129 protein-coding genes, 3 tRNA genes and 1 pseudogene (2 of these 133 running past the window's edge) are annotated in these 106,209 nt (G+C 68.5%); 74 read left to right on the forward strand and 59 right to left on the reverse strand.

Features of this window, described 5'->3' with window-relative positions; all coding sequences use genetic code 11:
* On the forward strand, positions 1–1,376 hold the 3' portion of the coding sequence (gene pgi / locus J3S20_RS23295; RefSeq protein WP_246603200.1) for a glucose-6-phosphate isomerase. Its footprint begins 253 nt before the window's first position; only the last 1,376 of its 1,629 coding nucleotides appear in the window; the start codon falls outside the window, past its left edge; it ends in the stop codon at positions 1,374–1,376.
* 12 nt (positions 1,377–1,388) lie between these two features.
* Here pgi and J3S20_RS23300 read toward each other — a convergent pair whose 3' ends face one another.
* Positions 1,389–2,054 (reverse strand): flagellar hook assembly protein FlgD, encoded by a 666-nt coding sequence (locus J3S20_RS23300; protein ID WP_216839072.1) that lies wholly within the window; start codon positions 2,052–2,054, stop codon positions 1,389–1,391.
* 12 nt (positions 2,055–2,066) lie between these two features.
* Positions 2,067–4,001, reverse strand: coding sequence for a flagellar hook-length control protein FliK (locus J3S20_RS23305; RefSeq protein WP_216839074.1), 1,935 nt, complete (start codon positions 3,999–4,001; stop codon positions 2,067–2,069).
* Between the two features lie 243 nt (positions 4,002–4,244).
* Between J3S20_RS23305 and J3S20_RS23310 the strand changes: the two genes are divergently transcribed.
* The 7 genes from J3S20_RS23310 to J3S20_RS23340 all read left to right on the forward strand — a co-directional run bounded on the left by J3S20_RS23310 (position 4,245) and on the right by J3S20_RS23340 (position 12,080).
* Positions 4,245–5,612: a flagellar hook protein FlgE gene (locus J3S20_RS23310; RefSeq protein WP_216839076.1), complete on the forward strand. Its 1,368-nt coding sequence runs from the start codon at positions 4,245–4,247 to the stop codon at positions 5,610–5,612.
* 23 nt (positions 5,613–5,635) lie between these two features.
* A complete protein-coding gene (locus tag J3S20_RS23315; protein ID WP_216839078.1) occupies positions 5,636–7,165 on the forward strand; it encodes a flagellar hook-associated protein FlgK in 1,530 nt (509 codons plus the stop codon).
* 16 nt (positions 7,166–7,181) lie between these two features.
* A complete protein-coding gene (locus J3S20_RS23320) occupies positions 7,182–8,222 on the forward strand; it encodes a flagellin (RefSeq protein ID WP_216839080.1) in 1,041 nt (346 codons plus the stop codon).
* Positions 8,223–8,463: 241 nt separating this feature from the next.
* On the forward strand, positions 8,464–8,937 hold the full coding sequence (locus tag J3S20_RS23325) for a flagellar biosynthesis repressor FlbT (RefSeq protein ID WP_216839081.1): 474 nt from the start codon (positions 8,464–8,466) through the stop codon (positions 8,935–8,937).
* Between the two features lie 194 nt (positions 8,938–9,131).
* Positions 9,132–10,322, forward strand: coding sequence for a flagellin (locus J3S20_RS23330; RefSeq protein ID WP_216839083.1), 1,191 nt, complete (start codon positions 9,132–9,134; stop codon positions 10,320–10,322).
* Positions 10,323–10,390: 68 nt separating this feature from the next.
* Entirely contained in the window at positions 10,391–10,789 is a 399-nt protein-coding gene (locus tag J3S20_RS23335; RefSeq protein ID WP_216839085.1) for a flagellar biosynthesis regulator FlaF, read from the forward strand.
* A gap of 1 nt (position 10,790) precedes the next feature.
* A complete protein-coding gene (locus J3S20_RS23340) occupies positions 10,791–12,080 on the forward strand; it encodes a DUF1217 domain-containing protein (protein ID WP_216839087.1) in 1,290 nt (429 codons plus the stop codon).
* 106 nt (positions 12,081–12,186) lie between these two features.
* On the opposite strand, the gene J3S20_RS23345 is transcribed toward J3S20_RS23340, so the two are convergent.
* Entirely contained in the window at positions 12,187–12,447 is a 261-nt protein-coding gene (locus J3S20_RS23345) for a hypothetical protein (RefSeq protein WP_216839089.1), read from the reverse strand.
* A gap of 153 nt (positions 12,448–12,600) precedes the next feature.
* Between J3S20_RS23345 and J3S20_RS23350 the strand changes: the two genes are divergently transcribed.
* A complete protein-coding gene (locus J3S20_RS23350; protein ID WP_216839091.1) occupies positions 12,601–13,683 on the forward strand; it encodes an AbrB family transcriptional regulator in 1,083 nt (360 codons plus the stop codon).
* A gap of 10 nt (positions 13,684–13,693) precedes the next feature.
* Here J3S20_RS23350 and J3S20_RS23355 read toward each other — a convergent pair whose 3' ends face one another.
* Together J3S20_RS23355 and J3S20_RS23360 are read right to left on the reverse strand one after the other, a co-directional pair.
* Positions 13,694–14,632: a hypothetical protein gene (locus tag J3S20_RS23355; RefSeq protein WP_216839093.1), complete on the reverse strand. Its 939-nt coding sequence runs from the start codon at positions 14,630–14,632 to the stop codon at positions 13,694–13,696.
* Between the two features lie 182 nt (positions 14,633–14,814).
* Positions 14,815–15,349 (reverse strand): annotated as a pseudogene (locus tag J3S20_RS23360) (adenine phosphoribosyltransferase).
* Positions 15,350–15,570: 221 nt separating this feature from the next.
* Between J3S20_RS23360 and J3S20_RS23365 the strand changes: the two are divergent.
* Positions 15,571–15,765, forward strand: coding sequence for a DUF2842 domain-containing protein (locus J3S20_RS23365; RefSeq protein ID WP_216839094.1), 195 nt, complete (start codon positions 15,571–15,573; stop codon positions 15,763–15,765).
* Positions 15,766–15,994: 229 nt separating this feature from the next.
* On the opposite strand, the gene J3S20_RS23370 is transcribed toward J3S20_RS23365, so the two are convergent.
* Entirely contained in the window at positions 15,995–16,825 is an 831-nt protein-coding gene (locus tag J3S20_RS23370) for a TorF family putative porin (RefSeq protein WP_343215283.1), read from the reverse strand.
* Positions 16,826–17,375: 550 nt separating this feature from the next.
* Here J3S20_RS23370 and J3S20_RS23375 point away from each other — a divergent pair.
* From J3S20_RS23375 to J3S20_RS23395, 5 genes are read left to right on the forward strand one after another with little or no spacing between them, the layout of a single operon-like run.
* Positions 17,376–17,588 (forward strand): hypothetical protein, encoded by a 213-nt coding sequence (locus J3S20_RS23375; protein WP_216839098.1) that lies wholly within the window; start codon positions 17,376–17,378, stop codon positions 17,586–17,588.
* A complete protein-coding gene (locus tag J3S20_RS23380; protein ID WP_216839100.1) occupies positions 17,585–17,779 on the forward strand; it encodes a hypothetical protein in 195 nt (64 codons plus the stop codon). The genes J3S20_RS23375 and J3S20_RS23380 overlap by 4 nt, the downstream gene beginning before the upstream one ends.
* Entirely contained in the window at positions 17,776–18,144 is a 369-nt protein-coding gene (locus J3S20_RS23385) for a hypothetical protein (RefSeq protein WP_216839102.1), read from the forward strand. Before J3S20_RS23380 ends, J3S20_RS23385 begins: the two co-directional genes overlap by 4 nt.
* Positions 18,141–18,362: a hypothetical protein gene (locus J3S20_RS23390; protein ID WP_216839103.1), complete on the forward strand. Its 222-nt coding sequence runs from the start codon at positions 18,141–18,143 to the stop codon at positions 18,360–18,362. The genes J3S20_RS23385 and J3S20_RS23390 overlap by 4 nt, the downstream gene beginning before the upstream one ends.
* The gene (locus J3S20_RS23395) at positions 18,352–18,585 is read left to right on the forward strand and encodes a hypothetical protein (protein WP_216839105.1); all 234 of its coding nucleotides are present in this window, start codon (positions 18,352–18,354) and stop codon (positions 18,583–18,585) included. The genes J3S20_RS23390 and J3S20_RS23395 overlap by 11 nt, the downstream gene beginning before the upstream one ends.
* On the opposite strand, the gene J3S20_RS23400 is transcribed toward J3S20_RS23395, so the two are convergent.
* On the reverse strand, positions 18,582–19,202 hold the full coding sequence (locus J3S20_RS23400; RefSeq protein WP_246603203.1) for a lysozyme: 621 nt from the start codon (positions 19,200–19,202) through the stop codon (positions 18,582–18,584). The two genes, J3S20_RS23395 and J3S20_RS23400, sit on opposite strands and share 4 nt — an antisense overlap.
* On the reverse strand, positions 19,199–19,390 hold the full coding sequence (locus J3S20_RS23405; protein WP_216839107.1) for a Pam3-gp28 family putative phage holin: 192 nt from the start codon (positions 19,388–19,390) through the stop codon (positions 19,199–19,201). The genes J3S20_RS23400 and J3S20_RS23405 overlap by 4 nt, the downstream gene beginning before the upstream one ends.
* Positions 19,391–19,529: 139 nt before the next feature.
* Between J3S20_RS23405 and J3S20_RS23410 the strand changes: the two genes are divergently transcribed.
* Both J3S20_RS23410 and J3S20_RS23415 read left to right on the forward strand, forming a co-directional pair.
* Positions 19,530–19,748 carry a hypothetical protein gene (locus tag J3S20_RS23410; RefSeq protein WP_216839109.1) on the forward strand — a complete coding sequence of 73 codons (219 nt, stop codon included), beginning with the start codon at positions 19,530–19,532 and terminating at the stop codon, positions 19,746–19,748.
* 430 nt (positions 19,749–20,178) lie between these two features.
* A tRNA-Arg gene (locus J3S20_RS23415) sits at positions 20,179–20,254 on the forward strand.
* A gap of 198 nt (positions 20,255–20,452) precedes the next feature.
* On the opposite strand, the gene J3S20_RS23420 is transcribed toward J3S20_RS23415, so the two are convergent.
* The 13 genes from J3S20_RS23420 to J3S20_RS23475 form a co-directional block, all read right to left on the reverse strand.
* Positions 20,453–20,662: a hypothetical protein gene (locus tag J3S20_RS23420; protein WP_216839111.1), complete on the reverse strand. Its 210-nt coding sequence runs from the start codon at positions 20,660–20,662 to the stop codon at positions 20,453–20,455.
* Positions 20,659–21,783: a metallophosphoesterase gene (locus tag J3S20_RS23425; protein ID WP_216839113.1), complete on the reverse strand. Its 1,125-nt coding sequence runs from the start codon at positions 21,781–21,783 to the stop codon at positions 20,659–20,661. The genes J3S20_RS23420 and J3S20_RS23425 overlap by 4 nt, the downstream gene beginning before the upstream one ends.
* Positions 21,783–22,028, reverse strand: a complete 246-nt coding sequence (locus J3S20_RS23430; protein ID WP_216839114.1) for a hypothetical protein — start codon at positions 22,026–22,028, stop codon at positions 21,783–21,785. Before J3S20_RS23430 ends, J3S20_RS23425 begins: the two co-directional genes overlap by 1 nt.
* Positions 22,029–22,185: 157 nt before the next feature.
* Entirely contained in the window at positions 22,186–24,633 is a 2,448-nt protein-coding gene (locus J3S20_RS23435) for a hypothetical protein (protein ID WP_216839116.1), read from the reverse strand.
* A 1-nt stretch (position 24,634) separates the two neighbouring features.
* A complete protein-coding gene (locus tag J3S20_RS23440; protein WP_216839118.1) occupies positions 24,635–25,066 on the reverse strand; it encodes a hypothetical protein in 432 nt (143 codons plus the stop codon).
* A gap of 16 nt (positions 25,067–25,082) precedes the next feature.
* On the reverse strand, positions 25,083–26,465 hold the full coding sequence (locus tag J3S20_RS23445) for a hypothetical protein (RefSeq protein WP_216839121.1): 1,383 nt from the start codon (positions 26,463–26,465) through the stop codon (positions 25,083–25,085).
* Entirely contained in the window at positions 26,465–27,262 is a 798-nt protein-coding gene (locus J3S20_RS23450) for a hypothetical protein (RefSeq protein WP_216839124.1), read from the reverse strand. Before J3S20_RS23450 ends, J3S20_RS23445 begins: the two co-directional genes overlap by 1 nt.
* 2 nt (positions 27,263–27,264) lie before the next feature.
* Positions 27,265–28,836, reverse strand: coding sequence for a hypothetical protein (locus J3S20_RS23455; protein WP_216839126.1), 1,572 nt, complete (start codon positions 28,834–28,836; stop codon positions 27,265–27,267).
* The gene (locus J3S20_RS23460; protein ID WP_216839127.1) at positions 28,836–29,951 is read right to left on the reverse strand and encodes a hypothetical protein; all 1,116 of its coding nucleotides are present in this window, start codon (positions 29,949–29,951) and stop codon (positions 28,836–28,838) included. Before J3S20_RS23460 ends, J3S20_RS23455 begins: the two co-directional genes overlap by 1 nt.
* Before the next feature lie 10 nt (positions 29,952–29,961).
* The gene (locus tag J3S20_RS23465) at positions 29,962–33,090 is read right to left on the reverse strand and encodes a hypothetical protein (RefSeq protein WP_216839129.1); all 3,129 of its coding nucleotides are present in this window, start codon (positions 33,088–33,090) and stop codon (positions 29,962–29,964) included.
* A 3-nt stretch (positions 33,091–33,093) separates the two neighbouring features.
* Positions 33,094–33,819 carry a DUF6441 family protein gene (locus tag J3S20_RS23470; RefSeq protein ID WP_216839131.1) on the reverse strand — a complete coding sequence of 242 codons (726 nt, stop codon included), beginning with the start codon at positions 33,817–33,819 and terminating at the stop codon, positions 33,094–33,096.
* Positions 33,819–33,941: a hypothetical protein gene (locus tag J3S20_RS30960; protein WP_281419602.1), complete on the reverse strand. Its 123-nt coding sequence runs from the start codon at positions 33,939–33,941 to the stop codon at positions 33,819–33,821. Before J3S20_RS30960 ends, J3S20_RS23470 begins: the two co-directional genes overlap by 1 nt.
* 119 nt (positions 33,942–34,060) lie before the next feature.
* Positions 34,061–34,672: a hypothetical protein gene (locus J3S20_RS23475; protein WP_216839133.1), complete on the reverse strand. Its 612-nt coding sequence runs from the start codon at positions 34,670–34,672 to the stop codon at positions 34,061–34,063.
* 168 nt (positions 34,673–34,840) lie between these two features.
* Between J3S20_RS23475 and J3S20_RS23480 the strand changes: the two genes are divergently transcribed.
* Together J3S20_RS23480 and J3S20_RS23485 are read left to right on the forward strand one after the other, a co-directional pair.
* The gene (locus tag J3S20_RS23480) at positions 34,841–35,137 is read left to right on the forward strand and encodes a type II toxin-antitoxin system RelE/ParE family toxin (RefSeq protein WP_216839135.1); all 297 of its coding nucleotides are present in this window, start codon (positions 34,841–34,843) and stop codon (positions 35,135–35,137) included.
* Complete coding sequence (locus tag J3S20_RS23485) at positions 35,134–35,508, forward strand: addiction module antidote protein (protein ID WP_216839137.1); 375 nt, start codon at positions 35,134–35,136, stop codon at positions 35,506–35,508. The genes J3S20_RS23480 and J3S20_RS23485 overlap by 4 nt, the downstream gene beginning before the upstream one ends.
* A 21-nt stretch (positions 35,509–35,529) precedes the next feature.
* Here the strand turns inward: J3S20_RS23485 and J3S20_RS23490 are convergent, their stop codons facing one another.
* From J3S20_RS23490 to J3S20_RS23500, 3 genes are all read right to left on the reverse strand, one after another.
* Positions 35,530–35,967 carry a hypothetical protein gene (locus J3S20_RS23490; RefSeq protein WP_216839139.1) on the reverse strand — a complete coding sequence of 146 codons (438 nt, stop codon included), beginning with the start codon at positions 35,965–35,967 and terminating at the stop codon, positions 35,530–35,532.
* Positions 35,967–36,563, reverse strand: a complete 597-nt coding sequence (locus J3S20_RS23495) for a BRO-N domain-containing protein (protein WP_216839141.1) — start codon at positions 36,561–36,563, stop codon at positions 35,967–35,969. Before J3S20_RS23495 ends, J3S20_RS23490 begins: the two co-directional genes overlap by 1 nt.
* Before the next feature lie 87 nt (positions 36,564–36,650).
* On the reverse strand, positions 36,651–36,872 hold the full coding sequence (locus J3S20_RS23500) for a hypothetical protein (protein WP_216839143.1): 222 nt from the start codon (positions 36,870–36,872) through the stop codon (positions 36,651–36,653).
* 402 nt (positions 36,873–37,274) lie between these two features.
* Between J3S20_RS23500 and J3S20_RS23505 the strand changes: the two genes are divergently transcribed.
* Entirely contained in the window at positions 37,275–37,418 is a 144-nt protein-coding gene (locus tag J3S20_RS23505) for a hypothetical protein (protein WP_216839145.1), read from the forward strand.
* 674 nt (positions 37,419–38,092) lie between these two features.
* A complete protein-coding gene (locus J3S20_RS31290) occupies positions 38,093–38,656 on the forward strand; it encodes a type VI secretion system-associated protein TagO (protein ID WP_379793777.1) in 564 nt (187 codons plus the stop codon).
* Here the strand turns inward: J3S20_RS31290 and J3S20_RS23515 are convergent.
* The 24 genes from J3S20_RS23515 to J3S20_RS23630 form a co-directional block, all read right to left on the reverse strand.
* Positions 38,653–38,925, reverse strand: a complete 273-nt coding sequence (locus tag J3S20_RS23515; RefSeq protein ID WP_216839148.1) for a hypothetical protein — start codon at positions 38,923–38,925, stop codon at positions 38,653–38,655. The genes J3S20_RS31290 and J3S20_RS23515 overlap by 4 nt on opposite strands.
* An 11-nt stretch (positions 38,926–38,936) precedes the next feature.
* Entirely contained in the window at positions 38,937–40,103 is a 1,167-nt protein-coding gene (locus J3S20_RS23520) for a hypothetical protein (RefSeq protein ID WP_216839150.1), read from the reverse strand.
* A gap of 48 nt (positions 40,104–40,151) precedes the next feature.
* The gene (locus tag J3S20_RS23525; protein WP_216839152.1) at positions 40,152–40,616 is read right to left on the reverse strand and encodes a hypothetical protein; all 465 of its coding nucleotides are present in this window, start codon (positions 40,614–40,616) and stop codon (positions 40,152–40,154) included.
* Between the two features lie 3 nt (positions 40,617–40,619).
* Entirely contained in the window at positions 40,620–40,955 is a 336-nt protein-coding gene (locus J3S20_RS23530; protein ID WP_216839153.1) for a head-tail joining protein, read from the reverse strand.
* Between the two features lie 32 nt (positions 40,956–40,987).
* Complete coding sequence (locus J3S20_RS23535) at positions 40,988–42,049, reverse strand: major capsid protein (protein WP_216839156.1); 1,062 nt, start codon at positions 42,047–42,049, stop codon at positions 40,988–40,990.
* A gap of 39 nt (positions 42,050–42,088) precedes the next feature.
* Positions 42,089–42,745: a head decoration protein gene (locus J3S20_RS23540; RefSeq protein WP_216839158.1), complete on the reverse strand. Its 657-nt coding sequence runs from the start codon at positions 42,743–42,745 to the stop codon at positions 42,089–42,091.
* Positions 42,746–42,747: 2 nt separating this feature from the next.
* Entirely contained in the window at positions 42,748–44,109 is a 1,362-nt protein-coding gene (locus tag J3S20_RS23545) for a S49 family peptidase (RefSeq protein ID WP_216839159.1), read from the reverse strand.
* Between the two features lie 11 nt (positions 44,110–44,120).
* Positions 44,121–45,626 carry a phage portal protein gene (locus J3S20_RS23550; protein WP_216839161.1) on the reverse strand — a complete coding sequence of 502 codons (1,506 nt, stop codon included), beginning with the start codon at positions 45,624–45,626 and terminating at the stop codon, positions 44,121–44,123.
* A gap of 2 nt (positions 45,627–45,628) precedes the next feature.
* Positions 45,629–45,898 carry a hypothetical protein gene (locus tag J3S20_RS23555; RefSeq protein ID WP_216839163.1) on the reverse strand — a complete coding sequence of 90 codons (270 nt, stop codon included), beginning with the start codon at positions 45,896–45,898 and terminating at the stop codon, positions 45,629–45,631.
* Complete coding sequence (locus J3S20_RS23560; RefSeq protein ID WP_216839165.1) at positions 45,898–47,967, reverse strand: phage terminase large subunit family protein; 2,070 nt, start codon at positions 47,965–47,967, stop codon at positions 45,898–45,900. Before J3S20_RS23560 ends, J3S20_RS23555 begins: the two co-directional genes overlap by 1 nt.
* Positions 47,897–48,529, reverse strand: coding sequence for a hypothetical protein (locus J3S20_RS23565; protein ID WP_216839167.1), 633 nt, complete (start codon positions 48,527–48,529; stop codon positions 47,897–47,899). Before J3S20_RS23565 ends, J3S20_RS23560 begins: the two co-directional genes overlap by 71 nt.
* A 108-nt stretch (positions 48,530–48,637) precedes the next feature.
* On the reverse strand, positions 48,638–49,342 hold the full coding sequence (gene nusG / locus J3S20_RS23570; RefSeq protein ID WP_216839170.1) for a transcription termination/antitermination protein NusG: 705 nt from the start codon (positions 49,340–49,342) through the stop codon (positions 48,638–48,640).
* Entirely contained in the window at positions 49,342–49,542 is a 201-nt protein-coding gene (locus tag J3S20_RS23575; protein WP_216839171.1) for a hypothetical protein, read from the reverse strand. The genes nusG and J3S20_RS23575 overlap by 1 nt, the downstream gene beginning before the upstream one ends.
* A gap of 138 nt (positions 49,543–49,680) precedes the next feature.
* The gene (locus J3S20_RS23580) at positions 49,681–49,944 is read right to left on the reverse strand and encodes a hypothetical protein (RefSeq protein ID WP_216839173.1); all 264 of its coding nucleotides are present in this window, start codon (positions 49,942–49,944) and stop codon (positions 49,681–49,683) included.
* Between the two features lie 298 nt (positions 49,945–50,242).
* Positions 50,243–51,949 (reverse strand): hypothetical protein, encoded by a 1,707-nt coding sequence (locus J3S20_RS23585; RefSeq protein WP_216839175.1) that lies wholly within the window; start codon positions 51,947–51,949, stop codon positions 50,243–50,245.
* Positions 51,939–52,529 (reverse strand): hypothetical protein, encoded by a 591-nt coding sequence (locus J3S20_RS23590; RefSeq protein ID WP_216839177.1) that lies wholly within the window; start codon positions 52,527–52,529, stop codon positions 51,939–51,941. Before J3S20_RS23590 ends, J3S20_RS23585 begins: the two co-directional genes overlap by 11 nt.
* Entirely contained in the window at positions 52,526–52,933 is a 408-nt protein-coding gene (locus J3S20_RS23595; protein ID WP_216839179.1) for a VRR-NUC domain-containing protein, read from the reverse strand. Before J3S20_RS23595 ends, J3S20_RS23590 begins: the two co-directional genes overlap by 4 nt.
* The gene (locus J3S20_RS23600; protein WP_216839181.1) at positions 52,930–53,250 is read right to left on the reverse strand and encodes a DUF4031 domain-containing protein; all 321 of its coding nucleotides are present in this window, start codon (positions 53,248–53,250) and stop codon (positions 52,930–52,932) included. Before J3S20_RS23600 ends, J3S20_RS23595 begins: the two co-directional genes overlap by 4 nt.
* Complete coding sequence (locus tag J3S20_RS23605) at positions 53,247–54,137, reverse strand: NUMOD3 domain-containing DNA-binding protein (protein WP_216839183.1); 891 nt, start codon at positions 54,135–54,137, stop codon at positions 53,247–53,249. Before J3S20_RS23605 ends, J3S20_RS23600 begins: the two co-directional genes overlap by 4 nt.
* Positions 54,134–55,549 carry a DEAD/DEAH box helicase gene (locus tag J3S20_RS23610; protein ID WP_216839185.1) on the reverse strand — a complete coding sequence of 472 codons (1,416 nt, stop codon included), beginning with the start codon at positions 55,547–55,549 and terminating at the stop codon, positions 54,134–54,136. Before J3S20_RS23610 ends, J3S20_RS23605 begins: the two co-directional genes overlap by 4 nt.
* Complete coding sequence (locus tag J3S20_RS23615; protein WP_216839187.1) at positions 55,546–56,139, reverse strand: DUF1194 domain-containing protein; 594 nt, start codon at positions 56,137–56,139, stop codon at positions 55,546–55,548. Before J3S20_RS23615 ends, J3S20_RS23610 begins: the two co-directional genes overlap by 4 nt.
* Positions 56,140–56,281: 142 nt before the next feature.
* Positions 56,282–56,473, reverse strand: coding sequence for a hypothetical protein (locus J3S20_RS23620; protein ID WP_216839189.1), 192 nt, complete (start codon positions 56,471–56,473; stop codon positions 56,282–56,284).
* Positions 56,470–56,787: a hypothetical protein gene (locus J3S20_RS23625; protein ID WP_216839192.1), complete on the reverse strand. Its 318-nt coding sequence runs from the start codon at positions 56,785–56,787 to the stop codon at positions 56,470–56,472. The genes J3S20_RS23620 and J3S20_RS23625 overlap by 4 nt, the downstream gene beginning before the upstream one ends.
* Positions 56,788–57,007: 220 nt before the next feature.
* A complete protein-coding gene (locus tag J3S20_RS23630; RefSeq protein WP_216839194.1) occupies positions 57,008–57,286 on the reverse strand; it encodes a hypothetical protein in 279 nt (92 codons plus the stop codon).
* Between the two features lie 87 nt (positions 57,287–57,373).
* On the opposite strand from J3S20_RS23630, the gene J3S20_RS23635 reads away from it, so the two are divergent.
* The 24 genes from J3S20_RS23635 to J3S20_RS30475 all read left to right on the forward strand — a co-directional run bounded on the left by J3S20_RS23635 (position 57,374) and on the right by J3S20_RS30475 (position 71,052).
* Positions 57,374–58,093 carry a LexA family transcriptional regulator gene (locus J3S20_RS23635; protein ID WP_216839197.1) on the forward strand — a complete coding sequence of 240 codons (720 nt, stop codon included), beginning with the start codon at positions 57,374–57,376 and terminating at the stop codon, positions 58,091–58,093.
* Complete coding sequence (locus tag J3S20_RS23640) at positions 58,084–58,275, forward strand: hypothetical protein (RefSeq protein ID WP_216839199.1); 192 nt, start codon at positions 58,084–58,086, stop codon at positions 58,273–58,275. Before J3S20_RS23635 ends, J3S20_RS23640 begins: the two co-directional genes overlap by 10 nt.
* Before the next feature lie 203 nt (positions 58,276–58,478).
* Entirely contained in the window at positions 58,479–58,787 is a 309-nt protein-coding gene (locus J3S20_RS23645; RefSeq protein ID WP_216839201.1) for a hypothetical protein, read from the forward strand.
* On the forward strand, positions 58,784–59,065 hold the full coding sequence (locus J3S20_RS23650) for a hypothetical protein (RefSeq protein WP_216839203.1): 282 nt from the start codon (positions 58,784–58,786) through the stop codon (positions 59,063–59,065). The genes J3S20_RS23645 and J3S20_RS23650 overlap by 4 nt, the downstream gene beginning before the upstream one ends.
* 125 nt (positions 59,066–59,190) lie before the next feature.
* A complete protein-coding gene (locus J3S20_RS23655) occupies positions 59,191–59,478 on the forward strand; it encodes a MarR family transcriptional regulator (protein WP_246603218.1) in 288 nt (95 codons plus the stop codon).
* On the forward strand, positions 59,475–59,672 hold the full coding sequence (locus tag J3S20_RS23660; protein WP_216839207.1) for a hypothetical protein: 198 nt from the start codon (positions 59,475–59,477) through the stop codon (positions 59,670–59,672). The genes J3S20_RS23655 and J3S20_RS23660 overlap by 4 nt, the downstream gene beginning before the upstream one ends.
* Positions 59,669–59,890 (forward strand): hypothetical protein, encoded by a 222-nt coding sequence (locus tag J3S20_RS23665; RefSeq protein WP_216839209.1) that lies wholly within the window; start codon positions 59,669–59,671, stop codon positions 59,888–59,890. The genes J3S20_RS23660 and J3S20_RS23665 overlap by 4 nt, the downstream gene beginning before the upstream one ends.
* On the forward strand, positions 59,887–60,069 hold the full coding sequence (locus J3S20_RS23670; protein WP_216839211.1) for a hypothetical protein: 183 nt from the start codon (positions 59,887–59,889) through the stop codon (positions 60,067–60,069). Before J3S20_RS23665 ends, J3S20_RS23670 begins: the two co-directional genes overlap by 4 nt.
* Positions 60,066–60,389, forward strand: coding sequence for a hypothetical protein (locus J3S20_RS23675; protein ID WP_216839213.1), 324 nt, complete (start codon positions 60,066–60,068; stop codon positions 60,387–60,389). The genes J3S20_RS23670 and J3S20_RS23675 overlap by 4 nt, the downstream gene beginning before the upstream one ends.
* Before the next feature lie 20 nt (positions 60,390–60,409).
* Complete coding sequence (locus J3S20_RS23680) at positions 60,410–61,510, forward strand: coiled-coil domain-containing protein (protein WP_216839215.1); 1,101 nt, start codon at positions 60,410–60,412, stop codon at positions 61,508–61,510.
* Between the two features lie 3 nt (positions 61,511–61,513).
* Positions 61,514–62,446, forward strand: coding sequence for a YqaJ viral recombinase family protein (locus J3S20_RS23685; RefSeq protein WP_216839217.1), 933 nt, complete (start codon positions 61,514–61,516; stop codon positions 62,444–62,446).
* Positions 62,446–63,282, forward strand: a complete 837-nt coding sequence (locus J3S20_RS23690) for a recombinase RecT (RefSeq protein WP_216839219.1) — start codon at positions 62,446–62,448, stop codon at positions 63,280–63,282. Before J3S20_RS23685 ends, J3S20_RS23690 begins: the two co-directional genes overlap by 1 nt.
* A gap of 3 nt (positions 63,283–63,285) precedes the next feature.
* The gene (locus J3S20_RS23695) at positions 63,286–63,942 is read left to right on the forward strand and encodes a hypothetical protein (protein ID WP_216839221.1); all 657 of its coding nucleotides are present in this window, start codon (positions 63,286–63,288) and stop codon (positions 63,940–63,942) included.
* On the forward strand, positions 63,939–65,612 hold the full coding sequence (locus J3S20_RS23700) for a DNA cytosine methyltransferase (RefSeq protein ID WP_216839224.1): 1,674 nt from the start codon (positions 63,939–63,941) through the stop codon (positions 65,610–65,612). The genes J3S20_RS23695 and J3S20_RS23700 overlap by 4 nt, the downstream gene beginning before the upstream one ends.
* The gene (locus J3S20_RS23705; protein ID WP_216839226.1) at positions 65,609–66,106 is read left to right on the forward strand and encodes an ead/Ea22-like family protein; all 498 of its coding nucleotides are present in this window, start codon (positions 65,609–65,611) and stop codon (positions 66,104–66,106) included. Before J3S20_RS23700 ends, J3S20_RS23705 begins: the two co-directional genes overlap by 4 nt.
* A complete protein-coding gene (locus tag J3S20_RS23710; protein WP_216839228.1) occupies positions 66,103–66,405 on the forward strand; it encodes a hypothetical protein in 303 nt (100 codons plus the stop codon). The genes J3S20_RS23705 and J3S20_RS23710 overlap by 4 nt, the downstream gene beginning before the upstream one ends.
* Positions 66,405–66,641, forward strand: coding sequence for a hypothetical protein (locus J3S20_RS23715; protein ID WP_216839230.1), 237 nt, complete (start codon positions 66,405–66,407; stop codon positions 66,639–66,641). The genes J3S20_RS23710 and J3S20_RS23715 overlap by 1 nt, the downstream gene beginning before the upstream one ends.
* Positions 66,638–67,216, forward strand: coding sequence for a DUF1643 domain-containing protein (locus tag J3S20_RS23720; protein ID WP_216839232.1), 579 nt, complete (start codon positions 66,638–66,640; stop codon positions 67,214–67,216). The genes J3S20_RS23715 and J3S20_RS23720 overlap by 4 nt, the downstream gene beginning before the upstream one ends.
* Positions 67,213–67,863, forward strand: a complete 651-nt coding sequence (locus J3S20_RS23725; protein WP_216839234.1) for a hypothetical protein — start codon at positions 67,213–67,215, stop codon at positions 67,861–67,863. The genes J3S20_RS23720 and J3S20_RS23725 overlap by 4 nt, the downstream gene beginning before the upstream one ends.
* The gene (locus tag J3S20_RS23730) at positions 67,860–68,087 is read left to right on the forward strand and encodes a hypothetical protein (RefSeq protein WP_216839236.1); all 228 of its coding nucleotides are present in this window, start codon (positions 67,860–67,862) and stop codon (positions 68,085–68,087) included. Before J3S20_RS23725 ends, J3S20_RS23730 begins: the two co-directional genes overlap by 4 nt.
* Before the next feature lie 177 nt (positions 68,088–68,264).
* Positions 68,265–68,972: a hypothetical protein gene (locus J3S20_RS23735; RefSeq protein WP_216839238.1), complete on the forward strand. Its 708-nt coding sequence runs from the start codon at positions 68,265–68,267 to the stop codon at positions 68,970–68,972.
* Between the two features lie 295 nt (positions 68,973–69,267).
* Positions 69,268–69,945 carry a hypothetical protein gene (locus J3S20_RS23740; protein ID WP_216839240.1) on the forward strand — a complete coding sequence of 226 codons (678 nt, stop codon included), beginning with the start codon at positions 69,268–69,270 and terminating at the stop codon, positions 69,943–69,945.
* A complete protein-coding gene (locus J3S20_RS31295; RefSeq protein WP_379793765.1) occupies positions 69,938–70,228 on the forward strand; it encodes a helix-turn-helix domain-containing protein in 291 nt (96 codons plus the stop codon). Before J3S20_RS23740 ends, J3S20_RS31295 begins: the two co-directional genes overlap by 8 nt.
* Positions 70,117–71,052 (forward strand): tyrosine-type recombinase/integrase, encoded by a 936-nt coding sequence (locus tag J3S20_RS30475; protein WP_246603204.1) that lies wholly within the window; start codon positions 70,117–70,119, stop codon positions 71,050–71,052. The genes J3S20_RS31295 and J3S20_RS30475 overlap by 112 nt, the downstream gene beginning before the upstream one ends.
* A gap of 86 nt (positions 71,053–71,138) precedes the next feature.
* Here J3S20_RS30475 and J3S20_RS23755 read toward each other — a convergent pair.
* Positions 71,139–71,215 (reverse strand) — tRNA-Pro (locus J3S20_RS23755).
* A gap of 412 nt (positions 71,216–71,627) precedes the next feature.
* On the opposite strand from J3S20_RS23755, the gene J3S20_RS23760 reads away from it, so the two are divergent.
* From J3S20_RS23760 to J3S20_RS23770, 3 genes are read left to right on the forward strand one after another with little or no spacing between them, the layout of a single operon-like run.
* Positions 71,628–72,611, forward strand: coding sequence for an alpha/beta fold hydrolase (locus J3S20_RS23760; protein ID WP_216839245.1), 984 nt, complete (start codon positions 71,628–71,630; stop codon positions 72,609–72,611).
* 48 nt (positions 72,612–72,659) lie between these two features.
* Entirely contained in the window at positions 72,660–74,741 is a 2,082-nt protein-coding gene (locus J3S20_RS23765; protein ID WP_216839247.1) for a protein-disulfide reductase DsbD family protein, read from the forward strand.
* Between the two features lie 50 nt (positions 74,742–74,791).
* Positions 74,792–75,133: a hypothetical protein gene (locus tag J3S20_RS23770; protein WP_216839249.1), complete on the forward strand. Its 342-nt coding sequence runs from the start codon at positions 74,792–74,794 to the stop codon at positions 75,131–75,133.
* A gap of 19 nt (positions 75,134–75,152) precedes the next feature.
* Here the strand turns inward: J3S20_RS23770 and J3S20_RS23775 are convergent, their stop codons facing one another.
* Positions 75,153–75,401, reverse strand: coding sequence for a DUF3126 family protein (locus tag J3S20_RS23775; RefSeq protein ID WP_216839250.1), 249 nt, complete (start codon positions 75,399–75,401; stop codon positions 75,153–75,155).
* 69 nt (positions 75,402–75,470) lie between these two features.
* The gene (locus J3S20_RS23780; RefSeq protein WP_216839252.1) at positions 75,471–75,800 is read right to left on the reverse strand and encodes a hypothetical protein; all 330 of its coding nucleotides are present in this window, start codon (positions 75,798–75,800) and stop codon (positions 75,471–75,473) included.
* A gap of 155 nt (positions 75,801–75,955) precedes the next feature.
* Between J3S20_RS23780 and J3S20_RS23785 the strand changes: the two genes are divergently transcribed.
* Positions 75,956–76,045, forward strand: a tRNA-Ser gene (locus J3S20_RS23785).
* A gap of 340 nt (positions 76,046–76,385) precedes the next feature.
* Here the strand turns inward: J3S20_RS23785 and J3S20_RS23790 are convergent.
* The 3 genes from J3S20_RS23790 to J3S20_RS23800 form a co-directional block, all read right to left on the reverse strand.
* On the reverse strand, positions 76,386–76,688 hold the full coding sequence (locus J3S20_RS23790; protein ID WP_216839254.1) for a hypothetical protein: 303 nt from the start codon (positions 76,686–76,688) through the stop codon (positions 76,386–76,388).
* A gap of 65 nt (positions 76,689–76,753) precedes the next feature.
* On the reverse strand, positions 76,754–77,815 hold the full coding sequence (locus tag J3S20_RS23795) for a DNA cytosine methyltransferase (protein WP_216839256.1): 1,062 nt from the start codon (positions 77,813–77,815) through the stop codon (positions 76,754–76,756).
* Between the two features lie 69 nt (positions 77,816–77,884).
* Positions 77,885–78,283, reverse strand: a complete 399-nt coding sequence (locus tag J3S20_RS23800; RefSeq protein WP_246603205.1) for a very short patch repair endonuclease — start codon at positions 78,281–78,283, stop codon at positions 77,885–77,887.
* Positions 78,284–78,417: 134 nt separating this feature from the next.
* Between J3S20_RS23800 and J3S20_RS23805 the strand changes: the two genes are divergently transcribed.
* The 4 genes from J3S20_RS23805 to J3S20_RS23820 are packed head-to-tail and all read left to right on the forward strand — an operon-like array spanning position 78,418 to position 85,842.
* Complete coding sequence (locus tag J3S20_RS23805) at positions 78,418–79,941, forward strand: ATP-binding protein (RefSeq protein ID WP_246603206.1); 1,524 nt, start codon at positions 78,418–78,420, stop codon at positions 79,939–79,941.
* Entirely contained in the window at positions 79,938–82,763 is a 2,826-nt protein-coding gene (locus J3S20_RS23810; protein WP_216839260.1) for a Z1 domain-containing protein, read from the forward strand. The genes J3S20_RS23805 and J3S20_RS23810 overlap by 4 nt, the downstream gene beginning before the upstream one ends.
* Entirely contained in the window at positions 82,760–83,773 is a 1,014-nt protein-coding gene (locus tag J3S20_RS23815) for a PD-(D/E)XK motif protein (RefSeq protein WP_216839262.1), read from the forward strand. Before J3S20_RS23810 ends, J3S20_RS23815 begins: the two co-directional genes overlap by 4 nt.
* Positions 83,770–85,842, forward strand: a complete 2,073-nt coding sequence (locus J3S20_RS23820) for an AIPR family protein (RefSeq protein ID WP_216839264.1) — start codon at positions 83,770–83,772, stop codon at positions 85,840–85,842. Before J3S20_RS23815 ends, J3S20_RS23820 begins: the two co-directional genes overlap by 4 nt.
* 16 nt (positions 85,843–85,858) lie before the next feature.
* On the opposite strand, the gene J3S20_RS23825 is transcribed toward J3S20_RS23820, so the two are convergent.
* The 3 genes from J3S20_RS23825 to J3S20_RS23835 are packed head-to-tail and all read right to left on the reverse strand — an operon-like array spanning position 85,859 to position 88,106.
* Positions 85,859–86,257: a hypothetical protein gene (locus tag J3S20_RS23825; protein ID WP_343215284.1), complete on the reverse strand. Its 399-nt coding sequence runs from the start codon at positions 86,255–86,257 to the stop codon at positions 85,859–85,861.
* Complete coding sequence (locus tag J3S20_RS23830; RefSeq protein ID WP_216839266.1) at positions 86,254–87,603, reverse strand: recombinase family protein; 1,350 nt, start codon at positions 87,601–87,603, stop codon at positions 86,254–86,256. Before J3S20_RS23830 ends, J3S20_RS23825 begins: the two co-directional genes overlap by 4 nt.
* Positions 87,600–88,106: a DUF2924 domain-containing protein gene (locus J3S20_RS23835; protein WP_216839268.1), complete on the reverse strand. Its 507-nt coding sequence runs from the start codon at positions 88,104–88,106 to the stop codon at positions 87,600–87,602. The genes J3S20_RS23830 and J3S20_RS23835 overlap by 4 nt, the downstream gene beginning before the upstream one ends.
* 363 nt (positions 88,107–88,469) lie before the next feature.
* Here J3S20_RS23835 and J3S20_RS23840 point away from each other — a divergent pair, with 363 nt between their 5' ends.
* From J3S20_RS23840 to J3S20_RS23925, 19 genes are all read left to right on the forward strand, one after another.
* Positions 88,470–89,669 (forward strand): hypothetical protein, encoded by a 1,200-nt coding sequence (locus tag J3S20_RS23840; RefSeq protein ID WP_216839270.1) that lies wholly within the window; start codon positions 88,470–88,472, stop codon positions 89,667–89,669.
* Positions 89,626–90,723: a hypothetical protein gene (locus J3S20_RS23845; RefSeq protein WP_216839272.1), complete on the forward strand. Its 1,098-nt coding sequence runs from the start codon at positions 89,626–89,628 to the stop codon at positions 90,721–90,723. The genes J3S20_RS23840 and J3S20_RS23845 overlap by 44 nt, the downstream gene beginning before the upstream one ends.
* Before the next feature lie 180 nt (positions 90,724–90,903).
* Complete coding sequence (locus J3S20_RS23850; protein WP_216839274.1) at positions 90,904–91,497, forward strand: sigma factor; 594 nt, start codon at positions 90,904–90,906, stop codon at positions 91,495–91,497.
* Positions 91,494–91,721 (forward strand): helix-turn-helix transcriptional regulator, encoded by a 228-nt coding sequence (locus tag J3S20_RS23855; RefSeq protein WP_216839276.1) that lies wholly within the window; start codon positions 91,494–91,496, stop codon positions 91,719–91,721. Before J3S20_RS23850 ends, J3S20_RS23855 begins: the two co-directional genes overlap by 4 nt.
* Positions 91,722–91,867: 146 nt before the next feature.
* Positions 91,868–92,167, forward strand: coding sequence for a hypothetical protein (locus J3S20_RS23860; protein ID WP_216839278.1), 300 nt, complete (start codon positions 91,868–91,870; stop codon positions 92,165–92,167).
* An 82-nt stretch (positions 92,168–92,249) separates the two neighbouring features.
* Positions 92,250–92,675: a hypothetical protein gene (locus J3S20_RS23865; protein ID WP_216839280.1), complete on the forward strand. Its 426-nt coding sequence runs from the start codon at positions 92,250–92,252 to the stop codon at positions 92,673–92,675.
* Positions 92,672–92,800: a hypothetical protein gene (locus J3S20_RS30965; RefSeq protein WP_281419604.1), complete on the forward strand. Its 129-nt coding sequence runs from the start codon at positions 92,672–92,674 to the stop codon at positions 92,798–92,800. The genes J3S20_RS23865 and J3S20_RS30965 overlap by 4 nt, the downstream gene beginning before the upstream one ends.
* Positions 92,797–93,363: a hypothetical protein gene (locus J3S20_RS23870; RefSeq protein WP_246603207.1), complete on the forward strand. Its 567-nt coding sequence runs from the start codon at positions 92,797–92,799 to the stop codon at positions 93,361–93,363. The genes J3S20_RS30965 and J3S20_RS23870 overlap by 4 nt, the downstream gene beginning before the upstream one ends.
* A complete protein-coding gene (locus J3S20_RS23875; RefSeq protein WP_137126656.1) occupies positions 93,363–93,551 on the forward strand; it encodes a hypothetical protein in 189 nt (62 codons plus the stop codon). The genes J3S20_RS23870 and J3S20_RS23875 overlap by 1 nt, the downstream gene beginning before the upstream one ends.
* Complete coding sequence (locus tag J3S20_RS23880; RefSeq protein WP_216839283.1) at positions 93,551–94,342, forward strand: ATP-binding protein; 792 nt, start codon at positions 93,551–93,553, stop codon at positions 94,340–94,342. The genes J3S20_RS23875 and J3S20_RS23880 overlap by 1 nt, the downstream gene beginning before the upstream one ends.
* Before the next feature lie 3 nt (positions 94,343–94,345).
* Positions 94,346–94,885 (forward strand): DUF669 domain-containing protein, encoded by a 540-nt coding sequence (locus tag J3S20_RS23885; protein WP_216839285.1) that lies wholly within the window; start codon positions 94,346–94,348, stop codon positions 94,883–94,885.
* A gap of 58 nt (positions 94,886–94,943) precedes the next feature.
* Entirely contained in the window at positions 94,944–96,044 is a 1,101-nt protein-coding gene (locus J3S20_RS23890) for a PD-(D/E)XK nuclease family protein (protein ID WP_216839287.1), read from the forward strand.
* Entirely contained in the window at positions 96,041–96,337 is a 297-nt protein-coding gene (locus tag J3S20_RS23895; RefSeq protein ID WP_216839289.1) for a hypothetical protein, read from the forward strand. Before J3S20_RS23890 ends, J3S20_RS23895 begins: the two co-directional genes overlap by 4 nt.
* Positions 96,334–97,917, forward strand: coding sequence for a DEAD/DEAH box helicase (locus tag J3S20_RS23900; protein ID WP_216839290.1), 1,584 nt, complete (start codon positions 96,334–96,336; stop codon positions 97,915–97,917). Before J3S20_RS23895 ends, J3S20_RS23900 begins: the two co-directional genes overlap by 4 nt.
* A 125-nt stretch (positions 97,918–98,042) precedes the next feature.
* On the forward strand, positions 98,043–98,267 hold the full coding sequence (locus tag J3S20_RS23905; RefSeq protein WP_216839292.1) for a DUF6511 domain-containing protein: 225 nt from the start codon (positions 98,043–98,045) through the stop codon (positions 98,265–98,267).
* A complete protein-coding gene (locus J3S20_RS23910; RefSeq protein ID WP_216839294.1) occupies positions 98,264–98,887 on the forward strand; it encodes a hypothetical protein in 624 nt (207 codons plus the stop codon). Before J3S20_RS23905 ends, J3S20_RS23910 begins: the two co-directional genes overlap by 4 nt.
* A complete protein-coding gene (locus tag J3S20_RS23915; RefSeq protein ID WP_216839295.1) occupies positions 98,884–101,292 on the forward strand; it encodes a DUF3987 domain-containing protein in 2,409 nt (802 codons plus the stop codon). Before J3S20_RS23910 ends, J3S20_RS23915 begins: the two co-directional genes overlap by 4 nt.
* 205 nt (positions 101,293–101,497) lie before the next feature.
* Entirely contained in the window at positions 101,498–101,728 is a 231-nt protein-coding gene (locus J3S20_RS23920; protein ID WP_216839297.1) for a hypothetical protein, read from the forward strand.
* Entirely contained in the window at positions 101,718–102,266 is a 549-nt protein-coding gene (locus tag J3S20_RS23925) for a DUF6456 domain-containing protein (RefSeq protein ID WP_216839299.1), read from the forward strand. Before J3S20_RS23920 ends, J3S20_RS23925 begins: the two co-directional genes overlap by 11 nt.
* Before the next feature lie 15 nt (positions 102,267–102,281).
* On the opposite strand, the gene J3S20_RS23930 is transcribed toward J3S20_RS23925, so the two are convergent.
* A complete protein-coding gene (locus J3S20_RS23930; protein WP_216839301.1) occupies positions 102,282–102,773 on the reverse strand; it encodes a hypothetical protein in 492 nt (163 codons plus the stop codon).
* A 15-nt stretch (positions 102,774–102,788) separates the two neighbouring features.
* Complete coding sequence (locus tag J3S20_RS23935) at positions 102,789–103,664, reverse strand: hypothetical protein (protein ID WP_216839303.1); 876 nt, start codon at positions 103,662–103,664, stop codon at positions 102,789–102,791.
* Between the two features lie 360 nt (positions 103,665–104,024).
* Here J3S20_RS23935 and J3S20_RS23940 point away from each other — a divergent pair, with 360 nt between their 5' ends.
* A complete protein-coding gene (locus J3S20_RS23940) occupies positions 104,025–105,491 on the forward strand; it encodes a site-specific DNA-methyltransferase (protein WP_216839305.1) in 1,467 nt (488 codons plus the stop codon).
* A protein-coding gene (locus J3S20_RS23945; protein WP_216839307.1) for a site-specific DNA-methyltransferase crosses the window boundary here: on the forward strand, positions 105,481–106,209 show its 5' portion. Its footprint extends 540 nt past the window's final position; only the first 729 of its 1,269 coding nucleotides appear in the window; its start codon is at positions 105,481–105,483; its stop codon lies beyond the right edge, outside the window. The genes J3S20_RS23940 and J3S20_RS23945 overlap by 11 nt, the downstream gene beginning before the upstream one ends.

A 106,209-nucleotide genomic window follows, 5' to 3' on the forward strand; every position in this document is an offset into this window, starting at 1 on the left:
ATGGCACGGAAGGCCGCGCCGCGCTGCACATGGCGCTGCGCGCCCCGGCGGGCGGCTTCCGCACCGGCGGGGAGGATGCCTCGGCCAGCGTGCAGGCGACCCTGAACGCCATGGCCGGCTTCGTGCGCGGGGTGCATGGCGGGCAGATTCGGGGCGCCGGCGGGGATCGCTTCACCGATGTGGTGAATATCGGCATCGGCGGCTCCGACCTCGGCCCGGCCATGGTGGCACAGGCGCTGTGGCGGCCCGGCCAGCCGATTCGGGCGCATTACCTGGCCAATGTCGATGCCCATGCCTGGGAGGCGCTGCGCCTGCAGCTGGATCCGCGGCGCACCCTGGTGCTGGTCGCCTCCAAGACCTTCACCACGCAGGAAACCATGGCGAACGCCCAGCTGGTGCGTGGCTGGCTCGCGCAGGCGCTGGGGCCGGCGGCGGTGCCGCAGCACCTGGCGGCGCTGTCCACCAACCTGGCCGCGACGGCCGCCTTCGGCATCGCGCCGGAGCGCGTCTTCGGGTTTTCCGAATGGGTCGGCGGGCGGTTCAGCCTGTGGTCGGCGGTGGGGCTCTCCGTGGCGCTGGCCTGCGGGCTGGAGGCCTTTGCCGGCCTGCTGGCGGGGGCGCGGGAGATGGACGACCATTTCCTGGCCGCCCCGCCCGGCGAGAACCTGCCGATGCTGCTGGCGGCGACCGAGGTCTGGCATGTGAACGGCCTGGGCTACCCGAGCCGCGCCGTGCTGCCCTATGACCAGCGCCTGGCCCGCTTCGCCGCGCATCTGCAGCAGCTGGAGATGGAAAGCCTGGGCAAGCGCGTCACCAATGCCGGCCTGCCGGTGGCCCATGCGACAGGGCCGGTGGTCTTCGGCGAGCCCGGCACCAATGCCCAGCATTCCTTCCTGCAGCTGATCCACCAGGGCACCACCCCGGTGCCGGTGGATTTCGTGCTGGTGGCCCGGCCGGACCACGGCCATGCCGCAAGCCACCGCATCCTGCTGGCCAATGCCCTGGCCCAGGCCGAGGCGCTGGCCCGCGGCCGGACCGAAGCGGAGGCGCGGGCTGAGATGGCGAAGGCCGGGCTGGATGCGGCGGAGATCGACCGCCTCGCCCCGCACCGCACCTTCCCGGGCGACCGGCCGAGCACCACCATCCTGCTGCCGGCGCTGACGCCGGCCAGCCTCGGCGCCCTGATCGCGCTGTATGAGCACAAGGTCGCCTGCCTCGGCGCCTTCTGGGACATCAACCCCTTCGACCAATGGGGGGTGGAGCTGGGCAAGCAGCTGGCTGGCGGCATCCTGCCGGCGCTGGAGCACGGCAGCCCGGCGAAGGATGCCGCGACGGCGGCGATGATCGGCGAGATCCGGCGGCTGCAGGAGGGGTAGCCGGGCCACTTTTCAGCCGGCGCCGCCCAGGTCGCGCAGCCTGTCGTAGCCCACATTCAGCCCGCCCATGCGCAGCGTCACCACCCCCGCATCGCGCACCGCGCCGGTGACCTGGCCAGTGACGCTGAAGGTCAGCGGCACGGCGGCGCCATTGCTGTCCCGCCCGCTGACCGTGACGCGATAGGTGCCATCCGGCTTCTGCGTGCCATTGGCGGTCTTGCCGTCCCAGTTCCACCGGCTGGCATTGGCGCCCAGCGTCACGTCGCTGGCCCGCACCAGGATGTTGTTTGCGTCGCGCACCTCGATCCGCGCGGTGCGGGCGGCGCCGGCGGCGGGCAGGTTCACCTGCGCCTGGCCGGATTGCAGGGGCAGCCGGTCCGATTCCACCGCCACCCGCCGGCCGACCAGCGCCGCGGCCTCGCCCAGCTGGCTCGATTGCTGCAGCGCCAGAAGCTGCTGCAGCGTGTTGTTGGTGTTGATCTGCTGCTCGACGGTCGAGAACTGCACCAGCTGCTGGGTCAGCTGGTTGGCATCCATGGGCGAGGTCGGGTCCTGGTTGCGCAGCTGCGTGGTCAGCAGCTTCAGGAAGGTGTCGAGGTCGCCCGATAGCCGGGTGCCGCTGCCATTGCTGGCGGTCCGGCCGCTGGCGGCGAGCGCATTGGTGACGGAACCGCTCATGCGGATGCTCCTTCAGACGGCAAGGTCGATGAGGCCGGGATGCGCCGGGCCGCGGCGGGTGGGAGGCAGGCGGGCGGCGGAGTCGGGGCCGGCCTGGCGCGCGGCCTCAGCGCGCGGATGGCCGCGGCCACCTTCCTGGCCTTGCTGCGCGGACTGACCCTGGCCCGGCTGGCCCTGGCCGAGCTGGCCCTGGCCCGAACTGCCCTGGCTGAGGCTGAAGCTGAGGCTGGGCGCGCGATCGCCGAAGCCGGCCTCCGACAGGGCGCGCTCCAGCTCCCGCGCATCGCGCTGCAGCAGGGCCAGGGTCTCGGGCCGCTCGGCGGAGACGCGGATGGCGGCCTCGCCCCGGCTGCGGTCGATCGCGACCTCGACCCGGCCGAGCTCCACCGGATCCAGCGTCAGGGTCAGGCTGGCATCCGGCCCCAGCGCCAGCGCCACGGCGAAGGGCGCGACCTGGCGCGAGGGCATGGCGACGGGCACCGGGCTGGTGCTGCGCGCAGGCTGCGGGCTGCGGGCGGGCGCCACCGTCGTGCTGGGCGGGACGAGGGCCTGGAGGGGCTGCGCGACCTCGGGGCGTGGCGCCGCCTGGTCCGGGGCCGCAGCGGCGGGCAGCGGTTCGGCAGCGGCCAGGACCGGCGCGGGGCCGGCGGGGGCGGCGTGCTCCGCCGCCGGCGGCGTCTCGGCCTCGGGCAGGGCGGCGGCCGCAAGGGGGGCGGGCTGCGGCAGATCCGCGCGCGGCGGCTCCCGCCCCGGCCGAGGCGCCGGCGGGGCGGCCGGATCGGCGGCCGGGTTAGGCGGGGCGGGGGTGGGCGCCGCGGCCTCGGGCGGCGGCTCCGCGGTGGGGGTTGCCGCGGTCCGCACCGTATCGGGGGCGGAAGCGGGCGGCGCGGGCGCGGCTGGCGGTGCGGCGGCGGTTGTCGAAGGCGCGGGCGTTCCGGCTGGCGCGGCTTCAAGTCCAGGCTCGGCCGGAGCCGGCGCGCCGGGGGCGGCGGCCGCGATGCGGCGGGGTCCCGCCGGCGGCGGCGGCACCGTTCCTGGCGCCGCCTCGGCCTGCGGCAACGCGGGCGCGCCAGCCAGCCCGGCCGGCGGCTCCGGCGCGGCTGCCAGGGAAGCGGGCGGCGCCGTGGCGAGCGCGGCCGGTGCGGCGGAGAGGATTGCGGGGCCAGCCTCGGGCGCGGCCTGCGACGGCGTGGCCTGCAGGGGGAGGGCTTGCGGGGCAGCGTCCGGGGCAGCGGCTTCGGCCAGGCCGGCCGCGGCCAGCCCTGGCGGGGCGGCCGGGGCGGTTGCGGCAGGGGCGGATGGCGCGGCGGGGGCCGCGGCCGGCCCTGGCGCAGCCGCTGCCGGGGTGGCGGCCGGCGCATCGGCTGGCAGGGCGGGGGCTGCGGGCGCGGCCTCGGCCGGGACCGGGCGCGCGGCCTGCGGCGCGGGGGCCGGCGGAAGCGGCGCGGCGATGGGGGCCGCGACGGGCGTGGCGGGCGCTGCCTGCCCCTTGGCCTGGGCCATCTGGGCCACCTCGGCCTCGGGCCCCAAAGGTTCGGGGGCCAGGGATTCGAGGGTCAGCGTCTCGGGGGCCAGGGTCTCGGTCTTCGAGGCCTCGGAGTCCGGGATGTCGACCGCCAAAGCTTCGGCCGGCAGCGGCGCCTCGGCTTCGGGACTGGGCAGCGCCAGGGCGGAGAGCAGCAGAGATTCGACCGGTGTGCCAGCCAGCTCGGGCAGGATCGCCGCCGCCAGCCCGGCCTCCGGCTCCGCAAGTTCGGAGGGTGCGGCGGGCGGCGCCTGCTCCAGCCCAGCCTCCCCCTCGGCGACCGCGCGCAGCAGCAGGCTGGCGAAGCCTTGCGGCTCGCTGGACGTGCTGCCGGCCGTGTTGCCGCACGGTCCCAGGGCTGCGGCGCCGGCGGCGATCGCGGTCGGGGCGGCGGCGGGCCTTGGGGCAGCAATGATGTCCATGGTCGCGGGCTCGCCTCCGGCTGGGGCGCGCCTGGCACGCCGCTCGGCACGGCCAGGGCAAGCTGCATGCCAGTCGACGCCGCCCCTGCCCCCGGCAGGACGCGCCACCAGCCCGGCAGGAACTGCCTGCCCCCGGCAGGACCGGCCGGGCGCGGCGGGGCGAATCGCCGTCCAGGCGCTGGCATGGCGGTTGCGTGATGGCCGCCGACGACCACCACGCCGGCCCCTCGGGAGATCCAGACCATGTCGCTGCTCGGCTCCATGACCACCGCGATCAGCGGCCTCACCGCGCAGTCGCGCGCCCTGGGTCATGTCTCGGACAATGTCGCCAATAGCCAGACCGTCGGCTTCAAGCGCGTCGACACCAACTTCACTAGCTGGCTGACGCGCACCAATCTGCGCCTGCACATGCCGGGCTCGGTGGAGGCGCGGCCGGACTACACCAATACCATCCAGGGCACGGTGGAGCAGGTGGAGAATCCGCTGGCCATGGCCATTGCCGGCCAGGGCTTCTTCTCCGTGGCCCAGGCGCGCGGCGGCCAGGGCGACAGCGTGATCTTCGACGACCGCCAGTTCTTCACCCGCGCCGGCGACTTCGCCATGGACCGCGACGGCTACATGGTGAACGGCGCCGGCTACTACCTGGAGGGTTGGGAGATCCAGCAGAACGGGGAGCCGGACCGCACCACGCTGGGCCCGATCCGGATCAGCGAGCTGGTCTACAACCCGCAGCCCACCTCCACCATCGACCTGGCGGCGAACCTGCCGGCCAATGTGGCCACCGTGACCACCGTGCCCGGCGCCGCGCCCTGGGCGCCGGCCGAGGATCCGGTCAGCAGCGTCATCCAGATCTTCGACGACCTGGGCAACCAGCAGCAGGTGACGCTGGACTGGTGGCGGCTGGATGTGGACACCTGGCGCCTGCGCATCACGCCGGATGGCGATACGCTGAACCCGGTGGATGGCTATTTCGCCGATATCGACTTCGGCGGCCAGATCGCCGCCGGCCCGCCGGCGGTGGATGCGCCGGCCGGCACCATCTCCTCCATCACGCCGCTGAGCGCCACCACCGGCACCACGCCGGCGCCGCTGGCCGCCGGCGATGCCGCCTTCCTCGGCTTCACCGTGGACTACGGCTTCGGCAACCAAGCCATCCAGCTCGGCCTCGGCGGCTTCGGCATTCCCACCGGCCTGACCAGCTATTCCGGCACCGAATACACGGTGCGCGACCTCAGCCAGGACGGCGTGCCGCTGGGCTCCTATTCCGGCGTGACGGTGCGCGAGAACGGCGATGTGGCGGTGAACTACGACAATGGCCAGACGCGCATCGTGGCGCGCGTGCCGGTCGTCGCCTTCAACGATCCGGACAAGCTGCAGCGCCTGGACGGCCAGGCCTTCATGCGCACCGTCGAAAGCGGCGAGGCGCGGGTGACGGATGCCGCGACCAATGGCGTGGGCAAGCTGGTCACCGGCTCCATCGAACGCTCCAACGTCGATATCGCGTCGGAATTCTCCAAGCTGATCCTGGCGCAGCGCGCCTATACCTCTAACACCCGCATCGTGACCGCGGCGGATGAGATGCTGCAGGACACGATCAACATGAAGCGGTGAGGGGAAGGGCGGGATAGCGCGCCATGGGTCTCGACCTCGCCCTCTCCGTCGCCACCAGCGGCCTTCGGCTGCTGGATCGCCAGATGGCGCGCGCGGCGGATGACATCGCCAATGCCGGCACGCTGGGCCATACACGGAAGTCGCTGGAGGGCGATGCCCTTACCGTCTCCGGCACCGGCCAGGGCGTGCGCGCACGCGTCGTGGCGCGCGACGTCGATCTCGCCGTGCAGGCGGCCGGGCAGCGCGCCGGCGGCGATGTGGCGGCGGCCGGGCTGCGCGAGCGGCTGCTCGGCGGGATCGAGGCGGCGCATGGCTCGCCCGAGAATGGCGACAGCCTGGGCGGGCTGTTCACCAGCCTGCAATCCAGCTTCATCGAGCTGCGCGAGGCGCCGGCGGACCCGGTGCGGCGCAATGCGGTGGTGACGGAGGCGGAGAACCTGGCGGCGCGGCTCAACGGCGTCTCGGATGCCATCGCCACCGCGCGTCAGGGCGCGCAGGATGCGCTGCGGGCGGAGGTGGCGGCGGTGAATGCCGGCCTGTCCGACGTCGCCCGGCTGAACACCGAGATCCGCGGCGAGATGGCCGCCGGCCGCAGCATCGCGGCGCTCGAGGATGAGCGGGATCTTGCGATCGGCCAGCTCGCGCAATCCCTCGACCTCTCCGTCATCCGTTCCGAGACGGGCGCGGTGACGCTGGTGGCGCGCGGTGGCGTGGTGCTGCCGCTGGTGGAGGGCAGCACGCCCTTCTCGCTGGCAGATGCGACGGTGGGCAGCGGCGCCTTCCATGGCGGCGCCGGCACGCTGCCGGGCGTGATGCTGAACAATCGCGACGTGACGCGGCAATTGGCCGGCGGCCGCATGGGCGCGGCGGCGGAGCTGCGCGATGCGACCCTGCCGCGGATGCAGGCCGAGGCCGACCTGGCCGCGGCACAGCTGGCGCATCGGCTGGATGCGCAGGGGCTGCGGCTGTTCACCGATGCCGCCGGCACCGTGCCGGACCCGACGCAGCCCTATGCCGGCAGCGCCATGATCGGCTTCGCCGGCACCATCCGGGTGAACCCCGCGGTGGCCGGCGACCCTGCCCTGCTGCGCGACGGCACCCATGTGGTGGTGGGCGACCCGGCCGGCCCCAGCGCCTTCACGCCCAACCCCGTGGGCGGCCCGGCGGGCTTCGAGACGCTGCTGGACCGCGTGCTGGATTTCAGCTTCGGCGCGGAGCAATCGGCCGGGGTGGCGCAGCCCGGCTTCGCCACCACCGGGCTCGGGCCGGATGGCACGCTCTCCTCCCCGCTGTCGGGGCTGCGCACGCTGGCCGATTACGGCGCGGCGCTGGTGGCCGAGCAGACCGGCGCCCGCGCCGCCGCCACCGAGGCCGGCAGCCGCGCCAGCAGCCTGCAGGAATTGCTGGATGCGCGCATGCAGGAACGCTCCGGCGTCGACGTGGATGCCGAAGTCGCGGCGATGGTGCAGCTGCAGACCGCCTATGGCGTGAATGCGCGCGTGATCTCCACGATCCAGTCGATGTGGGACGCGCTGTTCAGCGCCGTCCGCTGAGCAAGAGGGACCAGCGATGTCGATCATCGGCAGCATCGGCAATCTCGCGGTGGACCAGGCGGCGCTGCGCGCGCGGCTCGACACCGCCTCGCGCCAGGTCTCCACCGGGCAGAAGGCGGAAGTCTTCGGCGACCTGAAGCCGGAGGCGCGGCGCGCCATCGACCTGCGCGGCGAGGTCGGGCGGCGCGAGGCCTATTCGAATGCGGCGGACCGCGCGCTGGGCCGCGCCGGGGCGACGCAGACGGTGCTCAGCCGGCTGCACGACATCTCCGCGACACTGGGCGCGCAGGCGCTGCGGTCGAAGACCCTGTCCTCGACCGATGCGGAGAACCTGGCCAGCACCGCCGCGGCGGCGCTGGAGGAGGTGGCGGCGCTGCTGAACACGCGCCATGGCGGCGAATACCTGTTCGGCGGATCGGACGTGGACCAGCCGCCGGTGCCGGATGCCGCCAATATCGTCACCAGCCCGATGGCCACCGCCATCGCCACCGCGGTCGCCACGCTGGATGCGACCAATGCGGCGACCGTGCTGGCCGATTCGGTCACCGCCGCCACGGCCGCCGCCACCACGCCCTTCTCCGCCTTCCTGGAGGGCGCCGGGCTGACCGAGGCGACGCGCGCCGTGCAGGTGGCGGATGGCGAGCGAGTGGAGATCGGCGTCTTCGCCAATCGCGCCCAGGACGGGGAGGTGACGGCCAGCTGGGGCCGCGAATTGCTGCGCAACCTGGCGGTGCTGGCGGCGACCACGCCGGCCCAGGCGGCGGAAGGCGGCGGCTGGTCCGCGCTGATGGACGGCGTGGCGAGCGCGATTGCCGAGGCCTCCACCGCGCTGGCCACCGAACAGGCGATACTGGGTGCGGCGGAGCTGCGCATCGGCACCACGCGCGATCGCCACCAGGACACGCTGGTGGCGGTGCGCACGCAGCTGGGATCGGTGGAGGAGGTGGACCTGGCGCAGGCATCGGCCGAGCTCAGCCAGCTGAAATCGCGGCTGGAGGCCAGCTACGAGGCCACCGGCATGCTCTCCCGCCTGTCGCTGGCGCAGCTGCTGCGCTGAGGTCGGCACAGATGGCCGGGGGCTTCCGGCCTTCAAGCCTGGTTAAGCCAGATGCGCGATGATGCAGGGGTGGGACGCGCCCCGGCGGGATGGCCGAGGCAAGGCCTGCAGCCTCGTAGGAACGAGCGCGTGGCGCAGGCTGCGTGTTGGCGAAAGATTCGCGACGGTCGGCATCCGCCGGCACCCCGGCCTGGCGGGAAATGTTTCCCCGCCGCCAAGCCGACAGACTTGGGAGAGTGGCATGTCCACGTTGGTGCTCGAGATGCGGGCTGGCGAGTTGATGGTGGTGAACGGCGCCTCGCTGCGGTTCCGCAGCCGGACCCGGGTCGAGCTGGTGGCCAAGGCGCGGTTTCTCTTCGGCAAGCAGGTGATGTCGCCGGAGGCGGCGAATACGCCGTCGCGCCGGATCTATTTCGCGCTGCAATGCGCCTATGTCGGGCCGGAGGAGGAGCGCGAGGCGGCGATGGCCGATGCGCATCGCCTGGTGGCCGAGTTCCAGGAGGCGACGACCTCCGACATGGCGCGGCAGCTGCTGGAGCGTTCGCTGGCCCTGGCCGAGCAGGACGAATGGTACCAGGCGCTGCGCCTGGTGCGCCATGTGATGCGGCACGAGGCGACGGTGCTGGGCCTGGATGTGCAGACCGGCCTGCCGGTGGCGCTGCCGGGCCAGGTTGCCGCCGCCGGCGCCAGCGCGATCAGGCCGCATCTGGACTAGATTTTCCCGCCGCTGCGGGGCCCGGCTTTACGCCGGATTCATCCCCAGGCGGCAGGATGCAGAGGAAGGCCTGACAAGCGTCGGGCCTGCCACCGGGGGATGCGGCGCCAATCGGGCGCCAGTCCCGCGGTCCCGCGGACGGGAGGCAAAACGTCGCCCCGCACGCGGAACGCCTTTCGAAGGAGATGGGGACGATGTCCTCCGTCAACACCAATGCCGCCGCCATGGCGGCGATCCGCTCGCTGAACAATATCGGCAAGGACATGGGCAAGACCCAGCAGCGGATCGAGACGAACCTGCGCATCAGCAAGGCGGATGACGACCCCGCCGTGTTTGCCATCGCGCAGAACATGCGCGCCGACCTGAACGGCATGACCGCGGTGAAGGACAGCCTGAAGTTCGGCAAGTCCGCGCTGACCGTGGCGCGCGACGCGGCGACGCAGATCTCCGACGAGCTGGGCCGGCTGAAGCAGACCATGACGCAGGGCCAGCAGCAGGGCCTGGATGCGGAGCAGATCAACAACCAGATCACCAACGCGCTGCAGAATATCGACGCCTTCGCCAATTCCGCCACCTTCAATGGCGTGAACCTGCTGGTGAATGGCCTGACGGTGGACGGCGTGACCAATACCTCGGTCGACATCGTGCGCGACATCCAGGGCTCCGTCACCTCCGTGGCGGGCACCGACAGCACCGCGGCGGGCCTCGACCTGACCGGCCTGTCCGTCACCTCCGCCGCCCGCACCGTCACCTTCGACGACACGCTGGCGCCGGCGAATGGCGAGGTGCTGACCGTGACGGTGCAGCGCGACCTTGACGGCGACCCGGCGACGGCGCTGGAGGATGTGGACCTGGTCTTCGAGTTCAGCGATGGCTCCGCCGCGCTGGGCACCACGCCGGATCCGAACACCCGCGTCTATGACGTGCAGTTCGAGGCGACGGACAGCCCGCTGACCCGCGTGACCGCGCTGATCACCCGCATGAAGGAAGCGGGCCTGGATGCCGGCCTGAACAGCGAGGGCGAGCTCTATATCCGCGGCAACTCGCAGGATGTCACCACCGACATCACGGGCGCCACGGTGGAAGCGGCACCTGCGGCCGGCACGGGCCAGGACGAGGCGATCGCCCTGGTGGAAGGCGCGATCGACCTGATGGGCACGCGGCTCGCCAACCTCGGCGCGAATATCCGCCAGGTCGATGGCCTGACGACCTTCACCACGCAGCTGAACGACTCGATCAAGGAAGGCCTCGGCGCGCTCGTCGATGCCGACCTGGCGGAGGAAAGCGCGCGGCTGACCAGCCTGCAGACCAAGCAGCAGCTGGCCACGCAGTCGCTCTCCATCGCCAATGAGCAGAGCCAGTCGCTGCTGTCGCTGTTCCGATAAGCAAGCTGAGGCGGGCGCCCGGGCCGTGAGGCCTCGGCGCCCGCCGCCGTTCCCGCGCTGGAGGATCCATGAGCGTTTCGCGCTACGCCGCCACCCAGAACGCCGTCGCCTCTCCCCGCGAAATCGAATTGCGCGCCTTTCGCTACGTCAACGGGCTCATGGCCGGGGCGACCGATACGCGGTCGCGCGCCGTGGCCTTGGAAAAGGTGCATCGGCTGTGGTCGATGCTGATCAACGACCTCGGCTCGCCGGGCAACAAGCTGCCGGCGGAGCTGCGCGGGCGGCTGATCTCGCTCGGCATCTGGGCGCAGAAGGAAAGCGACCTGCGGCTGGACGATGGCGGCAGCCTGGAGCCGCTGATGGCGCTGCATCGCGACATGATCGAGGCGCTGGAGGCGCAGCGCGCCCTGGCCCAGCCGCCGCTGCCCGCCACGCCCGCCATGGCCTTCACCAGCCGGGTCGCCTGACATGCTGCCGGGCCTCGGCGCGCTGACCGCACTTGCCGTCGCGCAGCGCGAAGGGGCCAATCTGCAGGCGCGTTTCACCGCCCGCCGCGACAACGAAGCCGCCATGGCCCGCTTCCGCGAGGCCGCGACCCAGCATCAGGATGTGGAATCCCTGCTGCAGGACCGCCGCACGCTGGGCGTGATGCTGGAAGCCTTCCAGCTGGAAGGCGAGATCAACAAGCGCGGCATCCTGCGCAAGATCCTGACCGAGGATCCGGCGGCCGAGGGGAGCCTGGCCAACCGGCTGACCGACCGCCGCTGGCGCGAATTGGCCCGCGCCTTCGCGACGCGCGAAACCTCCACACAGACCACCACCGAAATCGCGGCGCTGAGCACCACGGCGATCGGCGAGCTTTCGCTCGCGCGCGTCTCCGGACTCAGCACCGACCAGCTGCGCGCGCTGACCTCGGCGCAGGTGCAGGCGCTGGATGCGGCGCAGGTCGCGGCCATCGGCAGCAGCGAGATCGCGGCGCTGGATGCGGGCGATCTGCGCGCGATGGATGCGACGCAGGTGGCGGCCCTTCGCCCCTCCCAGCTCTCGGCGCTGCGCACGGCGCAGCTGGCTGCCATCGATGCGGCGGATTTCGCGCGGCTCGGCGTGGCGCAGCTCCGCGCGCTGTCCACCACGCAAATGGCGGCGGTGGCCACCAGCCAGCTCGCGGCGCTGGGCACGGAACAGCTGGCCGCCTTCTCGGCCAGCCAGGCGCGGGCCCTGGGCACGGCGCAGCGCGCGGCGCTGCAGCCGGCGCAGCTGCGCGCCCTCGGCACCTTCGGCCCGCCCACCGCGGCGGAGGAAGCGGCGGCGGCGGCGCTGGAACAGCGCAGCCCCTTCGCCGATTCCGCGCTGCTGGACCGCGTGGTGGCGGATGCGATGACCAATCGCTACGAGAAATCCATGGGCGAGGCCAATGCCGGGCTGCGGGAGGCGCTGTACTTCCTGCGCAATGCCTCGAAGATCACCTCGATGACGGAGCTGATGAGCGACAAGGCGATGACCGCGGTGGTGCGCGGCGCGCTGGGCCTGCCGGAAAGTTTCGGCGTGCTGGAATTCGACCAGCAGAAGTCGCTACTGACGGCGCGGGTGAACCTGGACTCGCTGAAGGATCCGAAGGAAGCGGCGAAGCTGGCGCAGCGCTACCTGGCGCTGTCGGCGCCCTCGCAATCCGCCTCGAACCCTGTGCTGGCCCTGTTCGGCGGCGGCGGGTCTTCGCTCAACAGCCTGATCGGCAGCGGGCTCTCGCTCAGCGCCTGAGGCGCATTCGGGGCGATGTCCCGAACCCTGTCATGACCCGGCCCGGCCGGGGGGCGCGGCACGGCCGCGCGGCGCGGCGCGGCCCGCGGGCGCGCGCGCATCGCCTTCAGCGGCTGACGTCGAGTTCCGGATCCGGCGCGGGCAGCGGCGGGTTGCGATAGGCGTCGATCTCCTTCGGCGTCGGGATGGATTGCCGCACCTCGCCATCCGGCGCGCGGAATTCCACGACGACGAGCTGCAGCGCCGTCTCGATGCGCAGCTGGGTGGAAGGCGCCGGCGCCTCCGGCGGCGGGGCTGCCGGGGGCGGATTGCGGGGCGGGTCGGCGGCGGGCCGGACGGCCGCAACCGGAAGAGTGGCACTCAGCATGGCGAGAGACTCCTGCGTGGATATAAGACAACGCCTCATCTAACGGGACAGTGCTTGACGAAGCGTGAATCCCGCTTCGTCGGAAAATATCGCGTCCCGGGTTTGACCAATGGGGGCCGCCGGCCAATGCTGTGCCGCACAAGATTCGGTCCCGTGACGCCAAGCTCCCCCCCCTCCCCATCAGGCTCATCAACGGGCCGCGCGCCGGTCTCGGCCTATCTGCTCACCGCCCTGGTGGCGACGGCAGGCGGCGGCGTCGCTTGGCTGCTGCACATCCCCCTGCCCTGGATGCTGGGCGCCATGGCCGCCACCGGCGCGCTGGCTTGGCACGAGCGGGCTGCCGTCGCCGCGCCGGTGCGTCCGGTGGCGCTGCTGATGCTGGGCCTCGGCCTGGGCCAGACCTTCACCACTCCGGTGCTGGCGGCGCTGGCCACGGCGCTGCCCTGGCTGCTGGCGGCGGCCGTCATCAGCATCGTCGTCGGCGCCCTGGTGGCGCGCTTCTTCGCCCGCATGGCGGGCACCGATCCCCGCACCGGCTATTTCTCGGCCGTGCCCGGCGGCGTCATCGTCATGGCGGTGCTGGCGCAGCGGGCCGGGGTTTCGGTACCGGCGGTGACGCTGGCGCAGACCATCCGGGTGATGGTGGTGGTGGTGATCTTCCCGCCGCTGATCACCTGGCTGGCGCCACGCGGCGGCGCCGGCGCCTTCTTCGCCGAACGCCCGCCGGTGGAGCTGGCGGGGCTGGCGGTGCTGTTCGCGGCCGGGCTGGCGGTGGCGCTGGCGATCCGCCTGCTGAAGCTGGCCAATCCCTGGATGCTCGGCCCCTGCGCCCTGGTGATCGTGCTCTCGGCCCTTGAGATCCTGCCCTCCGGCGTGCCGCTCTGGATGATCGATGCGGCGCAGGTCGGCATGGGGGCCGGGCTGGGCCAGCGGATGAGCCGGCGCTTCCTGCTGACCTCCCGCCGCCTGGCCCTGGCCTCGGTGGGCTCCACCATCCTGCTCTCGGCGCTGATGGCGGCGCTCGGCATCGGGCTTGGCCTGCTCTCGGGCCTGCCGCCGGCCGCCGTGGTGCTCGGTATGGCGCCGGGCGGCATGCCGGAGATGACCATCACGGCCAAGGCGCTGGACCTGGCCGTGCCGCTGGTCCTGGGGTTCCACCTGGTGCGGACGGTGGCCTGCAACCTGCTGGTGGGCCCGGTCTGGAAACTGGCCGAACGGCTGGGGCTGGATCGCTGAACGGGACCCGTCAGCTGGCCTGGAAGCCCAGCCGGCGCAGCAGCCACAGCCGATAGGCCAGCGCCGCATCCGGCGCGGGGCAGAGCGTGGTCAGCAGCGCCGTAGCCTCGGCCGGGCCGATCCGCCGCGTGCCGGCTTCCGGTGCATCCGGCGCCTCCTCCGGCCAAGTCTGCGCCGCGCCGCGCCACAGCGCCACGACATTGGCCGAGGTCAGGGTGGGCAGCACCAGGATGGCCCGCGCCCGCAGCGCGGCGCCGCAGGCGCGCACCGCCTCCAGCAGGTCGGCGCGGGCGGGGTCGGGCAGCATTTCGCCCAGCGCCGGCACGCCAGGCAGCGCGGCATCGCGGGCATGGCCGGCGGCATCGAAGGCGAAGCGCGGGGCCAGGCCGAGCTCGAGCGCGCGGCGCTCGGCCCCGGTGCCCGACAGCACCAGGCCATCCGCCCCGCCCTGGGCCACCGCGGCTTCCGACGTCGCCTGGCGCTGGGTGGCATCGGTGGCCGGGCAGAAGACCGGTACGGCGGCCTGGCCGAGCAGTTCCAGCGCCAGCAGCGCCCCGGCTTCCGGCGCGGCGGCGGCCGGCACCGCGATGCGCAGCGGGGCGCCGGCGGCCGGCGCGCGGCGCAGCGCCAGCAGGCTGGGCTGCATGCTGCCGCAGATGGCGGGCCAGTGGCGCGGCTCGAAGCGGGCGCGGCTGTCGCCGACCAGCTGCGCCTGGGCGGCCAGGCCCGGCAGCAGCAGCAGCATCTGCCCGTCGCGGACCGAGGAGGAGGCGAAGCGATTGGCGGCCGTGATGCCATCCGGCCCGCCGAGCACGGAAACCCGCAGCGCCGCGGCCCGCACCAGGCCACGGGCCAGGGCGGCGGCGGCGCGGCCGGCGAGGCGGGCGGCGGTTCCATCCTCCGGCCCCGGCGCCAGCAGCGTGGCGGCTTCCGGCACCTGCGCGCGCAAGCGGGCGCCTGGCCATGCGAAGGCTGCGAGAGCCGATGCCGCGAGCAGGCGGCCGGCGTCCCGCCGGGTAGGGTCGCGGTGTCCCATCCCTCCGGCCTCCATCTTGCTGCTCACCTAGCCGCCCGAATGGGGCAGAAACGTGGCGCCCACACCGCGCCCCAGCCCTCCGTCAGTGGCTGCGCTCAGCTGTCGTAGGTGACGAGCGATTCGAAGGGCACGTCGATGCGCGACCGGCCGCCGAGGAAGCTGAGCTCGATCAGGGTCGCGGCGCAGGGCACCTCGGCACCGGCCTGGCGCAGCAGGGAAATGCCGGCGGCCAGCGTGCCGCCGGTGGCCAGCAGGTCGTCCAGCACCACCACGCGCTGTCCCTTCTCCACCGCATCGGCCTGCATCTCGATGCGGTCCGTGCCGTATTCCAAGGCGTAGTTCAGGCCGATGGTAAGCCCCGGCAGCTTGCGCGGCTTGCGCAGCATGACGAAGCCCAGGCCGAGTTCGAGGGCCAGCGGCGCCGCCACCAGGAAGCCGCGGCTTTCGATGCCGGCCAGCAGGTCCGGCTTGTGCGGGCGGATCACATCGGCCAGGCGGCCCATGGCGGTGCGCCAGGCGACGCCATGCCGCAGCAGGGTGGAGATGTCGTAGAACAGGATGCCCGGCTTCGAACAGGATGCCCGGCTTCGGGAAATCCGGGATGCCCCGGATGTGGTCCTTCAGGTCGATGCCCGGATCGACGGCGAGTCGAGAGATATTGGTATCAGCCATGAGGCGGGTCGGATGCTCCTGCCGCGCGCCGCGCGCCGGCCGCCCCCTGGGCCGGTCCGCGCTGCCGTGCGGCCGGAAGCTACGCCGGGCGGGGCCGCCCCCGCAACCTTGCGGGGGAACGGGCGGCGCGCGCTTGGCGCCGGCTTGGCAGAGCGGCGGGGCTGGGCCACATGGCCGGCATGTCCCGCATCACCCTCGCCCTGATCGGCGGCCTCCTCGGCTTCGTGCTTTATGTCATGGTGGTGGTGGCGCTGGCCGACCACGTGCTGGGCCTGCACTGGCTGGTGCAATTCGCCTATTTCACCCTGGCCGGCATCGCCTGGGCCTGGCCGGCCAAGGCGCTGATGTTCTGGGCCGCGCGCGGCCGGGGCTGAGAGACCGATTGAGAATGCCGGCGGCTTAGGGACCGCAGGTGGTTTTTCGTCCCTGCAAGGCGGGCGGTGCGGCCGATGCTGGTTGCATCGGCAAGTCGCCCAACGCGGCAGGGGCGGAAAAGCGCCCCGGAACCGACCCGTCCGGCATTCTCAAACGGTCTCTGAGGCGCCGGCGTGAAAAAGGCGGCGGCCCCGAAGGGGCACGCCGCCCGAAAATCCGCGCCGCGTTTCAGAAGGGGCGGCTGAGCGTGAAGACCACGCGGTTGTCGCACACCTTGGACCCGCCGAAGCAATCGGCGCGCTGGTCGAGCGAGGTGAAGACGCCGGAGAGCGTGCCGATCACGCCGCCGATGATCTCCCGCGAGACGAAGACGGAGACATTGCTGTAGTCCTCGGCCCCGAAGGCCCCTTCGTTGCGGCCGGGGCGGGCGAAGTTGCGCTCGACCCACTGATAGCCATAGCGGCCGCCGATGGTGAAGCCGAAGTCCAGCGCCATGTCGAAGCCGCCTTCGACATAGATGCCGGTGCCGGATTCACCGGTGAAGTCCGGCGAATAGGCGGCCATGCCGACGAACTTCACCGGCGCGATCTCGTAGCTCGCGCGCAGGATGAACTCGTAATAGTTCAGCTCATAGCCGCCGGTCGGAGCGTCATAGCCCGGATAGGCATAGTAGGTGGCGCCGAGGTCCAGCTTCACGCCGGCCAGTTCGAAGCGATAGCCGCCCGAGACATCGACCTCCTGCCGCGCATTGGTGCCGGCGAAGGCGACGTTGCTGACGAAGGCGCCGACATAGAGGCCGGAGGTGTGTTCGACATCGACCGTCACCTGCGCGGTCGGGCGGTTCCGGGTCTGGCTGAGGCCGCGGAACATGTAGTCGCTGCCGATCAGCGGGGTGGTCAGGATGGTCAGGCCGGCGGACTCGATGGTCTGCTGGGCCTGGACTGCACTCGTAGAGAGCATCATGCCGCCAATAAGGGCAGCCGTGGCAAGCTTCAGAGATCGAATCATAGGCAATCCTCGCGGTTGGCTTTCGGCTGCGTGATTTCTAAGCAGTAGCATCCTGCCGTCGCGTGGAAAGCGTTTTCGCTGCGCTTTCGTATAATCGGGCCGGTATGTTGCAAGTTTGCATCGCACAACGGTCCGGCAGCGGTCCCGTGTCCGCCAGGCTGGCGCCCCGGTCGCGCCGCGCACCCGCTTCCGCCGCCACCCGGCCAAGAAAAAACCCCCTGGTTTCCCAGGGGGTTACGCCGCTTCCAATTGGTCGGAGTGAGAGGATTCGAACCTCCGGCCCCTGCGTCCCGAACACAGTTTCGGGCATGCGGCCTCGGGCGAAATGGCGGATTTCCGCCATTCTCGCGGGGCTTTAGACGGGTTCATACAGCGAACATCCACAGGCGAAGGAGCAAGACGTGCAACCGAGCACTGTGTTAGCGTGCGGCTGTGAGTTTCGAACCCGTGTTACAGCCTTGGTCTGCCATAAGCGTAGCAGGATCAACGCCCTAGCCTGCCAACACGGAACAGATAGCGGACGGAATTGCGAAGACCGTTGGTGCGACTAGGGATTCACGAAATCAGCGCCGGGATTGCCCGGCAGGAAAGGAGAGAGGCGATGGGTGCGAAGGTTGTAGCGATGACGATCGGCATGCCGAAGGAGCGCATCGCGGCCATGCAGGACTTTTTTTTGCAGATAGAGGCGGCCTGCAAGTCTACCGCAGGCGGCTACTACGCCACAGCCAAGGCTGAGCTTCGGGGCGCCATCATGGCGCTGGAGGATCTGGAGCGGCTGCCCGCCCCGCCCGCCACCCAGGAGCCCAGCCGATGACCGCCGCCTTGAAACACATGGCGACCGCGATAGCCGCGCAGCGCCGAGCCGACGACCTGGCCGTCATGGGTCGCAACGCGCCGGGAGATACCGGAGCGTTCCTGGCAATGGACCTGCGGGCCGCAAAGGCCGCGCTGGAAGGACTGCGCAAGGGCGGGTTCGCCGTGGTGCAGGTGGGGGAGAGCCGATGACCGAGCGGCAGACGGTTCGCCACCCCGCCGCGGTTCGCTGGCAGCCAGCTCATGGCAACTGTGCCAACCCGGTGCAGCCGCCCGTCGCCAGCGACATCGGCGGAGCGCCGTGCAAGCTGATCTGGGTTCGACGCGACGACTGGGATGCGTTCCTGGCTTGGCAGGCGGATGGCGGCACGGCCTGCCTGACCCCGGCCGAGGTCGCCGCCAAGGTGGACGCGGAGCGGGCGCAGGAGGCCGAGAGCATCGCAGTCTGGATGGACCGGCTGACGTTGCCGAAGGAGCCGGCGTGGGTTGCCGAGCGCATCCGCCAGCGCATTGCGGACAAGGCCGCCATCCGGTCGCGCAAGGGAGAGCCGGCATGACCGCGACGACGGGCCGCACGCCCGATGAGGCGGTTGACCATGCGCTCGGCTTGGTGGTTGGCGAAGACACGTGGGATTGCGCCGCCATGGCCTACGACGAGGCGCGCCGTCTTAACCGCCCGCATCGTGACGCCATTCGATGCGCCTTGATCGCTGCGCAGATGGCGGTGGCCGAGATGCTGAACCCCAACGAGCCGGAGAACGCCCATGCCGAGTGACCGCACGCCCGAGCAGATCGCGGCCGTAACCCGGGCCATCTGCCGCGAGCGTTGCGCCTTCATGGGCGAGCCACCGTGCTTCGAGGTCTGCGGCGACGATGGCGAGGCGCTGCCCTGGCCGAACCCGCAGTGCGACGATCCCGGCTGCGAGGCGATGGCGCGCGCCGCGGTGCTGGCCATACAGGAGGCGCGGGCTAGCCCGCCATCGCCGGCCGCCACCTAACCCCGCCGGAACATATCCGCCTCGGCCGCCCGCCGTCGCACCAGCCCGGCCAGCACGCGCCCTCCACCACGGTTCCATGCGGCGAACTGGCCCGCCGCACCTTCCTTGTTGCCAGCGTTGAGCAGCCGCAACAGGGTGGACTTCGCGAACGCGCCGCCACCGATGTTGTGGGCCAGCGAGATCAACGCCGCCCGCTCAGTAGCGGCCAGCGGCACCTTGACGGCGCGCTCCACGGCATCGGCCGCCTCGCGCAGATCCTCCATCAGCATGGTGCGGCCAACCGCGTGGTTGGCGATCCGGTCGCCCTGCCGCACCGGCCGCCCATAGATTCTCGTCGAGCCGTAGCCGATGGTCCAAACGCCCGCCGGGCACAGGTAGGCGTCGAGGCTGAACCCTTCGAACGGCGCGACAAGCCCGGCCGCCAGCGCGATGGCTTCGTCTGCCACCATAGCCGGCGGCTCCGGCGTCACCGGATACGGCTCATGCGCGGGAGGCAGAGGCGCACGAGGCGCCTCCACCGGCTGAGGCTGCGGCGCCGCATCGGGCGTAACGGCCGGCGCTGCGGCGCTTGACCGGCCGAAGCCCAGAAAGGCGAACAGGCGGGCGAAGGCGGTCATTTGCCGGCCCGCGCCTCGCGCTGCTTGGCCACCCACGACCAAGCCTGCATGGCGAGCGTCAGCACGATGCCGCCGACGATCTGCTCAAGGCTGTCCGCCGTGGCGCCGTTCAGCACCGGCTCGCCCGCGATCGCGCCGCCAGCAAACGTCAGCAGGTGCCGGACTTGGCCAGCAAGTTTCTCGCTCATAGCGATCTCCTTTCGGGATGCCGCCAGTGACCGGGCGGCGCGGTATTTTTATGCGCAAAATGCGCTTGCGTCGTGCGCGCAGATTGCGTATAAGAATGACAGGCGAGGCAGTAGCCCGCCGCAACGAGGAGATGCCCCGATGATGGACATGAGCACCTACACCGCCACAAACCTGATGCAGTCGCTGGATATGTGCCCTTGGTCAGTGCGGGATGAGGCGCACAAGCGCCACAGCGCGATGGCCACGAAGATGGCGCGCCTTCGCAAGCAGATGGCCGCCCTTGAGGCGCAAGCGGCGGAAATGGGCGAGGTTTTCGAAGCCGCCCTGGCGCGTATAGAAACCGAGCAAGCCGCTTAAGGCGGCGCCCTAACTAACTGGCGCGCAACGGAAAAACCGGGGCGCGCCAAGTAAGATCAGGAGACTGACGCTAAATGACCCCCACCCGCCTCCGCGAGTGCCTCGACGCGCTGCACTGGAGCCAGCGCGGTCTAGCTGCCGTGCTTGAGCGCCCCGAAGGCACGGTGCGGCAGTGGGCACGCGGCGCCACCCGGATCCCGGATGACGTGGCTGTGTGGCTGGAAAAGCTGGCGCGGTATCACGAGAGATACCCGCCGCCGAATCGGCACCCGGCGCCTTAAAAGCGGTATTCATGGCGCGCGGTATTGACGCGGCGCTTGAATTGCTGGGTGGGAATGTGTATTGTTTGCGCGTCGCCGCTCTGCCGCGTTGGCATCGGATAGCAAGACCTGGTTTCGGCCGGGCCGCCCGGGTTGATCGCCGGGCGTTAAGTCCCGTAGCTCAGCGGACAGAGCGCCCGCATCCTAGGCGGGGCGTCGCAGGTTCGATCCCTGCCGGGACTACCAATGCGACAGCCGCCCGGCGCCAGCGATGGCCCGGGCGGTTTGCTTTTCAGTTGCCTGCCAGACCGCGCGCCGGTATTGTTGCGGGGCTACAGGCGGTTCCGACTGCCCTTGATCGAGACAATCAAGCCCGGCCCTCTCCGCGTTGGCGCGCGGGAAGCCACAGACCGCCCGGTCCGCCAAGGCCGGGCGGTTCGCTTTTCAGTCGTCGCCCTCCACCTCCGCAACTTGATCCGGCTCACCCAGCCGCGCCAGCATCCCCGCTAGAACAACGTCGCTGCACGGCCCTGGCACGGTGCGCCAATGCACGGCGCCGTCCGCCGTCTCCCACGCGATCAAGGCAACCTGCGTGCCTGATGCCGCGGCCTCGGTAGCGGCGAAGACCAGCGGGTGTGCGTCTAGGCGGGTCATGCTGGCCTCCCCGCCGCAACCCGCACGCGCGGCTTGCGCAGATACCGCAGGAAATCCGCCGCGGCCTCCACGTCCCAGAACACCGTCACCCGGCCCAGCGCGTCGCGAGAGTTCGGGTTAACGACGGTGACCGCGGCCGGGACGTTCTCCTTCGGGAAGCCCTTGCTATCGGCGAAGTCGTCATGGACCTTGTAGGCGCCGAGCCGGATGGCATGCGCGACATGCTCGCCGTTGTTCATGAACAGCGTGTTGTGCGCCGCCATGTGCCTATGGCCGCAGGTGTAGATATGATCCCGCGCCCAACCCATCCGAGCCGCCTTGGCTGGGGCATGGGCGCCGTTCCACTGCGAGGTGCCGGCGAAATCATGGCGGGCGTTCACGCGCACCTCGCAGCCGTTCGGCGACCGCAGCGCCAGCCGCATGCCGTGCCACTGGTAGGCAGCGCCGGCCTGCGAAGCGAACCACTTCACGGGATCCGCGGCGCCAGACCAGCAGTCATGGTTGCCGCCGATGAGGTAGAGCCAGCGCACCCGGCCGACGAACCACTCCACCATCCGGATGGCCTCGGCCGCCGTCGTGCCTTGCGAGGCATACAGGCGCGCCAGGTGCCCTACCCAGTTGTTGGACAGGTCGCCGACGTTGGCCGCGAACAGCCCCTCTGTCTGGTCGATAAGCTCCAGATGGCGCAGCAGCGTGGGCCAGTCGCACCCGTCGTCATCGACATGGGGATCGCCCATGTGGAGGATGCCATAGGCGCCTTCGATATTGATCTGCACCGGGACCAGCTCGCGAGCTTCCTTAGCCTCGTGCCGCCGCGTGTAGGCGTTGGCACGCCGGGCGATGAGGTCCTCGATCGGCTCTTCGCCGGACGGCAGGGGCGCCACCACGAACGGCGCCGGCTGCTCTGTCGCGGCCCAGCCTTTCTGCTTCATATCCAAGGCGGCGAGCCTCCCGCGTTGCTGGTTGGCGGTAAGGCCTAGACGCTCGCCAGCCACCGTAGCGGCGGCGCGGCGGTTAGTGCCCACGGTTTCGCCGCGGGGCTGGTAGCCCTCGGCGACGGCGGTCCTGTAAGCTTCGGCAAAGGCGGCCAGAGCATCGTCTGGCAAGGGGTGGCCGGGCATCAGTTGCTGCCCGCTACAGCCTGCAAGAGCGGGATGATTTGCGACGCGCCACCGGCCAGTCCCGTGGTGATGACGCCGAGGATGCCCCACAGGAGCTTTTCGATCCGGCTCATGCGGACGTTTGCCGCGGACTCCAGGCTCGCCATCTGGCTGAGGATCTGCCGGTGTCGCAGTGCGCACATCCGGACATGGATCGGCAGGCTCTCAGCCTCTTCGGCCAGCGCGATGCGTTCATCCGAGGTCATGCTTATGCCCCCGCCAGCTTGCGCCCAAGCGCGCCCGGCGTCTCGTGTTGCCGCATTGCGGTCGCTCCATCTGTGCGGTGATGCGGCGTCGCCGCGTAACTGGCGCGCCGCGAAATCACTGACGCGGGCCGCAGGAAGAAAGCCTTCCCGTCTCGGGCTACCCCACGTCGAGGACGACGCGGAGCTGCTGGCCCGATCCTGTTCGGTTTTCGAGCCAGAGCCGGGCGCCCGCTACGGCGAGGTTGAACAGACCGTCCGTCCCCGTCGTCCCCGTCAGTGGGCCGACCGGAGTGCCGCACCCCACGGCGGTGGAGTAGCTGACCACCGCGGCGTTGTAGCCAGATCGCAGCACGCCGTTGAACACCACCGAGTTGCTGGATCCAACGGGATGGACACGGACCCAGACCTGATTGCTGGTGTAGCTCGCCAGGGCAATCGATACAGCCTGGTCGTCAGCCAGCTGCACGTCGTAGGCGTAGTCGCCGACTCGCATGATGCCGCTCGTACCGTCGGAAACAGCCGAAAGGCGGGTCAGCCCGACCAGCCCTCCAACGCCGCTTTGCACCACCCGATTGTTGTAAACCTCCCACCCCGACTTTTGCGCACGAACGATCTCGTTGCCGTCGATCAGAAAGGCGGTGTCGGCCGTGTTGAAATCCAACTCGCAGCCCTTGAGGAACAGGCGCCATGCCGCGTTCGCGGTCTGCGTCTCTACCTCGACGGCGGCGGTCAGCCAGTCTGCCTGGCAATCATCGACATCGACGACGCTGCCAGCCGCCATGGTATTGCCGAGAACGTAGATCAGCCGGCGCTCGCCCTTCTGCGGAGGCAGGACAGGCGCCATCCGCGGCGAGATGCGGCGCAGCATCTTGATGCGGCGGATGCGGGTGTAGCCTCCCGCGTGCGACACGTAGACGCCGATCTTGGCCTCACCGTTGATCTCGACATCCTCGACCGTCCACCCGTATCCGCGCACCACAATCGCCGTGCCGATGTTGCCGATCTTGCCGTTGCGCAGCGCGATGTCGAAGGACTGCCCGTGGCCGCCGATGCCGGATTGCGTCAGGGTTTCCCAGTCTGCGCCACCAGTCCCTTTCTCGCCACCGTCCACGAAGAAGTCATGGATAATGCCTCGCACGGTCGGAAAGAAGCCGAGGAAGTCTGTGGCTCGCCGGCAGTTGTAGACCTCGTGCCGGAACACCTCGACGTCGCGGCACTCCTGGAAGCCCGTGGCATAGCCGAGCGTACTGTTGACCGAGGTCGCATCATCAATCGTGCAGCCGATGAACTTCGGCTTCCAGCAGCGGATGAAATACGCGCCGGCCCCGCGCGCGCCGTTCACCCGGACATCGCGCAGCTCCGGGCGCACACAGCCCTGGATGGCAAGGCCGCTCTGCACGCCACTGCCTGCGCAGTCTAGCGTCAGCCCTTCCAGGATCACCGTGGCCGGATGGGTGACCGAGACATACGGCGTCGCGACGATCTCGACCACGGACGTAGCGTCCAGCGCCGCCGGCCACACCGACTGATCGTTGAAATCAGACCCGGTGGTAAAGGTCGCCGTGCGCGTGGCTTGATCGTAGCTGTTGATGTAGCGCTGCTGCCCCGCATTGGTGCCGGAAATCACGCGCATCAGGCAGCCGAAGGTCCCGTCGCTCGTCAGGCCCGCGGCGCCAACTGGCAGCACCGCAGTTGTCAGCGTGCCGCCGGCCAGCGTGCCTGAGTAGATGATGCCCGCGCGGTAGCCGAGCGCGATGGGCTCGTAGAGCTCCACATCGTTGCCCGGCCCAACGCTCCGCACCCGCACCACCTCACCGAACATCACCTGATTGCGGTTGTCGTGCAGCCACAAGCGCGCGCTCTTGATCGACAGAAGGTCGCCGGGCAGCACGTCCGCGACGTTCCCCAGCGTGACGCGGATGGCGCCCACCGGGGCATCCGCGGCCAGCACCGTGTAGTGGTTTTCGGTGCTGAACACCTTGGGGTTATCGGTCGGCCACGACACCGCAAAGGCGCCACCGATCGGCCCCGCCCCAAGCCGGACCGGGAACGCTGTTGACAGCGCGGACGCCATGGACAGCCGGGTCAAATCCTTGCCGGCGCCGCGGACATGAACCGACCCAGCGAGGCTGGTGCGCTGGACCACCTGGGTCCAGGCGAAGTCGCCTGGCGGCAGGTCGATGACGACCGGCGCATTGCGGGCGGTCTTGGCGTCGAGGGCGCGCCCCAGCGCGGCGTTTAGCGTGCCCGCCGTCGCCTCGGCATCGGTGCGGAAATCGGCGGCGCGCAGGTGGCCGGTGGCGTTCTCGCGCGCGGCAATGGACCGCGCGATGGCGCCACTGTCCGGGGGCGCGTAGAGCATGCGCGTGGCGCCATCCTCAAGGCTCGCATCGACGTAGCCCCTGCGCGCGGCGTGCGTTGCCTCCGCGGGATCGGTTGCGAGCACCACCGGACCCTGCTCGGAGGCCGCTCGCGCGCGCTTGGCGATAGCGTCCACGGTGGACCGCTTGTTGCCGGCTTGGACGACCTCAGCCAATTCATCGCCGGCTAGATCCGTAGCAGCTGGCAGCCCGGAGATGGTGGTGCCCGTGGCAGCGAAGCTCATCTCAGGTCTCCTCGGTCAGGCGCGCGCGACCGTCTTCGGTCAGGCGGATGCGGATGTTGTCGGTGAACCGGACGGTGCCGGTGTTGGGTGGGGGCTCGGGAAAGGCGCCTTGTTCAACAACGAAGGTTCGCTCATCGACCCGAGCCCCGTTGGCGAACAGGCGGACGGTCCACAGCCCGGCCGTGATCAGAAGACGCGGCGCGGCGAAAATCCCGGTTGCCGACTTGGCCCCGATGATCGCGTCAGGCAGCACGGCGCCGGGCCAGAGGAAATCAAACTCCACCTCACCCGTTGGGTCGCTCGCCGCCCCCGTCACCGGATCTCGGAACTCGCCGAACCAAGTCACGGTGCTGCCGAGGTAGAACTCATTCCGCATGGCAGACACGCGCGCGCCTGTTCGCAGCCGACCAATCGGCGCGATGGAAATAGACATTCAATGTCCTCCGGATTCAGGCGGCGAGTAGCGCCGCGGCCTCGGCCTCAGAGGGCCAGGTATCAAAGAAATCGGCCACCAGCTCGCCGCCCATCGGCAGCGTGCCCGCGGCATTGGCGTGGCCTAGAAGGCCGCGCAGTAGACCTGGCGGAAGGGCAACTCCCGCGCTGACAACACCACCCGTCGAAGTGCCGAACCGCACACCGCCAGGCGACCAAGCGACCAAGGCACGAAACGGCGTCGCTGCGGCAAGCGTGTCCGATAGCGTCAGCGTCGCCGTTGTAACGCCGCCCGTAATAACCAACATTTCAGGCTGCCCGCCGCCCGCCGCAACGCGAGCAACAAGGCGGTTGCTATCCGTGCCGCCGTCCAGTTGCAGTAAGCCTAGCGCGGACACGCCAGCCAAAGCGTCAAGGGTGCCGAGAAGCACGATGCAACCACGCGGCGGGAAGGCGGAAGGTGTCCAAATCGGGACATCAATGCCGCGCGTGCTGGCCTGCGGTGCGGCCGTGGGCGGCATGGTGGCAGAGGACAGTAGTGGGGATTGCTTCAGATCAGGTGCACCGATCTCAATCGTAAAGTCGTAAGCCACGCCGTTTGTGATGCCGATCGACAGCGCCTGCTGAATGCGTGCTGTGCTGGCATTCGCTAGAGTCGTGCTGCCGCTGTACCGCCCCAGGGTCGCTGTAGGTGTGAAGGCCGTGCTAGACGCTTCATGCTCAACGCCGCCGCCAGTGCTACGTCCAGAGAAACGCACCGCGTAGGTGTTCGGTGGATTCGGCGCAGAAGCCACGCGGCAAAAAAGGCTTGCCGTCCATGTCTGACCGGCGGCAGCAACGATCGCGGTCGTGGTGTCAAACACCAAGCGCCAAAAGGTTCCGGTTGATGTGCCGGCAACCCGAAGCGTCACTGTGGGAACGCCATCCCGAAACTGCGTGCTGATTACAGTCGTTGTTAGGCCCGACGAGAGCGATACAGACCAGTTGGTTGGCACCGTCGTCGGCGCTGTAGCGCCTTCCCCGCGCGGGTTTCGGATAGTGTTAGTGCCGCCGGAAGAAACTCGTAGACTGCGCGTTTCGTATCTATAGCGCGGCTGATTTTGCGCGATCTCTGCGTAGATGCCATCTACTAATCGCTCAAGGCTTGTGACGCCGCTTGGTGTGTGCGCCCGCGTGACCGCCACATTGGCGCCGAGCGCATCGTTTGTCACAAGCACGACAGGCGGCGTTGCCGTCACAGCGGACGGAGAGCGCGCGGTCATGGTCACAAGTCCGACGCCGCCACGGGGCGCGCCGCCAGCCACCAGTGCCGGCCGCTCCAACGCGGAGCCCAGCACGTAGCCGTCCGGGATGACGGCCTCCGGATAGAGGCCGTATGGCGCGAGGCCGCTTTCCTGCATCAGATGCGCTCGCGGATCGCGAAGGACGTGGTGCCAAGCAGCGGGCGATCGCGGGTAATGCCGTATTCCTGGCCCGGGTTGAGTAAGCGGCCGAAGAGGGTGCGGCGGTTTAGTTCCAATGCCGAAAGCGTCGTCTCGGGCACCCAAGCTACATTGGACGCGATCGTCAGTCCGTCCAGCATGTCGCGCAGTGTGCCGTAGAACTCAGTCGTGCGGAGCGTCGGCAGGGTAAAGCGCGCGACGCGCGGCGCCGTCAGGCCAGGCACCGGAAATTCCGCGCCCGTGAAGGCATTCTGGTCATAGGTGCCAGTCGGCAGGCGGCCCTCAAAAGCACCGAACGCCATGCCGTTGTTCAGCCGCAGCGTCGGAAAGACCGCTAGGAAGCCAACGTCAGCCACACCGCCCGGCGCGTTCTCGATGTGGATCCGCAGATAGCGGAAGGACACGTCGGCCGAGAGCAAAAGCGCCGCCTGCCCGCGGCAGAAAGATGCGTTCGTGGTGACGACAGACTCGTTCATGATCTCGGCCGCAAAGCCGGTCGGATCGGTCAAGCTGCCGTAGAACCGCACGACGCCGGTTTCGTCCAGGGTCGTGTTGCCGAGGATGATGAGGCCGGCGGTGATGGATGCGCCGAAGTCGACCACAAAACGGACCGGGCTGCCGTTGAAGCGCGTGCGAACGCCAGGTTGGTCATCATAGAGATTGGACAGCGGCATGCCGTCGTCCACGGTGCCGGTGATCATCGTGATGGCGGGCGCGGCCCGCATGGCGTCCGCGTAGCCAAATGCGCCTGCCATGGTTAGCCCCCCGCCCCGACGATCACGATCTCAACCCGCCGTCGCTCGACATACTCGCGCAGCCCCACCACCACCCCGGCAAACCCAGTATCGAGCCCATACCCGGGGTAAGTGACGCGGCCGTAGTCGCCCAAGTTGATCTGGCCGAGGTAGCGGTCCGTCATAACCCGCACGGCCCGCGCCCCGCCTTCAAGCCATGTGCCGATCCGCTCCGCACGGGCCTGCGCATCGACCAAGTCGTAATAGGCGCCAGGCAGCCGTAGCGCCCGCTCACGCGCCACCCGCTGCGTGACGAGGTTGCTCGCATAGCTAGCAACAGGCGCCGTCGTGTCTGCCAGCCGCTGCCGCAGCGTCGCGTCAGCCGCCGTCCCTAGGTCGGGGATCGGCGCGTCGTTTTGGCCCCAATCGACCTTGACCTCGCGCGGCGCGGGGGCGAGCTGGTCCGGCAGCGGGACCGGCTCCGGCTCCTGCACGACGTTGAGCGCCGCGATGTCGAACTGGATATCGGTCGTCGCCGTGAACGGATCGAACAGACGCAACTTACCGCCCCGGTCGCCGCTCAGGACGGCGCCACAACTGGACAGGATCCGCTGCACGGCGGCCAGCGTCGTGATGTCCTGCGCTGGCTGGTAGAAGCCCACCAAGCCCGGCAGGTCAGCCTCCGCGAACTGCCAGGACACGCTATCCCGGTCGTCGTCCGTCATCTGCGGCCCGAGCGCCGAAACCATGTGCCACAGCACCGCCGCGATGCTGTCCGGGTAAGCTGAAGCCTCGCCCGATACGTCGCACGTCACGGTGCCGTCCGGATCGCTGCCAAGTTGGAACAGCCCGAGCGCCGGATAATCACGCCATTCCGAAACGCCTGGCGTACTGACAACCTTAGTCTGCGTGACGCCACGCATCCGGACCACGTTATGCCCGACAATGCCGCGCCAGTGAGTTTGGTAGGTCGGCAGCAGCCCGTCGCCGATGTCCACAATGCCCAAGTAGACAGGTTGGATATTGAACCGCCGGCCGAGGCAAACCGGCATCGGGCGATCCTTCAGAGCCTCGCTGCCCTGGAGCCCGCCCGTTCCGGTGTAGCGTGTGGACTGTAGGAGCGCGCTCAGGCGGTCTGTAGCGTCACCCAGCGCCACCCGAGCCTTGCGCCCCGCCAGGCGGTCCACGCGCGCCACAGGGCCCCTCCAGACCAGCGCCGTATCGCGCAGGGGCGTGCCGTAGTCGCTCGCGCGCGGGTCAAGCACCTCCGCGACCCGGATTTCAATCTCACGGCCGTCCGCCGTCCCATAGCGGGCCATGTCGGCAGACCAGTTGTCGCCGTCTGCCACCGTGATTTCCGACGCGGTCAGCGCCACGACGCCGCCGAGGCCAAGGCCGCCAACCACGTCTTGCGCAATCTCGATCCCGCTCAGTATCCGCGGCGGCCAGACGGTGGAGGCCGGCAAGTCCGCTTGGTCGGAGTGGTAGGCCGCCGTCGCCAGCCGGACCAAAGCCGTGAACTGCTCGGCCTCATAGGCCGCCGGAAGCGACGCCTCCGGATACAGCCCGTAGGGAAAGATGCCGCTGTCAAGCATCAGGTGCGGATCGCGTAAACGCGCCAGGTGCCCGACACCAAGTCGCCCGAGCTTGCCAGGAGCCGGATGTTGGTTACGCGCGCATCGTCCTGCCGCTTGCCGGCGACCATGCCGCCTTCAAGCAAGGCGCCAGTGGACTCCGGCGCATATGCCATGCCTTGTAGCTGGAACCGCTCCGGGCCACTACCGCCGCCAGCCCATATGTCATAGCGGCCACAGAGCAGGGACGCATTGTCCATGTTGGACCCGATGATGATTGAACTGCTAGCAGCCGCTCCGGAATTGACGCTGCTTGCGCCGCTGTTGAAGATGGCGCTGCGGAGATAGTCGCTCGCCCCGGATGCGTAGCTGCTGCCGCCGTCGCTGCTGGTCCGCAGCAGGATCTGCTGGTTATCAGTCTGGATATCGACGTGGTCCAGTTCCAGCACGAAACGCTCCGGACCAAGCGACCCGCTGCCCGGCAGCGCGATATCCACGACGCTCGTCGCAATGGTGCCGGTGCTGACCAACGCCATAGAGGCCAGGCCCATGCAGATCCAACTGCTACCAGTGCTGCGGATCTCGCACGCCTCATTCGCGAACACGAACTGCCCGAGCACGCCGTTGATGGTCTCAGAGCCGGACGGGTCGATCGTCACCACGGCGCCGAGCGTGCCTTGGTTTACGATCGTATAGCCGGTGTTGACCGGAACCGTCGCGACGGCGGGCAGATTCAGCGTGCAGGACGCAGAGCCGGTGAAGCGAAGCAGCCCGCCGAGGTCAGCCAGCGCCGCCGTCGTGGTACTGCTGAAATCGGTCTGGCGCTGCTGGTTCGGCAAGGACAGCAGTTGCACGTCCTTGGTGCCGGATCCGAAGCTGACCAGCGCCGTCGTGCCGAGGTGGTTGGCGATAACCGTGCTGCGAGTCAGGGTGCCAGGCGTGCCGCCGTCATAGGCGCCGATGCCGATCTCCCACTCCGTCGTGCCTGAGCGCGAGATGCGATAGACGATCCGCGCTGCGCCGCCGACCGCCGTGAGGAACGAGCGGAAGCGCGCATCGGCCAAAACCAAGTTCAGGGTGCCGGTGCCAGACGTGTTGCTCGTCTGCTGCGCAAGAAATGCGGAGGGAAGCGGCATGGAGTACCTCCTAGGCGGCGGGGCGCGCCATCATCAGGTCGTTGATGCGGGCCTGCTGCGCGGCGAGCTGCGTCGTCAGCCGCTGCAACTCCAGCAGCACGCGGTTCAGAACGTCGTTGTTGGCGCCGCCGGTCGCATAGACCGCCTCGGCAACCGTCGTGACGGAATCGATCACCCCGCCCAGGTTCGCCACATCGGCGTTCGGCGCCAGTTGCCGCGCCGTGTCGGCCGTCAGGCTCACCAGCGAAGCGAAGGCCGCATCCGTGCCGGTGATGCCGCGGATAGTCGGAAGCGTCGTGCCGGCCAGGCGCGTGAAGTTCTCGATATTGGCGGCGTTCGGGTTCGCCAGCGCCGCCTGCCGCGCCTGTTCAAGCGCCTCCCGCGCCGCCGTCGCCTGCGCCTCGGGCGATAGGCCGCCAGCACCACCGAAAGTCAGGTTCTCCAGCAGGCTGCGGACGTTGCGGTCGGTGTTGTCGTTCGTCGCGCCGGCGCCGATCGCCGCCCTCTGCAACGCCTGGTTCTGCCGCACCCGGGCCAGCTGCGCTTCAATGTCCGCGTCGGACGCGGCCATCGCCTCAAGCTGCTCTCGGGTCTGCCGAAGCTGCGCGGCGGCCCGAATGTCGAACTCCAGTAGGCTGGCCTCAAGATCGCGGCCCACGGCGCGGAAGAAATCCACCGTGATGCTGTCGTTCAGTTCCTGGAAGCTGGCGTTCCGGGCTTCGGTGATCTTGGCGACCTGCTCGGCCTGGATCGCCTCAAGCTCCGCCGTCGCCAAGCCGTACTTGCGCGCCTGTTCGATGGCCGGGCCCATGTTGCCCGTGATCTGCTCCACAGCCGCGTCGAAGGCCGAGACCGGATCGCGCAGCCGCAGCATCGCCTCATAGGTGCCGGTGACGAATTGCGCCGCCGTGGTCGCGGCCTCGATCCCGGGGCCGATGCTTTCCAGCGCCGTCCGCAGGCTGTCGTTGGCGCTGCTGAAGCTGAACACGCCCAGCGCCTCATCCAGGCTGGCCGACTGGCTGCCATCGGTTGGGCGGTCGCCGCCGCCGGTGATCGCCCGGTTGTTCGTGTTGACGGCGAGGCCGAGCGCGGCGAGCTGCGCATTGATCTGCGCGATCTGCTGCTGTGCCTGGGCGTAAAGCTGCTCGCCGCCGGCGCCATCGCCCGTGGTGGACAGGCCGGAGAGCCCGAAAATCCCATCGGTGGCCGTGAGGCTGTAGCCGAAGGCGTTGGTCTTCGGGCCAGGGCCGATGAGGCCGCCACCAACACCGCCCAGCAGGCCGCCGAGGACGCCGCCGCCGATAGCCCCCACGGGGCCAAGTAAGCCGCCAGCGCCCGCCAGCGCGCCGGCCAAGCCACCGATGCCGCTGCCCACCATGCCACCAGTCTGCTTGCCGCCGATGAGGCTGTTCAGAAGGGAGCCGGCGCCGAAACCCAGGCCGGCACCCCCAAGGGCGCCGGTTAGGCTCGCACTGCCAAGACCCATGGTTGAAGGCGCCGCTTCGGCGAAGGCCTCGAAGCCCAATCCGCCGCCAAACACGGAGGGCATGGCGCTGGCGCCCCATGCGTTGACACTGGAAATGATGCCAGACAGGCCCCCCGACGGCAGCAAGCTGGACAGGCCGGTCAAGTTCCCGAGGCTGCTCAGCAGGCTACCCGGGCCACTGTCTGCGCCCGTGTAGCCGATGGCCGAGCCGATGCTGCGGATGCCTGGCGTGACCAGCCCTGCATTCACCCCCTGGACCACGGCCGAGCGAAGGATCGACCCGAAGCCGGACGCCAGGGCAGCCAGCGGGCCACGCCCCTGCGCGGCGCCTTGTTCCAGCGCGCTGAGGGTGGTTTGCGTCAGGTTCAGGCCGAAATTGTTGGTCACGGTGTCGAATTGGCGGGAGAGCCGATCTGCCTCGCGCTCGGCATCACGCCGCGCGCGCTCGGCCGCGCGCTCCGCTTCCTGGCGGTTTCGATCCCAGGCCTCCATGATGTCCGCGGCCGGAAAGACCGGCTGCCGCGGATCGGTCGTGTATTCGAAGATGTCGGCTCCGCGCGCCGAGCGTCGGTTCTCAACCGTGGTCGCTGCACGGGCCGCGCGCGCCTCGGCCCTCTCCGCGGCGCGCGCGGCCCGCTCGCTCTCGCGTTGGGTGCGCTCAAGCTCCTGCTGCTGCTCACGAACGCGGGCGAAGACGGCGGCATTACCTTCCTCGGCGCCAGGCCCATAGACACCGCCGGTGCGCACGCCTTCAAGGCGCGTTCGCTCAAGCTCCAGGGCCGCAATCCGCGCACTGATTTGCTCGGCCTGCTGGGCGAGGCGCTCACGCTCGGCGCGCACGACTGGGTTTTCGTTCGTGCCGCCGCCGCCGATGCGATCGGTCGCGAAGGCGCGCCGCTGCTCCATATCAGTGGCCGCGGCGTTCAGGGAGCGAAGCGACTCGCGCTCGACGCTCAGGCGATCTTCGACGCCAGCAATCGCCGCTTGGCGCCGCGCACGCTCCAGGCGATCAGCCTTGGCGATCGCGTCCTCGTAAATCTCATTGCTGGCCGAGAGCGCGTTCTGCAGGTTGCGCTCGGCCTCAGCAACACCCTCGACCTTCGATCCGAGGTCCAGGAACTGCGCCGCCAAAACGCCGACCGTGACCACCGCGCCCGCGATGGCGCCGCCCGCGCCGAAGTAGCCGGCGAACTGCGCGAACTGCACCCCGAAGGCCAGCAGTGCGTTCTGGCCCATCGCGACCTGCGTCGCAAAGTCCTGCACCTGAAAGCCGGCCTGGCCGGCGATGATGCCGAGGTTGCGCGTGTTCCCGCTGGCCGTGGCCGCCGCGGCACCGTAGGTCGTGGTCGCTTGCGTCGCCCGCGCATGCGCCAGCGCGGCCTGCTCCAGCAGCTGGTTGCGGCGCTCCGCCGTGCCCAGGCCGGCAGCCTCGGCCTGACGCACCCGGTCCACCACATTGGCGTACTGAATCGCCGCCCGGTAATTGCTGTCGACGCTGGCCTGGAGCCGGTTCCACGCGGCTTCCTGGCGCGCAGTGGGTGCCGCCGCCTCACCAGCCGCGGCACCGGCCTTGCCCACCGCCTCCAGATCAGCGCGGGCCTTCTCCGCGCCTTCGATGGCGAGCCGGATACTGATCTGGCGCGAACCGGACATAGATCAGCCTCCCGCCGCCAGGGCCGATGAAACATTGCTTGCCAGGGTCGCCTGCGCCCGAGAGGCGGCGCCCGCGATATCCAGGCGCCGCGGCACCCGCGTCTGTCGGACCAGCGTGAACAGCAAGACCGGCTTGGCCCCGCGACTGGCGAAGTAGAGCGCCACCAGCCGCGACTGGCTGGCGCGCGTCGGGGTCAGCAGGATGTAGCCCCGAGACCGCGCCGACGGGTCGCCCGCCTTCCGGATTGCGTTGCCTGGCCTGGCCGAGACGATGGGCACGCCGAGCTTGCGCGCCGCTTCCTCAAGGCTGGACCGCCGGCGCCGGGCGTTGCCGGGAATTGAACCGCCCTTCCGGCTCACGGTCGTGGAAACCACGTCCGCGCCCAGAGCCTCCGCGGCCTTGCTGGGGATCAGCAGGAAGGATCCACGCCGCGGCAGAACCACCGCCCCCCGCTCGAAAGCCTCATGCAGCGCGGTCGCCTTCGACCACACCAGCCCGGCCGGCCGCAGCGTGCGGCGCGGCGTGCCGGGGTACACCTGCTTGCGCCAGGCCGCCGCCAGACCCGCGCCCAGCCCGGCCCCCGTCACCTGCCCGCGAAGGTCGGTGTGGACCGCCGTGGCCGTGCGATCCACGGCGCGCCGCAGCCCGCGCGACATGGTGGTGACTTCGCCGTCCAGGATGTTCCTCAGCTGCGCGCCGAGGTTGCCGACAACGCGCATCTGGAGCATCAGCCGCCTTCCTCTTTCATCGCCGCGGCCTCAAGCCCCGCCAGAAAACGAAAGGCGTCCAGCAGCCATGCGGCTTGATCGTTGACGCCGCCGCCGTCCGGCATGAAGGCCAGGCCACCCATGCCGCCCTGGCACACGCGCCACAGGCGCAAAACCTCGAAAAATTCTTCCGGCGTCGTCTCGGCCGGGTTTTCCGACCACTGCTCGCCGAGAACCTGGTATGTGGCGCCCTCGGCCAGGATCAGGTCGCGCCAGACGACGGGGTCCCGTCCGACTGCGAGGGCGCCGCGCAGTTTTTTTCCGCATCCTGGGACAAAAAGGCCATGCGATAGGCCTCGATGCCGAGGCTCGTCAGATCGTCGTCCGGAACCGCCTCCAGCGCATCCGCCGCAGCCTCGCCGTTGCGGCGCTGGAACTCCGGCAGGCCCGGACCCTCCCAGCCGCGCAGGGCGAAGCGGGCCGCGACCGCGGGATAGGTCGCCATGAAGAAGGACCGATCGGCCAGCAGCGTCGCATAGGCCGGCACGGCGCGCGCCGCGGCCTCAATCGGGACCAGCCGCGCGGTTGCCGGGCCCGCCTGCCCCGCCGGGTCGGCCTGGCGTTCCTTTTGCTCGGCCTCGGCCTCATCGATCAGGGCCAGCACCTCATCGAGGTTCGCCGGCGCAAGCTCCTGCACCGCGAAGCGGAGGCCTTCCAGGATGCGCTCGTTGGAGTGCATCACCGCGCCCTCGATCACCATGGCGCGGCGGAACAGGTTTCGCTCCCGGCGCGTCATCGGCGCCAGCAGGTAGCGGCGTGGCGAGCCGGGCGGCTGGTGCCACACGCTATCGTCCCGCGAGAGGATGGGGGTCATATTGGCCTCTTGTCGGAGAGGTGGTGGTGGGCAGGTCCGACAACCTGCCCGCCTGTCGCGCCCGGGCGGACGCGCTACCGGTATTCGGCCGGATGGGAATGAGCCGAAATGTATATTCGGCTCTACAACTCACTTGCCCTGCGTGGCGTATAGTGCGATATACACTTTATGCACACGATTCAGCGCACCGCAGAATTCGAAGCTTGGTTGAACGGCCTCAAGGACCCGGCCGCCAAGGCGCGGGTGCTGGTGCGGATCGAGCGCATGCGGGCGGGCAACTTCGGCGACTGGAAGTCGGTTGGCGAAGGCGTGTCAGAGCTTCGGATCACCTATGGCCCGGGCTACCGGATCTATTTCACCCAGCGCGGCGCCGTGCTGGTCATCGTGCTGGGCGGCGGCACCAAGGCACGCCAGAGCCGGGATATCGCCGCGGCAAAGGCCCTGGCGGCCGGATTGGAGGAATGACGATGGTCGCGAAGACGAAGACCTATCCCTGGGATGCGGCCGAGTTCCTCGGCGATGCGGAGACGCAGGCGGAGTTCTTGCGGGTGGTCATGGAGGATGGCGACGCGGGCGAGATCGCTCAGGCGCTGGGCACCATCGCCCGGGCGCGGGGCATGACCGAGGTCGCCCGGCGCGCCGGCATCGGTCGTGACACGCTGTACAAGGCCCTCCGCGAGGATGGTAACCCGGGCTTCGCCACCGTCCTCAAGGTGCTGGACGCGCTCGACATCAAGTTGACGACGCTGCCCGCGAACGATGGGCCGCTTCCTACGGCCAATGAAAACGAGGCTGAGAAACTCACACGCGGGCGGAAGAAGCGCCAAGCCAAGTAGGAGCCTGGCGCTTCCAGATGGTCAGGCGTCGGGCAGCCGCAACAGGTCACGGGCCAGCGAGAAGGCGATGGCCTCATCGCTGTCCGGGTCCATCTCGCCGCGCGAGTCCGCGTTGGAGTATCGCTTCACGATGCGCGCCTTGGCCTGCAGCCCGGACAGCGTGTGCGCCTGGTGCTGCGCGATGCGGCGCCGGTAGCTCCAGCTTACCTCCGCCAGCCGATCGATTTCGGCGCAAACGTCTTTTGGGGTGCCACCCGGGTGGTCCATCCAAGGCTCTTGGAGCGCGTCAATCGCCTGATCCACGCCCATGTGTGCGGCGCAGAGATGAAGAAGTCTGGCGTCCGGATCGGGCGCCGCGGGCAGCAGCGCCCCGGACACCGGCGGCACCGGCGGCATCACGACAGAGGCCGTGACGCCCATCGCGGCCGTCATGGCGCCGCGGCGGGAAAGGGCGGGCATCAGTGGGTGCCTCCCTGCCCGTTCGTCGGCGTCACGGTGATGGTCACGCTGCCCGGGGCCGGCGGCGTGGCGCTATCCAGCAGGTCCGGCTGCCGCAGCGCATGCGCCATGGCGGGGACCCAGTCCAGGCCGAGCTTCGCCCAGAGCTGCGCCCCGGCCCGCTCGCCGAAGCACCGGACGGCCGTGTTGACCTTCCGCAGCTTCAGCCCGTCCGGGGTCTGCTCCTCGACCTCCTCCACCACGGGCGCCGCCACATAGAAGCCGTTGCGCCGGATCGCAGGCAACACCTCGCCCGTCACCCACTTCCGGAAGCGGTGCGCCACCGTGCCGGGCTTGGTGGCGTCCCGGCTCCGCAGGATCAGGGTGTAGAGGCCGCCCTCGGAGACGACCAGAACGTCTTGCTCGCCGCCAAGGGTCCGGGTTGAAGCCGTACCCTTCTCGTCATCGTCCAGCTTGGCCACTGCGGTGCTGACGTCGCTGATGCCCAAAGCCCGGCACACATCGGCAGCCACAAACCAGGGCGCGCCCTCGCGCTCCAGCACACGAACCATCGCTTCCCCCTCGAACAGGAAGGGGGTAATCTTGTTCTCGGTCATATCCGATGTCCTAGATCGGGTTTCGACAAGACCGGCGCGGCCCCTGGCAGGGCTTCCCGGTCGGTGGTTATCCAGCCGGCGGCGGGGCTAGCCTTCCAAGCCCTTCCCCGCCGCCGGCCCGCCGCCATCGCGGCTTTTCGCGGCCCTCAGGCCCTCCTGCAGAAGCGTCCGGATCGCAGCGGTCCGGCTCGGCATCCCGGCCGGAACCCCCCATCGATCAATGGCCTCCACCTCGGCTTCCGGCATCGCAATGATGACGCGCTGCACTGCCGCCCTCTCCGCGCCGTACTGACGCGCAGCTTTCTTCATATGCCTCTCCTTTCATCTCACTAAGCATATCTAGCGTCATACCGCGTCGTCAATAGCGGCATCCGCCCATCATGTGGCAGACGATGTGCGCAACGGCATCGTGGGGCGCATATCATGGCCAGGAGGCCGATTGACGGGAAGGGCGCTGCGGAGCGAAAAATATACCTTCTGCCGCCGGAGATGATTTCGAGAATCAAGGCATATCAAGAAGAGAACGGTATAGCCTCAGAGACCGAAGCCGTTCGGCGCCTCATAGATTTGGCTCTAGAGTCGAGAGATGGAGTGAGCAGCTTACTCGATAAGCTTGGTGCGCGATTTAGAGAGGAGCGCGATCTTCGCGTTCTTGCGAGAGATATACTTGCCAATCACAGTCGCGTCGTGGCCATACGATACCCAGAAGGCATGATCGAATTCGAGATGGAAGACGGTATGGCGGGACGTTTGCAGCGCAATGGAGACCGATGGTTCGGCGATGCGCAGCATGGCAACTGGCGCCGGTACCCGCCGGATGAAGTGCGGGGGTTGGACGATGATATTCCCTTCTGACTCCCCACCCGGCAGCGACGGCTGATACGCTCTCCGCAACTGGAGGGGGCAAAATCATGCGCAGCGGAATTCTTGCGGTCCTGTTTTTGAGCGCCTGCGCCAACGGAGCGCACGTGGATCGCACAAGACAGGCGTTTCACTGGCCCTGGTCGGAACGACGTCAGCAGGTGGAAGCTACATCTGAGACCCCTGCGTCACCCCAGGCTCTGGCACAGCCCGCAGTCTTGGCCGCTGAAGAAGAGGCCTTCGTTCAAAACATGGCCAGGGAACACCCATACGACACGCCTGAATTCCGCACCGCCCTTCGACGACAGGCGGACCGACAATACGCATGGCTTGAGCCATCCGAAGCCACCGCGCAGCGACGGCAATGGGAATACGAGCGTCTTCTCCGGCTGGTAAATCAGGAACGCCAGCGCCTTGCCCAGGTCAGAAGACAGGCCGCGCCCTTGCCGGCTGCCGCGCCATCGTACGTGCCCTCGACCGGGAGCTACTCCGGTAGCGGCTGTGGCAGCCGAGGCGGGCCCGGTTACCGGCTTCCGAGCGGGCGCTGCGCTAGCTGGAGACGGCGATAGAGGCTTCAGCCTGCAGCGAAGGATGATACGGTCCCAGGACAACGCGACGGGAAACGGCCGATGAAAGTACGCCTTGCACTAATCATGATTGCAATTTCGATGCAGGCCGGCGCGCAGGAGCAAAGCCAACCCTCGATTTGCCGAGACGTCCAATCACCGACATCTCGGCTTGCCTGTTACGATGCCCTCTTCCCGCCAAGAGCAGCGGCCCCTACGCCTGCCGCCCCGACGAACGATAGGCCGCGGCGGCAGTGGAACGTCACTGAGCGGGTGGATCCCTTGACCCAGCAGCCGACGGTCACGCTGTCGGTAGACGCGGACACGAGCTTCGCGTCTGGCACACCTCGTCTTTACCTCAGGTGTCGCCGTAACAGAACCGAGGCCTACATTTTTTGGTATGAGTTCCTTGGGCCTGCCAGACCGCACTCTGTGACGTGGCGCGCTTCCCCTGGACGGCATGTCTCGGCCGAATGGGACAGTGGGCAGGACGGCGACTCATCGTTTGCGCCTGCGGCTGTGCAGTTCATTCGGACGCTTATCGGCGCAGAGACATTATTCATCCAGGCAGCCAGCAGGCTCAGGACAACACCAACAGTAGAATTCAGCCTTGCCGGCCTAAGCGAGGCCATCGGGCCGCTTCAACGGGCGTGCGGCTGGCGCTAACCCTCCCCCTTCTTCGCTGCCGCCTGGCGCTTTTCCGTGGCGGCGGCGAACAGCGCCTTTTCCTCCGTGCTCATGCCTGCCTGCAAAGCCTGGGCCGGCACCGGCCCGGCAGCGGCGTCGATGATCAGCCCCTGGGCATCCACCCACTCCACATGCGGCGCCGCATCGGGCTGGCCGTAGGAGCGCGAGACCAGCGCTGCGCCGGTCTTCTCTGCCAGCACCATTCCGACCCGGCCGAATTCGCGCCGAAGAACCGTGTGACCGATCATGCTCGCCTCCATCAATAGCTGCACAGGAACACGCCCGCGTCCGGCCCATCGGCCTGGAACGACATGCTGTTCACGCCGAGCCCCTCGCGCGCGGTGGGGTCGTTCTGAACCACGCGCGCCCGCGGCAGGGTCAGCAGGAAGCGGTTCCCGGCAGTGTTGCCGATGCGCACCATCAGCGGCATCGCCACGCCGTTCCGGAAATTGTCGAAGAGCGTGACGTAGTTGCTGACGTTCATGTAGGGATCGAGCGATCCGCCGCTGGCGCGCGACGTGGGCAGCGCGATGCCGACGCCTTCCACCGCCTCCGGATCGTCCGGCAGCACCACCAGAACGCCGGCATTGACCCTCAGCGTGCGAACCTGCGCCTTCACCCGGTTCAACTGGCTGATGCCTCCGACCCAGCGCGGCGGCGTGACCGGAACCGGCGACAGCGCTGAGGCCGGGAAGGACACTGCCGAGGTGGAGAGGAACTGCCCGCGCATCTCGAATACGATGAAGGCCAAGCCGCCAGTCGTCAGCTCAATCGACCAGCTGCCAAAGTTGCCGACGAAGATCCATTGCAGACCATCGGCGTAGAAGTAGAAGGTCGCGGTCTTGTAGACGCTCTCGTCGCTGGTCGGCGAATACAGCACGTTGATCGGAATCTGCGCACTCGTGCTGGTGCTGGCCGCGGTGCCCAGCGTCTCGCCCAGCGTCGCCACGCGGCCGGTCGTATAGTCGGTGATGCCTGTGGTTTGCGACAGGTTGCCGGACAGCGTGAGCGGCATGCCCCGGTATTGCTGGGCCGTGGTGCCGAACGGCGAGGCCAGGGTGATGCTCGTCGTGGTGCCGGAAGCTGCCGCGGTCGGAGCGCCAACGGTGGCCGAGGTCACGGTCTCCGCGAAGGCGCAGCAGGCGAGCAGCTTGCCCCACTCCGGCGCCGTGCCGGCGGTGCCGGACCCGCGCAGGGGCAGGCGAATGCTGACGGTCGGACGCAGCCCGCCGACGATGCCCGGCGCACTGTCGAGAGATCCGGTCAGGGTCGGGTCGTCGGTGTTGCTCTGGTTGAAGGAGATTGTGATATCGCCGCGCAGCCAGTCGCCGGCCGCGGGCGTGCCTGCAATCGCATCGGCGCCGGCGGTCGTCTCGATCTTGGCCGCAAACGCGGCGTTCCGCATGCGGATGAGGTTGGTCGACATAGATGCCGCTCCATCGGTTCAGGAAGCCTTGCCCAAGGGCCGATGGGGCTACAGGGAGGTGCGGCCCGCCGGCGCAAAGACGGTGGCGCGGAAGACGGCCTCCAGGCTGCCACAGTGACGGCTGCTCTCATCGGCCTGGAACAGCGCCGCGGAAAGCCCGACAAGCTCCAAGCCGGTCGTCAGATCACCGCCGCCGGGCCGTTCAAGCGGCTCGTCAACCAGCGCCTCCACCACATCATTCGCCAGTTGCGAAACCGCAGCCTCGGCGGCCAGTTCGTCGCCACCATCAGCCCAGCCGCGCACAGTGATGTCGGCGGTCCAGACGCTTTCGCATGGCACCTGGAATTCCGTCGCGACCGCCAGCGAGACCGGCGTCGTGTAGATCAGGATCGGCATCGCCTCATCGGCGCCGGGATCGGTGCGGCGGGATCGCTCCAGCGTGGCGTCGGGCCTGGCTGCGGCCAAGCGCAGCCCGACCTCATCGGCTAGTAGAGTAAGGATCGGCGTCGGCACGCGCTATGCCTTCACCAGCGTGACGGTATAGCCATCCAGCGGCGATTCCCCCTCGACACGCTCAATCCGATAGTCGCCGGGTGGCGCAATGTCGTTCCTCTCGCGGAAGGCCAGCAAGTCGCCGCGCTCGGGCGACCCGGGCAGCGCCGTCGCGGTCATCCAGCACCTGGCCCGCTCCCCTTGCGCCGGCGCGGGCCCGAACGCATCCGCCGTCACCCGCGACGATACCACCCGGATAGTCCGGCTCGGCCCGCCGCTGTGCGACATCCACACCGCGTCGATGCCTAGGTTCTCGTCATCCACCAGCGCGGCCGCGGCCTCATCAAAGACGTTGCCCATGACCGCACTCCTCTCCACCGCCTCCGCCGCGATCAGCTCTTGGTCAGGCGAACCAGGCTCAGCGGGCGCAGGCAGGCGATCAGGGGGTTGGATTGCAGCTCCCACACCGCGCGCTTGCTGGTCTGATTCTCCGGCAGCCGCAGCATGTACATCGGCAGGCCGGCGCTGCTCACCGTCTCGAAGGTGTCGGCCGGCGCATAGAGCATCTGGAACAGGCCGGGCACATTGGTCATGAAGGCGCGCGCCACATCGGTCCCGACCGCCACCGTGCTGCCGTCATCGGTGCCGCGATAGTTGATCCAAATCGCGCCGGCGAAGTCCACCGCATCATACACCGGCGAATTCTCGGTGATGATCTCGGCGGCGCGCTGATTGCCGAAGGCGGCGGTCTGGCGGGCCTTGACGTACTCCTTGGAGCCGACCAGGGCATCCCAGAAATTGTCGCCGCACAGGATCACCAGGCGCGCGCCGCTTACGATCATGCCGTTCAGCGCCTTGATCATCGAGCGCTTCAGCCCCGCGACGGTGGTGCGCGTGACGCCGCTTTCCGCCGTCATCGTCGAGAAGGGGAAGTTGACCGTCGCCGGGCGGCTGACGCCCATCCAGGAATAGTAGTCATACAGCGGGGTGGTGCCGTCGGCATCCACCACCAGGCCGTCGATCGCGCCCAGCAGCATATGCTCGATCGTCAAGCTCCACTGCATGCGCACCCCGACCGGCCCATCCACCCGATCGGCGATGAGCTGGGACATCATCATCGGGGCCGTCAGGCCGCGCGCCCGGGCGTTCAGCAGCTCGTCGGCATTGATTTCGACCTGGCGGGACAGGTGGTTGGCCTCCAGCCGGCGCAGCTTGCCCTTGGTCTTCGGCGCCTCGGAGGGCGGCGACCCACGCGGGGAGGTCGGGATCAGGCTCATCGCGCCGTTCACCTCCTCGAAGGCGGCGGTCGTGGTGGTGATGCCGCTCTCCGTCACCAGGCCAGGCATAGAGCGCAGCAGGGTCGGGGTGAACGGGAAGTTCTCGTTGATCTGGCGGGTCAGCGTGACGCTCGAATAGGCGTCGCCGTTGAAGACGTCCATCATGGTGCCGGGCATGGCATGGTTCTCCTGCCGGCACCCGCCGGCGTTGCAGGTTCAGGAACGGATGATCAGGCCGGCCGCCTTCAGGGACAGCGCCGCCGCGGTCTTGGCTGCGGTCAGACCGCCGCCGGAGAGGCTGGAGTCGTACTGCAGCGCATGCGCGTTCACCTCGGCGTCGCGGACGATGCCGGTGCCGCGGCCCGTGCTGGTCGCTGGGACCGTGACCGGGCCATACAGGACCGCCGCCGCCGGCAGGTTGGTCGCATTGGTGAAGGGCACATAGGCCAGATCGCCCGCCGCCATAGTGACGTCGAAGCCATCGCCCGCCACCATCGGCGTGCCGCCGGCGGTCATGGTGAAAACGATGTCATCGGCGAAGGCGACGCCGGTGGCGCCGGTCCCGATCATGAACCCATCCGGGTCGCGCACCGTGAACGCCGTCGCGGCGGTCATGCGGACCGTGTAGACGCCCACCTTCGCGCCGGGCCCGACCGTGACCGCCGACATCGTGGCGTTGCCGGTGTTGCCGCCGGACTTCGCCGCCGAGGTCGCCGCGCCGACGGCGCGCTGAGCCAGCACCAGACCGGCGCCGAAGGTCACCTCCGCCCCGGTCGTGTTCGCGATGATGATGGCCTCACGGGACCGATAGCCATTGGCCTCGGAGACCAGGAACTCGCCGGCGCGAACCGGCTCGGAAATCACGCTCGGCATGTTCAGATCGCCTTCTTCTGCGAGTTGCGCTTGGCGTAGATCGCGCCAGCATCGATGATGGTGGGGGCCGTGGCGGAAGCGCCGGTGTGGCGCGTGTCGGTCTGCACCGCGTCATCGATGGCGGCGCCTTGGCGCGCCATCTGCTTGCGGGCGAACTCCAGGCTGACGCCCTCGGCGATGAATTCGTCCGCCACCTCCGGCATGCCGCAGCGTGCCGCCGTTTCCTTGATCTGCGCCGCCAGCGTCAGACGCTCCTTGACCGCCGCCATGGAGGCGCCGGAGCGGACCAGCGGCGTGATAAGGCTCGCGAAGCCGGCCGCGTGGCACGCCTCCATTACAGCGAGCATGTCGGCCGCGGCCTGCTGGGTGCCCTTCGGCGTCACCACCGGCTGCGGGTTCAGCCAGGCGCCCGGAGGCGTCCCATCGGGCTGTGTCTCCGGCTGCGCCTCGGGCTCGACGCCCTCCGGCGCGCCCTGCGTCTCCGGCTTGTCGGCGGTCTTCGGCTTGCCCATGCGGCCAGCCGACAGGGAGGCGCCGCGAGGCGCCGTGTGCGTTGCGAGTGCCATCACGGCCTCCTCGAATGTTGCGATTTGATCGGCCAGCCCAGCATCGATGGCATCCTGGCCGCGGTAGATGCCGGCTTCGGTCTGCCGCACCGCGGCTTCCGTAATCCCGCGATTGGCCGCGACCAGCCGCACAAAGCGCCTGTAGATCGCATCCACCTCGCCCTGGAATTCCTGGGCCGCGTCGGGGTCGAGAGGCAACTCCGAGGCGCCCCAAGTCTTCTTCCGACCGGCCTGGATAAATGTCACCTTGACGCCCGCCTCTTGCAGCGCCTCGGAGACGTCGGCGTGGTACATCACCACCCCGATGGAGCCAGCCTGCGCATCGGCGCCGATCACGATCCGATCCGCCGCACTACCGATGGCATAGGCCGCGGAACACATCAGTTGATTCACGCTGGCATAGATCGGCTTCACGCCGCGCTGCGACGCCAGCCATTCGGCAAAGTCCAGGCAGCCGCCGGACTCGCCGCCCGGGCTGTCGATGTCGAGCATGATGCCATCGACATGCCGGTCGGCCAACGCCGCGCCCACCATATCCGCCAGCGCCTGGTAGCTGGTGACGCCGGACATGGCATCCATGGAGCCACCACGGTGCACCAGCTCGCCCAGCACCGGGATGATCGCGATGCCGCCGGCCTGGCTGTATTCGCGCGGGCTCCGCGCCTCATTCTCCCGCTCGCCGTCATAGCCCATCAGGGCAGCCGACGGCGCAAGTGCCGCCAGCACCGCCGCGCCGGCGGCAGGCGCAATCAACTGCGGCCGGTTCAGCAACCGGCCGAGGAAACGCCCATGGCGCATGAAGCCTTCTCCTAATTCGCCGGCTGCGGCTCAGGCTCAGCACTGGACGGCGCGGCGCCTCCGGCAGGCAGGCCAAGCCTCGCTTCGCGATCCATATCCGCACGACGCTGCTGGTCTATGACCTCCACATCGTCGCCGCGCTCGGCCACCGCCGCCTGGCGCGAGGTCAGCCCGCCAGAAATTTCAGCCGCGACCGCCTCGATATCCTGCTTCGGGTGGATGTACTCCCACCGCTCCGGCCGCCATTCCACACGCATCAGGTCGGTTTCGGTAACCGACTTCGGCACCTTCACCACCCCGAACGCCACCGCATAGTTGACGAAGCGGCGCCAGATTGGCTCATTGAACTGCGCGCACAGCAGGTTCCACTGCCACTGCCGGCACTGACGCTTGAAAGTGTTGAACTGCGCCCGGAAGGTCCGATCATTCGAATCCTTCCAGTTGCCGGTCATCTCCTCGTACAGCACGCCGATGCTGGCCGAGACCGCGCGATGCCCGGCCGCCATGAACGGCTCAAAGCTGGTGCCGACATCGGCCGGCTGCGAAAACACGACATCCTCGCCCGGGTCCAGATACTGCATGGTGCCCGGTTCCATGGCGACGGTCGGAAGATCGCCCAGGCTCTCCTTGATCCGCCCCCATTCGGCCGCGAGCTCGACCGGATCTTCCCCGCCGGTCAGCGACTTCTTCACGAAGCCGACGATGGAGGCGACCATCTGCTTCCGAAGCAACTCAGCGTCGTAGTACTGTGCCACTTGGTGCAGAATCGCCATCGCGGAGGCCAGCCACGGCAGGCCACGCTGCAGCCCGGCCTGCGTCACATGGAAGACGTGGCACATATCCGACGCCGCGACGGGCTTTGGGGTCATGTCCATGACGACATTGGTCGTCGTGTCTTCGCCTGGATGCCGCGGATAGGTCCAGTAAGCGACCCGCTGGCTGATCCCGTTCCTCTCGATGCCTTGCGAGATATTGGCGATGCCATTCCCGGACCAGTCCAGCGGCACCATCTCGGCCGGCAGCAGTTGCACCTGGAACGGGAGCGGCAGACCATCCTCAAGCCGCCGGCGGCGCATGCGCGCGAAGCACTCGCCCGCCTCCACTACCTCATCCATCGCAAGCGCCTGCTGGCCGTAGAAGTCCAGCACGCCATCGGCATCGGAAACCCGCGCCCAGTCCGCGAAGGCCTCGGTCAGGGCCTCCCGCACGCGGTCGTTGCGGCACAGGCTGCGCGGCTTGATGCCGAGCCCGACTGTGTGCGTCGCGGCCAGATCCATCGCCCGCTTACCCAGCGGGTTGTTGCGCCGCAGATCGCGTGATCGCCGAACCAATTCCGGCCCGCTCGCCGACACGATCGCGTTCGGCCCCAGGCCCAATGGGCGCCAGGCCGACAGACGCCGGCCGATGCTGGCCGCGTTGTGGCTCGGCGGGGCCGGCGCAGTCCCGCCGTCGAAAGACGCTGCCGCCATACCCGCCTTCACGCGATAGCGCGGCTTGCTCACCAGGACCGGGGCCATGCTCAATACCCCGAACTCACGCTGGCCCGGAACGCTCGCACGCGCGTCGTGCCGGCGCCGGCCAATCCCGCCTGGATATCCGCAATCCGGGCCACCAGTCGGTTCCGGATCACCTCTGCCTCTGCCACGGTGACAGTGGCATAGCGAACCTGCCGCCCATCCGCGAAGCGCACATCCTGCGGCGTCTTGCCCAGCATGCGCTTCTGCATCGCGGCGTCGTGCGCGGCCAAGTCGGCCCGCGCCACGCTCAGATCGGTCTGCGAAAAGGGCATCAGCGACCAATCCTTGCCATGTAGCCGGAGCGGCCAGTGCGGCGCATCACGGGTGGGGGCGGCGGAGGCCGAGGAGGCGGCGCGTCTGCAGCTTGCGTTAAAGCCGTGGGCGCGCTGTCCCGGATCTGCGCCTCAAGATCGGCGAAGCGCCGCTCTCGCATCGCATCCCAGCCTCGCATCGCCGCCATGCCGCGCGCATAGTTGGCGCAGTCCAGCACCTCGTTGCGGCGGCCTTCGATGGTTTCCCAAGAGCGCCGCGTCCGGCCGCGAACCGTCTTCGTCGTCAGTTCCTCGGAGGTCAGCTGCTTGACCACATCCTCAGTCACATCCGCCGGCAGATGCACGAACCCCGGCGGAAATGGCCGCCCGGCCTCCGGCCGCCGCAGTGCAAGCTGCGCCATGATCTCCTGCTTGCAGAAGGAGACGCCGATCTTGATCGTCTTCAGGCCGCGGCGGAGCTTCTTGCCCTTTTCGTTCGTGTCCTGCGCGCCAACCCCCAGGTAGGCAGCGCCGTAGGAGTCCTGGCCGTCGACCGCATGCACGTTGCCACGCCCTGCCTGCGACCGGACGAAGGCGTAAACCTCGGCAGTGAAGCCGCCGGAATCGATACCCCACTGGTCAACAGACAGTTCCGCGCCACTCTCATGCAGCCACGTTTCGTCCATCATGTCGGCCAGCGCCGACCAGACTTCTGGCTGGTTCGTCCGGCCGGGCAGCACCCGGTGCTCGATCAGCCACCGCTCTCGGTTTCGTCCGAAGCCCCAAACGCCGACCTCGACGCGGTCCGCCTGAACGTCGGCGCCGGCCTGCAGCATCAGGACGCCATGCGGCACCCGGTGATCGCGGTAGCTATCCTTCCGGGCGTAGACATCCTGCCACTCCGGCGCTTCTTCGGCCTCTCGCCAGCAGCGCGCCAGCTGGGTGTTCCAGAATGCCTTCTTGGCGTTCACGCCCGCGCGGCAGGCGACTTCCCACTTCCGAACCAGAGAACGGAGAGACTGCTTCGGCGCGTAGAGCTTGGATGCCTGGAAGCTGGCATGCTCATTCGACACCGCCTGGCCGCCGCAAGCCGAGCACAAAGCCCGGCCCTCTGAATTCCATCGGTCTGGCGTCTGGCGGACGCCGCAGCACTCGAACTCCTTCGTCTGCCGCCACTGGATGTCCCGCAGGGCAACCAGCCTCTCAGCCTCGCTCCAGGCAGTTCCGCACCCGGTGCAGTGATAGGCCACCGTCTCCAAGCGGAAGCGCCCGCTCTCAGTCTTGTCCCACTGGACGTTTTCCCACTCCATCGCCTGTCGATGCTGGCAGTGGGGACACGCCACATAGGCGCGCCGCTGGTCGCCTTCCTCGTAGCTCTTCTCGATCGCGCTGCGCCCGGCAATTGTCGGAGAACAGGCCTCGACCGACAGGCTGTTGGCCTCGAACTCGGCCAGGCGCTCCTCGGCGATCTGCACCGGCGGCCCCTCATTGCCGGCGGAGAGGGGGTACTTGTCCACCTCATCGCAGAGCAGCACCCGGATCGGACGCATCGCCAGGTTCGTCGGGCTGTTTGCGCCCACCATCGTGACGTGGCCGCCTGGAAATTGCTTATGGGTGAGCGTGTTCCCCGAATCCCGTGACTTCGCCGCGCCGAATATCCGGCGAAGGACCTTCGTGTCCCGGATCATCGGGGCCAAGCGGTCCTTCGAGAACGTGTCTGCTGCGCCGTCCTTCGGCTGCACCACCAGGATCGGGCATGGATCAAGGTGGATGAAGTAGCCCAGCACGTTCTCGATGAAGGTCGTCTTCAGGAGCTGGGTGCACGCCATGAGCGTGATCTTGCGGACGCCAGGCTCCGTCACAGCCATCATAGGCCCCCGCGCCACCTCCACGCGGGACACGCGAAACCGGCCGCCGTTGCTGCTCTCCTTGCTCAGCCGGCGGAACCGCTCAGCCCAATCGACCACCGTCATGCGCGGCGGTGGCGTCAGCCCCCTGCGCCACCCCAGGCGCAGCCGCTCAATCTGGCTCGGCTGCATCCTTGATGTCGAATTCGGGCTCACCGAGTTCTTCGAGGTGCTGCTGGACATATTTCGTCAGAACCCCAGTCAGTGCCCTCGGCTCCACTCCAAGCTCTGCCGCCGCCTCAACGGCGATCCGCGGCACCCATGATGTCCATGCGTCGCGGATCTCGCGCGCCGCGTTGAAAAACACCCGCTCGGCCACGGCCAGATCCACGGAGGCGCCGGCCTTGTGCTTTGCTTCGACAACCCGAATCGCCGCCAGCGCGGATTCCTTGACCCGTTCCGCCTCGGCCCTCGTCGGGAACTCGCCGGCCAGAACCTGGCGGACGAAATTGTCCAGCTCGGCGATGGTCGCGTCCGGGTCGTCGTCGGCAGGCGCGGCAAGCTTCGGCGGGCGGAGCGCGGCAACCCTGGCAACGGCCGGGGCGCGGCTTGGCTCTCCTGCAGCATTATCCACCGCCCTGCCGCGGGCGGTAGCGCGCCAAGGCGAACCCACCAGATCGGCTGAGAGTCGCCCATGCTCAGCAACCAAATGTCCGGATTTCAACGCTTTTTGAACAAGCGTGTGACTGCACCCGTCCCGTCGCGCGAACTCCCTCACCGAAAGCATCTCGCCGGCAACAGCCATGGCAACCCCTTTTGGACCCCATGGCTAGGTTATACGGGCGCCTTTGCTTCCCGTATTGCTGGCGGGATGACCAGGGGCCCCGCTGGTACGATCCTTGATGGGATGGCTCTATGCCACCTGAGGCTGGGCTCGGTCGGCGGCGGGCTGAGCTGCCACGTCCTTGCGGTCGACGGTCACGCTCGCCTGCCGCCCCATGATCTCCAGCAGCACCACCACGCGGTCGCCCGCCTTGTCGTGCTGGTAGAGCCCCTTGAAGCCATCCAGGTAGCCGCCGCTGATCTGCACGGGCTGTCCGCGGCGCCAGGCGGGTAGGGTGTCTTCGACGGGCTCGATGACGCCGCCGATGCTGCCTGCCTTGGTGATGAGGGCCTCCACGAAGCCGGGCGGGGCGAATACAGGCCGACCGAACTCGGGCACGCCCATGACCGCGATGAGGTTGGGCACGGCGGAGCGCAGGGCGTGCCAGGAAGCATGGGGCTCGATGGCGCAGGCGAACATGTAGCCCGGGAAGAACGGGCGGATCACGTCGTCCTTGCGGGGGCGACGATCGATGATGCGGGGCCAGTGGACCTCAAAGCCTTCGCGCCGGACGCCGATGCGGACGCGCGCCCCGTCATCTGCGCGGTGGTGGATGACGATCCAGTTCGGCGTAAGCGGCAGCAGCGAGGGCAGTTGCTGCCTTTCGCTGCGCGCGGGGCTGGATGGCCCGGCGATGGGTGGCGTTGCCCCGGCCTGACCAGCGGCAATCCAGACCCCACGGGATGGGTCTGCAGCAGATGCGGCGAGGAGGTCAAGGGAATTCGTCATGGCCATCACGCGACCCTCCCTTCCAGGCCAGTCTGCTCGCCCTGCCCCACCTGAGCCGCGATCTTGGCGAGGCTCATGGCGATGCGCTCCAGGGCCTCGACTTGGCGAATGCGGAGATGGTGCTCGGATGGGGTGGGCGTTGCGGGCATGGCCGTCAGCCCAGCCGCGCGGAGCGAGGCGATGATGGCTTCAGTCTCTTGGCTCATACGGGGCCTCCTGGCGGTTCTGAGTGGGTTCCGGGCGCTGCGGTAGCGCCGTGGTGCTGAGACGGCCCTGGCGCCCCGCCGGAAGGGCCGCGCTGGAGCGTTCGGCGAGCGCCGGCATCATCGCCTCGCCTGGGCGCGCTAGGGGCCGTCCTGGCGGCCCTGGGCGAGCGGCGGCGGGTAGGCGCCGGCAGCGTCGGCCAGGCGCCGCACGAGGCCGGCCAGGCGGTCGCGCTCGGCATCCAGCAGGTGGGACAGGCGGCGGGCGTATTCGAGGTCGTAGGGGTTGGCGCCGAGCTTGGCGGCGCGTTCGGCGGCAGCGCGCGCTTGGTTGGCGTGGGGCGCGATGGCGTCGAGCATGGTGCGGGCGGCGACCCATGCCGCGAGGTCGGCGGCGGCGGTCATGCGAGCACCTGTGCGGGCCTGTCCCGGCCCGTCCCGGTGGTGGGACATAAGCGGGACAGCGCAAACCCGCGGGAATCTGCGGTTTGTCCCGTCTGTCCCACTTGTCCCGCTAAAATAAAAATAGAGCTACATGCGTGCGCACGCATAAGAGCGTGTTCCCAGGCGGGACAGCCGGGACAAACGGGACGCCGTTGAAATCGTTGGGTGATTCTGTCCCGGACCTGTCCCGGTTCGGGGTGGCGCGGGACAAATGGCGGATTTCCGCCAAATGCGCGGAGTGCGGCGCGGGCGGGCTTGATCATGCCTCATCCTCCAGGATCGAGGAAAGGGGGATGACGAGCGCCTTGTCCTTGTGGGCGGGGGTGAAGCGGACCTCCTTGCCGCGCCACGCGCCCGGGACGCGCGCGAGGGTGGCGAGCCAGCCCCCGCTCCAGGGGGTGCCGCGGAACAATCCGGCGATGACGGTGGAGCGGTTGCCTATGACCAGGTTGTTGTCCATGACGCGCATGCCCATGCGCCTGAGCTGCGCGTCGGCGTCGCGACGGTCGATGGTGTCGTCGCCTCCAAAGGATGGTCGGCAGGCGCCGACAAGCTCCGAGATCGTCAGGTTGTCGGTTCGGCCGTTCACGGTGCGGCGCATGCCCTCGCACTGCATCAGGTGGGCCAGGGCGCGCTGCCATTCTGGCGTGGCCTTTGCCTCAGCGGCGGCGTTGCGGATCCACTCGCGACTGGCGACGATCTTGGCGGCGGCCTCGGGGGTGAGCTGACTCTGATCCACCAGGGCCATCTGGCAGGCGAGAATGGTGCCCAGCGTGTCGCCTACTCGGCGGCCAGCCCCGGTACGAGCGATGGCGTCGGCGAGAGCCTCGGTGTTGGCGCGCACGGTGGGGATCATGGCCAGCAGGCGCGCCAGCATGCGGCCGGCCATGTTGGGCACGCTGGCCTCGGCGTGGGCGATCTTGAGGGCGTCGAACTGGTCGGGGTTGCCTTCGACCAAGGCCACCGTGACGAACCGCGATTCGTCGGCGCCCTGGGTCAGGCCGGCATTGATGCTCGACATGAAGAAGCTGCCGCGCACGATGAACCGATTGTAGCCGCCATCCTTGGTGCCTTTGAGGATGGGCGGCGATCCTTCGGTGCTGGCCTGCCGCGCGAGGTTGAGCACGAGCTGGATCCGGGCGGCGTCCACCTCGGTCTGCGTCTCGGCCTCCTCGAACAGCACCGGACGCGCATCGAGGCCCAGCGCGCCGCGAATGCCGGATTCGGTCGTGTTGCCCTGCGCCATGAGCGCCAGGTTGCCCAGGATGGGGGTGACGATGTTGTTGAATACCCACGATTTGCCCTGACCGAAATCGGAGAGCAGCCACATGTGCGGCCGCCACATCAGCGCGCCGCCGATCAGCGCCGAGACCACCCAGCCGGCGAAGAAGCTGCCGTCGCGCGTGGGGTCTTCCCACGACACGGCGCGGCACATGGCGAGGAACTTCTTGCCCTCGTCATCGGTCAGCGGCTCGCCAAGGGTCACGGTCAGTGGGCGGCCCTGCTCGTAGATGAAGCGCGACTTGATATCCGTCAGCGCCGCCTCGGCGCCATCGACGAGAAGGAGATCGCCGAGGTGCATCACGCTGCGGCCGGCATCGAGCCACACGCCGCGGCCGCGCACCCTGTCCGGGTCATAGACGCCGGCCCGGTAGCACGCGCGGATGAGCTCGTTGGCGACCCAGCGGGCGTTGAAGCCCTCCTTGCTGGCGAAATTGCTCTCGAACCAGTTCACGTCGGCGAGCTTCAGCAGCTGGCCGTGGCTGGAGAGATCCTTGGCGCTCATCGCGATGACCTGCCGGCCCTCCTTTGTGTAGAGAAAGAAGCGGTCGCGGTCGTAGCCCAGGCAGTAGAAGGGCCACTCGGCCTCGGGTGGCGCCTGCGCCGGCTCAGGCCGCGACTGCGGCGCCACCTGCGCTCGTGCCGACTGGAACATGTCCTGGAGGACCATGTCGTCAGGCATCATCGGTTGCCTCCGCGGCTGCCGGCGCGCGCAGCGCGGCACCCTTGAAAATCTCGTCCAGCGTGACCGGCTTCAGCACCGGGATGCCGCGCATATCGATGAGGCGCGCGATGCGGTGGGCGGCCTGGCCGAAGCGGCATTGCCAGCGCACCATCCCCAGGGAGATAAGGTCATCGCCGCGCTGGGTGCGGTCATCGAGGATCCACTCGCCGGAGCGGGTATCGACGGCGGTGATACGGGTGGCGTCGTGCAGCATGAGCCACACCTCGGCATCGCGGATGCTGCGGTTCAGCGGGGCCGCCTCGGCGCGCCAGGATGTGCGGCAGTCCTCGATGCAGCGGTCGCGGATGTCTTGAGCGCGCGGCGGGAACCACTCGGCTATGGCGCGGGCCGAAGGGATGCGGAGGTATTCCGGCTGCCACCACACGATGTCGCCCCGGCGGGCGGTGGCCAGCAGATCGGTGAAGCCCATGCCGGCCAGGGCACGCACCAGGCGCGCGGGATCGAGCAGCGCCCACTCGGTGACGATGGGCCAGTAGGGCGGCGGGCCTGATGGGGCGGGACGGGCGCTGGCGGTGGTCACACCAGCACCCGCTGCGGCAGCCCCAGGACCATGCGCGCCTGCTCTGGGCTGCGCGCCACGCCGCCGATGCCCCCGGCCGCCTCGACCACGGCGAGCCACTGGCGCTGCTCCGGCGTGACGGGGTGCGTGCCGCCGGGGACCTTTACCTCCAGCGACGCGATTTGCGCGAAGCGCTGGCCCACCATCTCGGGGGTGATGATGATGGACTTCCAGCCGATGAGGTCGCTGGATCCAGGGAACAGACCGAAGGACACGCGGCGCGGGTCGCCGAGGGTAATCCAGCCCGGCCCCTCGCGCAGCTTTTTGCCCTGCCATCCGCTGCCGACGTTGTTGCGAAACAGCCGCAGATCCTGCTCGCGGCCGAGCGCCAGGCGGATATCCTGGAGGGTCGGGGTTTCGCTCAAAGGAGGCGCTCCTTCGGCTGCTCGGCGCGGATGCGCGCGATCTGGTCGAGCTTCGCCTGGTCGCCGCGCAGGCGGGCCGTGTGCTCGACTGGCCCGTATTTGTCGGTCAGCACCGCGCCCGCTTTGATGGCCAGGGCCTTCTTGCGCAGGCTGATGTCGAAGTGCACCCAGGAGGCGTTCGGCGGTTCCTGAATCCACCGATGGGACACACCGATGCGCAGGGCCATGGCGAGGAGCTCGCCGCGGGTGTCGGCCCACATGTGGCACATGACCATGCGCCCAAAGGAATGCCGCACGTCATCGACGTAGACCGTCATGCTCCGGCCCCCACCAGCACCAGGGCCTGGCTGGGTCGCGTGGCGGCTTTCTGCGCTGCCTCGCGCGCCCGACGGCGCTGTTGCGCGGCCAGATGGTTCGCCGCAGCCTCGGGGCTGGGCTTGCGGCCCTTCTGCGCTGCGCTGATCTTCGCCCGCGTCTCCGCTGATCTCGGGCGGCCAGTGCGCTGGGCGCTCCACATGGCGCTGAGAGCGGCCTTTTCCTCGGCGGGCTTGTCGGCCCAGGCTCGCCGCTGCGCTTCACGCTCTGCCTCGGTCCGCACCCGGCGGCGCTGCGCTTCGCTCATGTTCGCGCGCGCCTCGGCAGAGACGGCCTTGCCTTGCTTCGCTGCGCTCATCTTCGCCTTGGTCTCATCGCTATGCCGCTTGCCGACGGCCATCTGCCCGACACGCTTCCGCACCTCGGGGGCGATGCTGCGGGCGGCTTCGCTCATCTTCTTGCGCGCCTCGATCGAATGCGGAGGGCGGCGTTTCGAGGCGGCGCTGAGAAGCGCGCGCGTTTCGGGCGATCTCGCGCGGGCGATGGCCGCGAACTTAGCCCGAACCTCGGGAGAGCGCGCGGGGTCTCCGGCGCCGCCCGCGGTAGTGTTTGTCAGGTTGGCCCCCTCGGCGCGGTATCGGGCGATCCATGCGCACTCAAGGTCGGCCCAGCCAGCGCAGCAGCAGCGGTCCACCTCGGCGATTTTCGGGCGCAGGCCTTCTGCGTTAAGCGCCCTGATCCAGTTGGCAGTGTGCGTCTTGGCCTTGCGAACCAGGGCAAGGGAGACGTGCCCCGAGAGGCGCGCGGAAAGCGTCTTGATGGTCTTCCCGACATACCGGACAGCGCCATCGCGAGGGTCCGTCAGCACATAAATGCGGGTGATTTTCATGCTTGCAGCGCCGCCTGGCGCTGCTGTTGCCGTTGCTGGCGCTGGTGCCACACCCAGCCCCTCTTGTATCCACGCGCCTTCGCGATCGCGGTCAGATCGGCATCGCTGGCCGCAGCCAGCACCTTGGACAGCGGCAGATGCTTCCCGAACCGGTTGGTCAGCTCGTCGGTCACATCGGACAGATCGCCAGCGACCTGCTCGATTTCGCGCGCCTTCACCGGGAATTCAAAGCCGCATTCGGGGCATGCCGGCCGTGGCGTGAAAACCGCGAAGCAGTTGGTGCATTGCCGCGCCGGCGGCGTCTCGTCGCTGGCCTTCTTCTTCTTTGTCCGCCCTTGCAGACTCCATTCGCGCGGCATCTCTGGCGGGCCGTGGCGCAGGGTGTTTCCCGCGTGGTCCAAGACAGTCAGGTGGGTCTTGCCCGGCGCAGGACGGAGCCCGCGGCCCACCTGCTGGACATACAGGCCGAGCGACTTGGTGGGTCGCAGCAGGATCACCGCGGAGACGGCAGGAACATCAAGCCCTTCGCTGATCAGGTCGCAGCTGCAAAGGACCTGGACGGCCCCGGTGCCGAGCCCCTTGATGGCGGCGTCGCGTTCCGAGGCGAGCGAAGATCCCGAGGCGGCAACGGCGCGGAAGCCTGCAGCGCGGAAGGCCTCCGCCATTCTCTCCGCATGCGCGACGCTGGGGCTGAACAGGATGGCCGGCTGGCCGGGAACGTGGCGGCGGTAATGCTCTACGGCGTCGCCAACCAGCTTCGGCGTGGCCATGGCGTCGGACAAGGCGGAGGCATCATAATCGCCGCCTTTGGTCCGGACGCCGGACAGGTCTGGCGCCTCGGCCGGGGCGAAAATCTTGGCGGGGGTGAGGAAGCCGCCGGCAACCAGATGGGCGACCGTGGGGCCCATCACCATGGCGTCGAAACAGCCGCCGGCCTCCACGCCCAGGCCGCGACCGTCGAGGCGCTCCGGTGTGGCAGTGACGCCGAGCAGCAGCGCGTTCGGATAGGCAGCGGCCACCGTGACCCACTGGCCGGCGACGGCGTGATGGGCCTCGTCCACCACGATCAGGTCAAAGGGCACCACGCCGGACGCGATGCGCCGCGCCAGGGTCTGGACACTGGCGACCTGAACCAGATCGCGCTTGGGCGTGAAGCCCGGGGCGATGATGCCATGAGACACGCCGGCGGCGGTCAGCTTGTCGCTGGCCTGCCGGATCAGCTCCTTGCGATGGGCTAGGATCAGCACGCGCTTCCCCCGCGCGGCGGCGCCAGCGGCGATGTAACTGAAGATGACCGTCTTGCCCGCCCCGGTCGGCGCGACCAGCAGCGGCGCCCGGGCGCCGGCACGGTAGGCCTGGCGCACCCGTTCGACGGCGTCGTCCTGATAGGGTCGAAGCTGGATTGCGCTCATCGTTGCGCGACCTCCATCGCCAGCTTCATGCGGATGGCTCGCCCGAAGCTCTCCGGCTCGGCTTCGAGGGTGAATCCTCCAGCCGGCCCGGTGACATTGGCGCGGAACCACGCGGCGACTTCCGGCTCGATTGGCGTCACGATGGCCAGCGCGTTGATCTCGACGCCATAGCCCGCGACCTCGGCGACCGCGCCGTGCATCTCAGCGTCACCGCCGCTGTGCCGGCCGTCGCCCGAGATATCGACCACGCGGCGCTCGGCCTGGCAGGGGGCGGCTCGGAACTCGGCGTGCGCGGCGCGGAGGGCAGCGGCCATATTGGTGGTACCGGCCTCGGGGCGCTGGGCCTGGCGCAACGCCTCGGCGGCAGCGCGGGCATTGGCGGCGCTGGTCAGGACGCGCCACGGCAGCACGACGTGCTGGCCGGTGCCCCACATGATCGCGGAGACGGCCAGACCGTCGCGGGCCGCGGAGATGACGGCGGGGCTGTTCAGGGCGTCGGCGGTGGCGTCACGCTGCAGCTCGTAGTGCGGCAGGGAGACTGAGCCGGACACGTCTATGGCGAGGACGAGGGCGATGGCGCAGGGGGTCATGCCTGCCCCTCACAAATCCGGGCAGGCGCGCCGGCCGCGCGCCCCCCAGTTGAGCCATGCGCGCCAGGGATACAGGGGGGCCGCGCCGGCAGCCGCGCACCGCAGCGCAGGAGCGCGGCCGGGCGATGTGCGGGATTCGGGCTCATGCGTCGAAGACGCCAGCAGCCAGGCGCGCGGCCTGAACCGCGTCCTCGCGCCGCGCGTGGCGCTTGATCTGGGCCGGGTTGATGGCGGCGCTGCGCCAGATGCCGTCCGGCGGCTGCACTGCGATGGCGATGACGCGGCCGTCGCGGCGCACCTCGTAGAGGTGGGGCTCATCGATGATGGCGGTCATCGGCTCATCGCCTTCGTCGCCGGCGGTGCGCCATTGCTCTGAGCCTCCGCGCGCAGCCCCTCAGCACGCGAATCAGCCATCGCAGGATCGCGTGTGGCATCCAGGTATCGCTCCAGCGTGAAGGCCATGCGCTCGCAGGCGGCGGCCATTTTCAGAAGGGTCAGGGCAGACGGGGTGAACCGGCCTGAAACCCAGGACTGCGCGGTTGCGACGGGCGCATTTGCGGCGCGGGCGACGTGCTTGGCGGTGTTCTTCGGATAGGCGTCACGGAACAGCGAGCGGAGGATGCTCGTATCCGTCGTTGTGGCGCTCATTGGCGGGTGTCTCCATGCTGCGGTGCATGCGAGGCACCAGCAGCGAGAGAGAGGGCGGGAAGGCCGGCGGGAGCGGGGGAACGCTCACCGCCGGCCGGACGCGCGCTGAAGGGGGAGGACAGCGCGCGGACGGGGTTGGGCCTCGCCAGCGCCACGCCGTAGCGCAACAGGCTTGCCAGGCGCGGCGCGTAGGGGCGCAGGAGGGCGGCGAGCGCGCGCATCACGCCGCGTCCACCGGGTGCCGCGTCGGCAGGTCCGCCGGATCACGGCGCGCCGCCTGGGCGGCGGCGTGCTGGACAGCGTCGGGCTGGGGCTCAGCAGGATGATCCCGCATGAAAGCCTCCGCTCGCTCAATGGACGACAAGGACACCTGCCCGCGACGGAGCCGCCCGAGCCATTTGTGATCGCGAATAGCCATCAGGCTGAACTGCCTGTCGCTGAGGCCGTGCAGGCGCTGGAAGGCGTCGATCTGCTGGATCAGGCTTTGGCGCGTGGTCATGCGCCCGATGATGGGAGATTTTTCGCCCGGCCGCAAGGGGATACTTCTCCCGTGCAGCGGGAGGCAGGTTGGGGAATATTCCCCCGCATGAGCACGACAGATCCCCTGCGCGAGGCGATCCGCGAGTTTTTGGCCGAGACCGGAATGGCGGAGCGTGAGCTGTCGCTGAAGGCTGGGATCAACGAAAAGGCGGTGAACCAGATCCTGGCGGGAAAATCTCGACACCCGCGAAGCGACACGGTTCAGGCCCTGGCGCAGGCCATGGGAAGGCCGATCGCATCCCTGATGTCCCTTCCCGCGGGCGTGGTGCGGGGCGCGCAGAACCTGCGTCCGAAGCCCTTGGTGGAGGCGGAAATTCCGCGGCCAGCGCAGTCAAGGACGGTATCGATAGCGGAGTTCGATGTGCGGCCGCAGGCCGGGGGCGGTGGAGAGATGCCGGAGCTGGATGGCGAGGGCGGCCACGCGGTGGTGGCCCACTGGTCCATGCCAAGCGATTACCTTCGTGCCTTCGTGGCTGCTCCCGACCAGGTGCGAATCGTCCGCGTGGCCGGCGACAGCATGGAGCCGGAATACCCCGCTGGAGAGCGCGTGGCGGTCGATACGTCGCACCGCTTGCCGTCACCGCCAGGCGTCTATGTCCTCTGGGATGGCTATGGGCTGGTGCTGAAGCGGGTCGAGCTCCTGATGGGGAGCGCCCCGGCCAAGCTGAGGATTTCAAGCATAAACCCCGCCTATCCTCCCTATGAGCGCCTGCTTTCCGAGGTGCATATCAACGGGCGCGTCATAGGAAAGTGGCAGTGGAAGTGAAGAACCGGCGCCTGCCGTTGGGCGTGCTTAAAGAAGGCGAGGTCGTGAGTCCGAGCGCAGCACCACCCAGCGCCGGGCAGCTTGGCCTGATAGAGATCTGCCGGATCTGGCAGTCGCTTGAAGCCGATGATCGGCGGGGGTTGCTGCTGGTGGCCCGCCAACTGTCGAAGATCGGCAGATAAAGAAGCTGCAGCGCCGACGCACGGCCCCGCGGGACTGATCCGCGCACACCCCGCGCGCCGCTACCCTCGCCCCCGTGGTCACAATTACCGGCAGCCAACGAGCATCGGCGCGTCGGGTGAAATTGCGTCCCGACCGGGAGAAGTTTCCCCTTGCACTGCACCGCTGAATGGGAGATATTTCACCCGTCCAGAGGGAGCCTCCCATGTCATCCACCACCCCCGCCGTCGAGACCCCTTCCCCGCCCGGCTATGATACCGTCACCGCCGGTCGCGCCGACGGCACCACCCCGACCATTCACCGCGTGCCGCAGCAGCCGCTCTTTCGAAACCTGATCCAGGCGCTCGGCGAGACCGCGCTCAATGCCTCGGACCGGGGCGACAATGCCGGCTTCACCCGCGCCATGGCCTATCGCGAGGCGGTGCGCCGGCTGTCCGAGCGCTGGGACGCGGGCGAGCCGAGCCCGACCCGCACGGCCAAGAAGGGCGATGCTGCCCTGGGCGGTGCGGCATGAGCGCGCACCCCGTCAGCCAGCCCCTCCGCAGCCCGGCACAGCGCGCGCAGATCGCCACCATCCGCCAGGGCATCGATGCGGACCACCCGCTGTCCCGCGTGCTGGAGGAGATCGAGGCCGCGGCGCACGATCCGCTGCGCTGGGACGGCCCGACGCTGGCCGCAGTCGGCGAGCTGCTGACCCTTGGCTCAGGCCTGGTCGATGAGTGGTTTGACGGCGCCGGCGAGCGCGCCTTCGGCGACCGCGTGGACGTGGCGATGATCGGGAGGGCCGCATGAGCGCCCCCGCCACGACGGCGCCGGCCGTTGCCGCCCCGCCGCCCGCCCTCGCCGCCCGGCTGGTGGACCCCGCGCAGCCCGGCTCCCTCGACCTGCTGCAGGTGCTGCACGGCACGGTGGTGGCCATGGTGGCATCCGACCGGCCGGACCTCAGCGCCCGACAGCTCGGCGTCTTCCTGACCGTCTATCTGGAAGATGGGCCGCACACCGTGCGCGGCCTGGCCGCGACGCTGAACGTCAGCAAGCCCGCCCTCACCCGGGCCCTGGACCGGCTGGGCGAGCTCGACCTGGCCCGCCGCCGCGTGGACCCCATGGACCGGCGCAGAGTGCTGGTGCAGCGGACCCTGAAGGGCGCGCAGTTCCTTGGTGATCTGCGCGGGATGCTGAACCGGGCGGCGGAGGGCGGTCGATGACCGCGATCCAACGGCCGCTGGTTCTCGTCGTCGGCTGGCGCGGCGAGGCGATCCGGGCGCGCGACGCGCTGATGCAGCGCGCTCGCGAAAGCCACCGGCGCGGCCAAAGCGTGGACGCCGGGCGCCATCTGGCCGAGGCGCGGCTGGCACACCGAGCAGCGATGCTCGGACTGCTGCGGAGGGCAGCGGCATGAACGCGATCCCGGACGGGCCGCCGCGGCTCGCCATGTGCGACGTGACCGGGTTCGTGCTGCCGGCGCAGCGCGGCCCCGATGCTCTGGGCCGCGCCGCCATTGGCATAGATGCCGCACTGATGCGGCTGTTCCCCGAGGGGCCGATCGGTGGCGGCACGGGCGTGGACGATGCCTGGCGCCAGCTTCGGGTGGCGCTGGGCCTGGAGGTGCGGCGGTGACCCGCCCCGGCCTGGCCATCTCCCCCCAGGACCGCGACGAGGATCGCGGGCTGTGGAACGCGTGGCACGTCGGCTGCCTCACGCTCAGCGCCAGCCTCGGCTGGTTCATCGGGGACAAGCTGATCGCCGGCGCATCCTGGGTGGTCGTGACGCTGCTTGTCGCGGCGGGTGTGCTGTGACCGCACCCGGCGCCGCGCCCCACTGCGCCTACTGCGGCAACCGTCTCGTGAAGGGCCAGGGCCGCTCCGGGCCCGACGCGCATCGCCGGTTCGCCCGCGACCACATCATGCCGCGGCCGTGGCGGGTGGCCGTCCCCTCCGGCGTGAGGGTGACGCGCCCCGCCTGCCTGACCTGCAACCAGCTGCGCGCGCTGCTCGGCCACTGCCCGGCGATGCTGTCCATCGCGAGCGCGCTTCGGAAGCGGCGTGGCTTCGCCAGTCGCGGCGAGGCGGTGCGGGTGTTGCTGCTGCCGCTGCCGGTGGGAGCGGTGTCGCCGTGAACAATTCAGGGAAGACCATCATGAGCGAGACAACCGAGATTGCCGTGGTCGAGACGCGCGCGCTGGTGCCGACGCAGGTCTATGCGCCGGGCGGTGTGCTGACGCTGGTGGAGAAGCTGGAGGCGGAGGCGCGCGCCGTGCCGGTGGACATTTCCACCGCGAAGGGTCGCGATGAGGTCAAGTCGCTGGCCTACAAGATCGCCCGCAGCAAGACGGCCCTGGACGATATGGGCAAGAAGCTGAACGAAGACGCGCGAGCGCGGATCAATGCGGTGGACGCAGACCGGCGCCTGGTGCGTGACCGGCTGGATGCCCTGAAGGATGAGGTCCGGAAGCCGCTGACCGAGTGGGAAGACGCCGAAAAGGCGCGAGTGAAGGGGCATGAGGACGCGCTCGCGGAAATTGCTGCGCTCGGGCGCCGAGAAGGCCCGATCACCGTCGAGGAAGCCCAGGCCAGGATTTCGGCCGCCAAAACGACCCATGCGGACCGAGACTGGCGCGAGTTCCGCGCCCGCGCCTTGCATCTGCGGGAGCAAACGCTCGCCAATCTGGTGCTGGCTCTGGAGCTTGCGGAGCGACAGGCTCGCGAAGCCGAGGAGCTTGCCCGCCTGCGCGCAGAGCAGGAGGAGCGCGAGCGCCAGGAGGCGGAGCGCCTGCAGGCCGAGCGCGAGGCGCGCATTGCCGAAGAGGCCGCAGAGACGGCGCGCCAGGCCGAGCGTGCCCGCGCCGAAGCGGAGGCCCGCGCAGCGCAGGAGCAGGCCGAGGTGGCCCGTCTGGCGGCCGAGCGGCAGGCCCGTGAGGCGGAACAGCGCGCCGCGGCGGCGGAGGCGAGAGCCGCCGAGGAGGCCCGCCAAGCCGAGGCCGCGCGTGTGGCCGCCGAGCAGCGGGCCGAGCGCGAGCGCCAGGCGGCCGTCGAGGCGGAGCGCCAACGGGTGGCCGAGGAGGCGGAGGCGCAGCGCCGGGCAGACGAACAGCGTGCGGCCGACCGGGCACATCGCGGGCGCATCAACAGCGGCGCCGTCGCCGCTCTCCTGGCGACCGGGGTCACCGAGGAGCAGGCGCGCGTGATCGTTACCGCGATCATCTCGGGCAGCATCCCGAACGTCAGCATCCGGTACTGAGCTATGCCGCTGCTCCCCATCCCCCCGCGCGGCGACGATTGGCACGCGCTGCGCGCCCGGCATGTGGGCGCCAGCGAGATATCCATCCTGTTCGGCTGCGCGCCGGACTACCTGCCGGGCGTCTACGCCCTGTGGCACGTCAAGGCCGGCCTGATCCCGCGCGAGGAGGTGGCGAACCAGCGCGCCGCCTGGGGGCTTTTGCTGGAGGAGGCCATCGCCGCGGGCGCAGCAGAGCGCGAAGGCTGGCAGGTTCTGCCCGGCCGGTATGCGAGCCGCGACGGCCTCGGCGCCACGCTGGATCGCATTATCGCCGAGCCTGGCCCGAACGATGAAGGCTGCACTGGCCCCGGCGTGCTTGAGCTGAAGAATGTGGACTGGATGGTCCATCGGCGCGGCTGGGACGGCGAGCCGCCGCTGCACATCCTGCTGCAGCTGCAGGCGCAGCTGGCCGCGACGGCCTTTACCTGGGGCGCGGTCGCGGCGCTAGTCGGCGGCAACGACCTGAAGGTGTGGCGCTACTCGGCGCGGCCGAAGCTGCACGCCGAAATCATGGCCCGCGTGACGCATTTCTGGCGCTCCATCCGCGAGGGCAAGCCGCCGCAGCCAGACGGCAGCGACGCGACCTATCGCGCCCTGATGGTGCTTGAACCTGAGGTTGTCGACGAGCCGGCCGACCTGAGCGCGGACAACGAGGCACCGGATCTGGCCGCCCGCTACCTGGCGGCGGCAGCGGCCGAGAAGGCCGCGAAGGCGGAGAAGGAAGAAGCCCGCAATCGCCTGCTGGAGAAGTTGGGCTCCTGCCGGTGGGGTGACACGACCGGATACCGCATTTCGCAGGCTGTCACGCCCGCGAAGGACCAGCGGCCTGCGCGCCCGGGAGAAATCATCTCTGGGCGCGCCGAGGCCCGCCGAATCATCGTGAAGGAATTGACCTGATGAACCAGATCACCAAGACGACGGAGACCCCGGAGGCCAAGCTGCGTCAGCAGCTGTCCAGCATGGCGCCGCAGTTCGCGATGGCGCTGCCCAGCCACATCAAGCCGGAGAAGCTGCAGCGCGTTGTGATGACGGTCGCGCAGCAGAACCCGGCGTTGCTCGACGCGGATCGCCGCAGCCTGCTGGGCGCCTGCCTGAAGTGCGCCGCGGATGGCCTGATCCCGGACGGGCGCGAGGCCGCGCTCGTGATGTTCAAGGACAAGGTCCAGTATATGCCGATGATGGCCGGCCTGCTGAAGCGGGCGCGGAACAGCGGCGAGATCGCGGGCGTCATCGCGCAGGTCATCTATGAGCGCGACGAGTTCATCCAGACCCCGGATGATTTCGATCACCCGATCCGCCACCGCCCTCCGGCGCTGGGTCAGGACCGCGGTAAGCCGATCGGCGCCTATGCGCTCGGCAAGCTGAAGGACGGCACCGTCGTCTCCGAGGTGATGTCGCTGTCGGAGATCGAGAAAGTGCGGCGGGTCAGCCGTGCGAGCGGGGCCGGCCCCTGGGTCCAGTGGTGGGACGAGATGGCCCGCAAGACGGTGTTCCGGCGCCTGTCCAAGTGGCTGCCGATGGACGCAGAGGATGCGGATCGCGTCGAGCAGGCCATGCGTCGGGACGATAGCCTTGGCGCGCCGCAGGGTGATGCGGACGCGGCCCGTGGCGTGATTCTGGAGGGCGAGGCGGCCGAGAGCGGCAGCAGCCGCCTGGATGCGCTGGAGGGCAGCTTGGCGCAGGCCGACGAAGACGACTTCCCCGGCACCGCCACCACGGCGCAGGGAGCCTGACCGATGCCCTGGACCGACATTCTCCCCCAGCGCGGTGTGCGCATCAGCGCCGCGCCCGGCGTCACCGTGTCCTGGCGCGTCAAGACCAAGGGCACCCCGATCATGGCCGTGACCATCGGGGCCGAGCTGGCGACGAGCCTGGGATGGGCTGCCAAGCAGCGGGTTCGCGTTCGCATGGACCGCGCGGCCGGGCTGCTGAGGTTCGACCGGACCGACGACCTGGCCCGGAGCTTTGCGCTTCATGGGACGAAGACCACGCCCGTGGTGGCTGTGAATTTCTCCCCACCGAACATGGGCGTGGACGGTCAGCAGAAGGCCACGCCTGTGCAGCATCGGGTCGAGGATGGCGGGCTGACGGTGGAGTTGCCGGGATGGGCGCGTCCTGCCGCTGCTCCCGTGCCGGCCCCAAAGACCGCGCCAATCACTGAGCGCGTCACCGGGAAGACGTTGGTGAAGTCTGCACCAGCCGTTCAACCAGACAGCCCGCTCGCCGCGCTGCCGCCGGACGACGCCGAGGAAGCGCGCCAGATGATGCGCAACGGCAAGGTCGGCGCGCGCGACTTGGCCGAGTATTTCGGCTGGCCGCAGGAGCAGTCGATTAAGGTCGCAGCGGCCATCCGGGACGAGATGGCGGCGCGGGCGCGCGGGACGGCGGCATGAACGCGATCGGTGCCCGCCTCGGCCGCCGTCGGACTCCGCTGGCGTCCAGCCAGTGGCCACTGGACGGAGGCATCACCGTCGTCCTGTTCGCCGGCCTCGGCGGCGCCTGCGCCGGGCTGGAGGAGGCAGGGTGCCCGGTCCAGGTAGCGAACAACCACGACGATGTGGCGCTCGCCGCCCATGCCGCGCTGCACCCGCACACGCGGCACGTTCGGGGCGACATCTTCGACGTGGATCCGATCGCCGCGACCAGCGGGCGGCGCGTGCGGGTGCTGTGGGCTTCGCCGGACTGCCGGGATCATTCGGTGGCGAAGGGTGGCGCGCCGCGCTCGCCGCGCGTGCGGAGCCTGCCGTGGCAGGCCTGCCGCTGGGCCGGCAAGACGCAGCCGGAGGTGATCTTCCTGGAGAATGTCCGGGAGATCCGGGGCTGGGGGCCGCTGGTCGCGAAGCGGTGCCGGCAGACCGGCCGGGTGATGAAGGCTGACGGAACCGTCGCCGCGCCAGGCGAGCGCGTGCCGGTGCGCGAGCAGATGCTGGTGCGGGACACCGCCCGCCTTGGGCGCAGCTTCCGGCGATGGGTGCGCCACCTGCGGCGCCTCGGCTACGCCTATGAGGACCGCGACCTGAACTGCGCGGACTATGGCATTCCGACCAGCCGCAGGCGCTTCTTCGCGGTGGCGCGTCGGGACGGCCTGCCGATCGCTTGGCCCGCCCGCACCCACGCGCCGCGCGAGCAAGCGAAGGCGATGGACCTGGCGCCCTGGGTGGCGGCGAGCACAATCATTGATTGGTCTCTGCCCCTGCCAAGCATCTTCGACCGCAAGCGCCCGCTGGCGCCGGCGACGGAACGGCGCATCGCCACCGGCCTGCGGCGCTTCGTGCTGGACAACCCGCAGCCCTTCCTGGTGCCGCTGACGCATAGCGGCGCCCCGCGAATCTACCCGGCCGGGTATATCCCGCTGCCGACGATCACGACGGCGCATCGCGGGGAGGTGGCGGTGGTCGCGCCGGTCATGGTGCAGACCGGCTATGGCGAGCGAGCCGGCCAGGCGCCGCGCGCGCTGGATCTGGCGCAGCCGATCGGCACCCAGGTCGGCGCCAACAAGTTCGCCATAGCCGCGGCATGGATGGCGCAGCACAACCTCGGCGCGGTGGGCGTGCGCGCCGATGCGCCGCTGTCCACCCTCACAACCGCCGGGACGCAGCAGCAGCTCGCCGCGGGCTTCCTGACGAAGTTCCAGCAGAACAGCGTGGGCCAGAAGCCGACCGCGCCATTGGACACGGTGATGGCAGGCGCCACGCGCTTTGCCGCCGTCGCGGCCTTCCTGACGAAATACTACGGCGAGGGCGGGACGGCGCAGGGTTGCGACGAAGCGCTGCACACCGTCTCGACCAAGGCCCGCTTCGGCGTCGTGACCGTGACGATCCAGGGCGAGCCCTATGTGGTCGCCGACATCGGCATGCGGATGCTCGAGCCGAGCGAGGCCGCTGCGGCGCATGAGCTGACCCTGCCGCGGGAGATCGTGGTGGACGGCCGCCGCCGGCCGCTGACGAAGACCGAGGCGATGAGGCTGATCGGCAACAGCGTTCCGAAGCGCATGGCCAGGCTGCTGGCCGAGGCGAATGTGGTTCACGCGCTGGCCGCGCCGGGGCGAAGGAGCGCGGCATGACGCAGGAAGAACGCGCGGCGCTGCTGGCGAAGGCGGAGAAGGCGACGCCGGGGCCGTGGGATACGAGCTGCGGCCCGTCCGCCGTCAGTGATATCTTTGAAGAGGGCGACTTCAACATCTACCCGCCGCTAGGCCAATTTGGCCCGGTCGCCATTGGTGCGGGCGCCCACAACGCCGCCTTCATCGCCGCCGCCGATCCGACCACGGTGAAGGCCCTGCTCGCCGCGCTGGATGCGGCGCGCGAAGAATGCCTGCGGACGGGCCGGCTGCTGAATGCGGACCTGCAGCACCAGATGGCCGAGCGCGACGAAGCCCGCGCTGAGCTCGCCGCCGCGCAGGCGGAGATCGCGCGGCTGCGGGAGGCGCTGGAGCGATACGGGGAACGGTATTGCGAAGGCTGGTGCCACGACGGCGGAGCTGGATGCTTTACGGATTGCGGAGGCTGCGAGGCTTGGGCCGCCCTTGCATCGCCGGGCGCGGGAGACGGCGCATGACGGACACGAGCAGCGCCGCCATCGAGCGGCTGGCGAGATGCTACGACCTGGAAGCGGCGCGCTTCGCCCCCGGCATGCCGGGTCAGGTGCACAAGCAAGAGACCGCCGCCACCCTCCGCGCCCTCGCGGCCGAGCGGGACGCGCTGCGGGCGGCGCTGGTCGCGGCGCGGCAAACGATCCTCGACCTGAAGCCCATGGCTGATGTCGAGGGCAGCGATGATGACTGGGTTGGCGACATAGACGCCGCCCTCGCACGCATCCCCGCGCAGCCCGCCGCGCAGGCCGGGGAGGGCGTGTGATGGGCGAGATCGTAATCAAGAAATGGCGCTGCGACCGGTGCCACGCCATCCACGACAACAAGCCGCATGTTGTGGAGACTGTCGAGGTTTCGGCCCACGAATACCTTGAATGGGCTGTCGGCGAACTGATGGTGTGGAAGGAGATGTGCCAAACCTGCAACTGGACGGTCAGGAGGGAACTACGCGCCATGCTCGCGTCGGCAAAGGCCGCGCAGGCCGGGGAGCCGGACGCATGACCGCGATGCAGCCCGGCGCGGGCGACCTGTTTGACACACCGCGCCATCATGCCGGCAATCGCGTTCTGGCCAGGTCCGCTGGCAGCCAAGGGACGGCCGTGTTTGGCGGTCCGCTCGATTGCTACCGCTACCGTCTCGGGCGCCGCTGGGGCGAAGGGCCGTCAGTGCTGTTCGTTATGATGAACCCCAGCACAGCGAGCGCCGAAGCCGACGACGCGACCATTGCCAAGGTCACAAAGTTCGCCAAGCGATGGGGCTTCGGCGGGCTGCTGATCGGAAACGTCCACGCTTACCGCTGCACGGATCAGGCGCGGCTTGTGGAGGCGTCTGACCCAATCGGCCCCGACAACGACCGCCATTTGCGGGAGATGGCGGCGGAGGCAATTCAAATCGTGATGGCCTACGGCACGCCGAAGATTGTCCCTCTGCGGCAGCACGGCCCAGAGGTCGCCCGGATGCTGATACGCGACGGGCACAAGTTGTATGCGCTGCGTGTCAGCGCGGCCGGCATGCCATGGCATCCGCTCTACCTGCCTGGCGACACGATACCCAAGCCATGGAGCCCCGGCCCATGACCCCGATGCAGAGTGACCCCGCCGCGCCCGCGTGGCCGGATGACGTGGTGGAGGCAGTGGCGCGCGCTTTGTGCGAGGACGACGGCTATCCGCCGGACCAGATCGCCGGGCCGCCCGGATACCCGCCGCGCTGGCGCGATTATGCGCATCACGCCCGCGCAGCCCTCGCCGCCCTCGCACCGTGGATCGCAGCCAAGCGCGCTGCGGCCGAGCGGCGGGGGATCGAGCGGGCGGCAGCGGAATTCGAGCGATGCGCGCATGAAGATGGCCGAGCGGAATGCTGCGGTCGTGGCGCCGGCGGTTGGAGCTCGCATCCGCCGGAGTGCTGCGGCGACCCGGATTACGTGATCAGCGCAGATCGCGGCGCATCGGCTATCCGCGCCCTCCCGCCCTCGGACCCGGCCGCCGCGTCTGCGCTGGCCGAGCTGCTGCGGCGCGCGGTGGCGGAGGAGCGAGAGCGGATCATCGAGGCGGTTCGCGATGAGGCAGACACGACGCCATGCGACGAGGACGCCAAGGTCGTTGAGGACGTGGCCGACCTGATCGAGGCCGACTTCAACTATGAGGCAGCCGAGGCGATGAAGCGTGTTCGCGAAGGCGAGGACGAAGCCGCGATCAAAGCGCGCGGCGATGGAGGCGCGGCATGAGCGACCCTCTCCGCACCGCCCTGGACGCTGCGGCGCTGGCGATGATGACGCCGGCGGACCGCATGCACGCCGAGCAGTTCCACGGCGGTAAGCCGGGGCCCGGGCATAGGGCGCAGGCGGCGCTGGGAATTGCTGCGTTTCAGCGGGCGCTGCCGCCATGCTGGCACATGGACAAGCCGCGCGAAGAAATCGCCGCCGCAGTGGAGCGCGCAGCCCATGACTGACCAGTCTACCTCCGCCGCCGAACGCAGCGCAGGCGCGCCACCGGTCGATCATGAGATGCGGTGCTGCGTGTGCGGCAAGGTGCTGGGCGCCAGCTACGCGGCTCGGGTGGGGCCGCCGTTGATGCAGGTTTGCAGCAAGCAGTGCGCCGGGATGGCGCCGTTCGGGAGGGTGCAACGATGACCGTGCTTGCTGACGCCCTTCGCTCTGCCGGCTTTTCCACTGCCACTGAGCGCCTCGCGAGGCTTGCTCGCAAGATTGCCGCTACCGACTGGCCGATAACGCCGCCTGTCGCCTGGACGGACCACGTTGCCGCGCTGCGGCTTAAGGAGGTCGCTTTGTCTGCTGTGAAATCTAACCCACGCAATTGGGACGGCGCCCGCGACGCTTTGTTCAAGGCAGTCCGCGCGGACCCATCGCTGCTGTGGGAAATGGTCGCGCCGTTCCGTAACCAGGCTGCGCAGATGGTGCTTACCGCTGCCGCCACGGAGATGCGGCGCGAAGAGTTGGCCCGTCAGGGCCAGGGGGCGGGCCATACAAGATCCGACTACCAAGCCGGTCATGCCCGCCCCTCAACCAACGCCCCCGCAAAGGGGCAAGGCGGCTCCGGCCATCGAGGCGCTGGCAACCATGAACAGATTGCCGGGGCCGCCGCCATTACCGCCGCCGTCAAGCGGTCGCTGCTGGACACGTTCCTTGTGAACGGCCAGCCTATCGGCAACCTGACGCCGCGCGAAGCTGACGCATGGGCTGCCAGTCGCGAGCGCGATGCGCGCTTCGTGCGGCGCCTGACAGAGAACTTGCCGCCGGATCAGCCGATCCGCGCCTTCCGCACGGCGGAGGATGCAGAACGCATCTATCAGGATGCGGAGGCGACCCATGCTTGACCAGATCGCGGAGCGGCCTAGCCGTAGCCGCGTGCGCCGTCCGGCCATTGTATCGGTGTCAACCAGACATGGATTGCCGGACGGCGCGACAATTTCAGAGATCGGGGGCCAAGTTAGCTCTGTTGGCCATACCAACTGTGCCCCCGTCGGAGAGGGCCATCGAACTGATGGCGACCATACCACCAGTGCCCTCTCCGACACATGCGCGGCGCTAAAGGCGCTGCAACGCAAGCGACGGTTCTGCATCGTCTCGCAGAGCCGTTGCGACCGATCCTGCGAGGCCTTCATCGCGTCCATGCTCGGCTACCGGGCAGATCAGGACGAGACGGCGCGCAAGGCGGTCTGGCAACAAGCTTCGGCCATTCGCAAGATGGTCGAGGGAGGCGGAGGCGGCCATAGTCATAGTGAAGACCAGTGGCGGCATGCCCTCTCCGCCTCCACCCCCATCATCCTGCAAAGCGCCGCCGCGCGCGCTGGGTGGGACAAGCTGCGCGCCGAATGCGAGCGCGACATGCGCCGCCTCGCCAAGACGCTCCCGGTCTATGGTTGGGCGCAGCAGGTGCGCGGCTTCGGTGACCTAGGCCTGGCGATCGTCATCGGCGAGACGGGCGACCTGAGCCTGTATGCGACCAAGGAACGGGTGTGGAAGCGCCTTGGCCTGGCGGTCATCGAAGGCTTCCGGCAGTCGCGGCGTAGCGACGTTGAGCAAGCTGCAGCGCATGGGTTCAACCCCAAGCGCCGGGCCGAAATATGGGCGATCGCAGACGCGATGTTCCGGCACCAGTGGCGGGGCGCCAAGGAAGACGCGCCGCCCCACGCTCTCGGCCCCTACGGGGAGGCCTACGCACGCCGGAAGGCAGGGACGGAGGCGCGCGAGTGGACCCCGAAGCACCGGGATAATGATGCCCGCCGGATCATGACCAAGCAGTTGGTTGAGGATCTGTGGCGGGAATGGAGGAAGGCCAATGGCTAACTCCGTGAGCAGCCTGCCCCCGCCACCTCTCACCCCGGAGGCACTTGCGAACCGCTGGGATTGCAAGCCGGACCACATCCGAGCACTGTGCCGACAGGGCCGGCTGCGCCACTTTTCGGTTGGGCGGCAGGTCCGCATCCCCCAAGACGCAGCACTGGAATACGAATCCCGATGCGGGAAAAGCTCTACCGAGGCTGGTGGTATGCGGTCTGGCGCGAAGACGGCAGGACACACCGCCGTGCTCTCCGCACCCAGGATCATGATGCCGCCAAGCGGGCGCTGAAAGACTATGCCGCAAGCCTCGCCGCGCCAAAGGACACCGTCGCCGGGATCTACGCCGCCTACCTGGCGGACAAAGGGACGGAGCGCGCCAGATGGGCGTGGGTGCGGCTTGAGCCGCACTTCGGGCACATGAGGCCAGACCAGATTGGCAGGCCCGCCAGCCGGGCATACAGGGCCGCCAGGGAGACGGAGGGCGCCGGCGTTGGCACCATCCATACCGAGATGACCTATCTCCGCGCCGCTCTGCGCTGGCACGACAAGGCCACCCCGGCCGTGGTCGAGCTGCCGCGGAAGCCGGCGCCGAAGTCCCGGCACATCACCCGGGAGGAATACGATCGCCTAGTTGATGCGGCGAAGTCCGCCCACGTCCGACTCTTCATAATCCTGGCGCTGGCGACCGCCGGCCGCATGGCGGCGGTGTTAGAACTAAAGTGGGAACAGGTTGACTTGGTGGCTGGCATCGTCCGGCTTGGCGACGGAACCCGTATGCGGAAGGGCCGGGCGACGGTGCCTCTGACCACCCGCGCCGTCGCTGCCATGGCGGAGGCCGCCACCGCCAGAACTAGCGAATACGTGATCGAGTGGGGCGGGGGGAAGGTCGGGAAGATCCGCAAGGGCTTTGCCGCCGCGGCCGAGGCGGCGGGGCTGCCGTGGGTCACGCCGCACGTCCTGCGCCACACTGCCGCTGTCTGGATGGCTGAGCGCGGCGTGCCGATGGCGGAGATCGGCCAGTTTCTTGGCCATTCGGACGAGCGGACGACCTATAGGATCTATGCCCGCTTTAGCCCGCACTACCTGCGCGGAGCTGCGAGCGCGCTGGAATGAAGCAATCCTGCCAGCCGAGCACTGTGCGTTTGGGGTGCAGCCAAAAAAAACCCCCTGGTTTCCCAGGGGGTTACGCCGCTTCCAATTGGTCGGAGTGAGAGGATTCGAACCTCCGGCCCCTGCGTCCCGAACACAGTGCTCTACCAGGCTGAGCTACACTCCGGCGGGTTGCGGCGAGGCGCGGGGTATAGCGAAGCCCCCGGCTCGCGGCAAGCGGGGGGCCGGCCGGGAACCGGATGCGACCGCCGAATTTTCGGCGGTCGGCGCGCAGCGCCCCATCCAGGCCTGGCCGCCAGCCTTACCTCCGCGCCAAAAAATGACCCAGCGCGACATCGCGCGGCGGAATGCACCCTAAACGGCAACAACGGCAAGTCGATTGAAAAATCTCCGCCATCACACCATTCTGCCAAGCGAAACGGCCAGACCAACCGGATAATTTGCCCCATTGCGTCATGCTGCGCCCCGCCGCAGGCTGCGGGCCCCGACCGCGACGCTGGAGACGCTTGCATGGCCCCTCGACCGGGCACCCTGCCGCAGAGGCCCCCGGCCCTGCGCCAGCCGATCGATGCCGCCGCGTGAACGGGCTGGCCTGGGGCCTTGCCGCCCTCATTCTGCTCGGCCTGCTCGGCGCAGCCTGGGAAGGCTGGGCGAGCGCCCGGGAAAGGCGGCGCGTGGCGCGCCAGGGCAGCTTCGTGCAGCTGGACGAGACGCTGATCCACGTGGCGTTGCAGGGGCGCCGTCGCAGCATCGACCAGCCCGTGGTGGTAATGGATGGCGGGCTGACCAATGGCAGCCTGGCCTGGCCCGCCGTAGTGCAGGCGCTGGGGCCGGATTGGCTGGTGCTGACCTTCGACCGCGCCGGACATCTCTGGAGCACCCCGGCCAGGGGACCGCGCGATGCCGAGGCGAACCTGGCCGACCAGCGCGCCGTGCTCGCCGCGCTGCACCTGGCGCCGCCCTGGCTGCTGGTGACCCATTCCTATTCCGGCCATATCGCCCGGCTGCATGCGGCGCGGCACCCCGAGGAGGTGGCCGGGCTGGTGCTGGTGGAGACGATCCCGGCGCCGCTGGCGCGCAGCGTGGTGCATTCCGGCTTCGCCCGCAGCCTGCGTTGGAAGCTGCCGGCGGCGCGCTTCGGAATCTGGCGGCTGTGGCGCCTGCGCCAGGGCCTGCCACCCTTGCCCGAGGCGGTGGCGCCCGACACCATGGTGGCGGCCTGGACCCGGCTGTCCCAGTCGCACCAGGATCTGCAGGCGACCCGGGCGGAGCTGGCCAGCTTCGTCGCCGATACAGGCGCGGTGGACGCCGCGCCGCCGCCGCCGCAGCCCTGCATCGTGCTGGCCTCCACCCGCGGGGCGGTGGCGGTGACGGCCGGGCTGACGGAGGCCGAGGCGCATGACCAGGCCCTGGCCGCCCAGCGCGACCTGGCGGCGCGCCTGCCGCGCGGCGAATTGCGGGTGACCGCCGAGTCGGATCACGAGATTCCCTGGAACCTGCCCGGGATGGTGGCCCAGGCCATCCAGGACGTGGCGGCGCGGGCCAGGCCAGCGCCGGGCTGAACACCAGCCGGGGGGCGCAATCGGCCGCTTCCATGCTATATCCGCCGCATGCTGCGCCGCCCCTCCCTTCCGCTCGGTCCCCTGCTGCTGGGGCTGGTTCTGGCAGTGCCGGCCGCGGCGCCCGCCTCGGCGGTGGAAAGCGCCGCCATAAGCTCGCCCCGCGCCACCGCGACCCTGGTGGCCGATAGCGCGGCGGTGGCGCCGGGCCAGACCTTCCAGCTGGGGCTGCGGCTACGTCTCGCGCCCGGCTGGCACAGCTACTGGCGCAATGCCGGCGATGCCGGGGCGGCGCCGGAAGTGGTGCTGAACCTGCCGGAGGGCGCCAGCGCGGGACCCATCGCCTGGCCGGCGCCGGAGCGCATCCCCTACGGCCCGTTGGTCAATTACGGCTACACGAACGAGGTGCTGCTGCCCCTGCCGGTGACCCTGCCGGCCAGCCTGGCGCCCGGCGAGCTGCTGACCCTGCAGGCCGAGGCGACCTGGCTGGTCTGCGCCGATGTCTGCATCCCGGAGGAGGGTCAGTTCAGCCTGACCCTGCCGGTGGCGGAGACCGCGACCCCCTCCCCCCTCGCCGCCCCGCTGTTCGAGGCCGCGGACGCCGCCCTGCCGCGCGCCCTGCCCTGGCCGGTGCAGGCCGGCGGCGGCGCCGGGCGGGCCAGCCTGACGCTGGGCGGCACCGGCCTGACCCCGGCGGCCTTGCAGGACGCCTTCTTCTTCCCGGCCGAGCCAGGGGTGCTGGACAATACGGCGCCGCAGCCGATGACGCTGCGCGACGGCCGCCTGACCCTCGGCCTGACCCTGCTGCCCGATGCGGCGGCGGCGGCGCTGGAGGGCACGCTGGTGCTGCGCGACGGCGGCGGCCAGCGCGCGGCCTTCGCGATTTCCGCCCCTCTCGTCGGTCCGGCCGAGAGCGCCGCCACCCTGCCGCTGTGGCAGGCGCTGCTGCTGGCCCTGGCGGGCGGGCTGATCCTGAACCTGATGCCCTGCGTCTTCCCCGTCCTGGCCATGAAGGCCATGGCGCTGGCGCGGCTGGGCGGCGCGGCAAGGGGGGAAATCCGCTGGCACGCCACCGCCTACACCGCCGGGGTGCTGGTGAGTTTTGGCGCGATCGGCGGGCTGCTGGTGGCGCTGCGCGCGGCCGGCACGGCGGCGGGCTGGGGCTTCCAGTTCACCGAACCCGCCTTCGTCGCCGCCATGGCCTGGCTGGTGCTGGCGGTGGGGCTGAACCTTTCGGGCGTCTTCGTGCTGGGCCGCACCATGGGGGCCGGCCAGTCGCTGGCCGGGCGCGGCGGGGCGCTGGGCGCCTTCGCCACCGGCGGGCTGGCCGTGCTGCTGGCGACCCCCTGCACCGCACCCTTCATGGCGGCCGCACTCGGCGCCGCGCTGGTGATGCCGCCGGCGGCGACCATGGCGGTGTTCCTTGCCCTCGGCCTGGGGCTGGCGGCGCCCTATGCGCTGCTCGGCCTGGCGCCGGGCCTGGCCTGCGCCCTGCCGCGGCCGGGCCTCTGGATGGAGCGGCTGCGCCAGGCGCTGGCCTTCCCGATGTATGCCACCGCCGCCTGGCTGGTCTGGGTGCTGGCGCTGCAGGCGGGGCCGGATGGGGTGCTTTTGGGCCTGGCGGGGGCGGTGGTGCTGGCGGCCGGCCTCTGGGGGCTGGGGCTGGCCCAGCGCGCCGGGGCCGGCGGCTGGCGCATCGCCGGTGTGACGGCGGCAGGGGTGGCCGTGCTGGCCGCCCTGGCCCTGCTGCCGCGGCTGTCCGCCGCCCCGGCCGTGGCAGCCCAGGCCGACGCCCAGGCCGAGCCCTGGTCCGCCGCCCGCGTGGAGGCGCTGCGCGCCGCCGGGCGGCCGGTCTTCGTCAATGCGACCGCCGCCTGGTGCATCACCTGCCAGGTGAATGACCGGGTGGCCCTGCGCGCCGCCGCGGTGCGGGATGCCTTCGCGGCGCAGGACGTGGCCTATCTCAAGGCCGATTGGACGCGCGGCGACCCCGCGATCGGCGCCATGCTGCGCGAGCAGGGGCGGGAGGGCGTGCCGCTCTACCTCTACTGGGCGCCGGGCGCCGCCACCCCGCAGGTGCTGCCGCAGATCCTGACCGAGGGCCTGGTGCTGGAGGCGCTGCGCGGCGGCTGAAGCTGTGGCGTCAAGACCCGGTTCACATGGCGCGGCGCAGGATGGCGGCCATGCGCCGCCCGCTGCCGCTCCTGCTGGCCCTTCTGAGCCCGCTTCTGGCCTCCGCACCCCTCCGGGCGCAGGAGCCGCCGTCCTGCACCGAGGCGCGGGAGGGCACGGTGGCCTGCATCGCTGGCAAGCTCTGCACCTGCCGCTTCATCCCCGGCGGCAGCATGACACGGCGGCCGGACCGGCATGGCTGGGATTGCGGCATCCTACGCCCGGCCTGCGGCGAGGGGCTGGTGCCGCCTTCCGCGACGCCGGTCCTGCCGGAGCTGCTGCCGCCCAGCCTTCTGCTGCCGAACCCGATGCCGCCCTACCTGCCGCAGCCGGAGCGCCGCTTCCCGCGGTGAACCGGGACGGCCCGCCGCTTCAGCGGCGGCCGCGGCTGGGGGCGGCGGGGGCCGAGTCGGGTGGCAAGTCTTCCTCCAGCACCGTCAGCATCACGGAATAGGAGACCTCCCCCTCCTCATCGTCGCGATGCACCGTGCCGATCACCTCGTCCTGCACCGAGACCTCGACCGAAAGGCCGGGCCTGGCGGGGGCGAGCAGGGTGATGCGGTCCGTGGCCAGCAGGCGACGCAGATAGGCCTGCACGCGTGCAATCTCGGATGGCTTCATCCGTGGGGAACTCCAGTCGCTAAGGGGCGCCCCCTATGCACCGCGACGGCGCGCAGGTCGAGGCGTGGCTCAGGCCGAAGGCGGGCCGCCGGTCATCTTCGCGAAGACCTGGCGGTCCCGGTTGTCCTGCATCAGCATGGCGAAGCCGGTGATGGTATCGAGGCCGAGGCCGATGGGCAGGCCGGTCTCGGGGTGGGGCTGGATGTCGGCATAGGCGGCGCCGGCCATCTTCTCCCACTTCCCGGCCGGCTTCTTCACTTCGACATGCGCCACGGTGGCCTTCAGCACCAGCCGCACGATCGCCTCCTTCGGCGCGCGGGGCTTGGTGAGGCTGGGATGGCCGGCGAGCATCTGCCAGCCATGGGCCAGTGCCCAGCGGGTGAGCTCTTCCTTGTCCATGCCACCTGTCCGCCCGCTTTGTCCGGCCCCGGCTATGGCCCCGCGGCGGGGCGCCTGGCAACAGCCGTGTCGCCGGCGGGGCGCAAAATGCGCCAGGCGGGGGGGTGGCGGGGTTGCGGCGCGCGGGGGGTCTGGTAGATAGCCCGCCTTGCGCGGGACGGGTGGCCGAGTGGTCGATGGCGCACGCCTGGAAAGTGTGTATACGTGAAAGCGTATCGTGGGTTCGAATCCCACCCCGTCCGCCAGTTCCCATACGAGCCATGCTCTCCGCATGACCGGACGTCGCGCTGAGTGGCAGGTTTCCTGGGGTTTTCGGGGCAGACCTGTTGACTGGCGCGACGCCGAGACGGCCCAAAATCGCTCTCCCGAGGCCCTTTCTCTCCGGACCTCCTGACTTGGGCGTTTTAGTACGGAACGCAAAAACCTAGGTCAAAGGCCAGTTTCCGCGCGGCGGACGCTTGCTCTGGTTCGAACCCCACTTGCCCGAAATCCGTACTTCGAGAGCGAACACCTCGGTACGCTTTGCTCAACGCAGAGCACCTTCGGCAGGAGGCCTCCACAATCTGGCTGCGGCATGACGCCGGCCTAAGGCCCGGCGTCTGCTCGTTTGGCCAGAATTGCGGCGAGGCAGGCCGTGGCCGCATCGGAGAAATTCGAGGTTGGGCCGCCGAGCGGCCTGACTTCCAATAGTTCAGGAACCTTGCCGACCCAGGGGTTGCCCTCCATGACGGCGAGCCAACCGCTCAGTTCTTGGGAGAGCAGCGCCTTTTCGGCAGCCAGGATTTCTTCCTCGCTCGGGTCACTATGCCGCCCAAGGGTCACGTATCGGCCATCGGGCGCGACAACCACCCATCGGCGCTCGCGAGATCGTTCGGTTTCTGAGGCCATGGGCGGACTATGGCTCGGATAGCGCGAACCAGGAAGCGCCAGCCTGTCGCCATCGAACAATAGCACTAGCCAGAAATTTGAGGTCCCACAAACACTGGCATTGCTGATGAAGCTGGAAGCTGAACTGCCGGCATTCTGCGTTCAACTACCTGGGAAATAGTCGGGCGGTGATCGTGGGGCGCCTGACTGGTCAATGCACTCACAACGCTCTGCATGACTGGCGGGCAAACCCCATTTCCTAACATCTTGATTTTGTCTCGTCTGGAACCTTGATCGAGTATGTAATCCTCGCCAAAACCCATCGCGCGCCGCAACTCGTCAACCTGCAGCATTCGCATGCGCGGCTCGCCATCAATCCACTCGACAAGCCCAAATCGATCCAGCGTCGTAAGCGTGCGGATTGGTCGATCGAGCGGCTGCCATCCGCCGGCGCCATCACTGCTGTAGTAGACAATCAGGAACGGAACATCGCGCCCAAGTGCATCGATAGCTCGCTTGGCGCGCGCGACAGTCGGTTCCGCCAAGCCGCTGCCAAACACCGAGCGGGTCTTGTAGGTTCCGGTGGGCGCCAGGATATCCAACACGGTCAGTCGACGCTCGGTGAGCGGAGTTGGAGGCTCAGGCGGCCCATCTTTGCTGCACATCAGAAAAAGCCGACGACGGGTCTGGGGTGCGCCGAAGTCCTGGGCGTCGAGCACGTGCTCCGTGACGTGCATATGCTCCTTGAGCGCCGCCAGAAAGTTCGGATAACGCTCCCACGTCCGCATTTGGATTACGTTTTCAATGACCGCCCATCGCGGATTCAGCTTCCTGATGAACTTGAGTACGTGGAAGGCGGTGGCCCGGCTCCCCTCATCCTTCACCCTCGCTCCGCGAGCCGGTGTGTGGCTTGTGCACTCGGGCGACGCCAGGACGAGATCGATATGCCCTATGTCGCCAAGGAGAGCCTTGTCGGATCGGCGGTTCAGACGCGTCTCGACGACCCGCGCTCCGGGAAAGTTCCGACGGTAGGTCGAAGCCGCCATGCTCCAGGCGTCGACAGCTCCCACCATCTCGACACCTGCGGCGCGGGCACCCCAGGAGCTCCCACCACCGCCACAGAAAAGATCTATGCCACGAATCGCCATCAAGGACGATTCGTAACAGGCTGAGCGTAGGAGCGCGAGCCTGGGCGAAGGCTTGCGAAAGGCAGAGTATCAGGGCGTAGCGTCCAAGGCCTTTTTCACCCGGGCCACGCTACCCTCGGGATCGCGAGCAAGCTGATGCTCCCAGACACGGACCACTCGCCAGCCCGAACGCCTCAGACGCCGGAAATTCCTGGAATCTCTGAGTCTTGTCGCCTCGATCTTTGCCTCCCAGGCTTCTGACAGCTTGTCGCGCCAAACCGGGAAGCGCCAGCCATGCCAGAAGTCACCGTCGACAAATACGGCAACGCGGCGATCCCGAAACACGAAGTCAGGACGCCCAGGCAGATCTCGGGCGTGGGATTCCCATGCGAGGCCGACCTCGGAAAGCAGGGCGGCGAGGCGAAGCTCCGGGCCTGTGCCTTTCCCCTTGATGCGGGCCATAACCCGACTGCGCGTCTCCACCGACATGATATCCCCGCGGTGCCTGCGTTGGCCGGCTGGACGCTCCGCTTCAGCCGGACCGCCTTCTAGAATGATCCCTTTCTTTCTTTTTCGTATTATTGTCGGTCTTCTGATCATGCGCCCCGAATCGAGCCCCCTGCATGCCGTTTGAAATGGCCCCGCCTTCAGCGCATGCGCTGGTTGAAGCCATGCGTGGGCTTGGATACACACTTTGGACGGCCGTCGCCGACATCGTCGACAACAGCATAGCCGCCGGCGCACGCGCTGTCCGAATCGACTTCCAGTGGGACGGCCCCCAGACCTGGATACGAGTGGCCGATGACGGCCACGGCATGAGTGAGGCAGAGCTTACCCAGGCAATGCGGGCCGGAGCGAGGAACCCGCTCTCGATTCGAAATACTACCGACCTTGGCCGTTTCGGTCTTGGCTTGAAGACCGCCTCGTTTTCGCAGTGCCGCCGGCTGACCGTAAGCTCGCGACGTGCAGGCTTGGCCCCGGCCTGCCGCGTCTGGGATCTGGACGAGATCGCGAAGCACGACGAATGGCGTCTCGCAACCGAGCCGATGCCATCCTCAGTTCCACTTCTGGCGCCCCTCCAGGACATGCCGCAGGGCACGGTTGTGCTTTGGGAAAAGCTCGATCGGATCGTTGCCGCCGACGCTGTTGCCGACGATGCGCGTGCCGAAGACGCATTTCTCAGCCAGATCGGTCGGACCGAGCGTCACCTTGCGATGATCTTCCATCGCTACCTCGATGCCCCCGGTAGTCCGCTGCATATCCTGTTCAACGGGGCGGGTCCGCAAAGCAGGCTCCGCGGATGGGATCCCTTCATGGATACCCATCCAGCTACGTCGCGAACGCCAGACGAACGCCTGCGCCATGGCGATGTCGAGGTTCGGGTGCAGGGCTTCATCCTGCCCCATCGTGACCGGCTGGACGAACGCACTGCTGAGCTCGGAGGCGGACCCGAAGGGTGGGTCTCCCAGCAAGGCTTCTATGTCTACCGTAACCGCCGACTTCTCGTGCCTGGTGACTGGCTCGGACTCGGTCATCCCCGACGATGGGCCAAGGAGGATGCCTATCGCCTCGCAAGGCTTCGGTTGGACATCCCCAATTCTGCCGACGCCGCCTGGTCGATCGACGTGCGCAAATCGACCGCCGCCCCGCCCCGGTCACTGCGCGGTCGCCTGACCGATCTTGCCGAACGCGTCCGGGCAGACGCGAGGCGGGTCTTCCTGCATCGCGGGAGTTACGGCCCGCGCGCGCCAGCCCCGAATCTCCAAAGGGCTTGGACCGCTGTCGAACGCCGTGACGGTATGGCCTACAGAATCGATCGCGCGCATCCCGCGGTCGCTCGCGTGCTGGCTGAATCATCCGGATCAACCGAGGCCGTCGAAGCGATGCTCCGGGTCATCGAGGAGACCGTTCCCGTTCATCGCATTTGGATCGAGACGGCAGAACGCGAGGGGCTGGCACCGACCGGATTCAGCGCAACACCGCCGGCCGAAGTGAGATCTGTTGCGGAGGCATTGTACAGCGACTTCACGACGCGCATGGGATTGAGCGACGACAGCGCGCGAACCCTCCTCATGCGAACAGAACCGTTCAACAGCTTTCCCGACCTCGTTGCTTCGCTCGGGGTGCGTACCGTGGAGAAACCATGAGCGACACAATAGCCGCCGCCAGGGCCATGGCGCAGACGTTGATCAACGTCAGGCGCGCGACAGCGCCAATCACCAGAGAAGTCATCGCTTCGGTGGTCGATGATGTCCTGAGGTTGCCGGGCCTGGGAGCGAGCGCCCTTGAGCGCAGCACGCTGATCGCGGACCTCGAGAGTGCCTACACGGTCTGGATCGGGCGCGCGACGCAGTTGACGGACAACGACGACCATGTCGCCTGGCTCAATGCCGAGCGGAAGCGCGACTGGCGATACTGGGCGCGGTATGAGCTTTTTCTGCGCTCGCGCCTGCCTGACGCAGCCCTTCGCGGCCTCGATCAGGAGACCGACAGAATCCTGGGCCTGATCGAAGATCCACTGCGGGCGGGCGCGTGGGACCGCAGGGGCCTCGTTGTGGGCCATGTCCAATCGGGCAAAACAGGCAATTACACGGGGCTGATCAACAAGGCCGCCGATGCCGGGTACACGGTCATCATCGTCCTGGCGGGGCTGCACAACAACCTACGGAGCCAAACACAGCAGCGCCTGGATGAAGGCTTCCTGGGATACGATAGCGGCGCGGTGCGAGGGGCCGATTCCCGTGCGCCAGAAGAAATCGGCGTTGGGACGTGCGATCCGTCCCTTCGGCCAGATACCATCACCCACCGCACTCAGAATGGGGATTTCAAGACCGCTCGGGCGAAGGGGTTCAACATCAATCCCGGTCGCGCCCCGCTGCTGTTCGTCATCAAGAAAAATCCCACGGTCCTCAGAAACTTATTGGACTGGGTGCGATGGGCAGCAAACAGCCATGATCCGGAGACCGGAAGGAGAATTGTCGTCAACGTCCCGCTCTTGATGATCGATGACGAAGCCGACCACGCGTCCGTCGATACGAAGGAAATGGACTTTGGCCCTGACGGAAGGCCTGACGAGGATCACGATCCCACGAAGATCAACCAGCTGATCCGGCAGATACTCTATGCCTTCGAGAAGAGTGCGTATGTCGGTTACACCGCAACGCCATTCGCCAACATCTTCATTCACGAGAGCGCGCGCACGGTGGAGTGCGGCGACGACCTCTTTCCCCGCAGCTTCATCGTGAACCTGCCAGCACCATCCAACTATGCTGGCCCGGTTCGTGTGTTCGGTGTGCCGCCTGCTGACGGTCGCGAGGCCCGACCGCCCCTGCCGCTCACGCGGACAATACCATCCGACGAGAGCGCGACATGGGTGCCTCCGCGGCACCGGAATGGTCATCGCCCAGTTTGGCAAGGCGCGGCCGAAGTGCCTCCGTCACTCTCGGAAGCGATCCACGCGTTCGTGCTTGTGTGCGCCGTGCGCCGCGCGCGAGGTGAAACACGCGCGCACAACTCCATGCTCGTCCACGTCACGCGGTTCACGAGTGTCCAGAATGCGGTGCGAGATCAGGTACACGCCGAGCTCGACCGCATCGCAACACGCCTTCGGCTTGGTGAGCGGGAAGGCGGTTCGTCGGTCAGGGCGGCTCTGAAACGGCTGTTCGAGGAAGACTTTCACCCAACCACCGAGGCGGTTCGGGAGGAGATGGACGATCCGACCTTGCGCAACATGTCCTGGGCCGAGGTCGAGCCGTTCCTCTCAGCAGCAGCGGCAGACATTCGTATCATGGAGATAAACGGGACGGCGCGTGATGTCCTCGAATACACGACGCATCGGGATACGGGTCTGAATGTCATCGCAATCGGCGGCGACAAGCTGGCCCGCGGCCTGACGCTGGAAGGCTTGTCGGTCAGCTACTTCCTCCGCGCCTCCCGGATGTACGACACACTGATGCAAATGGGGCGCTGGTTCGGATACCGGCCAGGGTATCTTGATGTCTGCCGGCTCTACACGACCGACGATCTCATAGACTGGTTCGAGCATATCACGCAGGCCAATGAGGAGTTGCGGGCAGAATTTGACCATATGGCGGCGGTCGGCGGCACGCCTCGCGAGTACGGTCTGAAGGTCATGTCGCACCCGGCGCTCCTCGTGACTTCGCGAGTGAAGATGCGGCACGGCATGGATATGCAGTTGTCGTATGCCGGGTCGGTCTCTGAAACGACAGTCTTCGACACTGCCGAACCGGTGCTACGGCGCAATCTCGACGCGGCTCAGAGGTTCCTCGAAGCCCTCGGTCCGCCTGACCGCGGTGGCGATGAGCCTGGCGCTCCTGATGTGCGTCAGGATCGTCCGACTGGTGCGCATAGTTGGGAGGGGGCACGCCTCTGGGAGAACAAGCCGGCCAGCGACGTCCTCGCCTTCCTTAACGCGGTTTCCACTCATGCGGAGGCCACGCGCGCAAACAGCGCGCTCTTGAGAGAATACATCCTCCGCCAGAACGCGGTAGGCGAGCTCACGGACTGGACGATCGGTCTTCTGGCAGGCGACGGGGCCGAACTCACTGTGGCTCCGTTTGAGGGCTGGGAATCGATTACGCGCAGTCCACGGAGCAAGGCAGAGATGGAGCGCGATACGTCACGCTATGTGATCCGTCGTCTCCTGGCACCACGTGACGAAGCCATGGATTTGGATGCTGCTGCCTGGGCTGCGGCCATGGCCAGGACGGTTCAGGACGCGACCACGCCGCAACCGCCGACAAGCCCAAGCGGGCCGAGCTTGCGCGATCAGCGCCCGGCAACTCGCGGTCTTCTTCTGATCTATCCCCTCAATCCGGAGCCCGCATCGCTGAACCTGCCCTTGGTCGGCTTCGGCATCAGCTTCCCCAGTAGCACTACGGCCAGGCGAATCACCTACAAGGTGAACAACACCTATCGGCGCCAAGAGCTCGAGGACACTGGCGCATGAGCGAGCTGCAGGCCGCGTGGTCTTCGCTTGGCGCATCCGACGCAGCGGGTGACGGATGGCTCGCCCGACGGGTGCATGCCGCGTCGTCGGTACCTCTCTTCGCGGCGCTCGGGATGCCAGCATCGATTCCTTCTCTGCTCATCGAGGTCGAAGCAGCCGTGGTCCCACCCATTGGCCAATGGCCGGCCGGACGGGGCTTCGACGTTGTTCCGCACAGGCGGTCGGCGGGCCCGAACGGTGTGCTCTGGGTCGCACTCAGTCTGAAGGGTCCGCAGTTCCACGACACCTTCGCTGTCCTCGCTGAAGACGTGGCAACCCATGTTGCCGCGGCGCCGGATGCGGCGTCGGCAGTGAGGGCGCTTTTGGGGCGCCTTCGCACCTGGCAGGAATTCCTCCGCAGGCACGATCTCGGCGAACTTTCGACGCCGGAGCAGACTGGCCTCTTCGCCGAACTCGACATCATGGAAGTGCTGTTGTTGCCGCGCCTGCCGGCAATGGATGCTCTCCTTGCCTGGAAGTCACCGGACGATGGGCTTCATGACTTCCGCTTTGCGGGCGCTGCGGTGGAGGTGAAGGGGACAACCAGGATCCCGCCTCTTGAGTTCAGCGTGTCTGGCTTGGCCCAGCTCGACGAGACAGCTGTCGACTGGCTCGGACTTACTGTTGTTTCGCTAGCTGAGGGCGGGGATGGCGCCGTCAACCTTCCTGGTCTCGTCGAGCGAATCCGCAACCGACTTGCTGCGGAGGACCCTGCATCATCGGGACGCTTCACTGAGATGCTTGCGTCCAGGGGCTACCTGGATGTGCACAGCGCCAGCTATGCCAGCCGCTTCCTCACAGTGGTGCAGCGCCACGCCTTCCGTGTGGAGGCAGGGTTTCCGCGCCTCCGGGCCGGTGATGTTCCGGCCGGAATTCGGGAATGCAGATACGACGTGGCCATTGAGAGTTGTACGGCATTTGAAGTCGAGCTCGACGCGTTCGGATCTGCAGTCTTCGGGGGGGCACCATGAGTTCGGATCGGGAACTGCGAGAATTCGTTCGTCGCACCCATGCTGAGGTTCGGGATCGGGCCTCCCCCACGGATGCCGGTGACGCGGATTTCCGTGAGAACGCTTTCGCCGGATGGGTGCTCGAATTTTTCGAAGAAGCGGGCGTGACGTCGGGAGGAGATGTATCGCACTTTGAGGGCCGTGTGGGCCGGAGCGTTGGCAAGGTAAATGGCTACGCCATAGGCGATGACGAGGACACGCTCGCACTCGTGGTTGCGATCCACAACGACACCGAGGAAGCAGTCACCGTCGCTCCGACCGATATCAGCAGGGCGGCAGGTCAGGCAGCGCGTTTTCTCGAAGGTGCCCTTGGAAACCTCAAAGATGCCGTCGAAGCATCTGCCACCCATGCGGAGATGGTGCGCCGAATTGCGGACCTGACCGGCCAGCTTCGCTCCGCCACGATTCACGTGGTGACGGACGGGATTTCATCGGCGAAAGAGGTACGGGCACTCGAAGTGAAGGGTGTGCCGGTTCGCTTCGAGGTATGGGATGCTGAGCGCCTGTTCCGCGTCATGCAGGCAGGGCGGCCTCGCGACGAGATTGAAATCGACTTCAGCGAGCTCTGTGGTTCATCCGTCCCCTGTCTTCCGGCTGCCCGTCACGAAGGCAACTACGAAGCGTATGTCGCCATCATCCCGGGCGACGCACTGGCCAAGCTCTACGACGAATACGGCGCACAACTTCTCGAGCTTAATGTCCGCTCCTTTCTTTCAGCTCGCGGCCGCATCAATGCCGGTATCAGGAAGACGCTCCGCGAGCAGCCTCTTCGCTTCCTGGCCTACAACAACGGCATCGTGGCCACGGCAGATAGCATCGTCCTGGAAAAGCTGTCCGACGGGCGGCCGGCCATTCGCTCGGTGCGGGGGCTGCAGATCGTGAACGGTGGCCAGACAACAGCTTCGATCCATCGGGCCTGGAAGACGGATCGCGCCGACGTGTCGCGGGTCATGGTGCAGGCGAAGCTCGCAGTCATCGATTCCGGCCACGAGGAGGAGGTTGTTCGAGAAATCTCCCGCTGCGCCAATACGCAGAACGTCGTGCAGATGGCTGATTTCTCGGCGAACGACCCCTTCCACGTGACGCTTGAGGGGTTGTCCCGAAGGGTTTGGTGCCCCGGAGAACAGGGGCGCTGGTTCTATGAACGCGCCAGAGGGCAGTACCAGGAGGAGAAGGCGAAGGCCTCGACACCAGCGAGGCAGCGTCGATTCACTGAACAGACGCCGCCGTCCCGGCGTTTCGTGAAGACCGACGTAGCCCGGTATCAGAATACCTGGGAATTGAAGCCCCAAACGGTCTGCTTCGGCTCCCAAAAGAATTTCGACTCATTCGCCCAGGATCTGCGGGTTCGAAAGGGCGAATTCCTTCCCGATGAGGTCTGGTATCGAGAGTTGATCGCGAAGGCCATCCTCTACCGTGCCGCCGAGAAAATCGTGCGCGACGCCAAGCTGCCAGCCTATCGCACTCAGGTGGCGACGTATCTCATGGCGTTGCTCGTAGACCGATCCGGCAGCAGGCTTGATCTCGACGGGATATGGAAGCGGCAGGGACTAACGACGGAGCTATTGTCGCTGCTCGGATCCTGGGTCCAGCCTGTCCTGGCAGCGGTGACCGAGTCAGCCGCGGGCCGTAACGTCACCGAATGGTGCAAAAAGCGCGAGTGCTGGGATGCCGTCAGGCATGTTGCGGTCCCCATGCCTCCTGCGCTGCCGGCGGAATTGTCGACGGGCTTGGCAACGGCCACTGGCAGCACGACGACGGCAGACGGCTCCGTGACATCGGCTGACCTTGAAAACATAGCAGCGTGCAAGCGGCTCGATGGTCCTACGTGGCTGCGCATCTCGGGCGAAGGTCGCCGTCTTGGCCTTTTGAAGGAGTGGGAGGCCGGCATCGCCCATACTCTCAGTGGTTACGCGGCGAGCGGCTGGGACCGGAATCCATCACCGAAGCAGGCAGGGCACGCCGTAAGGATCATGCTGCTTCCAGAGATCCAAGCCTTGATTGCCGACGATCGCGAGGCTGGAGCGTGACTCTGGTCTCGATCCGTTACTGACCTCCAGATCGGCCAGATCTCCAACGCTGAACTTCCCATATTGTCGGGACGCCCTTCATCAGTTCAGGCAGCATCATCTCGCTGGGCTGTTGCCCATCGAGGATCGCCTCGACGATATCCGGCGCCAGCAGCGTCAGGCGCAGCAGCCGAGACACGTAGGATGAGTTGATCTTTTCCCCGGCCGCCAAGTCATCGATCGTGCTGTAGCGGCCCGTCTCGATCAATCGGCGCCACCGGAACGCCCGGGCCACGGCTTTCACCAACGTGGTGTCGGCGCCCGAAGCACCAGGACTCGCCGGGCTGCTCGGCGCGACCATCAGCTTCCGCCCGCCCCGCAGCTTCCGGATCGCCAGCGGTACCCTCACGGTCAGCATCTGCGCGGCGCCGGTCACGCTGCCGCCCTCGTCGGTTCGGCCGGCGTTGCCAGGTCCCGCGCTAGGCTGGCCAGCCCCTCCAGCTTCAGCCGCACGTCGGCGCCGCCCACCCCGATGTCCACCCGGTCGACCAGCATGCGGATGATCCGCGCCTGCTCGGCGGGGAACAGCTCCTCCCACAGCGGGTCCAGCCGCTCCAGCGCCAGCCGCGCCTCGTCCTCCGTCATGTCCGGCGCCGAGACGCGCGCCGCACGCCACGCACCGAGCACCACTTCCGGCTGGCGCAGCAGCCCCCGGACCTGGGCGATGACCGCGCCCTCGATCTCCGCGGCGGAAATGCGCGCGACGGCCGGCCCGTCGGCCGCGCTGCCCTTCAGCACCGACTGGCTGACATAGTAGCGGTACTGCTGGCCGCGGCGCCCCCGCGCGTGGGTAGGCGACATGGCACGTCCGTCGCTCCCGAAGATCAGCCCGCGCAGCAGCGAAGGCGTCTGGCAGCGCGTCCGGTTGGCGCGGGTCCGCGGGCTGATTGTCAGGAGGGCGTGCGCCGCGTCCCACATCGCCTGCGGCACGATGGCGGCGTGCTCGCCCGGGTGCGACTTCCCCTTGTGCATCGCCTCGCCGAGATAGGTGCGGTTGCTCAACACCCGATACACGTCGCTCTTGGTAAAGGCGCGGCCGCGCTTCGTGGTGGCGCCCTCGGCCCGAAGCGCCAGCACCAGCTTCGTGCCGGATTCCGTTTCGACGAAGCCCTCGAAGATCCTGCGCACCAGCGCCGCCTCGGCGTCGTTCACCAGCAGCTTGCGATCCCGCGCGTCGTAGCCGAGCGGCACGAAGCCGCCCATCCAGATCCCGCGCGCCCGCGACGCCGCCACTTTGTCGCGGATGCGCTCGCCAATGACCTCGCGCTCGAACTGCGCGAAGCTGAGTAGGATGTTCAGCGTGAGGCGACCCATGCTGGTGGTCGTGTTGAACGACTGCGTGACGGAGACGAAGGTCACGCTGTTCGCGTCGAACACCTCCACCAGCTTGGCGAAATCCATCAGCGCGCGCGACAGTCGGTCGATCTTGTAGACCACCACCACGTCGATCAGGCCGCGCTCGACATCGGCCAGCAGGCGCCGCAGTGAAGGCCGTTCCAGCGTTCCGCCGGACACGCCGCCATCGTCGTAGCGGTCGCGGACCAGCACCCAGCCCTCCGACCGCTGGCTGGTGATGTAGGCCTCACACGCCTCGCGCTGCGCGTCGAGCGAGTTGAACTCCATGTCGAGCCCCTCCTCGCTCGACTTGCGCGTGTACACGGCGGCGCGGATCTTCCGCACCGTTGCCGGCATCGCGGCCTCGGCGGCTGGCTTGCGCTTCATGCCGTGCCCCTCCGGTTCTTCAGGCCGAAGAACAGCCAGCCATTCCAGCGGGTGCCGGTGATGGCGCGGGCGATAGAGGAGAGCGACTGGTACGGGCGCCCCTGATACTCATAGCCGTCGTGCAGCACCGTGACGCTGTGCTCGATGCCCTGGTACTCGCGGATCAGCCGGGTGCCGGCGATCGGCTTGTCGTCGCCGCGGATGCGCCGGAGGACGGGGTTGCCGCCGTCCAGCTGCTCGCCCAGCGCCTCGAGGCGCTGGATCGTCTCGGGCTTCAGGCCGCCATAGGCCAGCTCCTGGATGCGGTAGGCCAGGCGACTTTCCAGGAAGCGCCGATTGTAGGGCGGCGGCTCGGCCGCGAAGAGTTCCCGCCATTGCTGCTTCAGGTCCGGCGTGGCGGTGGTCTTCAATGCCGCCAACCGGCCCAGCAGGTCGGCCGGCGGGATGGCGGGGATGGTCGGCGCCGGCGGGGTGCCGGCTTTGGATTTGGTGGCGCGTGTCATGCGGGTCTCCGGTTGGTCCGGTTCGCATCCAGGCGCTGGGGGGCTGGGAAGTGTAGGCCACGCTCTCCCTGGTCAGCAGCTTGGCGTGCAGCTTCCTCGGCAGCGCGGCTGCGCAGCCGCAGTAGGCCGGCAGCGAGGATGCCGCAGACCTCGCGAAGATGGGGTGGGAGGTGCTGATTAATGGGCGTTTTTTCTGCCCTCGATGTTTGCATGTCGGTCGCAGCCCAATTTCCTCCCCTCACCTACCGAGCGCTGCCATTAGGTGTCGGGGTCGACCAAACCGAATGCTTGAACAAAAAAGGAACATTCGCTATCTGAGATGTCCCGTCTGTAACATTCAATCCCTGATTGTCCCGGAGGCCCATGGCATCCTTTAATCCACGGAAGTTCTCCGACCCTGACCGCCTGCGCGCCATCTCGCCGGACCGCCTCATCGCCTTTCTGGCGCCGTGGAGGGCCTTTCTGGAGACGCGTGGCCTGCGCTTCCCAGACCCGCCAGATACCGAGATCGAATACGCTGAGCTGGCGCACGTCCTCATGACGCCAGATCGCACCACGCCAAGCGACATGGTCGACGCGCTCTATTATGTCCATGAGACCGCCAGTGCGCAGGACATGGACGAATTGCTCGCCGCGGCGCGCAGTCAGGGTCTGCCCATCGTCGATGATCCGATGGCGACGCCGGTCGACCTCGCGATCGATATCTGGCTCGCAGCGCCCGAACTGGTGCGCTCGCGCCACGCCGAAGCCATCGCCATGCGGCAGCAGAATTTCGAGTATTTCGGACCGCAGCATCCGGTTCGCGCCGCCTTTCCTGATGTCGACGCCGTGCTTCGCGTGCGGATCGAGGCTGAGCTGGACGATTGGTTCGAATCCCACAAGCGCGGACGCGGCTGCCGCGTGTTCGTCATCGGCCATGCGCCAATGACATGGATTCTCATCAGGCATGGGCAAACCATGCGGCGAGAGGCGAGCCAGCGTGACGATGGCGAGGCAGGCACTGAGTTCTACCGGCCGCAGCGCCACGACGTGCTGATCTACGATGAGCGCAGTGGCGAGATTGGCGTCCATGCGCCGACCAAGGGCGAACGCAATCTCTATCTCCGAACGCTCGGCAAGTTCCTATTCACGGGCGAGGAGCACTTCCCGCCTGCCGGAAAGTTCACGCTCGACCCGCTTGTGACGCACGGCGGTGCCGCCCTGAATGTGCATGATATCCAGGGAATCAGCCGCGTGCGCCTGATTGAGTACCGGCGCTATTGGGGCGGGCCGTATTCCGAGACCGAGATCAGGAAGGCCGAGGACGTGTTCGCCGCCTTGGCCCAGCGCAGCCCTGCAACGCTGGGCGGTGGCCGCCTGGTCAGTGCAACCTTCAAGGTCACCTTCGACGGTCAGGAGAAGGACCGCTCCGTGACAATCCGGCCGCCTGGCATTGCCCGCTTCGAACGAAACGATGACAGCGAACTCATCGAACACTGGCTTCGGGAGCGGGATTTCATTCTGACGGGTCAGGACACGGATGATGACGAAGCCGCTACGGCAGTTCTGGAAGTCGCTGGATGAACTGCCTGGCGTGGCCACCGATCGCCGCGCCTGGACCGCACGCCTGGGCACCGAATTCGCCCTCGCGGCGCGCTATCTGCGCAAGACCGGCGATCTTGCCACCGCCATCGAGTGTCCGTCCCTTGGCGGCGATGGCTGCCCGCGTAACGTTATCAAACTGCCTGCGGGCGGCTACCGCGCCGTCTGTCGATCATCAACGGGGCGCTGCGACCCTGTCGAGCTGACCGCCAGCGATCTCAGCATCCTGAGCCTCGACGAACACCGGCTTTACAGCGAACTCACGGCAGCCTTCTCGATCTTGCCACCATCCCGCCCGCCCGGTCGCGGGCGCGTCGTCCATCTGGGTGAACATGGAGTCGCTGCCGGCCTCGGTGCGCCCGTCCTGTTCGCCCGGCCCGGCCCCGAGCTTCCCCTGCATGACGATGATTTCAGACAGGGCGGCCTTGGCAGGGAGCGAGCAGTGGTGCTCGTGCCGACGAACTCGTCATTGCCACCCTCGGTCAGCGCGCGCCTGTCTGGCCAGGGACACCTCGTGGTGAGCCTGGCAGACATCACCCATGTGCACCCGAAAGACGGACTGGCGCTGGTTCAGCCGGTTGAGGTGCTCCTGCATGATCTTCGCACGGCCCTGCTGGCGCGCATTGGCGCAGCATCCCTGGGGCCGCGTATCGCGCTGCCTCCCAACACCACCTGGGCGCAGATCACGCTGCGGCTGACCGCCAGCGAGACGGTGATCTGCAACGGACCGAATGTCGCGCGGCAGATGGATCCCGCGGATTTCGGCATGAAGAGCAGGAAGAACGCCAAGCCGATTGCCGCATGGACGATGTTCGTCACCATCGCCGCCGCCCACGGCACCCTGAAGCTGGACGGCGGGGCGCCTGCCGAGCGGGTCAAGAAGCAGAAGCAGATCCTGAGCGAACACCTCCAGGCCACCTTCGGCATCCCGGGCGACCCGATTCTATGGGACGAGAGGCAGCGGGCCTACGTCGCCAGCTTCGTCGTCCGCGACGAGAGGCCGCTGGCCGAGCGGGCCGCGCCACGCCGCCGGTGAATATTCACCGGCACCCGGCCCGCCATCGCTACTTTTTTCTTCTCAAATAACGCCATGATTCCGCTGGCTTTCGCCATCACCGCCGCCGTCTCGCGCGCGTAACGGCACCCTCTCCAGCGAAGTTTCGCCGGTCGCCATCGATCGGGCCGCGCGCCCGTCCTCGATCGACGGCGAAACCTCATGGACCAACTCACACGCGACGCGGCACTCGACGCCCGAACGCGCAAGCATATCCGCAACACGGCCCGGCGCCTGGCACGGCGCGGCGGCGTCCCCGGCATGGATGCCGAGGACATCGAGCAGGACCTCTTCCTGGATCTTTGGCGGCGCCGCGCGGGTTTCGACCCAGAAAGGGCAAGCTTCGCGACCTTCGCGGACCGCGTCATCGCCCATCGCGTGGCGACACTGACCTGCCCCACAGCGCGACTGAGGGCGGAGCGTCGGCAGGTTGGCATCGACGAGCCGATCGAAGGCGATGCGGGGCAAACCCTGGCGGATGTGCTGGCCGATCCAATGGCTCCCGGCGAACTGGACCATGGCCTAGCGGTGGACTTGCGGCGCTTTGTGGCAGGCCTGACGCCGGCACTCCAGCGCTGCTGCGAGATCCTGCTGGCACCGAACCTCCGCGTCGCCACGGTGCAGGCCGGCGTGCATCACTCCTCCATCTACGAAAATGCGCACCGGCTCCGCCGGCAGGCCGAGGCGGCCGGGCTGAAGGAATACATCGGGCCACCCCGACACCTCCCGCGTCACGCCGGTAGGTGCCTGGCATGAGCACGCACCACCGCCAGCATGGCGACGCCCAAAGCGTCCACCTCCGTCACCTGAGCCAGCAGGACCTTGCGGCGCGGTGGCGCATGTCAGTTCGCACGCTGGAGCGTTGGCGCTCGCAGCATCACGGTCCGGCGTTCCTGAAGCTCGGTGGACGTGTCGCATACCGGATCGAGGACGTGGAGGCATTCGAGGCAGCCCAACTGCGCGAGAGTACCGCCGCCTGAACTTCCCCGGCCTTCCTGCCGGGTCTTCCAGGGAATGCAACACCGCTGCAAGGCGGAAATACCTGGACGGTCTGCTCCACCGCGTCGGAGCCCGGCAGCACTTTCACCGACGAACGACGAGCGCGACGAGAGGAGTTGCGCTTCCAATGTCCACAACCAAACCGCGGCTAGAACAACTGCGCCAGTCTTCCGGGTTGGCCGCCCTGCCGGACAGCATTACGACCGGGCAGCCGGGCGAATTCGGCCACACGGTCACCAAGCCGATCGGGCAGGCAACCGTCGACGATATCGCCTTCGCGATCCAGGCACTGAACAGCGAGAGCAGCGAGGTCTTCCGGCGTCTCGATGCGCTGCGACGGCTGCATGACCGTTCTCGTCGTGCCGGCGGCCTGGGTGCCGAACTCGCCATAGATGCGGCAATGCGGGTCGAGGAGGGCAGCTGGTGAGCATGCCCTTCGACCGGCGGCCCACTGGCCGCGTCATGCCGTACCTCGCCGACCTCTCCCAGCCGAAGGAGTGAGGTCGGCCATGGGCAAATCCTCCCGCGACAAGGGCCTGCGCCGCGAGCGCGCCATCGTCGACATCCACACGAAATGCGGCCTGCGCGCCGAGCGTGTGCCGCTCTCCGGCGCCGTCCGGTACCGCGGCAATGGCGCCGACGTCGATCTCTACGTCCGCGGCCCCGAGCCGGTGAAGGCCGAGGTCAAGGCACGCGGCGAGGGTGACGGCTTCAAGACGCTGGAGCGCTGGCTCGGCAGCAACGACGCGCTGTTCCTCTGGCGAGATCGCGCGACGCCGATGGTGGTCCTGCCGCTCCACGTCTGGATCGAGATCGCGCGCCGCAGCGTGCGCTGCACGGAGCCCGATGCCGATCGCGAGCGCGCCCACCGCGCGCGCCAGGCCGAGGAAGGTCCGCTGTCGCCGGCCGATGCCATCGCCGGGGCGACGCCGTGAGCCCGCGCACCGCCCGCCGCGTGCACGCCATCGGCGAAGCGCTCCGCACCCTGGCCGGCGGCGCGCTGCTCGCCGGCGGCTTCATCGCGCTCCTCTGGCTCGCCGAGCTGGCGACCATCCCATGAGTGCCACCCCCATGCCGATGCCCGCGCCCGCCCGGCCGCCTGCATCGCCCATCCAGCCGGGCACCTCCTCGCTGAACGGGACCACCATGACCAACCGAACCACTCTGGCGCAGCTGCGCGAGATGGACGCCGCGCAGGCCGCCCGCCTGCCCGTCGATCATCTGGCGCTGCTGCTGGAAGAGGTCGGGGCGCTGAAGGCCGACGCCAAGCACCTCGCCGACCTGCTGCACGACGCGCTGCATGCCCGCTACGGCGCCCCCGCCGCCGCGGCCCGTCGCGCCGAGGGCAAAGATACCGGCCGCATCCGCATCGCGGATGAGGCCTTCGAGGTCGTCGCTGATCTCCCGAAGAAAGCGGCGTGGGACCAGCCGAAGCTGGCCGCGGCGGTGGCCACTATCGTCGCGTGGGGCGAGGACCCCGCGGACTACGTCACCACCGAGATCCGCGTGCCGGAGAGCCGCTTCACGGCGTGGCCACCGCGCATCCGTGCGGTCTTCGAGCCGGCACGCACCGTCGCCACCGGCCGCCCCTCCTACACCCTCGAACAGAAGGACGCCGCGTGATGGCGCACGAACTCCGCATCCAGGTCGTCATCCCGCTGCAGGGTGATGCCGTCGCCCGCGCGAAGGACGTCGCCGCCTTCGAGCCGACGCTCGACAGCTTCACCGAAGTCGTGGCGCGCGCTGGCGGCGACATCAAGGTCGACGTCATCAAGGCCAAGCCGCGCGCCGCGAAGCAGGAGGCGCACTGATGGCGATCTCCCTCGCATCCCTGCGGCGTGGTGGTGACGCCCGCCCGCCGCGACTGCTCACCTATGGCGTGGCTGGCGTCGGCAAGACGCTGTTCGCAACCTCCGCGCCGCGGCCGGTGGTCGTGCAGACCGAGGACGGGCTCGGCACGATCAGCGCAGCCACCTTCGGCGTGCTGCGCAGCTTCGACGCGGTGATGGAGGCGCTCGGCAGCCTCTACACCGAGGCGCACGACTTCGAGACCCTGGTGGTGGACAGCCTCGACTGGCTGGAGCCGCTGGTTTGGCAACACACGGCGCAGACGCACAACCAGCCGGACATCGAGTCGTTCGGCTACGGCAAGGGCTATCTCGCCGCGCTGGATACCTGGCGCAGCTTCCTCGATGGCGTGAATGCGCTGCGCGACGAACGCGGCATGGGCGTGATCCTGATCGCCCACGCCGAGATCAAGCGCTTCGACAGCCCAGAGACCGAACCCTACGACCGGTACCAGCCGAAGCTCCATCGCAGCGCCTCCGCGCTGGTGCAGGAGCATGTCGATGCCGTGCTCTTCGCGAACTATCGCGTCAGCACGCTGAAGTCCGACGTCGGCTTCAACAAGAAGGTGGTCCGCGGCGTGAGCGGCGGCGATCGCCTGCTGCACACCGCTGAACGCCCGGCATTTCTTGCGAAGAACCGCTTCGGGCTGGCCGAGACGCTGCCGCTGTCCTGGCCCGAGCTCGCCGCCGGCATCCCCTTCTACGCGACGCCGCCCAGCGCCGCCCCCGCCTCCACCACCGAAGCCCGGAGCTGACCCATGGCATCCCTCAATGGAACCTTTGACGCGACGGAAGTCGCCCCCGCCGTCCCGCTCGAGGTGCTGCCGCCCGGCAAATACCTCGCGCATCTGATCGAGAGCGAGATGCTGCCGACGAAGGCCGGCGATGGGCAGCTGCTCAAGCTGGTGTTCGAGGTGCTGGAAGGCCCCTCCGCGCGCCGGAAGATCTTCGACCAGCTGAACCTGGTTAACCGCAACGAACAGACGGTGGAGATCGCGCAGCGCACTCTGTCTGCCATCTGCCACGCGGTCGGCCAGGTGCATGTCAGCGACAGTGAGCAGCTGCACTTCAAGGCGCTGATCGTGACGCTGAAGGTCGAGCCGGCCGGTCCCGACAAATACGGCGTGCACCGCGAGGCGCGGAATAAGGTCGCCGGGTACTCGGCCGCCAACGCCGGCGCTGCTGCCGGCACCGCCCCGCGCCCTGCCACCCCGGGGCCCCGTCCGGCCGCCGCGGCACCTCCGCCGGCCGCCCGCACCGGCGCGGCAGCGACCCCGCCCTGGCGCCGCAATGCCTGATCATCTGCCGGCAGGCCGCCTGCCTGCCGGCCTCCCTTTCTCGAACCAGGATCAGGTCATGGCCGCCCTTCCTCCGCCCGCATGTCCCACCGTCACCGCCATCTACGCGGCCTATGAGGCGGCAGCGGATAGCGGCTATCGCGCGCATCTCGGCGCCTCGCTGATCGGCACCGAATGCGAGCGCGCCATCTGGTATTCGTTCCGCTGGGCCACGCGTGCGCGCCACACCGGCCGGCTGCTGCGGCTGTTCGACACCGGCAATCTGGCCGAGGCCCGCTTCGTCGCCGACCTGCGCCGCATCGGCGTCACCGTCCTGGACCTGGATCCCGCAACGGGGCGGCAGTGGAACCTGCGCGACGCCTCCGGCCACTTCGGCGGCAGCATGGACGCCGTGGCGATCGGCCTACCCGAGGCGCCGGCGACCTGGCACGTCTGCGAGTTCAAGACGCACAGCGCCAAGTCCTTCGCCAAGCTGAAGGCCGAGGGCGTCGCCGCCTCCAAGCCGCTGCACTGGGCGCAGATGCAGGCATATATGCAGCTCGCCGGCCTCGATCGGGCCTTCTATCTGGCGGTCTGCAAGGATACGGACGAGCTCTATCAGGAGCGTATTCGCCACGATGCCGAGGCCGGGCTGCGGATCCTGGCCAAGGCCGAGCGCATCATCGGCGCGGCCCGCCCCCCGGCCCGCATCAGCCAGGATCCCGCCTGGTGGCAGTGCCGCTTCTGCGACCACCACGCCGTCTGCCATGCCGGCGCGGCACCGGAGCGGCATTGCCGGTCCTGCCTGCATGCCTCGTCGGTCCACGGCGGCGACTGGCACTGCGCCCGGCACAGCGCCCCTCTGGACCGGCGCGACCAGGAGGCCGGCTGCGCCGCACATCTCTATCTGCCCGACTTCGTGGCCGCCGAGCAGGTCGACGCCGGCGAGGACTGGGTCACGTATCGGCTCGCGGACGGCACCGCATGGCGTGACGGCGTGCCAGCCGCGACGCCGCCCGACATCGTCTCCCATCTGCCGTGCCGGATCTGCGGCAGCACGATCTATCGCGTCGGGCCCGGCAAGGGGCCGCATATCGCCGAGCTGATCTGCACTGGGTGCGAGGTGGGCGGCCGTTGGCTCAGCAAGGTGGACGCCGTGGCGATGGGGGTGACGGCATGACCCCGGTCCTCCACGCCATCGAGCGCAAGGCCGTCTGCGGCACCTGCGTCTTCTGGCAGCTCGCCACCAGCCGGTCGGATGATGGCTATCAGGACGAAGGCCTGTGCCGGCGGCGCGCACCCTCGGCCATCCCCTCCACCAGCATCTGCAGCGACGGTCAGGACATGGGCGGCGAGCAGGGCTTGCTCACGGCCTGGCCGCGCACCTTCAGCGAGAGCGACTGGTGCGGCGAGTGGAAGGTCCGCGGCGAATATGGCGGGCGGAACCGCCCCGGGGAGGAGGCATCCGCATGACCCTCTCCCTCCGCCCGTATCAGCGCGCTGCAATCGAGGCGCTCTACGACTATTTTTCTGCCAGCAGCGGCAACCCGCTGGTCGTGATGCCGACCGGCACCGGCAAGAGCCTCTGCATCGCCGGCTTCACGCGCGAGGCGATCGCCGCCTATGGCGACACTCGCGTGCTGATCCTCACTCACGTGAAGGAGCTGATCCAGCAGAACTTCATGGCCATGCTGCGTGCCTGGCCGGAGGCGCCGGCCGGCATCTACTCGGCCGGGCTGTCTCGCCGCGACATCCATGCGCAGATCCTGTTCGCCGGCATCCAGTCCATCCACCGCCATGCGCGGCAGGTGCAGCGCTGCGACCTGGTGCTGATCGACGAGGCGCACCTGCTCGGCCGCGGCGACAGCGGCATGTACCGCACCTTCCTGACGCAACTGAACGAGATCAACGCCGGGCTGCTGAAGGTGGTCGGCTTCACGGCCACGCCCTATCGCCTGGACAGCGGCATGCTGCACGAGGGCAAGGACCGGCTCTTCACCGACATCGCCTTCCAGGTGCCGGTGCTGGAGATGATCCAGCAGGGCTATCTCTGCCCCGTTGTCCCGAAGCAGACCTCGACGCAGCTTGACGTCGGTGGTGTAGGCACCCGCGGTGGCGAATTCATCGCCAAGGACCTCGAGGCGGCGGTCGACCGCGACGAGGTTACCCGCGCCGCGGTGGCCGAGATCGTGCAGCACGGCGAGGGTCGCGGCTCGTGGCTAGTGTTCTGCTCCGGCGTCGCTCATGCGCGCCATGTCCGTGACGCCATCCGGGAGCACGGCATCTCCGCTGAGACGGTCACCGGCGACACGCCGGGGCCGGAGCGCGACGGCATCCTGGCGGCCTTCAAGGCGGGGCGGCTGCGGTGCGTCACCAACGCCAATGTCCTGACCACCGGCTTCGACGCGCCGGGCACCGACCTCATTGCACTCCTGCGCCCCACCAAGAGCGTCGGTCTCTATGTGCAGATGGTCGGCCGCGGCACGCGCCTCGCCGAGGGCAAGGATGACTGCTTGGTCTTGGACTTCGCCGGCAACACGGCGCGACACGGCCCGATCGACACCGTGGATGGTCGAAAGAAGGAACCCGCCGGCGATGGCGAGGCGCCGATCAAGGTCTGCCCCGAATGCCAGACCATCAACCACGCCAGCGCGCGGCACTGCATCGAGTGCGATCATGAGTTCCCGCCACCGGTCGTGAAGGTGGCGCCGCAGGCGGCCTCGAACGCGCTGCTGTCGACGCAGATCCAGGCAGCCTGGTGCGACGTCACCGGCATCACCTATGCCCGGCACGACAAGCCCGGGAAGCCCGCCTCGCTGCGCGTCACCTATGAATGCGGCCTCGCGCGGCACAGCGAGTGGGTCTGCTTCGAGCACACCGGCTTTCCGCGCGGCAAGGCGGCGGGCTGGTGGCGGCGGCGTGCTGGCAATCTTCCGCCCCCGGCAACGGTGGATGAGGCGCTCGAACAGCTCGACCACCTGCGTCGCCCGATCGCGATCCAGGTGCGGCCCGCGGGCCAATACACCGAGATCGCCGCCGCGAGGTTCGTGTGAGATGCGCAGCATGTCGCCTCCGCACCGCCCGCGGCTTCGGCTGGTTCGATCCGCGCGTGCGGATCAGCGAGCCGCTGCCGGCCTGTTCCATGCGCTGCATGAACGCACTCTGCCGGAGGTGGGGCGTGGTTGATCCCGACGAGCACGAGATTGCCGCGATCGCGGCGGCCAGCCCCATGGCGGGCGAGTACCTGGAGAGCATCGGCAAGACCGATCTCGCGGTGCTGACCGAGGCGGAATGGGTGACGCTGCTGGAGGTGATCATCACCGCCTACCAGGACGAGCTCGCGCGCCGGCTAGATCACGGTCGCCATCCGGCGCCGCCGCTCGCTGCGGGTGGCCGCCCATGAGTGGCGTCACCTCGGCCCGGGAGGTCGCGCGCCGGCTCGGCGTCTCGCACACCGCGATCCAGAACGCCGAACGTGCTGGGCGAATCGCGCGGGAAGAGGACGGCAGCTGGGACGTGGAGAGCGTCCAGCGAGGTCTATCAGGAAAGCCTGCGCGCGAGCGCCGCGCCAAATCTGATGTCGCGCCAGATCAGACCGGCGCTGCCGATGATGCCCCCCGCCCTGTCGGTGGAAGCGGCATCGCCTCGACGCGCGAGCTTGCTCGACGCCTCGGCTGTTCCCACACATCCCTGCAGAAGGCAGAGCGATCCGGCCGCATCGCGCGCGAACCGAATGGCCGCTGGGATGTGGAAAAGGCACGCGCGGGCCTCAAGACGCGGGCAAATCCAACGCAGCGCGCCCCACACGGCTCGCGGGGGCCATGGGCCAAGCCTGCGCAGTACTTCGCCAAGCTCGACACCGACATCATCGGCCCGGTTCGCAACATCCATACGGAGCTTGAAGCTGCACGCCGCGCGCTCCAGCGCGCAGCCGAGCAGATTGCCGCCCTCTATCCCGAGATCCTGCGCCTGGAGCGCGCCTGCGACGCAGCGATTGCCGCACAGGAGCGCGGCAGCGAATGACGGATGCTCCCTCGTTCATGGCCGACTACGGCGAGCGCCTGGTCGACCATGGCTACTCGGTCATCCCCATCATGCCGGGCACGAAGGTGCCGGGGCGGTTCACGGGCGGGGAATGGTCGCCGTATCCCGATTGGACCCGGCATTGCGACCGCCCGACGAAATCCTTCGAGGTGGACATCTGGCGCCGCTGGCCGGGCTGCGGCGTGGGCATCGCCACCAGTGCCGTGGTGGGCCTCGACATCGACATCCTGGATGGCGCGCTGGCCATCCAGATCGCGGAACTCGCCACCTCCATGCTGGGCGACACGCCCTGCCTGCGCATCGGCCGCGCCCCAAAGCGGCTGCTGGTCTATCGCGCCGCCACGCCCTTCGCCGGCCGGAAGCGCCTGCCGCTCGAGGTCCTGGCGCGCGGCCAGCAATTCGTCGCGCATGCTGTGCACCCCGATACCGGGCAGCCATACGTTTGGCCCGAGGACACGCTGCTCGACACGCCGCTCGCACAATTGCCGGTGCTGGACGAAGCGGCGGCCATGGCTTGGCTCGATCGCGCCCACGCGCTGATTCCACCTGAGCTGCGTCCACGCTCTCTCCATCTTCCGTCCGACAGTGATGCGTGGCGCGGCCCGTCCGATCCGCGCGGCACCCTGGAGGCGGTGAAGGCGGCGCTCGCCTATCTCCCAAACGAGGATCTGGACGGCGCCTCCTGGATTACCATGGGCAACGCCATCAAGGCGGCGCTCGGCGAGCAGGGACGCGAGGTCTGGCTCGACTGGTCGAAGTCGAGCGGCAAATCGGGCAAATCGGGCAAATCGGACACCGCGGAGCGGCGCTGGGCCAAGCTGCGGCCGCACAGCATCGGCGCCGGCAGCATCTACGGCTGGGCCATCGATCGCGGCTGGGTGCCGCCGCCCGAGATCACCCTGAACGCCGCGGCCGCGGAGCGCGCCGTGCAGCCGCATCCCGCCGCAGCGATGCTGGCCAGGGCAGATGCGACGCCGCCGGCCACAGCCGCGGACATCCATCCTGCCGCGGCGCTGCTGGCGAAACTCGACGCCAGCCGGGCGAAGCAGCAGGCGGCGCCACTCCCCGTACCGGACACCATCCTGCAGCCCGGCGGCGTGTTGCAGATGTTGGTGGATGAATGCGTTGGATCCGCGCTGCGGCCGCAGCCCTTCCTCGCCCTCGGCGCCGCCATCTGCGCCATCGGCGCGCTGGCCGGGCGCCAGTACCGTACCCGCACCGATCTCCGGACCAACATCTACATCGCCGCCGTGGCGGAAAGCGGCGGCGGCAAGGATCACGCGCCGGAGGTGATCCGGCGCTGCTTCGACCTGGCGAAGCTGGACCGCTACCTCGGCGGCGAGAACCTGGCCTCCGGCCGCGGCATGCTGTCCGCATTGGAGCAGCATCCTGCCCGACTGTTCCAGATCGACGAATTCGGCCTGTTCCTCGCCACCGTCACGGGCGGCAGGGCGCCGGCGCACAAAGCCGAAATCTGGTCCGAGCTGATGAAGCTCTACAGCCGGGCGAAGGGCATCTACCGCGGCACCGAATACGCCAACAAGAAGGACGCGCCGCGCGTCGACATCCACCAGCCCTGCGTCTGCTTCTTCGGGACCACCACGCCCTCGACGTTCTGGAAAGCGCTGGAGGGCGGCGCGATGATGGACGGATCCCTCGCGCGCTTCCTGGTCTTCGTCACCGACACCGATCGGCCGGAGCGAAACCGCAAGGCGGGCATCATCGCCCCGCCGCCCGCGTTGCTCGATGCCCTGAAGGCGATCACCCGCGGGGCAGGCGACGCCCCTCCGCCAGGAAACCTGCCGGATGTGCATGTCGTGCCGATGTCGGCCACCGAGGAGGCGACGCCCCACACCGTCCCCATGACGCCAGCGGCAGAGGCGATGCACGACCGCAAGCTGGCCGAGGAAGACGTCTGGGCAAAGAAGGTGGCCGGCACGCCGCAGGCCGCCATCGTCAACCGCCTGGGCGAGAACGCCAGCAAGTTGGCGCTGATCTGCGCGATCAGCCGCGATCCGGCGCATCCGCAGGTCACCGAGGCAGATGTGGCCTGGGGCTGGGCGCTGGCCGAGCACTGCACCAGGACGGTGCTCCGCGACGCGCAGCGCTTCCTGGCAGATAGCGAGTTCGAGAAGCGCCTGAACAAGGCCATCAACATCATCGGTAAGCATGGCCCGTGCAGTCGCCGCGACATGTTCCACAAGGGGCTGAAGCTGACCGCGCGGGAGTTCGGCGAGGTAATCGAAGCGCTGGTGACAAACGGCGCGGTCATCGAAACCGCTGCGCCCGCGTCCGGCGGTCCCGGCCGCCCGGCTGGCTCCCGCTACCTCCTCGTGCCGCCGCCAGGCGATACGCCAGCCGAGGAGGCCGCGGGCGATGAATAACAAAATCCCGGCCACCCCCGCTAAGCCACTGAAATTAGGCTTTTGTGGATTTTGTTATTTCGTGCGCGGGCACGAAGGGGAGACCTCGCCCCACATGCGCGTGGGAGCAGGACAACACATCGCAGTACATAATAACAAAAATAACAAAAATATATATATCAATAGGATAGCCGGGAGTTCTGTGACCATCGGGGGGATTGTGTAGATGGCACTCCCTGGCTCGCCCCGCCTGCCGCGCTGCTGCCTCGACCGCGGCACCTGCAGCGCCACCACCACGCCCGAGATGGAGATGCTGCGCCGCCGCGTGTGGCAGCAGCAGGGCGTCGTCTCGCTGCACCTCGAGGACATCACCGATCCCTGGCTGCGCCAGGCAATCCAGAACGAAGCCGTGCGCCGCTGGGGCCCACGGCAGCAGGAGAAGAATCATGGCCGGTAAGCGGAAGGCGAAGACCTCGAAGCAGAAGGAATCGATTGGCCCCTCGAAGTGGCGGCTCCAGCATGGCGGCTTCACTGAGGCCGTTCGCTCCGCGGATCCGGAGACGGGCGTGCCGGTCGCCCATCGTCGTGCCGTGGACACGCTGGGCGCCATGCAAGCCAACGGGACCATCACCGCCGAAATGTTCGAGGCGGGCGGGATCTTCCGGCGTCAGTTCCGGTCCGCGATGCTGGACGGTCTGCGCGCCATGCCGCTGATTCGGATCGTGGGTGGCGGAGGCGACTGCATCACGGAACAGCAGATCGCGGCCAGGGACAGGGTGGCATCCGCCATGGAGGTGCTCGGCGGCTCGGATAGCGCCGCCGGGAGCTGCGTCTGGCACGTCGTAGGCCTGGAGTGCTCGGTCCGCGAATGGGCGATGCGGCAGGGCTGGGGTGGCCGGACGGTGCCGGCGACGCAGGCGCAGGGGATGCTGGTCGCGGCCCTCAGCGTGCTGGCGGCGCACTACGGCTTGGTGTCGCGGGGGCGCGCCGCGTGACCCAACGTGGACGACCTACATCTCGCCCTCAGCGGCCTTCAGCTTGGCCGTCACGTCCTGCACCCCGTCGAGGCGCCACACCGTGTCTCGGAGCATGAAGCGGGAGCTGTTCGTGTGTTCGGTGAACCTCGCCTCCTTCGTAACGACATCAACGGGGATGAGCGCGCCCCGCGTCACGCGAAACTGCTCGTCGAGCAGGACAGCTGCGAGAACGTCGAACGGGCGTGAGGTTAGCCGCCGAATCGCTGACAACTGCCGAGAGCCGTTGTGAGCTGTGAGGCGGCGGCATTTGATCTGGTACCGCGTGCCTTCTGCATCCGTCGCGTCGAAGCCGGCGGAGGAGTTGTTCACGAGATTCCAACCAAAGGCGCGGCTGAAGAGGAGCTCGGCGTAGTCGCCGGCTGGCCCATTTGAGCTCCGGACGACACCGCGCGCCCGGAGTTCGTCCAGAACGCTTGCGTGCAGTAGCAGGAGCTCGGCGACGCCGTGCAATTTCAGGTCGACCATGCCGGTACGGTGTCCCTACAGCGACGCCTTGCCAGCCAGCGACCAAGCCTGCAAGGCGGCTTGCTCTGACGTCGGCTCTTCCTTCGTTGGGAAGGGGGCATGTTCGCCCAGCAGCACGACTACGATGAGATAGGTCAGTAGCCGCCGGTCGTATTCGTCATCGGTCTCGCCGTACTGGTCGGGATCTCGGTTCACCCGCACCTGCCCGAGATAGAGCTGGTCGTCGCGCCAGATCGCTTCGACGTCGTAGATAAGCATGCCGGTCCAGCTGCGCCGGAACAGGAGCCGGCCGCTCTCCGTGTAGATGAACCACTTCTCCTCCATCACCGTCGGGACAAAGCCCCGTGCAATCATCCAGGAGTCGAAGGGACCGTATGTCTGGTCAAGGCTGAAGAGGCTGGACCGCGCAGGCATCGGTGGATGATCCCGCCCGAAGCTTTCCGCGTTTGCACCGCGAAGGATCTGAGCCGGCGTCCGGCCGAAGGTAGCGTCAAGGTGCTCCGCAGCGGTCGGGCCAGGAGGCGGCGGCTGGCCCACGAAAATGAAGGTCGGGCCAGAGGGTGGGCGTCGCCGAAGCAGGAGTGGGCAGTAGGTCTCCAGCCAGCCGTAATCGGGCGCAGCCAGGATGGCTGTGCGGATTGCACCGTCGTCGTCCTTCAGCGTGCCGACGAGGTGTCGGTCTCCCCGGAACAGGACCCGCAGCATCACCTCGCGTTCGCGCGCAGTAACCCGGTGGATGGCCTGAATGAAGCTCAGGCGTAGCATCCCCTTGCCCGTTTTCTGTGGTTCTACACGCGTCACAAAGACGGGGCTGGCGCCCCAACCCGGCAACAAAACCGGCGCTTCAAGCCAACACCACCAGCCTGGATCCAGAACAACACCGTCGCCCACGCGATCGCTCCTGCCTTCTTCGGACAATGGTGCCGCGGAAACGAAGAGAAAGGAACAAGAGCGAAAGAATGTCGCGTTGATGCCCGAAACTCATATCGGGTAATCTCTCGACAGTCGTTGAATTGCGGCTGCGGCTGGTGGCTCCCGAGCCACTCGTCCGCTGATCAGCCATAGTCGCTTTCGAGCCGCAGGGTCCTTCCTGGCCCCGCTGTATGCGGGGGGCGGAAGCGCGCAACATCGCTAGCGCCAGGCCGAAAATATGGGTTGCGGTTTGCAGCCTTCGCCTGTGGCTTCAAATCGTTAGCTGCAAACTGACGCCGCGCCGCGGCCCTGCAAACCACCTGCAAACCGGATGGTCCCATGACGCTCCCCTGGATGGCGGCCAAGATCCTGCTGCGTCCGGTGGCGGAACTGCGCCCGCATGCCGGCAACGCCCGCATGCACAGCGCCGAGCAGCTGGAGCAGATCAAGGCCAGCATGCTGGCCTTCGGGTTCACCAATCCGCTGCTGGTGGATGAGGAAGGCGTGCTCATCGCCGGCCATGGCCGGCTTGAGGCCGCGACGGCACTCGGCATGGCCAAGGTGCCGGTGATCGTGCTGCGGCACCTGTCCGCGGTGCAGAAGGAGGCACTGCGCCTCGCCGACAACCGCATCGCGGAGAACGCGACCTGGGACCAGGCGCTGCTGCGCGATGCGCTCGCCGCGGTGCAGTCGGCGCAGGACATCGACCTCGCGGCACTCGGCTTCTCAGCGGATGAGCTCGCGGACATCCTCGAGGCGGCTGGAGATGCCGTGTCCAACGGCGACGCGCCCGAGGCTCTGTCCGCGGATCAGGCCGAGGGGGGCGGTGCAGCGGGCGCGGCGGATGCGGAGGAGCCGGCGGAGGATCCCGCCGATGCCGATCCGGAGCCGCCGCGCCAGGCCGTCACTCGCGTGGGCGACATCTGGCGGCTGGGCGAGCACCGCCTCGCATGCGGGGACAGCACCAATCCCTCTACGGTCGCGCGCATCATGGGCGCCGAGCGCGCCACGCTGCTGTTTACCAGCCCGCCCTATGGGAACCAGCGGGACTACACCACTGGCGGCGGCACCGATTGGGACGCCCTGATGCAGGGCGTGTTCCAGCATCTCGATGCGGCCATGCGGCCGGACGGCCAGGTGCTGGTGAACCTGGGCCTGATCCACCGCGACAGCGAATGGATCCCGTATTGGTCCGGCTGGCTCGACTGGATGCGCGCCCGCGGCTGGCGGCGCTTCGGGCTCTACACCTGGGACCAGGGGCCTGGCCTGCCGGGGGACTGGAACGGTCGCCTCGCGCCGGCCTTCGAGCTGGTGTTCCACTTCAACCGCCAGGCCCGGCAGGCGAACAAGATCGTGCCCTGCAAATGGGCCGGCACGCCGAACAAGGGCAGCGGGCTGCGCGCCGCGGATGGCACCATCTCGGAATACCAGCACGCCGGGCTGCCGGTGCAGGACTTCCGGATTCCGGACAACGTGCTGCGCCTGACCCGCCACAAGGGCCGCGGCATCGAGACCGAGCACCCCGCAGTGTTCCCAGTGGTGCTGCCGGAGTTCCTGATGCGCACCTACACGGACGAGAGCGACGTGGTGTTCGAGCCCTTCGGCGGTTCCGGCACCACCATCATCGCTGGCCAGCGCACCGCTCGCCGCGTTCGCGCGATCGAGCTGGCGCCGGCCTATGTCGATCTGGCGATCGCGCGCTGGCGGATGCTGCATCCGGACCTGCCAGTGACGCTGGCCGACGATGGGCGCGACTATGACGCCGTGGCCGCGGCGCGAATGGAGGTCACCGCGAATGCAGCCTGACCTCGTGATCTCCGCTCTGCCGCTGGCAGCGCTGGTCCCCTACGCCGAGAACGCCCGCACCCACTCGCCGTCGCAGGTCGCGCAGATCGCGGCGTCCATCGCTGAGTTCGGCTTCGTGAATCCGGTCCTGGTCGACGCCGAGGGCGTACTGATCGCCGGCCACGGCCGCGTCATGGCGGCGAAGCAGCTCGGGCTCGCCTCCGTGCCGGTCCTGCGGCTCGGCCATCTCTCGCCCGCACAGGCGCGAGCGCTGCGACTCGCGGATAATCAGATCGCGCTCAACTCGGGCTGGGACGAGGCGCTGCTCGCCGCCGAGATCGCCCGCATCCGCGACGAGGCGGTGGTCGATCTGGACGTGCTCGGCTTCTCCGGCATGGAGCTCGACCGGCTGCTGGCGGCTGCCGATGCCGACCTCGACGGCGACGCCGATGACGCCCCGCCGCCACCCGTGGTGCCAGTGTCACGCACCGGGGATCTCTGGCGTTGTGGGGAACACAGGCTGCTTTGCGGCGATGCGACGAAGCTGGTCGACGTGCAGCGCGCGCTCGGCGCTGGCCACCTAGCCGACATGGGCTTCGTCGATCCACCCTATAATGTGGCATATGAAGGCGGCACGGCGGCGAAGATGACGATCGCCAATGACGCGCTCGGCGGCGGCTTTCCCGAGTTCCTCCGCCCGGCCTTGGCCAACCTGCTCTCGGTGACGAAGGGCGCCTGC

The organism is Falsiroseomonas tokyonensis, from assembly GCF_019024325.1.
Classification (GTDB): domain Bacteria; phylum Pseudomonadota; class Alphaproteobacteria; order Acetobacterales; family Acetobacteraceae; genus Falsiroseomonas; species Falsiroseomonas tokyonensis.

Coding starts and splice junctions, on each gene's coding strand:
- J3S20_RS23300 (WP_216839072.1), bottom strand. CDS start 2,054: ATGAGCGGTTCCGTCACCAATGCGCTCGCCGCCAGCGGCCGGACCGCC.
- J3S20_RS23305 (WP_216839074.1), bottom strand. CDS start 4,001: ATGGACATCATTGCTGCCCCAAGGCCCGCCGCCGCCCCGACCGCGATC.
- J3S20_RS23310 (WP_216839076.1), top strand. CDS start 4,245: ATGTCGCTGCTCGGCTCCATGACCACCGCGATCAGCGGCCTCACCGCG.
- J3S20_RS23315 (WP_216839078.1), top strand. CDS start 5,636: ATGGGTCTCGACCTCGCCCTCTCCGTCGCCACCAGCGGCCTTCGGCTG.
- J3S20_RS23320 (WP_216839080.1), top strand. CDS start 7,182: ATGTCGATCATCGGCAGCATCGGCAATCTCGCGGTGGACCAGGCGGCG.
- J3S20_RS23325 (WP_216839081.1), top strand. CDS start 8,464: ATGTCCACGTTGGTGCTCGAGATGCGGGCTGGCGAGTTGATGGTGGTG.
- J3S20_RS23330 (WP_216839083.1), top strand. CDS start 9,132: ATGTCCTCCGTCAACACCAATGCCGCCGCCATGGCGGCGATCCGCTCG.
- J3S20_RS23335 (WP_216839085.1), top strand. CDS start 10,391: ATGAGCGTTTCGCGCTACGCCGCCACCCAGAACGCCGTCGCCTCTCCC.
- J3S20_RS23340 (WP_216839087.1), top strand. CDS start 10,791: ATGCTGCCGGGCCTCGGCGCGCTGACCGCACTTGCCGTCGCGCAGCGC.
- J3S20_RS23345 (WP_216839089.1), bottom strand. CDS start 12,447: ATGCTGAGTGCCACTCTTCCGGTTGCGGCCGTCCGGCCCGCCGCCGAC.
- J3S20_RS23365 (WP_216839094.1), top strand. CDS start 15,571: ATGTCCCGCATCACCCTCGCCCTGATCGGCGGCCTCCTCGGCTTCGTG.
- J3S20_RS23370 (WP_343215283.1), bottom strand. CDS start 16,825: ATGCTACTGCTTAGAAATCACGCAGCCGAAAGCCAACCGCGAGGATTG.
- J3S20_RS23375 (WP_216839098.1), top strand. CDS start 17,376: ATGGGTGCGAAGGTTGTAGCGATGACGATCGGCATGCCGAAGGAGCGC.
- J3S20_RS23380 (WP_216839100.1), top strand. CDS start 17,585: ATGACCGCCGCCTTGAAACACATGGCGACCGCGATAGCCGCGCAGCGC.
- J3S20_RS23385 (WP_216839102.1), top strand. CDS start 17,776: ATGACCGAGCGGCAGACGGTTCGCCACCCCGCCGCGGTTCGCTGGCAG.
- J3S20_RS23390 (WP_216839103.1), top strand. CDS start 18,141: ATGACCGCGACGACGGGCCGCACGCCCGATGAGGCGGTTGACCATGCG.
- J3S20_RS23395 (WP_216839105.1), top strand. CDS start 18,352: ATGCCGAGTGACCGCACGCCCGAGCAGATCGCGGCCGTAACCCGGGCC.
- J3S20_RS23400 (WP_246603203.1), bottom strand. CDS start 19,202: ATGACCGCCTTCGCCCGCCTGTTCGCCTTTCTGGGCTTCGGCCGGTCA.
- J3S20_RS23405 (WP_216839107.1), bottom strand. CDS start 19,390: ATGAGCGAGAAACTTGCTGGCCAAGTCCGGCACCTGCTGACGTTTGCT.
- J3S20_RS23410 (WP_216839109.1), top strand. CDS start 19,530: ATGATGGACATGAGCACCTACACCGCCACAAACCTGATGCAGTCGCTG.
- J3S20_RS23420 (WP_216839111.1), bottom strand. CDS start 20,662: ATGACCCGCCTAGACGCACACCCGCTGGTCTTCGCCGCTACCGAGGCC.
- J3S20_RS23425 (WP_216839113.1), bottom strand. CDS start 21,783: ATGCCCGGCCACCCCTTGCCAGACGATGCTCTGGCCGCCTTTGCCGAA.
- J3S20_RS23430 (WP_216839114.1), bottom strand. CDS start 22,028: ATGACCTCGGATGAACGCATCGCGCTGGCCGAAGAGGCTGAGAGCCTG.
- J3S20_RS23435 (WP_216839116.1), bottom strand. CDS start 24,633: ATGAGCTTCGCTGCCACGGGCACCACCATCTCCGGGCTGCCAGCTGCT.
- J3S20_RS23440 (WP_216839118.1), bottom strand. CDS start 25,066: ATGTCTATTTCCATCGCGCCGATTGGTCGGCTGCGAACAGGCGCGCGC.
- J3S20_RS23445 (WP_216839121.1), bottom strand. CDS start 26,465: ATGCAGGAAAGCGGCCTCGCGCCATACGGCCTCTATCCGGAGGCCGTC.
- J3S20_RS23450 (WP_216839124.1), bottom strand. CDS start 27,262: ATGGCAGGCGCATTTGGCTACGCGGACGCCATGCGGGCCGCGCCCGCC.
- J3S20_RS23455 (WP_216839126.1), bottom strand. CDS start 28,836: ATGCTTGACAGCGGCATCTTTCCCTACGGGCTGTATCCGGAGGCGTCG.
- J3S20_RS23460 (WP_216839127.1), bottom strand. CDS start 29,951: ATGCCGCTTCCCTCCGCATTTCTTGCGCAGCAGACGAGCAACACGTCT.
- J3S20_RS23465 (WP_216839129.1), bottom strand. CDS start 33,090: ATGTCCGGTTCGCGCCAGATCAGTATCCGGCTCGCCATCGAAGGCGCG.
- J3S20_RS23470 (WP_216839131.1), bottom strand. CDS start 33,819: ATGCTCCAGATGCGCGTTGTCGGCAACCTCGGCGCGCAGCTGAGGAAC.
- J3S20_RS30960 (WP_281419602.1), bottom strand. CDS start 33,941: ATGGGTGGCCTGGCCTTCATGCCGGACGGCGGCGGCGTCAACGATCAA.
- J3S20_RS23475 (WP_216839133.1), bottom strand. CDS start 34,672: ATGACCCCCATCCTCTCGCGGGACGATAGCGTGTGGCACCAGCCGCCC.
- J3S20_RS23480 (WP_216839135.1), top strand. CDS start 34,841: ATGCACACGATTCAGCGCACCGCAGAATTCGAAGCTTGGTTGAACGGC.
- J3S20_RS23485 (WP_216839137.1), top strand. CDS start 35,134: ATGACGATGGTCGCGAAGACGAAGACCTATCCCTGGGATGCGGCCGAG.
- J3S20_RS23490 (WP_216839139.1), bottom strand. CDS start 35,967: ATGCCCGCCCTTTCCCGCCGCGGCGCCATGACGGCCGCGATGGGCGTC.
- J3S20_RS23495 (WP_216839141.1), bottom strand. CDS start 36,563: ATGACCGAGAACAAGATTACCCCCTTCCTGTTCGAGGGGGAAGCGATG.
- J3S20_RS23500 (WP_216839143.1), bottom strand. CDS start 36,872: ATGAAGAAAGCTGCGCGTCAGTACGGCGCGGAGAGGGCGGCAGTGCAG.
- J3S20_RS23505 (WP_216839145.1), top strand. CDS start 37,275: ATGATCGAATTCGAGATGGAAGACGGTATGGCGGGACGTTTGCAGCGC.
- J3S20_RS31290 (WP_379793777.1), top strand. CDS start 38,093: ATGCAGGCCGGCGCGCAGGAGCAAAGCCAACCCTCGATTTGCCGAGAC.
- J3S20_RS23515 (WP_216839148.1), bottom strand. CDS start 38,925: ATGATCGGTCACACGGTTCTTCGGCGCGAATTCGGCCGGGTCGGAATG.
- J3S20_RS23520 (WP_216839150.1), bottom strand. CDS start 40,103: ATGTCGACCAACCTCATCCGCATGCGGAACGCCGCGTTTGCGGCCAAG.
- J3S20_RS23530 (WP_216839153.1), bottom strand. CDS start 40,955: ATGGGCAACGTCTTTGATGAGGCCGCGGCCGCGCTGGTGGATGACGAG.
- J3S20_RS23535 (WP_216839156.1), bottom strand. CDS start 42,049: ATGCCCGGCACCATGATGGACGTCTTCAACGGCGACGCCTATTCGAGC.
- J3S20_RS23540 (WP_216839158.1), bottom strand. CDS start 42,745: ATGCCGAGCGTGATTTCCGAGCCGGTTCGCGCCGGCGAGTTCCTGGTC.
- J3S20_RS23545 (WP_216839159.1), bottom strand. CDS start 44,109: ATGCGCCATGGGCGTTTCCTCGGCCGGTTGCTGAACCGGCCGCAGTTG.
- J3S20_RS23550 (WP_216839161.1), bottom strand. CDS start 45,626: ATGGCCCCGGTCCTGGTGAGCAAGCCGCGCTATCGCGTGAAGGCGGGT.
- J3S20_RS23555 (WP_216839163.1), bottom strand. CDS start 45,898: ATGCCCTTTTCGCAGACCGATCTGAGCGTGGCGCGGGCCGACTTGGCC.
- J3S20_RS23560 (WP_216839165.1), bottom strand. CDS start 47,967: ATGTCCAGCAGCACCTCGAAGAACTCGGTGAGCCCGAATTCGACATCA.
- J3S20_RS23565 (WP_216839167.1), bottom strand. CDS start 48,529: ATGGCTGTTGCCGGCGAGATGCTTTCGGTGAGGGAGTTCGCGCGACGG.
- nusG (WP_216839170.1), bottom strand. CDS start 49,342: ATGGCCATGACGAATTCCCTTGACCTCCTCGCCGCATCTGCTGCAGAC.
- J3S20_RS23575 (WP_216839171.1), bottom strand. CDS start 49,542: ATGAGCCAAGAGACTGAAGCCATCATCGCCTCGCTCCGCGCGGCTGGG.
- J3S20_RS23580 (WP_216839173.1), bottom strand. CDS start 49,944: ATGACCGCCGCCGCCGACCTCGCGGCATGGGTCGCCGCCCGCACCATG.
- J3S20_RS23585 (WP_216839175.1), bottom strand. CDS start 51,949: ATGATGCCTGACGACATGGTCCTCCAGGACATGTTCCAGTCGGCACGA.
- J3S20_RS23600 (WP_216839181.1), bottom strand. CDS start 53,250: ATGACGGTCTACGTCGATGACGTGCGGCATTCCTTTGGGCGCATGGTC.
- J3S20_RS23605 (WP_216839183.1), bottom strand. CDS start 54,137: ATGAAAATCACCCGCATTTATGTGCTGACGGACCCTCGCGATGGCGCT.
- J3S20_RS23610 (WP_216839185.1), bottom strand. CDS start 55,549: ATGAGCGCAATCCAGCTTCGACCCTATCAGGACGACGCCGTCGAACGG.
- J3S20_RS23615 (WP_216839187.1), bottom strand. CDS start 56,139: ATGACCCCCTGCGCCATCGCCCTCGTCCTCGCCATAGACGTGTCCGGC.
- J3S20_RS23620 (WP_216839189.1), bottom strand. CDS start 56,473: ATGACCGCCATCATCGATGAGCCCCACCTCTACGAGGTGCGCCGCGAC.
- J3S20_RS23625 (WP_216839192.1), bottom strand. CDS start 56,787: ATGAGCGCCACAACGACGGATACGAGCATCCTCCGCTCGCTGTTCCGT.
- J3S20_RS23630 (WP_216839194.1), bottom strand. CDS start 57,286: ATGACCACGCGCCAAAGCCTGATCCAGCAGATCGACGCCTTCCAGCGC.
- J3S20_RS23635 (WP_216839197.1), top strand. CDS start 57,374: ATGAGCACGACAGATCCCCTGCGCGAGGCGATCCGCGAGTTTTTGGCC.
- J3S20_RS23645 (WP_216839201.1), top strand. CDS start 58,479: ATGTCATCCACCACCCCCGCCGTCGAGACCCCTTCCCCGCCCGGCTAT.
- J3S20_RS23650 (WP_216839203.1), top strand. CDS start 58,784: ATGAGCGCGCACCCCGTCAGCCAGCCCCTCCGCAGCCCGGCACAGCGC.
- J3S20_RS23655 (WP_246603218.1), top strand. CDS start 59,191: ATGGTGGCATCCGACCGGCCGGACCTCAGCGCCCGACAGCTCGGCGTC.
- J3S20_RS23660 (WP_216839207.1), top strand. CDS start 59,475: ATGACCGCGATCCAACGGCCGCTGGTTCTCGTCGTCGGCTGGCGCGGC.
- J3S20_RS23665 (WP_216839209.1), top strand. CDS start 59,669: ATGAACGCGATCCCGGACGGGCCGCCGCGGCTCGCCATGTGCGACGTG.
- J3S20_RS23680 (WP_216839215.1), top strand. CDS start 60,410: ATGAGCGAGACAACCGAGATTGCCGTGGTCGAGACGCGCGCGCTGGTG.
- J3S20_RS23685 (WP_216839217.1), top strand. CDS start 61,514: ATGCCGCTGCTCCCCATCCCCCCGCGCGGCGACGATTGGCACGCGCTG.
- J3S20_RS23690 (WP_216839219.1), top strand. CDS start 62,446: ATGAACCAGATCACCAAGACGACGGAGACCCCGGAGGCCAAGCTGCGT.
- J3S20_RS23695 (WP_216839221.1), top strand. CDS start 63,286: ATGCCCTGGACCGACATTCTCCCCCAGCGCGGTGTGCGCATCAGCGCC.
- J3S20_RS23700 (WP_216839224.1), top strand. CDS start 63,939: ATGAACGCGATCGGTGCCCGCCTCGGCCGCCGTCGGACTCCGCTGGCG.
- J3S20_RS23705 (WP_216839226.1), top strand. CDS start 65,609: ATGACGCAGGAAGAACGCGCGGCGCTGCTGGCGAAGGCGGAGAAGGCG.
- J3S20_RS23710 (WP_216839228.1), top strand. CDS start 66,103: ATGACGGACACGAGCAGCGCCGCCATCGAGCGGCTGGCGAGATGCTAC.
- J3S20_RS23715 (WP_216839230.1), top strand. CDS start 66,405: ATGGGCGAGATCGTAATCAAGAAATGGCGCTGCGACCGGTGCCACGCC.
- J3S20_RS23720 (WP_216839232.1), top strand. CDS start 66,638: ATGACCGCGATGCAGCCCGGCGCGGGCGACCTGTTTGACACACCGCGC.
- J3S20_RS23725 (WP_216839234.1), top strand. CDS start 67,213: ATGACCCCGATGCAGAGTGACCCCGCCGCGCCCGCGTGGCCGGATGAC.
- J3S20_RS23730 (WP_216839236.1), top strand. CDS start 67,860: ATGAGCGACCCTCTCCGCACCGCCCTGGACGCTGCGGCGCTGGCGATG.
- J3S20_RS23735 (WP_216839238.1), top strand. CDS start 68,265: ATGACCGTGCTTGCTGACGCCCTTCGCTCTGCCGGCTTTTCCACTGCC.
- J3S20_RS23740 (WP_216839240.1), top strand. CDS start 69,268: ATGCTCGGCTACCGGGCAGATCAGGACGAGACGGCGCGCAAGGCGGTC.
- J3S20_RS31295 (WP_379793765.1), top strand. CDS start 69,938: ATGGCTAACTCCGTGAGCAGCCTGCCCCCGCCACCTCTCACCCCGGAG.
- J3S20_RS30475 (WP_246603204.1), top strand. CDS start 70,117: ATGCGGGAAAAGCTCTACCGAGGCTGGTGGTATGCGGTCTGGCGCGAA.
- J3S20_RS23765 (WP_216839247.1), top strand. CDS start 72,660: ATGCTGCGCCGCCCCTCCCTTCCGCTCGGTCCCCTGCTGCTGGGGCTG.
- J3S20_RS23770 (WP_216839249.1), top strand. CDS start 74,792: ATGCGCCGCCCGCTGCCGCTCCTGCTGGCCCTTCTGAGCCCGCTTCTG.
- J3S20_RS23775 (WP_216839250.1), bottom strand. CDS start 75,401: ATGAAGCCATCCGAGATTGCACGCGTGCAGGCCTATCTGCGTCGCCTG.
- J3S20_RS23780 (WP_216839252.1), bottom strand. CDS start 75,800: ATGGACAAGGAAGAGCTCACCCGCTGGGCACTGGCCCATGGCTGGCAG.
- J3S20_RS23790 (WP_216839254.1), bottom strand. CDS start 76,688: ATGGCCTCAGAAACCGAACGATCTCGCGAGCGCCGATGGGTGGTTGTC.
- J3S20_RS23795 (WP_216839256.1), bottom strand. CDS start 77,815: ATGGCGATTCGTGGCATAGATCTTTTCTGTGGCGGTGGTGGGAGCTCC.
- J3S20_RS23800 (WP_246603205.1), bottom strand. CDS start 78,283: ATGTCGGTGGAGACGCGCAGTCGGGTTATGGCCCGCATCAAGGGGAAA.
- J3S20_RS23805 (WP_246603206.1), top strand. CDS start 78,418: ATGCCGTTTGAAATGGCCCCGCCTTCAGCGCATGCGCTGGTTGAAGCC.
- J3S20_RS23810 (WP_216839260.1), top strand. CDS start 79,938: ATGAGCGACACAATAGCCGCCGCCAGGGCCATGGCGCAGACGTTGATC.
- J3S20_RS23815 (WP_216839262.1), top strand. CDS start 82,760: ATGAGCGAGCTGCAGGCCGCGTGGTCTTCGCTTGGCGCATCCGACGCA.
- J3S20_RS23820 (WP_216839264.1), top strand. CDS start 83,770: ATGAGTTCGGATCGGGAACTGCGAGAATTCGTTCGTCGCACCCATGCT.
- J3S20_RS23830 (WP_216839266.1), bottom strand. CDS start 87,603: ATGAAGCGCAAGCCAGCCGCCGAGGCCGCGATGCCGGCAACGGTGCGG.
- J3S20_RS23835 (WP_216839268.1), bottom strand. CDS start 88,106: ATGACACGCGCCACCAAATCCAAAGCCGGCACCCCGCCGGCGCCGACC.
- J3S20_RS23840 (WP_216839270.1), top strand. CDS start 88,470: ATGGCATCCTTTAATCCACGGAAGTTCTCCGACCCTGACCGCCTGCGC.
- J3S20_RS23845 (WP_216839272.1), top strand. CDS start 89,626: ATGATGACGAAGCCGCTACGGCAGTTCTGGAAGTCGCTGGATGAACTG.
- J3S20_RS23850 (WP_216839274.1), top strand. CDS start 90,904: ATGGACCAACTCACACGCGACGCGGCACTCGACGCCCGAACGCGCAAG.
- J3S20_RS23855 (WP_216839276.1), top strand. CDS start 91,494: ATGAGCACGCACCACCGCCAGCATGGCGACGCCCAAAGCGTCCACCTC.
- J3S20_RS23860 (WP_216839278.1), top strand. CDS start 91,868: ATGTCCACAACCAAACCGCGGCTAGAACAACTGCGCCAGTCTTCCGGG.
- J3S20_RS23865 (WP_216839280.1), top strand. CDS start 92,250: ATGGGCAAATCCTCCCGCGACAAGGGCCTGCGCCGCGAGCGCGCCATC.
- J3S20_RS23870 (WP_246603207.1), top strand. CDS start 92,797: ATGAGTGCCACCCCCATGCCGATGCCCGCGCCCGCCCGGCCGCCTGCA.
- J3S20_RS23875 (WP_137126656.1), top strand. CDS start 93,363: ATGGCGCACGAACTCCGCATCCAGGTCGTCATCCCGCTGCAGGGTGAT.
- J3S20_RS23880 (WP_216839283.1), top strand. CDS start 93,551: ATGGCGATCTCCCTCGCATCCCTGCGGCGTGGTGGTGACGCCCGCCCG.
- J3S20_RS23885 (WP_216839285.1), top strand. CDS start 94,346: ATGGCATCCCTCAATGGAACCTTTGACGCGACGGAAGTCGCCCCCGCC.
- J3S20_RS23890 (WP_216839287.1), top strand. CDS start 94,944: ATGGCCGCCCTTCCTCCGCCCGCATGTCCCACCGTCACCGCCATCTAC.
- J3S20_RS23895 (WP_216839289.1), top strand. CDS start 96,041: ATGACCCCGGTCCTCCACGCCATCGAGCGCAAGGCCGTCTGCGGCACC.
- J3S20_RS23900 (WP_216839290.1), top strand. CDS start 96,334: ATGACCCTCTCCCTCCGCCCGTATCAGCGCGCTGCAATCGAGGCGCTC.
- J3S20_RS23910 (WP_216839294.1), top strand. CDS start 98,264: ATGAGTGGCGTCACCTCGGCCCGGGAGGTCGCGCGCCGGCTCGGCGTC.
- J3S20_RS23915 (WP_216839295.1), top strand. CDS start 98,884: ATGACGGATGCTCCCTCGTTCATGGCCGACTACGGCGAGCGCCTGGTC.
- J3S20_RS23920 (WP_216839297.1), top strand. CDS start 101,498: ATGGCACTCCCTGGCTCGCCCCGCCTGCCGCGCTGCTGCCTCGACCGC.
- J3S20_RS23925 (WP_216839299.1), top strand. CDS start 101,718: ATGGCCGGTAAGCGGAAGGCGAAGACCTCGAAGCAGAAGGAATCGATT.
- J3S20_RS23930 (WP_216839301.1), bottom strand. CDS start 102,773: ATGGTCGACCTGAAATTGCACGGCGTCGCCGAGCTCCTGCTACTGCAC.
- J3S20_RS23940 (WP_216839305.1), top strand. CDS start 104,025: ATGACGCTCCCCTGGATGGCGGCCAAGATCCTGCTGCGTCCGGTGGCG.